We start from the raw sequence: 115,343 nt of genomic DNA, 5'->3' as shown, positions 1-115,343 counted from the left end.
GCCGACCGTGCCTGCATGACCGCACATTGTGACAGCCCACTTCAAGATAAGCTAGACGCTGTCACAGCATTGTGGCCTCGGTTTGGGTCCGGCGGTGTTCATCAGGGAAAATCGTTGGTCGGCACCGTGGCAGTGGGATGCGGTGAGACTTACGAGGTGGCTGGGGTGCTCCCCAGCGGCCCTGGGGCAAGTCTGAGGGGAGACAACATGGCGGCGATGAAGCCGCGGACGGGCGACGGTCCGCTGGAGGTCACCAAGGAGGGCCGGGGCATCGTCATGCGGGTTCCGCTGGAGGGTGGGGGTCGACTCGTCGTCGAGATGACACCGGACGAGGCCAACGCGCTCGGTGATGCGCTGAAGGCCGCCGCAGGCTGATCGAGCCGGACCCGGGGGCGACGCTGGCCCACGGGTCGACATAGCGACGGTTGACGAGTCCGCCGACCCGGCCCCCGCCGGGTCGGCGGACTCGGTACGCCGTGGGCAGCACCCAATCCCGTACCTGGAGGTAACCCCGGCGTGTTCGCCATCCGTCTGCTGGCGGAGACCACCGCCGCCGGCACCATCGTCCTGCCCGTCGAGCCGGACCCCGGGTCGGCCGGCGCACGGCTCGGACCACTGCCCGACCAGTTGGCGCTCGACGGCGACCGCGCGGAACTCGCCGAGTCGGCCGCCGAGTTGCTGACCCGCACCGGGCACGACGGCAGCGCCGGCGAGATGCAGGTCCTGCACCGGCCCCGGCACTCGCCGTACCAGGTGATTCTGGTCGGGATCGGCGCGGCAGACGAGGCCGGCTGGCGGGCGGCGGGCGCGGCTGTCGGCGGGCTGCTGCGCCGGGCTGCCCAACCGGTCGCCGGGCCGGCCGCCGCCCAACCGGTCGCCGGGCCGTGCCTGGTCGCCGTACCACCGCCGGCGGGCCCGGCGGCGATCCGCGGGTTCGCCGAAGGTTGCTGGCTGGCCGGCTACCGGTTCACCGCGCCGGGCGAGTCCCGACCGGCCGCGCCGGGCGAGTCCCGACCGGCCGCAGACACCGACGAGGCGCACGACAGGCTGCCGGTGGTGCTGCTCGCCCATCCGCCCACCCGGGCGGCCGAACAGGCGTTGCGGTACGCCCGGGCGACCGCCGCCGCCACCTGCCTGGCCCGGGACCTGACCAACATGCCGTCCTCGGTCAAGAACCCGGCCTGGTTCGCCGAGCAGGTCGCCGCCGCGGCGGCCGACCGGTCCGGGCTGACCGTCTCGGTACGCGGCCCGGCGGAACTGGCCGCCGAGGGGTTCGGCGCGCTGCTGGCGGTCGGCGGCGGTTCGGCGGCGGGCCCCCGCCTGGTGGAGATCGACTGGTCCCCGCCGCACGCCGGGCGGCACGTGGTGCTCGCCGGCAAGGGCATCACGTTCGACACCGGCGGGATCTCGATCAAGCCGGTGGACGGGATGAAGCTGATGCGCAAGGACATGGGCGGGGCCGCCGCGGTGGTCGCCACCGCCGTCGCCGCCGCCGACCTGGATCTGCCGGTCCGGCTGACCGTGCTGGTTCCGCTCGCCGAGAACATGGTCAGCGGGGCGGCGTTCCGCCCGGGTGACGTGGTGCGGCACTACGGCGGGTGGACCAGCGAGACCACCAACTCCGACGCCGAGGGCCGGCTGGTGCTGGCCGACGCGATCAGCTATGCGGTCAGCAGGTTCACCCCGGACTATCTGGTCGACCTGGCCACCCTCACCGGCGCGAACGCCATCGCCCTGGGCCGGCGTACCGCCGCGCTGTACAGCGAAGACGACGACCTGGCCGGAGCGCTGCTCGACGCCTCGGCAGCGGCCGGCGAGGGGGCGTGGCGGATGCCGCTGCACGCCGACTACGTCGAGTACCTGGGTAGCGAGATCGCCGACCTGTTCAGCGCCCCGGACCGGGGGGCCGGCTCGGTGGTGGCCGCGCTCTATCTGCGCGAGTTCACCGGGCCGTTGCGCGACCGCTGGGCACACTACGACATGTCCGCCCCGGCCTGGTCCGACGACGACCACGCCGAGCTGACCCGGGGCGCCACCGGCTGGGGGGTACGGACGCTGGTGCGCTGGCTGACCGCGCTCGACGCGGCCGCATGACGGCCGGCCGAGGGCCGGTGCCGTACCCCAGCGCGGCGCCGTACCTCAGGTCAGAGCTGTATTCCAGGTCAGCGCCGTACCGCCGCCAGCAGCCCGTCGCCGGCCGGCAGCAGCGCCGGCACCCACTCCTCGGCTTCCCGGATCGACTTGACCAGTTCGCGGATGGCGACCGTGTCGGGGTCGCGCGCCGCCGGGTCGCCGATCCGGCCACCGGCAAGCGCCCCGTGTACCGCCAGGATGCCGCCGGGGCGCAGCAGCCGCAGCGCCGCGTCGACGATCGCGCCGAACTCGGCGCTGTCACCGTCGACGAAGACCATGTCGTACACCGAGTCGGCCAGCCGGGGGAGCACGTCGAGCGCCCGGCCGGTGATGATCCGGGTCCGCGACGTCGGGTAGCCGGCCTCGACGAAGATCCGCCGGGCCATCCGCTGGTGCTCGTTCTCCACGTCAATCGTGGTCAGTACCCCGTCGGGGCGCATCCCGCGCAGCAGCCACACGCCGCTCACCCCGGTCCCGGTGCCGATCTCGACGACAGCGCGTGCGTTGCCGGCAGCGGCGAGCAGCCGCAGCGTCGCGCCGGCGTCCGGCGAGACCGGGCGCAGCCCGACCTCCTCGGCCAGGCTACGGGCGGTACGCAGCACCAGGTCCTCGGCGGCGTACCCGGTGACGAACTGGAGGGCCTGGGGCGCCGTCCAGGCAGGGGGTCGGGTGACCGGGTGGATGGCGCACCTCCAGCGGGGGGTCGGGCGGCGGTTGCCGGTACGAGCCTAGAGCGCCGCTGGTCGACCGGCTGGGCGGGCACCGGGGCACCCCGCTCTTCGGCGACCACTGAATGTTCTTCGATTATCCGTGCAATCCTGGACGCGGAGCGATGTCGCCGATCGGACCGGTGCCGTCGCGCTGGGGGATGGACTGGGAGGCAACCGTGACCGACGGCGGAAACTGGCGCCAGGCCGACGGGATCGCACCGCCGGGGCACCAGCCGCCGGTCGGCGGGTGGGCCGGGCCGTACGGCCCCGCACCGGCCCCGCCATACCCACCGGTGGCCGGTCCGCCGCCCTACCCGCCGTCGTACGGTCCTTCGGTACCGGTGCACCGACCATCGGCCGGTTCGCCGTCGTACGGCGCGTCGGCGCAGCCGTCGCCGTGGTGGTCGGACGCGCTGCGGGATCCCTGGCGTGATCCGTACGCGCCGGCCGCAGTGGTGGTCGACGTACCGCCGGGTGCTGCCGGCACCGGCGATGGTCCGGAACCGGTCGTCGAACCGGAGCCGGCGGTACGCCGTGGGTTCATGCCGTACGTGGTCGTCTCGGTGATCGCCGCGCTGCTCGCCGGAAGCCTCGGCGGTGCCCTGGGGTTCGCCTTTGCGGTCCGAGGCGGCGTGGCCGGGGCCGGGACCGTGCTCGGCGGCGCGCCGGCCGATCCGCCCGGGGCGGCGCAGCGGCCGGCCGACTCGCTGGCCGGGGTGGCCCAACGGGTCCTGCCGAGCGTGGTGACCGTGCAGGTGAGCGGGCCGGGCGGGCAGAGCGTCGGCTCCGGCTTCGTCGCCACCGCCGACGGCTATGTGATCACCAATGACCATGTGGTCGGGGTGGGGGCCGAGGAGGCGATGGTGCTGTTCAACGACGGCTCGACCGCGCGAGCCTCGATCGTCGGCCAGGAGCCGGAATCGGACGTGGCGGTGATCAAGGTCGACCGGACCGGGCTGACGCCGGTCGAGTTCGGCGACTCCGAGGCGATCGCGGTCGGCGATCCGGTGCTTGCCTTCGGCTCGCCGCTCGCGTTGACCAACACGGTCACCTCGGGGATCGTCAGCGCTCTCGACCGCACCATCCAGGCCGGTGAGCCCGGCGGCCAGGTGCGCTACTACGCGGCGATCCAGACCGATGCGGCGGTGAACCAGGGCAACTCGGGCGGCCCGCTGGTGGACGCCGCCGGCCGGGTGATCGGTGTCAACTCGGTGATCAAGTCGCTGGCCGCCGACGAGGAGACGGCCGGCAACATCGGTCTCGCCTTCGCCATCCCGATCAACCACGCGAAGCGGATCACCCAGGAGATCATCGACACCGGCACGGCCCGGCGGACGATCTTCGGTGCTCAGGTGACCGACGCCGCCCGTACCCCCGGTGCCGGTGTCCGGCTCAGTGAGGTGGTCGACGGCGGGCCGGCGGACGCCGCCGGCCTGCGGGCCGGGGACGTGGTGCTGCGGATCGACGGTCGGCCCCTGGACCAGGCGACCGACCTGATCGCGTTGGTGCGCAAGTACGCCCCCGGGTCGGTCGTGACGGTCGACTACCGCCGGGGCAGCGAGGCCAGGTCGGCCTCGGTGACCTTGGCCGCCGACGCCAAGTAACATCCGGTCGGCCCTCCCGGACCGGCTGGTGACGTGCGTACCCTTGCCTTCGACGGCGGCACAGGGAGGCCCGGAGCATGTTCGACAACCTGAACTGGTGGGAGATCGGTCTGCTCCTGCTGCTCGCTTTGTTGATCTTCGGTGACCGGTTGCCGCAGGTCATCTCCGACGGCCTGCGGATGCTGCGCAACCTGCGCAACATGGCCCGCAACGCGACCTCCGACCTCAGCCGTGAACTGGGCACCGACATCCAGCTCGAGGACCTGCACCCCAAGGCGTTCATCCGCAAACACCTGCTCAGCGAGGAGGACGAGGCCGCGCTGCGCAAGCCGTTGCAGGGCGTCTACGACGACCTGCGTTCCGACGTCAGCGGGGTCCGCGACGAGCTGCGTGAGGTCGCCGACGCGGCCGATCTGAAGTCCGCCGCGAAGCCGACGACGGTGACCGGTGGCGCCAGCAGGTCGGCTGTCCCGACCAGCCCGGCCGCCGATACCGGCCTGGCCGCCGGGACCAGCCCGGCCGCCGTCCCGCCCAAGCCGTTGGACGCCGACGCCACCTGACGGTTATCGGTTATTAGCCGGACGCCACCTGACGGGTCAGCCGGCGGACGGCCGCAGACCCAAGGGCTTGCCCAGCAGCGACTCGCGGCGGACCGCGAGCAGGTCGGCGACCGCGTCGAGGGCCCGGGCCGCCGGGGCCTGTGGATCGGCCAGCACGATCGGGGTGCCGCGGTCACCGGTCTCCCGCACCCGGGTGTCCAGCGGAATCTGGCCGAGCAGCGGCACCTGGGCACCGACGGTGCGGGTCAGCGACTCGGCGACAGTGCCGCCGCCGCCGCTGCCGAAAATCTCCATCCGCTCCCCGGTGGGCAGCTCCAGCCAGGACATGTTCTCCACCACCCCGACCAGCCGCTGGTGGGTCTGCAGAGCGATGGCACCGGCCCGTTCGGCCACCTCGGCGGCGGCAGCCTGCGGCGTGGTCACCACCAGGATCTCGGCGTTGGGCAGCAGCTGGGCCAGGGAGATCGCCACGTCCCCGGTGCCCGGCGGCAGGTCCAGCAGCAGTACGTCCAGGTCGCCCCAGTAAACGTCGGCGAGGAACTGCTGCAGCGCCCGGTGCAGCATCGGCCCACGCCAGACCACCGCCGCGTTGCCGGCGGTGAACATGCCGATCGAGATGACCTTCACGCCGTGCGACTGCGGCGGCATGATCATTTCCTCGACCCGGGTCGGCCGTCCTTCCGCACCGAGCATCCGGGGCACCGAATGTCCGTAGATGTCGGCGTCGATCACCCCGACCGACAGCCCGCGCGCGGCGAGCGCGGCCGCCAGGTTCACCGTCACGCTGGACTTGCCGACCCCACCCTTGCCGCTGGCCACCGCGTACACCCGGGTGCGGGACCCGGGCTGGGCGAACGGGATGACCGGTTCGGCGCCGGCGGAACCGCCGCGCAGCTGCTCCTGCAGCGACTTGCGCTGCTCCGGGCTCATCACACCGAAGTCGACGTCCACCCCGGTGACGCCGGGCACCCGGGTCACCGCCTCGGTGATGTCGGTGCGAAGTTTGTCCTTCAACGGGCAGCCGGCGACCGTCAGCAGCAGCTCGACCCGTACCCGGCCGGCGTCGTCGACCGTCGCGGAGCGCACCATGCCGAGCTCGGTGATGGGGCGGCGGATCTCCGGGTCGTTGACCGTGGCCAGGGCGGCGTTGATGGCATCGTTGACGGTGCTGGTCGGTGCGGACATGCTCGCCATGCTACGTCGCGTGTGCAGGTCACCGCCGCTCACTGTCCGGGCGGCCGCGGTCCCTTCGACGGCAGATTCGGTCGGCTGTCCGGCGGCTGAGGCCCCTCCACCGGGCGGCGGTCCAGCCGGTGCCGGCGGTACGCCTGCTCGTCGAGCTCCTCGGCCAGCCGGCTCAGCTCCGACCGCAGGAAGTCCCGGGTGGCCACCTCACCGACCGCCACCCGCAGCGACGCGATCTCCCGGGCAAGGTACTCGGTGTCCGCCTTCTGCATCGCCGCCCGCCGCCGGTCCTCATCCAGGGAGAGCCGGTCCCGGTCCGCCTGCCGGTTCTGCGCCAGCAGGATCAGCGGCGCCGCGTACGACGCCTGCACCGACAGCAACAGGGTCAGGAACGTGAAGGTGTACGGGTCGAAGCGCAGACTCACCGGGGCGAGGGTGTTCCAGGCGATCCAGCCGACCACCGCCACGGTCATGTAGACGAGGAACCGGGCGGTACCCATGAACCGGGCGATCGCCTCGGCCCACTGTCCGAACGCCTCCGGGTCGTAGCGGGGCAGCGAGATCCGTCCCGGTTCGCGGGGCTGGTCCAGCCGGCCGGTGCTCCGGCGCAGGTCAGCCATGCCCGTCCCCACCCTCCAGCGGTGTGTCCCGGTCCCGCCAGTCCGGCGGCAGCGAGTGGTCCAGCACGTCGTCCACGGTCACCGCGCCGACCAGCCGGTTCGCCGGGTCGACCACCGGCATCGCGACCAGGTCGTAGGTGGCCATCCGGCGGGTGATCTCCAACAGCGGAGTCTCCGGCTGCAACGGGTCGATACCGCTGTCCACCACTCCGCCGAGCAGCTCCGCCGGCGGCTCCCGCAGCAGCCGCTGGAAGTGCACCACACCCAGGTACTTACCGGTCGGGGTGGCCATCGGTGCCCGCGCCACGAAGACCTGTGCGGCGATCGCCGGCGGCAGCTGCGGCTCCCGGATCCGGGCCAGCGCCTCGGCGACCGTGGCGTCCGGGGTCAGGATGACCGGCTCGGAGGTCATCACGCTACCGGCGGTCCCCGCCTGGTACTGCAGCAGCTGGCGTACCGAGTCCGCTTCGTCCGGCTCCATCAGGTCCAGCAGCACGTCCTGCTCCGGCGGCGGCAACTCGGCCAACAGGTCGGCCGCGTCGTCCGGGTCCATCTCCTCCAGTACGTCGGCGGCGCGTTCCCGGTCCAGCGCGGTCAGGATCGACACCTGGTCGTGTTCGGGCAACTCCTCCAGTACGTCGGCGAGCCGTTCGTCGTCCAGCGCTGCGGCGATCTCCTGCCGCCGGCTGTCCGGCAGATCCTGCAGGGCGTTCGCCAGGTCCGCCGCGCGCATCTGGTCGAGTACGGAGAGCAGCCCGGCCGTGCCCTGGGTGTCCGGCAGCCCGATCAGCCCGCGCACCCGGTGCCAGTCGAGCTGGTGCAGGTGACCGCGTCGGGTCAGCCGCCCGGTGATCTCCCGGACCGCGACCCGGGTCAACGACCACTCGCCGACCCGGTTCGCCTCCATAGCGACGTCCACCACCGAACCGGGCTGGTCCTCCGGGTCGAAACGGACCCGCCGGTCCAGCAGGTCCTCCAGCACCAGCAACTCGTTCGGCCGCTTCTCGAACCGCCGCAGGTTCAGGGTGCCGGTGCTGAGCAGCACCGACTCCGGGTCGATCGCGGTGACCCGGCCCATCGGCAGGAAGATCCGCCGACGCATCGGCATCTCCGCCACCAGTCCGACCACCTGAGGTGGCCGGTTGGTGGTCCGCAGCCGTACCACCGCGTCCCGGACCCGCCCGACCTGGTCGCCGTTGGGGTCGAAGACGGCGAGCCCGGCAAGCCGGGCGACGTACACCCTGGTCGCCGTAGTCACGGCCACAGCGTACGGGCCGTAGGGTTTGTTTCATGTCCAGCCTCGGGTACGAGATCGTCGACGTCTTCACCGACCGGCCGTTCACCGGGAATCCGCTCGCCGTGGTGTTCGGTGCCGATGCGCTGGCCGTCGACCAGATGCAGTCGATCGCGCGGGAGTTCAACCTGTCCGAGACGGTGTTCGTCCTACCGCCCGGCACCCCGGACGCCAGCTACCGGGTGAGGATCTTCACACCGGAGAAGGAACTACCGTTCGCCGGGCATCCGAGCATCGGCGCGGCGGTCACCGCCGGCCGGCGAGGCCTGGTGAAAGCCGGGATGGTGACCCAGCAGTGCGGTGCCGGGTTGCTACCGGTCGAGCTGACCGAGCACGGGTACGCCACACTGCGCGGCGGCGAGCCGACTCTCGGGGCGCCGGTGGACCCGGCCCCGCTGCTGGCCGCGGTCGGCCTGACCGCGCAGGATCACACCGGTCCGGCACCCCGCCGGGCCGGCTGTGGTCTGGAGTTCGACTACCTGTGCGTACGTCCCGATGCTCTGGCCCGGGCCAGGCTGGACGCGGCGGCCGCGGCCCGGGGCGGCGTCGGGATGGTCAGCGTGCTGACCTGGACGATGGCCGGCTCCCCGGCGGGGGAACCGGAGCGGCCGACGGCGCACTGCCGGGTCTTCTGCCCGGGAGCCGGGGTGACCGAGGACCCGGCTACCGGGTCCGCCGCCCTCGGCCTCGGCGTCTGGGCAGTGGGCAGCGGTCTGCTGCCGCCCAACGGCCAGTCACGGTATCTCGTCCGGCAGGGTGCCGAGCTGGGCCGTCCATCGATGTTGGACTGTACGGTGACCGCGCTGGGCGGCCGGGCGCGGAGCGCCACCGTCGCCGGTCAGGTGGTGCCGATAGCCAGCGGGCAGATCGCCGTACCGCCGTTCGTCGGCTGACCGTCGACCCGGCGTGGGCCGCCCGGTTGTCCGGATCGCGGCCCGGCGTGGGCCTGGCGTGGGCCTGGCGTGGGCCTGGCGTGGGCCTGGCGGGCTTCAGCGTCGGCGGACCCGGTGCAGGCGGAACGGACGACGGGTCGGCCGGGTGACCGTGCTGGGGCGGGGCGGCGCGGCGAGCGATCCGTCCGGCAGTGACGCACCGGCCGCCACCGGCGGACCGGCCGGGGTCAGGCGGTACAGCTGGCACTCGTCGGCCCACCGCCGCACCAGGTCAGCCGGGCTGCCCGGGGCGTTCAGCCGTTTGGCGGCCACCTGGGCCGCGATCGACTCCCAGCCGGGGTCGGCCGGCTCGATCAGGGTCACCTCGGCGGGCCAGGACACGATCCGGCCGCCGTGATCGCCCCGCAGCGTCACCGTCGCCGGTACGCCGGCCGCCAGCCCGGCGGCGGACTGTTCGCCGGTACCGGTCACCACGTGCAGCGAGCCGTCCGCCGGCACGCACCACAGGGCGCGGGCGGGCGCGCCGTCGACCGAGACCCACGCGACCGCGGCCTTCTTGCCGGCTTCGTCGACCAGGGGGGTGGGCCCGCCGGTCTCTGCTGGGTCGGTCATGTCGACCATCCTGCCGTAGTCCCGGCGCGGTGTCGCGCCGCAGCCGGTCCGCAGATGACGCCTTGGCCTGTCGACGGTCTGTTGCCGGCCGGTCGACGCGGTCCCGGTGCACGGACCCGGTCGGTGGTCTGTGAGGATCAGATCCCGTGTCCTCCGGTGCCCACCCCTCCGGTCCGGGCGGCCGGGGTGAACTGCTCGCCACCGGTGCCACCGCGATCGCCGTACTCGCCGTGTCCACCTCGGCGCCGCTGATCGCCTTCGCCGCCGCGCCCGCCCTCGCCGTCGCCTTCTGGCGCAACGTGCTGGCCACCGGTGCGGTCGCGCCCTTCGTACTGGCCCGGCGTCGGCCCGAGCTGCGGCTGCTGGCCCAACCGGGCGGCCGTAGCCAGGCCGGCTGGAGCGCGTTGGCCGGTGTCGCGCTCGCCGCGCATTTCGGTACCTGGATGCCGAGCGCACAGCTCACCTCGGTGGCGACCGCCACCGCGCTGGTCGCTACCCAGCCGGTCTGGCAGGGCCTGATCGCCCTGGCTCAGGGCCGGCGACTGCCGCTGGTCACCTGGGGCGGGATCGGTCTCGCGGTGCTCGGCGCGGTGCTCGCCACCGGGGCCGACGTCGGGTTCGACGCGCAGGCGGTCCTCGGCGACCTGCTGGCCCTGGCCGGGGCGGTCTTCGCCGCCTGCTACACCGCGCTCGGCGAGCAGGCCAGGCAGACGATCAGCACCACCACGTACACCACGATCTGTTACGGGGTCTGCGCCGCCGTGCTGCTCGTGGTCTGCCTGGCCGGCGGGATCCAACTGACCGGGTTCCCCGGCTCGGCCTGGTTGGCGGTGCTCGGCCTGGTGGTCGGCGCCCAACTGCTCGGCCATTCGATGTTCAGCTACGCCCTGCACAAGATCCCCGCGACCACGGTTAGCGTGCTCATCCTGCTGGAGGTGCCCGGTGCCGCGCTGATCGCCTGGCTGTGGCTGGGCCAGGTGCCCCGTACCGCCGCGTTGCCCGGGCTCGGGCTGTTGCTGGTCGGTGTCGCGGTGGTCGTACTCGGCGGGACCCGCAGCCGCACGCCGCCGCCGCTGCCACCCGAGGCCGGTCCACCGGCCTGACCCGGACCTCGTCCGCGCACCACCCTGCCCGACGGACCGCTGCCCGACGGCGCGGCCGCCAAGCTCAGAAGCCGGCCGTGCTGCTGTTGAGCATGGTGATAATGAATCCGAAGTAGACCACCATGAACAGCGCCATCAGCACCCCGAAGCCGACCCCGCACCAGCCGATGATCACGCCGGCCTGGGCGAGCCCGTCGCCCTGCTGGCCGGTCCGGCGAATCTCCTCGCGGGACCGGCGCCCGAGGTAGACCGCGACCCCACCGAGCAGCGGACAGCTGAACAGGCTGACCAGCGACACGATGAACGACGCGAGTGCCATGCCGTTCGTTGGTTGCGGCGGGGCGTAGCCGTACGGGTACCCGCCGTACTGGGATCCGTCGGCCGGATAGCCCGGCGGCGGGTACTGGCCCGGCGGCGGGTACTGGCCCGGCGGCGGTAGCTCGCCGCGCGGCGGTTGCCCGTCGGCCCGTGCCGGCCCGGCACCGGTCTGCGGGGACTGCGGCGATGGCGGGCGGATCTGGCCGCCGGCGTCTGGCTCCTTCACCCGGATCTCCTTCTTTGGGCCCGGCTGCTGCTAGCCCTGGCTGATGCTGGCCGCGATCGCGACCGTGACGAGAACCGCCCCGGCCAGCCCGAGGCCAAACGCGATCCAGCCGGTGATCATCCCGGCCAGTGCCATCCCGTCGCCCTGCTCCGGACGACCCTGCTCGGCCGCGGTGCGGATCTGACGCCGGGCGGAGTGCCCGAGCAGCGCGCCGACGATGCCGATCAACCCGGGTACCAGGTAGCCGCACAGCCCGAGGACGCCGAGGACGCCGAGGACCAGCGCGGCGATCGCCCGGCCGTTCATCGGCATCGGGGCGGGCGGCGGATACAGGTAGCCCGGCGCGGCGTACCCGGCTGGCGGGTAGCCGGTCGCCGGATAGCCGGCCGGCGGCTGGCCGGGCACGCCGTACCCGGTTGGCTGCTGGTCGGTCGCCGGGTAGCCGGCCGGCGACTGGTGGCTCGGCCAGGACGGATCGCTCCAATTGCCCGGCTGCTGGGGTTGGCTCATCGGCGGTGGTCTCTCTGCGGGGCGGGTTCGCCCGATCAGAGTAGTCGGTACTGGCGAACCGCTCACGGGCAGCGTCGTTGCCCGCGACGGCACCAGCGGGCAGGATCAGCCCATGGTTTCTGACGTACGAGCCGTGGTCGGCAGCGCTGGACAGGACACCGGCCCACACCCGTCCCCGGTCGCCACCCTGCGCCCCGGACCGGACCAGCGGTCAACCGCCGTCCCGTCCAGTCCGGACCGGGACGGAACCGATTCGGACCGGACGGCTCCGGACCGTGCGGCCGGGCCGGCACCTGAGCTCGGCACGTTGCGTCTGGACGGCCGGGTCGCACTGGTGACCGGTGCCGGCAGCTCGGACGGGATCGGCTACGCCACGGCCAGAAGGCTCGGCGAGCTCGGTGCCCGGGTGGCGATCGTCTCCACCACCCGGCGGATCCACGAGCGGGCGGCGGAGCTCGGCGCGACCGGGTTCGTCGCGGACCTCACCGACGAGGCCGAGGTCGGCGCGTTGGCGGACGCAGTGTCCGAACAGTTGGGCGACGTGGAGGTGCTGGTCAACAACGCAGGACTGGCCAGTCGGGCCAGCCCGGAGGTGTTGCGGCCGGTGGCCCAGCTCACCTTCGAGGAGTGGCGGGCGGAGATCGACCGCAACCTCACCACCGCGTTCCTGTGCAGCCGGGCCTTCATCGGTGGGATGTCGGAGCGTGGCTGGGGTCGGATCGTCAACCTGGCAGCCACCGCCGGGCCGGTCAACGCGCTGCCCACCGAGGCGGGGTACGCGGCCGCGAAGGCCGGCGTGGTCGGGCTCACCCGGGCGCTGGCGATGGAGATGGTGGCCGACGGCGTGACCGTCAACGCGGTCGCACCGGGCACGATCTACACGGCCGCGTCGACGGTCACCGAGCTCAAGCAGGGCATGGGTACGCCGATCGGCCGTCCCGGCACCCCAGACGAGGTGGCCGCCGCCATCGCCTTCTTCTGCTCGCCGGCCGCCTCCTACATCACCGGCCAGATGCTCGTCGTCGACGGTGGCAACAGCGTCCGGGAGGCCGAGTACCGCTGATCGGGTCAGCCGGCCCGGGTGAGGCCACCGAGGGCCCGTTCGACGGCCGTACACCGGTCCTCGACGTAGTCGATGCCGGCCGCGGCGGCGATGTCGCGGGCGACCGGCGAGGCGATCCCGCTCTGCAGCCACACGGCGGGGGCGCCGATCCGCACCGCGGCACGCACCACCTCGACGGCCTCCGGTACCGGCCGGAAGACGTTGACCAGATCGACCGGTACGTCGAGGTCGGCGAGGCTCGGGTAGGTCGGCTGGCCGAAGATCTCGGCGACGTGCGGGTTGACCGGGATGACCCGCCAGCCGTACCGGATGAGCTGCGCCGGCACGCTGTGCGCCGACTTCGCCGGGTCGCGTGACGCGCCGACGACGGCGATGGTTTGCGCGTCGGCCAGGATCTGTTGCGGAGTCCTCACCCGTCGAGCCTAGTTCCCGGTGGCACCCCCCGCCTCGTCGAGCCGCCGGGCGGCGCCCGGCCCGGTGGGGGACAGGCCGTGCCGGCGGGCGGCCATCCGCACCCGGCCCACGACCTCCCGCTGGTACGCCTGCGGCAGGTAGGACCCGGAGCGGAACAGCGCCCGGTAACGCGGGACGAGATCGGGGCGGGTCCGGCCGAGCCAGGCGGCGTACCACTCGCGGGCGCCGGGGCGCAGATGCAGCGGCAGCGGGGTGACGCTGACCGCGCCGGCCCGGGCGATCGCGCCGACGGTGGCCTCGATCGACTCCGCGTCGTCGGTCAGCCCGGGCAGGATCGGTGCCATCAGCACCCCGACGTCGAAGCCGGCGTCGGCCAACGCGCGGACGGCGTCCAGCCGCCGGGCCGGGCTCGGCGCGCCGGGCTCGACCGCCCGCCACAGGGGCTCGTCGACGAACCCGACCGACATGGCCAGGCTCACCCGGGTGACCTGGGCGGCCCGGCGCAGCAGCGGCAGATCCCGCAGGATCAACGTGCCCTTGGTGAGGATGGAGAACGGATTGGCGGCGGCACTCAGCGCGTCGATGATCCCGGGCATCAGCCGGTAGCGTCCCTCGGCGCGTTGGTAGCAGTCGACGTTGGTGCCCATCGCGATCGGCCCGCCCGACCAGCTGGGCGCGGCCAGCTCCCGGCGGAGCAGTGCCGCGGCGTTGACCTTCACGACGATCTTCGTGTCGAAGTCGAGGCCGGCGTCGAGGTCCAGGTAGGTGTGGGTGTTGCGGGCGAAGCAGTACGTGCAGGCGTGGCCGCAGCCGCGGTACGGGTTGACGGTCCACTCGAACGGGACGCGGCCGGAGCCGCGTACCCGGTTGATGATCGACCGGGCGTGAATCTCATAGAAGGTCATCCCGGCGAAGCCGGGCGTGTCGAAGGTGCGCTGCACGGCCTCGGGCAGCGCCAGCGGCAGGGGCGGAGCCGCCGGCGCTGCCCCGGAAGGGACCTGCTGGTCGGGGGGAGCCGACAAGGTGTCCCAACGCATGGCCATCATTCGAACATATGTACGACGCCGGAGCAAGTCGGCGCGCCGGCCGGATCACACCCGTTCGCGCCGGCCGGATCACACCCGTCCGGGCGGTCAGATCACACCCGTCCGGGGCGGCCCGGCGCTGTCCCGGCGGACGAGCTCGGCGCCGATCTCCTCGATGAGCGGTGGGCGTGCTCCGCCCGGCGGCTGCAGCGCCAGCGTCATCGCCCGGGCGCCCATCTCGGCCAGCGGCAGCCGTACGGTGGTCAGCGCCGGCGTCACGTCCCGGGCGACCGGCATGTCGTCGAAGCCGACCACGCTGAACTGGTCGGGCACGACGATGCCGCGGGAGCGCAGCAACGCCAGCACGCCGATCGCCATCGAGTCGTTCAGCGCCGCGATCGCGGTCAACCCGGGCTCGGCGTCCAGCAGGCTGGCCGCGGTCGCGGCGCCACTGGCCCGGTCGAAGTCGGCGTACGCCACCCGCCGCGCCGGCAGCTTCTGGCCGTGTTCGCGGGCGGCCCGACGCAGCCCGGCGAGCCGGTCGGTGGTAGTGGTCAGTACCTTCGGCCCGGCGACGACCCCGAAGTCGGTGTGCCCGAGGGAGTAGAGCTCGGCGCCGAGCAGGTAGCCGCCCATCTCGTTGTCCGGCACCACGGCGTCGCCGGCGTGCTCGTGCCGACCGATCACCGCCACCCGTCCGCCGGTGCGCTCGTACACCCGCAGCTTGCCGGCGAGCGTCGCGGTGAACGCCTCGTCGTGGTAGCCGGATCCGGCGAGGACGATCGCCGCCACCTGATGGGCGCGGAGCAGCTCGAGGTACTGCAGCTCCCTGTCCGGATCCCGGTAGCTGTTGCAGATGATCACCAGCCGGCCGTGTTCGGTCGCCACCCGCTGCAGGCCGCGGGTGATCTCCGCGAAGTACGGGTCGGACACGTCGTGCACGATGACGCCGATCGCGCTGCGGTGCGACCGGGCCAGCGACTGCGCGTGGGCGTTCGGGACGTACTGCAGCTCCTCGACCGCGGCCAGCACCCGTTCGCGCAGCGCTTCGGTGACCGGTTTGCTGCTGCCGTTGATGATCCGCGAGGCGGTGGCCGGGGACACGCCGGCGCGTTTCGCGACATCGGCCAGTGTGGCCACGACCCGCTCCTTTCCCGGGCTCCCGCAGCGGAGTGGGAGCCGGCCAGGCCGGATGCTCGCGGCATTGCGCGCGGTCCGGAATGCTTGCGGTGAGGATAGCGTGACTGGCCGGTGGCGAGCCGGGAAAGCCCTTGCCGAACGCTGCGGAGAGGCAGTAGCGTACGCTGGAAAGCGCTTACCTCGCTCGGTCCGCACTACCTCGCTGACCTGCGCCAGACACCCACCGCGCTCCCGCCAGCACAACTTCTCGCCAGCACAGATCGCTAGCACAGATTGCTAGGACAGATTCCCGCCACCACCACTTCGAAGGAGGCGAGGCATGGCCCGCACCACCATCGGGATCATCCTCAACGGCGTCACCGGTCGGATGGGATACCGGCAGCACCTGGTCCGGTCCCTGCTCGCCATCCGGGACCAGGGTGGACTGTCGCTGGCCGACGGCACCCGGCTGTGGCCGGAACCAGTACTGGTCGGGCGGAACGAGAACAAGCTGCGCGAACTCGCCGACCGGCACGGCCTCACCGAGTGGACCACCGATCTCGCCGCCGCGCTGGCCCGCCCCGACCTGCAGATCTACTTCGACGCGCAGGTCACCGCGCAGCGGGAGAAGGCGCTGCGGCTGGCGATCGAGGCCGGCAAGCACATCTACACCGAGAAGCCCACCGCCGATGATCTGGCTGGTGCGGTCGACCTGGCCCGGCTGGCCGACGCGGCCGGGATCAAGCACGGCGTCGTGCAGGACAAGCTGTTCCTGCCCGGCCTGCGCAAGCTCGATCGGCTGGTCAAGGGCGGCTTTTTCGGCCGAATCCTGTCGGTACGCGGTGAATTCGGGTACTGGGTGTTCGAGGGGGACTGGCAGTCCGCGCAGCGGCCGTCGTGGAACTACCGGGCGGCGGACGGCGGCGGGATCACCGTGGACATGTTCCCGCACTGGCACTACGTGCTGGAGCAGATCTTCGGCCGGGTGACCTCGGTGACCGCGCAGGTGGCCACCCACGTCGACCGCCGCTGGGACGAGTCAGGCGAGCCGTACGACGCCACGGCGGACGACGCCGCGTACGGCATCTTCGAGATCGACCGGCCGGGGCCCGACGGCGGCCGGATCATCGCCCAGATCAACTCGTCCTGGGCGGTCCGGGTGTACCGCGACGAACTGGTGGAGTTCCAGGTGGACGGCACCGAGGGCAGCGCGGTCGCCGGGCTGCGCAACTGCCGGGTCCAGCACCGCTCGACCACGCCGAAACCAGTGTGGAACCCGGACCTGCCGGTCACCGAGGAGTTCCGTGCGCAGTGGCAGACGGTGCCCGACAACGAGGAGTTCGACAACGGGTTCAAGGCGCAGTGGGAGCTTTTCCTGCGGCATGTCGTCGAGGACGCCCCGTACGGCTGGGACCTGTGGGCCGGCGCGCGCGGGGTGCAGCTCGCCGAGCTGGGCCTGCGGTCGGCGCGTGAGGGCCGGCGGATCGAGGTGCCGGAGCTGACCGGTGAGTGACCCGTTCGCCGGGATCGAGGTACCGGCGGCCGGTGTCGGGCCGGCGCCGCCCCGGTTCGCGCTCAACGCGGCGACCACCCGACGCTGGCCGATGCCGGAGCTGGTCGCCGGCTGCGTCGCCGCCGGGGTCCGCGGGGTCGGCCTGTGGCGCGAGGAGACCGCCGCGTACGGACTGCGCCGGACCGCCGAACTGTGCCGAGGTGCCGGTCTGCCGGTCACCTCGCTGTGCCGGGGCGGCTTCTTCAGCGCGGACGACTGGTACGACGACAACCGGCGCGCCATCGACGAGGCCGCCGAACTCGGTGCCCCGGTCCTGGTGCTGGTCTCGGGCGGCCAGGACGACCGAGATCTGGACGGTGCCCGGGCCCGGGTCGGTGACGCGGTGGGCCGGCTGGTTCCGTACGCGTTGCAGGCCGGGGTGACCCTGGCGATCGAGCCGTTGCATCCGATGTTCTGCGCCGACCGGTGCGTGGTGTCGACGCTCGGCCAGGCGCTGGATCTCGCTGAGCCGTACCCGGCGGAGGCGGTCGGCGTGGTGGTCGACACCTACCACGTGTGGTGGGACGACCAGGTGTGGGCGCAGATCGAGCGGGCCGGCCGGGCCGGTCGGATCGCCTGCTTCCAACTCGCCGACTGGATCACTCCGCTGCCGGCGGGGGTCCTGCTGGGACGCGGTCTGCCGGGCTCCGGCTGCATCGACCTCGGCAGGTTCGCCACGGCGGTGGACGCGGCCGGCTACACCGGGCCGGTCGAGGTCGAGGTGTTCCACGAGCTGGTGTGGCAGCGACCGGGAGCCCAGGTGCTGGCGGCCACGGTCGCGGGCTACCGGTCAGCGGTCGGCGACCGGTAGCCCGCCCTGGCCGTGCCCGGTCAGTGGTTGTGCGATGCCAGCTGCTTGCGAACGTCGTCCATGTCGAGCGCCCTGACCTGCTCGATCAGCGACTCCAATGCGGACTCCGGGAGCGCGCCGGGCTGCGCGAAGACGACGACGCCGTCGCGGATGGCCATGATCGTCGGGATCGACCGGATGTCGAACTTGGCGGCGAGCGCCTGCTGTGCCTCGGTGTCCACCTTGCCGAAGGTGATGTCGGTGTGCTTGTCGGATGAGCGCTCGTAGACGGGAGCGAACCGTACGCAGGGTCCGCACCAACTCGCCCAGAAATCCACCAGGACGATGCCGTCGCCGGAGGTTACCTCGTCGAAGTTCTCGGCGGTTAGCTCAGCGGTTGCCATCGATGTCTCCGATCGCCAGATGTGGGGCCGTGATTCCCCGGTCTACCGTGGGAAACCGCTCTGCGTGCTACAGCATTCCCGATCGATACCTCGCGAAACGCGCCAGCTAGCGGTCACTCATCGTGATGGGAGCGTTTCCAGTCGTTTTCGCAGGTGGTGCGCGGTTTCGTCGAAAAGTAGCGGGGTGACTAGGATAAACGCCGCCGCTGGTGGATCGGTTGGATCTCCAATTCAACTACGTAGCGTAATGTAACAAAACGATAACTGTGACTTCCGTCTCCGCTCCTACCCTTCCCGAGCCGGGGTGGGTCCGGCAGAATCTCTAGGCATCAGAGCGTGGACGGCGGGTGCCGGGGAGGGCCCCGCCGTTCATTGCGTCCAGGCCCGGAAACGAGCCCGTCCAGTAGGCGCGCGGATGCGCGGCCGGCAGCCCGACGGCGCCCCTGGGCCGTGATGTCCCGCATCCTGGCACCGGCGACCGGTCCGTAGGCTCTGCAGAGCGTGGAACAGTGGCAGAGCGCAGCGCGGTCGGGTCCGCCGGTCGGCGACGGAGTGAGTGCCGACGTCCGGACCGACGTGGCGCAGATCGGCGTCGGCCCGTGGCCCGGTGACTGGCCCTCGGACCCGCGATACGACCCCGAACTGCTCGCCGCCGGGGACCGCCGCAACGTCGTCGACCGTTACCGGTACTGGCGCCGCGAGTCGATCGTCGCCGACCTCGACCAGCGCCGGCACTCGTTTCACGTGGCGATCGAGAACTGGCAGCACGACCTGAACATCGGCACGGTGGTCCGCAACGCGAACGCCTTTCTCGCCGCCGAGGTGCACATCGTCGGGCGGCGTCGGTGGAACCGCCGGGGTGCCATGGTCACCGACCGGTACCAGCACGTCCGCCACCACGCCGATATCGCCGGCCTGCTGGCCTGGGCAGGTCGGCTCCAACTGCCGGTCGTCGGGATCGACAACCTGGCCGGTTCCCGGCCGATCGAGACGGTACGGTTGCCGCGCCGCTGTGTCCTGCTGTTCGGACAGGAGGGCCCCGGTCTGTCCGACGACGCCCGGGCCGGCTGTGAGCTGCTGTTCTCGATCGCCCAGTACGGTTCCACCCGGTCGATCAACGCCGGAGTGGCGAGCGGCATCGCGATGCACGCGTGGATCCAGGCGCACGCCGGGCCGCCGCCGGACCCCGCCGAGACACCGGCGGCGACCGGGCGGTGGCCGCGTCGACCGGGCTGAGGCGGCGTGGACCGGCCGGTAGTGGCGAACGTCCTGGCCAGGTGGGGCGTGCCGACCCGCGACAGAGGGAAAGAACGACCGAAAAAGCCGGTTCGCTTGACGGGGGAGCGGCACGGCGAGCAACGTGGGTGGCGTGGGTGTGATGGTGAGCTGTCCTCGTTGCGGAGGCCCGGTGCGGCCGCCCGACCTGATGCACACCGAGTCCCGCTGTGACGATTGCGGGCCGGTGCCCCCGCTGCACGTCGCCGAGCACATCGGGGCTGAGATCGTCGCGAGTGTGGCGCACCGGCTGCTGGCCACCGCCGGGCCGGGCCGGGCCGCGCCGGTGCCACTGTGGGCGATCTGGCCGCTGCTGCCGGGCTGGACGTTGACCGGTGTCGGCTGGGTCGGCGACGACCGGGAGGCGGTCCGGGCGACGGTCACCGCGTTCAGTGGCCCCGCTCCGGTTTCCGGCGGGCCGGCCGATCTGGTGCTGGTGGCCGAGGAGCCCGGGGTGGGTCTGGGCACCAGGTTCGCCGGACTGCCCGGCCCGGATCCCGGGCAGCTACTGACCGGGGTGCTCGGTGACCAGCAGACCCCCGCTGGCGGTCCGGGCGGCGGCGGTCCGGACGGCGGCGGTCCGCACGCCAAGTTGCGGGCTGGCGGACATCCGACTCCCTTGTGGTCGATCCCGGCCGAGCCGGACCGCTGTGCCTACGTCGGCGAGGCGCGCGGCCTGTGGCTGTACGCAGTGGCCTGGCCGGCGAACGCCGGCTACCTGCTGGCCGAGGAGATCGTCCTGCACGACCTGTCCGAGGAGGTGCCGACCGGGATCGTGTACGGTGCGCCGTCGCCGTACCTGCACGGGAAAGCGTGAACACCTTTTCCCACGATCAACTACACCACCGCGGGACGATGGGCTGATATTCTAGTAACGCCGGGACGAGCGTCGCGGCGCGCCACACGGAGGGGGATGGCCCGCAATGGTCAAGAAGGTCCTCACCTGGGGCGGAATCGCGTTCCTGATTTTCTTCGTCGCGTTCCGGCCCGACTCGGCGGCCGACGTGTTCAAGTCGGTGGGCGGCGGCATCGTCGACATTGCGCAGGGGTTCGGCGACTTCTTCACCAGCCTCGTGGCCTAGTCGTCCATGGGCAACCCCTCCGAGCCCCCCGACGCTGACGACGAGGCCGCACGCCGGCGCCGTCAACGCGACACCGAGCCGATTCCGCAGATCCGTCCGGAGGACGGCCCCCACTTCGGTGCGGGGCCGTCCTACGGGGACGGTCCGGCGTACTCGGATGGCCCCGCGTACGCCAGCAGCGCCGGCTACGGCGGCCGGTCCGGCGGCGGCACCCGCCAGGTGCCCGACGAGCCGATCATCAGCTACTCGCCGCCGGACATCTCCGCCGACGAGCTCGCCGGCCTCCAGGTCGACGCTTCCGGTATGCCGGTGCAGCCACGCCGGGTGCTGCCCCTCGAGGACGAGCCCACCTCGCTGGTCGCGCGGTATCTCTTCCCCACCGAACGCTACCGGGGCGAGTGGAAACGGCACTGGATCCACCTGTCCACCCCACTGCTGATCGGGGTGGTCGCGACCTTCGTCCTCGGCTACCTCTCCGGCTTCCTCGCCGGTCAGGACGTCGGCGGCCTGACCACGGTGGCGGTGCTGCTCTGGCTCGGTGTGCTCGGCTGGGTCGGCTGGAAGATCGCGGACTGGTGGTTCGACCGCTTCATCCTGACCAACAAGCGGGTGATGGTGGTCAACGGCATCGTCACCCGTAACGTGGCGATGATGCCGCTGCTGCGGGTGACCGACATGAAGTACGAGCAGTCACCGCTCGGCCGCTTCCTCAACTACGGCACGTTCATTCTCGAATCGGCCGGCCAGGAGCAGGCGCTGCGCGAGGTCAAGCACCTGCCGAACCCGAACGAGCTCTACCTCCGGGTGGTCGAGGAGATGTACGAACCGCAGGCTGTCGAGGCACGGTTGAGCAAGGACGAAGCCGCCGCCAAAGCGGAAGACGGAGCGTGACGGCGTCGCGGTTGTGTCCTTCCGCCCGGCCCCACCACCGGTCGGTCCGACCCCGACGGTGTCCCGTCCGGCGTACCGTGTCCGGTGACGGGGGAGGTAGCCGATGACGCCCAGCAACTCCGTGGAGGAGGACTTCCGCGAGTTCGTCGCATCCCGGTCCGGGGCGCTGCTGCGTACCGCCTATCTGCTCGCCGGTGACTGGGCCACCGCAGAGGACCTGCTGCAGACCGCGCTGACCAAGACGTACCTGGCCTGGAAACGGCTCGGCCAGATCGAGGCAGTGGAGCCGTACGCCCGACGGGTGCTGGTCAACACCGCGACCAGCTGGTGGCGTCGGCGCTGGCACGGTGAACGTCCTACGGAGACGTTGCCGGAACGGGCCGGCCCGGATCTCATCCAACAGCAGCTGGACCGGGACGTGCTCTGGCGCCATGTCAAGGCGTTGCCCGCCCGACAACGTGCGGTGCTGGTGCTGCGCTACTACGAAGACCTCTCCGAGGCCCAGACCGCGGCTCTGTTGAACATCTCGCCGGGCACGGTGAAGAGTCAGACCTCCCGGGCGCTCGGCACGCTGCGCAAACGGCTCGCCGCCGAGGAGCCACAGCTTGTTCCGGCCACAGTCGCCCCGGCCGTCGCCGCATCCCGCTCGGCCCGGCCCGCCGTGGCGGTGCCGACCACCGCACGTCCGCTGCCGGCACCGACCCAGGCGGCACCGGTGCGATCCACCAGAGTAGTGGTGTAGCGAACCGGTGACTTCCTTCTCCAGGCCGCCCAGCGACGGTTGCTTCAGGCCGCGCGGCGACGGTTTCTCCGGGCCGCCAGGCGACAACCTTCCACCGACACGGCGGCGTCCATCTGTCGTGGCGACCGACGACCTTGAGCGAGCGCTGCGGCAGTGTCTGAGCGACCAGGCCGTCGACCCGCCTACGGTCGCCGATCTCGCCGACCGTGCGATGCGCCGGGCCCGCCGGACTCGTCGGGCCCGCAACGGAGCTGCTGCGGCGTTCTGTCTCTGCCTGTTCGCCACTGCCAGCGTCGCCGGTGGCCATCTGCTGCTCGTTGACAGCTCGGAACCGCCGGCCCTTGCTGAACCGCTGATGGTGACCGGCGGGGACGTCGCAGCGAGCACCCCGGCCGCTCCGGCTGCCCCGCTGCCGTTCAGTGAGGACCTGCGCAGTCAACCGCTGGCCGCCACCCAGGCACCCCCGGTCGACCTCGTGGTGGCCGGTGAACTGCACACCGTTGACGGCCAACGGATGGACCTCGCTCAGGTCGGTGGCGTCGCCCAGGCCAGCCGGTTGACCGACGGTTGGCTCGTCGTTACCGAGACATCGGCCGCCGGTGCGGCCGGAGTGTGGTTCGTGGCGCCCGACACCACCCCGCAAGTGGTGCTGACCGGTGTCGACGCGGTCGCGGTCGATCCGGTCGGGACCCGGATCGCCTGGCTGCACGGCGCCGAGCTGGCGGTGGCTTCAGTAGTGCACGGCGAGCTGGCCGGCACCAGACGCGGTCGAGCACCGGAGCAGAGCCGGCCGGTCGGCTTCGCCGGCGACGCCGTACTGCTGGAACGCGACGCAGGCGGCGAGCGGCGCCGCGGCTACGGCGTCTGGCGGCCCGGCCAGGGTGAGTCCCGGACCAGCTGGAGTGAGACCGCCAGCGTCGTGTACGGCGTGTTGCCGGACGGGCAGACCGTCGTCGCCCAGGTGCACGACGCGTCCGGCGGTCCCTGCCTGGCCCTGCTGGACGTCGAACAGGACCTCACCGTGGTGAAGACCGCCTGCACGGTGCCGTTGACCGGCGACGGCCGGGGAGCGGTCTCCGCGGACGGCAGGTGGCTGGTGGCCAACGGGGTCGCGGACGCGCGGGTGGCCAGCGAGCCCGAGCTGGCCCTGCTCGTGGACCTGAACCAGGTCTTCGACGACCAGATCGGCGCGGTGCGGGAAGCCGGGCAGCGGCTTGCCGGCAGCACCGTCTGGGTGGATCATGACAGCGTGGTGCACGCTGCCGGCGCCGACCAACTGGTCCAGATCAACGTGGACCGGATCAGCGCCGGCCAGGGTGGTGCGGTGGAGCACATCGCCGTACCGACCTCGGCCGCCATCGACGCAGAACCGGTGCTGGTCGCCGGTGCCCCGGACCGCAGATGACCGTCGACAGCCGGATCGACCTGCACACCCATTCCACCGCCAGCGACGGCACGGTCGACCCGGCGGACCTGGTCCGGCAGGCCGCCGCCGCAGGTCTCGCGGTGCTGGCGCTCACCGACCACGACACCACCGCCGGCTGGGCACCGGCGGCTGCGGCCCGCCCGGCCGGGCTCACCCTGATCCGCGGCGCCGAGATCTCCTGCCGGTGGTACGGGACCGAGCCGTCCATCCCGCTGCACCTGCTCGGCTACCTGTTCGATCCGACCTACGCCCCGTTGACCGCCGAGCTGGACCGGATCCGGGCAGCCCGGACGGTACGCGGCGAGCGCATCGTCGATCAGCTGCGCGCCGACGGCTTCGACATCAGCTGGGACGCGGTGCTCGGCTACGCCGCTGGCGGCTCCGTCGGCCGGCCGCACATCGCCCAGGCCCTGATCCGGGCCGGCCTGGTCGCCGACACCGACGAGGCGTTCCGGCCGGAATGGCTCGGCCAGCGTTACCGGCTGCCCAAGGACGACCTCGACGTCTTCACCGCCGTCCGGCTGGTCCACGAGGCAGGCGGGGTCACGGTCTTCGCCCACCCGGCCGCGACCAAGCGAGGACGGACCGTGCCGGACAGCATGATCGCCGACCTGGCTGCGGCCGGGCTGACCGGCCTGGAGGCCGACCACGCCGATCACCGGCCGGACCAGCGGGCACACGTACGCCGGCTCGCCGATGAGCTCGGGCTGGTCGCGACTGGTTCCTCCGACTACCACGGCAGCCACAAGACGGTCCGGCTGGGCGAGTACACCACCGCCCCGGCAGCGTACGAACGGCTGGTCGCGGCGGCACACGGCGTACCACCGATCTGATCTGACCCTGACCAGGACACCCGGTCCGGACCGGTCCGGACCGGCGATCCGTCGGTCACTAGGTTGACCTGGTGGACTTCAAGCTGTTCGGCGAGGTCTTCGTGACCCTGCTGGTGATCACCGATCCGCCCGGCATGGTGCCGATCTTCCTCGCACTCACCGGAGCGTTGCCGGTCCGGGAACGCCGTCGGGCCGCCTGGCAAGCGGTGGCGCTGGCCCTCGGCGTGATCGTGGTCTTCGCGGTCGCCGGGCAGACGCTGCTCGCCTACCTGCACATCGAGTTGCCGGCGCTGCAGGCCGCCGGCGGGCTGCTGCTCATCCTGGTGGCGCTGGAACTGCTCACCGGCAAGGCCGACGACCCGGGCCAGCAGTCGACGTCCAACATCGCGTTGGTCCCGCTGGGCACCCCACTGCTGGCTGGTCCGGGCGCGATCGTGGCGACCATGCTGTTCGTGCAGCGTGCCGAGACCGCCGCCGACTATCTGGCGATCGCGCTCGGCATCGTCGCGGTGATGGTGGTGGTCTGGCTGACGTTGCGGTTCTCCGGCGGCATCGTCAAGGTGCTCCGGCCGGGCGGCATCGAGGTGCTGACCCGGATCGCCGGCCTGCTGCTCGCCGCGATCGCCGTCCAGCTGATCGCCGACGCCGTCGCCGCGTTCGTCCGTTCCTATGTGGCCGCCGGCTGACCGTCGGCGGGCCCGTGGCAGGATCGGGGACGTGTCCCGACCTTCCTCCCCGTCGGGCCGGCGGCCCTCCGGCGCCGCCCGTCCGGCCAAGGGCGCCCGTCCCGCCCAGGCCGAGCAGCTCGGTTTCGACGGCATGCCCGAGCGGCTCTTCGTCTGTACGCCGAGCAAGCTGGCCGCGTACGCGGACTGCCCCCGTCGTTACCGCTACAGCTACGTCGACCGGCCGGCACCGCCCAAGGGCCCGCCGTGGGCGCACAACTCGCTCGGCGCCAGCGTGCACACGGCGTTGCGGGCCTGGTTCGCCCGCCCGGTGGAGCAGCGTCGGCCGGAGGCGGCAGCGGCCCTGCTCAAGACCACCTGGGTGCGCGACGGCTACCGCGACGAGGAGCAGGAACGCGCCGCGTACCGGCAGGCTCTGCAGTGGCTGGAGGCGTACCTGGACCAGCTCGACCCGACCGTCGAGCCACTCGGCGTCGAACGGGTGGTGGCGGCGAAGACGTCGGTGCTGGCCTTCAACGGTCGGGCCGACCGGATCGACGCCCGGACCGGCCCGGACGGTCCGGAGGCGGTGATCGTCGACTACAAGACCGGACGGGCGGGGCTGACGTCCGACGACGCGCGTGGCTCGCAGGCGCTCGCGCTCTACGCGTACGCCGCGCAGCGGGTCTTCCGCCGGCCCTGCCGGCGGGTGGAGCTGCACCATCTGCCGACCGGTACGGTGAGCTCCTTCGAACACAGCAGCGAGTCGCTGGACCGGCAGGTCACCCGGGCGGAGGCGACGGCCCGGGACATCACCGGTGCGGAGCGGGCCGTCGCCGACGGCGCAGACCCGGACGAGGCGTTTCCGGCGTCGCCGGGCACGCTCTGCGGCTGGTGCGACTACCGGCGGGTGTGCCCGGCCAGCGACGGCTACCCGGAACAGCAGCAGTGGGCCGCCGTCGAGCGGCTGCTCACGGCGCCACCGCAGCCGCGTACGCCGCAGGAGTGACCGGGGCGGCGGCCCGTTCTGCCCGGTCGCGTGCGGCGGCCCGTTCTGCCCGGTCGCGTGCGGCGGCGCGGATCGGTCCCTCCACCAGGTTGCGCGGCACCGTCCGCAACGCCAACCGCAGGCCCCGGGCGGCGACCGCCGCGCAGAGGTCGGTGGTCGGCAGGCCAAGGCCGCCGTACATGCGCCGGGCCCAGGCCGGCAGCAGGCCGATCGCGGTGGCCGCTACACCCAGGTACGCCAGCCGGGGCGGGCCGAAACCCAACCCGAGCCGCCACGGCAGACTGAGCTGACCGGGTACCGGCGGGGCGGTGAGGAACAGCGCGGTGTCGGCCGCCTCGCGGGTCATCCGCAGGTCCGGTCGGACCGCTCGGTAGTACGCGTCGACATCGGCCGCGCTGCCGGGGACGCTGTCCGGGTCGAGACCGACCAGTGCCGCGCTGCGCCGTTGCTCGGCGTAGTAGCGGTCCACCTCGGCCGGGGTCAGCCGCAGGCCGGCGCGGGTGGCGGTGTCCAGGAACGACTCGACCTCGGCGACGTGGACCCAGCGCAGCAGGTCGGGTTCGTCGACGCGGAACTCGGTGCCGGTGGACGGGTCGGTGGCCCGCAGCCGGGCGTGCAGCCGGCGGATCCGGGCGGCGGCGGCGTCCGCCTCGGCGGTGGTGCCCCAGACCGTGGTCGCGACATAGGTGGACGTGCGCACCAGCCGGCCGAACGGGTCACTTCGGTAGCTCGAGTTCTGCACCACCCCGGCGATCGCCCTCGGGTGCAGCGCCTGCAGGTACAGGCTGCGTAGCCCGGCGACGACGAGAATCGGCTCGTCGTGCACCCGCCAGGTGACCGATCCGGGCCCGAACAGCCCGAGGTCGTCGTCGGCAGTCACCGGGCCGCCCCCGCCTGACAGTCGGGACACAACCCCCAGAAGGTGACTTCCGCCTCGTCGATCACGAATCCGTGGTCGGCGGTCGGCTCCAGGCATGGCGCGGCGCCGACCGCGCAGTCGACGTCCCCGACCACGCCGCACTCGCGGCAGACCACGTGATGGTGGTTGTCCCCAGTGCGTCGCTCGTAGCGGGCCGCGCCACCGGCCGGCTCGATTCGCCGGGCCAGACCGGCTTCGGCGAAGACGTTCAGCACGTCGTAGACCGCCTGGGTGGAGACCGAGTCGATGCGGCTGCGCACCTGGCGGGCGATGTCCTCCACGCCGAGATGCCCGCCTTGGGCGAGCACGTCGAGGACGGCGAGCCGTGGCCGGGTGACCCGCAGACCCCGGCTGCGCAACTCCTCCTCGGCCGGCATCTGTCCATCGAAACACGCAGGTGGGCGCGGTACAAGATAGAACCATGGGCATCGTGGCGGTGGCCACAGCGGGTTCGGGTGGTTGCCGCGCGGTGCGCCTGTGCCAGGTCCGCCGGTCGGAACACCAGCCGGGAGCAGACGGTCAGAACACCAGCCGGGAGCAGAGCAGACAAGTCAGGATGATCATGACAGCGGCAGCGATCATGCCGACGCCGTAGGTGACCGTACGGGCGTTGCGCTCCGCACCGTCGAGCGCCGCCAGGTCCTGCGGCGGCAGCGTGCCGGGCGGAGCCGGATTGACCACCACCGGCGGACGCCAGCCGGGCGGCGGTGGACTGCCGACCGGTGGCCCGCTGTAGCCGACTGGCCCGGCACCGGCCGACCTGCCCGGTCCACCGCCGGGGGCGTCCGGGTCCGGGCGCCGCCAGTACGCGTCGTCGCCCGCGCCGTCATCTGTGGTCACGACAGACGACGCTATCAATTCACCGGCCCGCTCCGACGGCTCGGCCAGCGCGGTGCCGGGCTCCGACGGCTCACCGGCCGGGGCGGTAACCTGGTGGGGTGCGAACAACGGATGAGCGGTGACCGGCCTCACCGTGCCGGACGGCCGTGGTGACGACGATCGTCTCGTCGACCTGAGCGACGACGACGCGCCGCTGCTGCCCGAGCAGACCAGCGACGACACCGACCTGGGCTGGGGCGAGCGGACCACCAGCTCGGACGACGCCTGGCTGTTGGCCGAGCGTCCACCGCACTGGAGCTGACGAGTCGGTCTGCCCGCCGTCGGTCCGGGTCAGCTGTTCGTCGACCCCGCTGCGGCAGGTGCCTTGGCCGAGCCGCCGGACGTCGAGGTACCGCCGGAACTGTTCGACGAGCTGCCACCGCTGTCGGACTTGCTGCCGCTGTCGGTCTTGCCGCCGGAGGACGCCGCGGCGTCCTTCTTCTCCGCGGGCTTGTCCGACGACGGCGCCGAGGAACCGTTGGTCGAGCCGCCGCCCTGGCCGCTGCGCGAGTCGGTCCGGTAGAAGCCGGAGCCCTTGAAGACGATGCCCACCGAGTTGAACACCTTGCGAAGTCGCCCGGTGCACGACGGGCAGTCGCGCAGTGGTTCGTCGGTGAACGACTGCACCGCCTCGAGCTGGTGTCCGCACGCGGTGCAGGCGTACTGGTACGTAGGCACGGTCTCCTCCGACACTGGCTAGGCCATCTGGCACTCAACCCATTCGAGTGCCAATGATCCGCCATCGGACCCCACTACGTCCAGCGGGAAGCGGCAGAGCTCACCGTGCGGGAGTGAACCAGCGCACCTCCGACGGTGTGATCACCGCTGACACCGGTCGGTCGTGCGGCTCGGCCGGGACCTGCGGCAGCAACTCGCCGTCGTGCAGCAGGGCGACCACCGGTACGCCACCGGGCACCCGGGCGAGCGCCCGGTCGTAGGAGCCGCCACCACGACCCAGCCGTACGCCACGGTGGTCGACGGCGAGGGCCGGCACCACGACGAGCTCGACGTCGGCCACCGCCGCGCGGCCCAGCCGGGGACCGGCCGGTTGCCGCAGTCCAACGGTGCCTGTCCGGTCGGAGGTGCCTGTCCGGCCGGACGCGCCGGCCTGGCCGGATGTGCCGTCCTGGCCCGACGTACCGGTCGGATCCGGCCCGTCGAACCGGGCCCAGTCGAGGTCCCGGTCGGGCAGCAGGACCGGCAGCAGCACCCGGTCTGGTCCGCCGACCGCCTCGGCGAGCAGGCCGGCGAGCCCTGGACCACCAGGTTCGCTGCCGATCGGCAGGTACCCGGCGACCTGCGCCGGCCGGACCAGATCGATCAGCTGACGTACGGTGGCCCTGACCCGGCGACCGGCCAGGGTGAGCTGATCGGACGTCAGCTTGCGCCGCTGGGCGAGAATGTCAGCACGGAGTCTGTCCTTGATCGATGGACAGGCGTTCGCTCCATCGGGAAAATCCGACACTCAACACTCCTGGTGGCAACCGCTGCGGAATATCTGGCTTGTGTCAGCATCGCACCATCAGGTGCAGAATCCTCTGGGGGAAGCGTGACCCTGCGCGGCCGGTTGACCACCGCTTTCCTCACGGTCGTGCTCGGACCGGTCCTGCTCGGGGCGTTCTTCGTCGGCGCGACCGTCGCGGCGGTCGGGCAGAGCCGTTCCACCGAACGCCTCGACCTGGCCACCGCCAGCGTCGGCACTTCGGTCAACGCGCTGTGCAGCCAGCTGGAGGCTGCCGCGGGCGCGGTGGCTCTGCTGCTGCCCGATCCGGCCCGACTGGCCGTTGCCGCAGACCAGGCGGTGGCCCGCGGCCTCGCCTCCGCAGTCCAGGTGATCGGCCCGGACGGTGCGTCGATCGTGGCCACCGCCGACCCGCCGTCGGCGCCCTGGGTCGACTGTGCGAGCGGGCGGGACGACAACGGTGGAAGTGGCAGCACCGGTAGTGGACAGTCGGGGCAGGTGCCATCGGCGGACACCGGCACCGGGTCACCGGACGGCACCGGGTCGGCGACGGTACCCGCGCCGGACGGCACCGGCGGCAGCGGGGCGATGCCGACCCTCGCGGCCTTCGCCGAGGTCCGGGACGAGAACGGTGCCCTGGTCGGTCAGGTGTCAGCGGTCAAGCTGCTGGACGCCGACCTCGTCGCCCGGCTCGCCGCGTCGACCGGGGTGGGCATCACCCTGCTCGCCGGCACCGACCGGGCCACGGTGGTGCACAGCACCGAGCCGTCCGAGGTGCGGGGCAACGTGGTGGCCACCGCCGGCCGGCTCGCCGACGGCGGGACCAGCTGGACCGACGGCGGCCGGCAGGTGCGCCGGCTCGGCCCGGACGACGGCCAGCTGTTGCCGATGGTGCTGTCCACCCCCCGGGACCAGCTGTCCGGTCTGTACGCGGTGCTGGTGGCGACGGTCGTCCTGGCAGGACTGCTCGCGGTGGTCGCAGCCTGGTGGCTGGCCCGGTCCACCACGCAGCCACTGGCCGAGCTCGCCGACGCCGCGAGCCGGGTGGTCGACGGTGACCTGGCCGCCCGGGTCCCGGTACGCGGCTCGGACGAGGTGAGCGAGCTCGCCACCATTTTCAACCGGATGACCCGCGAGGCGCAGGCGTACGTGCAGGCCCTGACCGCGAGCCGGGACCAGCTGCGCGGCCAGCTGACGATCCTGGGCGACACCCTGTCGAGCACCCACGATCTGCAGCGCATCCTGCGGGTGATTCTGCAGACCGCGCTGGCCGCGACCGGGGCGCGGGACGGCGCCGTACTGGTGCTCGACCCGGCGGCCGGGGTACTGGTCGGCCAGTCGTCCAACCGGACGACCCCGGCCGGCACCGGCCCGGCGGCCGATCAGCTGGCGGGACCGGCCGCGGCCGCCAGCCAGGTGAGCCCGGACGGGACGCTGCACGTGCCGCTCGGCAGTGGACTGCTCGGCACAGTGGCCGTCAGTGGTCAGCCGAAACGGGGACGGATCGAACGCGACGGTCCTGCCCTGTCGGCGTACGAGCCGGCCTGCCGGACCTATGTCGCGGTGCCCTTCTCGGTGCCGAACTGGACCGATGAGCTCGGCGTGGGGGTGCCCGGGGCGGGTGGGCAGCGCGCCCCCGGCCGGCATGGTCCGGGCGCGCCCGCCGCGTTCGGGGTGCTGGCCGTCTACGACCGGCTCGGCGGCGACGAGTTCGACGACGCCGATCTGATGACGCTGCGGACCTTCGCCGGGCATGCGGCGGTGGCGGTCAACAACGTACGGATGCACAAGGAGGCCGAGCGGCTGTCGGTGACCGACCCGCTGACCGGGCTGTGGAACTACCGGCACCTGCGGGAGTCGATCCACCGGGAGATCGAACGGGCCAACCGGTTCGGTCGGATGCTCGCCGTACTGGTGCTCGACCTGGACCGGTTCAAGGACATCAACGACACGTACGGGCACGCGGCCGGGGACAGCGTCCTGGTCGAGTTCGCCCGCCGGATCCGCGCCGAGATCCGTGAGGTGGACCTGGCCTTCCGGCAGGGCGGCGAGGAGTTCGTGGTGCTGTTGCCGGAGACCGACGTCCGTGGCGCGGCCACCGTCGCGGAGCGGCTCTGTGCCGCGATCCGCGACCGCCCGATCCGGGTCGAGCCGTACGCTGGGGGCGGTCGGCGCGCACACGCCACCGTGTCGGTAACGGTATCGATCGGCATTGCCGTCTACCCGGACCACGCCGGCGACGGCGAGGAGGTTCTCGACGCCGCCGACGACGCGCTGTACGCCGCGAAAGCGGCTGGCCGGGACACTTTCCACGTCGCTGACCGGGCGCCGGCCCGGTCGACCCGGGTACCGGCGGGCGGCGGCGCGGCCACCCCGGAGGGCGGACCGTCGCGCGGTGGCGGCGCGTCTTTCGGGCCACACCCGCCGCGACAGACCCGTGGCCGATAGTCTCGCGGCATGTCGGAGCATGCAGCCACCCCAGCAACGACCCCCACCGCCAACGCGGATCAGCGGGCGGTGAAGGCGGTCATCCCCGCCGCCGGGCTCGCCACCCGGTTCCTGCCGGCCACCAAGGCCGTGCCGAAGGAACTTCTCCCACTGGTCGACCGGCCGGTCCTGCAGTACATCGTCGAGGAGGCCACCGCCGCCGGGATCAACGACGTACTGCTGATCACCGGCCGGGGCAAGACCTCCATGGTCGACCACTTCGACCGGCAGCCCTACCTGGAAGGCCGGCTCGCCGACAAGGGCGACCAGGAGCGGCTGGCCGCGATTCGGCGGCCGAGCGAGCTGGCCGAGATCTACACCTGCCGCCAGCACGAGCCGCTCGGACTGGGCCACGCGGTGGGCTGCGCGCAGAGCCACGTCGGCAACGAACCGTTCGCGGTGCTGCTCGGCGACGAGTTCGTTGACGAGAACGACCCGCTGCTGCCGGCCATGATCGACCTGCAGGCCCGAGCCGGCGGGATCGTGCTGGCCTTCATGGAGGTGCCGCCGGCCGAAACCAAGCGGTACGGCATCGCGTCGGTCGAACCGGCCGCCGAGTCGGTGCAGAACGGTGCCGACATCGTCCGGGTGACCGGGCTGGTGGAGAAGCCGTCGGCCGAGGACGCGCCGAGCAACCTTGCGGTGCTGGGCCGCTACGTGCTGCCACCGAGCATCTTCGAGGCGATCAAGCGGACCAAGCCGGGCAGCGGCGGCGAGATTCAGCTGACCGACGCGATGGCGATGCTGCTGGCCGAGGGGACACCGGTGCACGGCATCGTCTACCGGGGCACCCGCTACGACACCGGGGCGCCGCTGGGCTACCTGCAGGCCGTGGTGCAGATCGCCTGTCAGCGGGAAGGGCTTGGTGACGAGTTCCGGGCGTGGCTGAAGGAGTTCGTGGCCGACGCGCCAGGGGTGCCCTCTACATGACCGCGACGGCCGGTGCCGAGGCGGCCTTCAACGAGCTGACGCCGCTCGCCGAATACCTGGGCAGCGTGCTGCGCAGGATTCGGCCGCTGCCGCCGCTCGACCTCGACCTGACCCAGGCGCACGGCAACCTCCTCGCTGAGGATGTCGTGGCACCGCACGCCTTTCCCGCGTTCGACCAGGCCGTCATCGACGGCTACGCGGCACGCTGGGAGGACATCGCCTCGGCCGGCCGGGGGAGCAAGGTGATCCCGGCCAGCCGGTCGGCGACCCCGGGCGTACCCCGCTCGGTGCGCCTCAACGTGGTGGGCGACCTGGGCGCGGCGAGCTGGCGGCCGGTCCGGCTGACCCCGGGCACCTGCTTCTCGGTGGCGGCCGGGGCGCCGTTGCCGATCGCCGCCGACGTGGTGGTGCCGATCGACTGGACCGATCAGGGCATGGCCGCGGTGGAGATCTTCCAGGTGCCCCGGCGCGGGTCAGGGCTGCGGCGGGCCGGCGACGAACTGCCGGCCGGGGCGGTCCTGGCCCGCGCCGGCTCCTACGTGACGCCGGCGATGGTGGCGGTCTTCGCCGCCACCGGGATCGGGCACGTGGTGGTCCGGCCCAGCCCCCGGGTGGTGATCGTGGCGACCGGTGACGAACTGGTCGACGTGGGCCGCAGCAGCCAGCCGGGCCAGGTGGTGGACGCGAACTCGCACGCGCTCACCGCGGCGGTCGCCGAGGTGGGCGCGTTGGCGTACCGGGTGGGTATCTGCGACGACGATCCGGAGGGGCTGCGGGGGCTGCTCGAGGATCAGGCGATGCGGGCCGATCTGATCATCACCACCGGCGGCACCGGCACCGGGCCCGGCGACATGGTCCGGCGGATCTTTTCCCGACGGGAAGGGGGCCGCGCGGGGCCGGTCACCTTCACCGAGGTCGCGCTCTATCCCGGAACAGCCCTCGGATTCGGTACGGTCGGAGCCGAGGAGGTGCCCGTGGTCTGCCTGCCCGGGGAGCCCGGCTCCGCGCTGGTCGGGTTCGAGGTGCTGGCCCGGCCGGTGATCCAGTTGCTGGCCGGTGCCGAGCCGGTGTTCCGGCCGAGTGTGCGTGCCCATCTGCTGGAGACCGTGTCGTCGCCGGTCGGCCTGCGGGAGTTCCGTCCGGCCAACGTCGCGGAGCGGCGCGGCGGCGGCTACACCGTGCAGCCGCTGCCCGGCGGGCCGTTCACCCTGTCCGGGCTGGCCGAGGCGAACGGCCTGCTGGTGCTCGGTGAGCGGGTGACCACCGCCGCCGCCGGGTCCACCGTCGACGTGTTGCTGCTGGACCGGCAGCGGTGATCGGGGACGAGGCTCCGGGCTGGCCGGTGGTGCTCACCGACGGTCCGGTGCTGCTGCGCCCGTACCGTCGTAGTGACGCCGCTGACTGGTCGGCGGTCCGGCGGCGTAACCAGCCCTGGCTGGCCCCGTGGGAGCCGGCGCCGCCGGGGCCGTGGCACGAGCTGAACTCGCCGGACGCGTTCCGCTACCTCTACCGTGACCAGCGTCGACAGTCGCGACGCGGTGAGAGTATGCCGTTCGCTGTCTGTCTGGTCGAGGCGGGTGCCGAACGGCTGGTGGGTCACCTGAACATCGGCAACATCGTGCGGCGGGCGTTCTGCTCCGGCTACGCCGGCTACTGGGTGGACGCGGCGGTCGCCGGGCGGGGGGTGACACCGACCGCGTTGGCCCTGGCGGTGGACCATGCCTTCGCCGCCGGCGGACTGCACCGGATCGAGGTCAACGTCCGGCCGGAGAACATTCCGTCACGGCGTGTAGTTGAAAAGCTGGGTTTCCGTGAGGAGTCCTACCATCATCGTTACATGCACATCGACGGTGCCTGGCGTGACCACATCGGATATGCCCTGACCAGCGAGGATGTGCTGGTCGAAGGGGGACTGCTGGCCCGCTGGCGGCGGCTGCAGGCCAGTGCCCACTGAACACAACCGCCGGCCAGGGTCGGCGCGGCGTACAAAATTCCTGGTCGGACGCCCGTAACCTCAAGTAACGAGAAGGTACGGCAACCTATCAAGCCTTTCATGTCCGTGCATGGGTGGCGGGTTGCCTCGGGGTGACGGGAGGGGTGAGGGTGCCGACCTCGGTGCTCCTCGCCGTCCTCGCCGCCGCCGGGCTGCTCGCCCTCGCACCGGCGCTGGTCCGCCGGTACGACGCTACCGAGCGCCTGGTGGCGGAGCGGGCGCAGTCGACGGCGCGGGTGCTGCAACGCCGCCGCCGTCGTCGCACCGTGCCCGGGAAACGGCCGGTCAACCCGCCCCGCCGGCTTACCGTGCGCCGCGCTGCCGGTCCGGAAGGTGGTACGGCGTCCGACGCCGGGTCGTTCAACGATCCGTCCGCTCCGCTGCCGGCCGGCGGTCGACCAGGCGCCGGTCGACGGGGTGGCCGGCTGCGGCTCGTCCCGACTGCCGGCGTCCGACCGCGCCGTGCCCCAGCCCGTCGGCACACCCCGGCGGTGGTTCGCCGCCGGCGGGTCTTCGCCGCCTTGCTGCTGCTCAACCTGGTCGAGCTGATCGGGGTGCTGGTGGTCGGCCCCGGCTTCTGGATCAGCTTCGCGGTCACTGCGGTGCTGCTCGCCGTGTACCTGGTGCATCTGCGCAACCGGGCGATCGCCGACCGCCGTCGCCGCCGGCACCGCGCCCGGGAAGCCGTCTGGCTGGCCGCCCGGCAGGCCGAGGTGCGCCGTGAGCAGGCCCGCCGGGCCGCTGCCCGCCGGGAGCAGCAGCGCCGGCTCGCCGCCCAGCGGGAGGTGATGCGTCGCGCCGCGATGGGCCTGGACCGGCCGCGTGACCTGCCGGCGGCGGCCAGCGGTGGGGTCGGCGGGTCGGTCTCCTACCGCCGCACGGGCGGCCTGCGGGGCCGCGCCTACGAGGCCGGCCGCAGCTACGACGGCCGGTCCTGACCGGCGTCGAGGCGTGGTGGGAGCCGGGATGCGTGCCGGGCCGACCAGCGCGCCCGGGCGGGATCGATTCGCGCGTCGGGTGCCCGACCTGTTAGCCTTGTCGCCGGTCCACTGCTGGTCTGGCAGCGGGTCACCCGATTCTGGGGCTGTGGCGCAGTCCGGTAGCGCACCTCGTTCGCATCGAGGGGGTCAGGGGTTCGAATCCCCTCAGCTCCACCACCGTACGTGTAAGGTCAGCAGAATTCGACCGGGTCGCCGGAGCGGATGACGCCGAATTCCAGCGGGCGCGCGTACACCCCGGCGCACGGCAGGGATCCGACGGCCTGCAGCCGGTTGTGCCGGCTCAGCACCTGCAGCAGCGCGATGTCCGGCTCGTCGTCACCGTGCCGCAGCGCCGGAACCACGCACCGTGGGGTCGGGATGACGACCTCCGCGACCACGTCGGGGCCGATCCGCAGCCGACGGCCCGGCCAGAGGTTCTCGACGAAGCCGGCGTTCGGGTCGGGCACCTCGACGACGATGTTGGGTCGGAAGCGCTGGCCGTGAACGGGCCGACCCGAGTGGGCCGCGAGGCCGGCCAGCGTCGCGGTCGTTATCAGGTGCAGGGGTGCGAAGTCGAAGAACGTGCCCGGTGGAGAGCCGGCAGCCAGACCAGAGCTGCCGGTCTCCGCGCTGCGCAGATCGTCCTCGGTGCGCACCTGGGTCGGGTCCATCCGCTCGATGCACGCGCCCGGCGCGGCCCGGTCGAGCAGGCGCACATCCCGGCCCAGCAGCTTGGACAGCGCCGGATCGCGGTGGCCGGTCACCGTCACGGTCTCGGTCGTACCGTCCGCCATGGTCAACCGGACCGCCGGGGCGCCGGTGGAGTCGGGGGGCGTCAGCGTGGACCGTACCGTCAGCATGTCCCGCCACAGGCGCGGGTTCTTCGCGCTGGCCACCTTGCCGGTGAGACAGTCGAGCACGGCGAAGGCCCGGTCGCCGGCGATGCCAGCCTCGTCCACGTACGCCTGGTCCAGATCCTCTCCCAGCATCGACTTGACCGGGTAGCGCGACAGCTGCCGAACCCTGCCCACCTGACCATCGTGGCTCATGCCTGTGGAACCTAGCGGACCTGCTCGGGTGATGGGTGGCCGTTCGCCCGGCCGCGCTCTCACCTCGCCTTTTCCAGGTGACGGGCCAAGACCCGCAACAACTGTTCCTGCGCCGGCTCATCCCGCAGGTAGAAGTGTCCGCCGGGAAGGGTGTACAGGTCGAAGCCGCCGGTGGTGTACTGCTGCCAATCGGCCAGCAGGGCAGACGGGATGTAGTCGTCGGCGCCGCCGACCACCGTTATCGGGCACGGCAACGGCTCGCCCGGCACATACTCGTAACGCTCGAACATCTCCAGATCGGCGCGGTACGCGGGCAGCACCAGCCCGAGCAGCTCCGGTTCGGACCGGATAGCCGGGGGCAACCCACCGAACTGCTCGCTCAACGCGTCGATGAACTCCTCGTCCGGCAGCACGTGCAGGGGGGCACGTTGCAGGCCGTGGTGCGGCGGGGTGCACGCCGACAGCACCAGCCGGCGCGGGCCGGGAAGGCCACGGGCGCGCAGCTCCCGGGCGGTGTCGAACGCTACCAGCGCGCCGAGGCTGTGCCCGAAGAACACGAAGGGCTCAGTGAAGGTGAATTCGCTGACCAGCGCACTGACCAGGTCGGGCACGGCGGTGAAGAGCTTCTCGGTCAGCCGGGAACCGCGGCCGGGTAGCTGGATGCCCACAACCTCCGTGCTCGGCAACCGCTGTGCCCAGCGGATGTACTCGCCAGGCGATCCTCCGCTGTGTGGGAAGCAGTACAGGCGTGTCGGGGCATCCGGGCGTCGGGCCCGGAGCAGCGCCCACGGTGATGTCGTGCCGGTCATCGAGAGCTCACCTCTCCGATCGCGCTCATCCGTTCCTCCACCAAATCTGCGATCCGGGCGGCCGTGGGGTTCGTCAGGACCTCCTTGGCGGAGAACTCCACGCCGAACGCTGTCCTGGTCCAGGCCGCCAGACGTGTCGCGATCAGGGAGTCTCCGCCCAGATCGAAGAAACTCTCGTGCTCGCCCACGTCGTTGATGCCCAGGACGTCGCCGATTGCCTGGCTCACTCGCCCGGCCACGCTCTCCTCGGACAGGGGGTCGCCGGCAGACGTTTCGGTAGCCGGCTCGTCGGGGGTGACGATGACCTGCCCCGCGTCGGCCTGCTGGGCCGCGGCAGGCGGCTCCACCAGGTACGGCCGGCGGTCGAACGGATAGAGCGGCAGTCGGACCAGTCGAGGCGTCCGATCCTGATGCAGGCTCGCCCAGTCCAGGGTGACCCCGGCTGCCCAGAGCCGGCCTGCGGCGTGCAGCAGGCTATGGGTGTCGGCAGTCCGGTCGGCGGGGTGTGGCAGCGAGCTGAGAATCGTGTGGGCCCCGTTGGCGGCCGGATGCTGACGCGCGAGGCTGCTCAGCACCCGGCCGGGTCCGACCTCGACGAGTATCTGGCTGGAATCGTCGAGCAGGTGCTGCAGCGCGGCACCGAAGCGCACCGGGCGGCGCAGGTGTGACGACCAGTACGCCGCAGCGGCGGCCTCGTCACCGGTCGCCCATCGGCCGAGAGTGTCGGAAAGGAAACGCACCTGCGGCGGTTGTGGTTTCACGGCGCTGACCGCAGCTTCGAACTCGGCCATTATCGGTTCCACCAGCGCGGAATGGCCTGCGGTCGAGATCCGCAGGAGGCGCGCGTCGATGCCGCGGTCACGCAGCTCGGCGGTGAATGCTTCTACCGAGGCGGCGGGGCCGGTGACCGTGCACTGACCGGGTCCGTTGACCGATCCCACGGAGAGGTCGTCCGGAAGCAGCGCCATCAGTTCCTCTTCGTGGAGCGGCACTGCGGCCATCCGGCCGGCCGGCAGTCCCTGCAACAGCCGGCCCCGGGTGACGACCAGACTGATCGCCTCGGCCAACGGCAGGATCGCGGCCGCGCACGCCGCCGCGTACGCCCCGAGGCTGTGGCCGACGACCGCCGAGGGGGTGACACCCCAGGACTGCCAGAGCCGGGTCAAGGCGTACTCGACGACGAAGACCGCCGGCTGCCCGACACCGATCGTCGCCATCTGCTCGGTGGCCTTCTCGACGTCACCGGCCTCGGGGAACAGGATCGTGCGCAGGTCAGTGCCGAGGAGCGGCGCAGCGTAGTCGCAGGCGGCATCGATCGCCTCCCGGTACACGGGTTCGCGTTCGTAGAGCTCCCGGGTCATGCCGATGTGCTGGCCGCCCTGCCCGGGGTACATGAACACGACGGGCCGGGCGGCTGGCCTTCCGTCGTTGGTGATCAGGCGTTCGGGATCCTCGCCGGCGAACACTCCTGCGGCGTCGGCAGCGCCGTCGCACACCGCGAACCGGCGGAACGGCTGCGCGGGCCGGCCCACCTGCAACGTCCTCGCCACATCGGCCAGGTCGAGCGCCGGGTCCTCGCGCAACCGTGCGGCGAGGGTCCGGCTCAAGGTGTCCAGCGCCGCAGGAGTGCGGGCGGAGAGGACGACGAGCTGCGGTGTGCCGGTCCGGCCGGCCGTAGGTGCGGGAACCGGCGGCTGCTCCAGGATGACGTGGGCGTTGGTGCCACCGATGCCGAGGGCGTTGACTCCGGCCAGTCGGGGACGCCCGTCAGGCTGCCATGGAACGAGGGCCGTGGCGACGGAGAACGGGCTGGTCGCGAAGTCGATCTCCGGATTGGCTTCCTCGAAGTGCAGGCTGGGCGGGATGAGCCCGTGCTCGACGGCGAAAACCGCCTTGATGAAGCTGGTGACGCCGGCCGCCGCGTCGGTGTGCCCGACGTTGGTCTTGACGGAGCCGATACGGCAGAAGCCACTGTCGTCGGTGTCGGCCCGGAACGCCCGGGTCAGCGCGGCGACCTCGATCGGATCACCCAGCGGCGTCCCGGTGCCGTGCGTCTCGACGTAGGTGACGTCGCGCGCGTTCACCCCGGCGACCAGCTGGGCGGTGCGGATCACCTGGGCCTGCCCGTCGATGCTCGGCGCGGTGAAGCCGACCTTTCCACCTCCGTCGTTGTTGACGGCGGTGCCGCGCAGAACCGCGTGGATGTGATTGCCGGCGCGAAGCGCGTCGCCGAGCGGGCGCAGCACCACCAGGCCCACAGCGCTGCCGCCGACGGCACCCGTGGCCTTGGCGTCGAAGGCTCGGCAGTGCCCGTCGGCTGCCAGGATGCCGCCCTCGGTGTAACCGCTCGACGGCCGGGGCACGTGCACGGTGGCGCCGCCAGCGAGCGCGATGTCGCACTCCCCCGCCAGGAGCGCCTGAGCCGCGAGGTGGATGGCCACCAGCGAGGTCGAGCAGGCCGTCTGCACCGTCATCGCGGGACCGCGCAGGCCGAGTTTGTGGGCGGTCCGGGTGGCCAGGAAGTCCGGGCCGGTGGCGATGCGGATCTGCCAGTCGTCGAGGAACGGCAGTTGGCTCCGGGCCGCATGCAGGGCTGCGGCGTATCCGGTGGTGCTACCGCCGGCGTACACGCCGATGAGCCCGTCATAGGTGGCCGGGTCGCAGGCCGCGTCTTCCAGGGCGTGATAGGCGCATTCCAGGAAGGCCCGCTGCTGGGGATCGATGACCAGGGCTTCCCCTGGCGGATACCCGAAGAACGCGGCGTCGAACATCTCGGCGTCGTCGAGCACGCCGTACCCGGAGTAGTGCTCGCCGGTCCCGTCGGCCGTTGTCGCGGTGTGGATCTGTACCGACTCGACGCCGTCGCAGATGTTGCGCCAGAACCAGTCGACGTCGGGCGCCCCGGGAAAGCGTCCCGCCAAGCCGACGACAGCTACCAGGGCATCGATGTCAGCGTCCATCACGGCCTCCGTCTCCGTCCCCGGTCCCGTCGACCGGCGCGGCCGGCCGCGCCGGCGTCTCCATTGCTTGCGCCGCCGTACGCCGCAGCGCTCTCTGGCGCGGGGAATTGCGGACGCGCCGGGTTTCCTCGCGCAGTTTCGCCGCCGCCGGCTGCTCGCTGGAACGGGTGAGATGATCCGCGAGGGCCTGTATCGTGTGATGCTCGAACAGGGCCATCAGGGGCAGCTCACGCGCCAGCTCGCGGGTGATCCGGCGGTGCACGTCGGCCAGTTGCAGCGAGTGCCCGCCCAGATCGAAGAAACTGTCCGTGGTGCCGACCTCCGCGACCCCGAGGACTTCCCGCCAGATCTCCGCCAGCCGACGCTGCAGTGCGGTGCTGGGTGCCGCCTGCGGATTCGGCAGGTCCGCCCGCGTGGCGGTGACCGGCGGCAGGGCCGCCCGGTCCACCTTGCCGTTCGCGGTGATCGGCAGCGAGTCGAGCGCCACGAAATGCCGGGGTACGAGGGCCGCCGGCAGCCGCTCGGCGAGGTACCGGTGCAGTTCTCTTGTTCGCGGGGGATCGGCCGGGTCGGCGGCCGTCACGTAGGCGATCAGGAACGCGTCGCCGGCCGCGTCCCCCGACTGCGCGATCACGTGCGCGGATCCCAGCGCTGGATGTTCCTGCAGGACCGCTGCCACCTCGCCGGGCTCCACCCGGTTTCCGCGGATCTTGACCTGGTCGTCGGCTCGGCCGAGGAAGTCGAGACTGCCGTCGGCGCGGCGGCGGGCGAGGTCGCCGGTCCGGTACATCCGAGCGCCGGACCGGTCCGCGAAGGGGTCGGGCAGGAACCGCTCCTCGGTCAGGTCGGGGCGGTTCAGGTACCCACGGGCGACGCCGGGGCCACCGATGAAGATCTCACCCGCCTCGTCTTCGGCGACCGGCCGCAGACCGTCGGCGAGCAGGTATACGTCAGCGTCCGGCAACGGGCGGCCGATGGACGGTAACCGGGGAACGCCTTCTCCGGCCGAGCGGACCGGACCGGAGGTGACGATCACCGTGGTCTCGGTCGGACCGTAGTTGTTGACCAGACGGAACGGCAGGCCGGGCGCGGGCCGGACGTGCAACTGTTCGCCGCCGGTGAGTAGCAGCCGAAGCCGGCACGACGCCGGCCAGGAGAGCCGGAGCAGCCGCTCTGCGATCGCCGTGGTGAAGAACCCGACGGTGATGCCGGTGTCCACGATGAAGTCACGCAACGTCTCCGGCGACAGCACGGTCGCCGGTTCCACGGTCTGCAGGCAGGCGCCGACCGCCAGGGTGGGCCAGATGTCCCACACCGAGGCGTCGAAGCCGGGTGACGCCACCAGCGCGACCGTGTCGGACGCGGCAAGTTCGAACTCTTCGATGTCGCATCGGATGAAACTCGCGAGCGAGCCGTGTTCGATCTGCACGCCTTTAGGGGTGCCGGTGGAGCCGGAGGTGAAGACGACGTACGCGAGGTTCTCCGGCCCGGCGTCGGCGGCCGGCACCGGCGTCGGCGTCAGCTCGTCGGTGCTGACCCCGCCGTCGAGTTCGACGATCGGGACGCCCGCCAGCTCGGGGCAGTCCAGGTCACCGGCGTGGTGCTTGCTGGTGACGACCGCTACCGGACCGGCCATCGAGAGGGTCTGACGGATCCGCAGCGCCGGCTGCTGTGGATCGACTGGAAGATAGCCGGCGCCGGACTTCAGCGCCGCGACGGCCGCGACCACCTGGTCGATACCGCGTGGCAGGCAGATGCCGACCAGGGCCTCCGGCTTCGCGCCGTACGCCCGCAACAGCGCCGCGAGCCGGTCACCGTACTCGTTGAGCGTGCCGTATGACAGGGTACGGTCGCCGTCGCGGATCGCCGGACGCTCAGCGTCGGCGGCTGCCTGCTTCTCGAAGAGGTGATGGGCCAAGGGTGACGGCTGGTCGTGATCGCTCACAGCGGCCTCCGGTCGAGGGTCAGGGCGTCAGTCCTGTGTTCACGGTGTGGTGGAAACTGTTGAAAGCTCCGAAGGCGAGGATTCGCCGCCGTCGGGAGCGGGCCGGGTGCGCCGGGGCAGACCCACCAGGGCGACCAGGGCGGACAGGCCGACGACGACCGCGCCGATCACGAAGGCCAGGTGCAGCCCGTGGGCGAACGCCTCGGCGGTGACGCGTTCCAGGTCGCCGGTGAAATTGGACAGGTCCGGTGACTGGCCGGCGGCGATCTGGTCGGCGGCGTCGCCGCTCAGCGGCTCGGGGAGCCCAGCATCGGCGAGCCTGCCCCGCAGATCGGAGGTCAGCCCGATCGCCTGCACGGTGCCGAGCACAGCGATGCCGACGACCGTGCCGAACTGCAGCGCGGTCTCCACCGTGCCGGACGCGGCACCGGCCTGCTGTGGCGGCACGGCTCCCAGGGCCACCGCGTTGGTGGGCGGCAGCGCCAGCCCCCAGCCGACCCCGATCAGCGCCACTGCCCAGGAAAGATGCAGGTAGGGGGTGTCCACGCCGCCGAGGGTGAGGCCGAACAGACCGACAGCGCCCAGCAGCAGCCCGCCGGTGACGAGCAGGGCGGCACCGAGCCGGGCGAACAGCCACCCGGCGAGGGGCGCCATCACGGTGAGCGCGATGGCCGCGGGAAGGAAACCGAGGCCGGCGCCGAGCGGGCCGTACCCGAGCACCTCCTGCAGGAGAAGTGAGAGGAAGTAGAACGACGAGGAGAGTGCGAAACCCATGACGAACGAGATGACGCTGGCTGCGGCGAACGCGCGTTGCCCGAGCAGCCGTACCGGCATCATCGGGTGCGTCTGCCGCAACTCCACGACCAGGAACGCGACCAGTGCCACCGCCGCGACCACGAAGGCACCCACGATCACCGGCGAGGTCCAGCCCTGGACGTTCCCCTCGATCACGGCGTAGGCGAGGGCGGCCGACCACAGCGCGCCCAGCACCAGGCCCGGCACGTCGATCCGGCCCTGCCGGTTGCGGGCCGCTGCCGGCACCACCGTGACGAGCAGCACTATGACGGCGGCCCCGACCGGCAGGTTGATTCCGAAGATGCTGCGCCAGCCAAGGGCCTCCACGAGCCAGCCACCGACGACCGGTCCGAGCGCGATCGCCGCGCCCGTCAGGCCGCTCCAGATGCCTACCAGACGGGCCCGGTGGGCCGCGTCCCTGGAGATCTGCGCGATCATCGCCAAGCTGCCCGGTACCAGCATCGCCGCGGCCGCGCCCTGCAGCGCGCGGCCGGCGATCAGTGTGCCGACGCTGGGGGCGAAGGCACACAACGCCGATCCGGCGACGAACAGGCCGAGGCTGATGATCAGCCCGGTACGGTGCCCGAGCCGGTCGCTGATGAGCCCGCCGACCAGCAGCAGGCTCGCGAAGGAGATCGCGTAGGCGTCGAAGATCCATTGCAGCCCGGCGAGCGACGCGTTCAGGTCCTCGCGGATGGCCGGCATCGCGACGGCGCTGATCGACAGGTCCAGCATCGCCAGGAAGGCGGCGGCGAAGACGGCGATGGTGGATAGCAGGCCGTGTTTAGGCCGCCCAGTCGCGGAGGCAGTCATTGGTGTCCTCTAGAGGTTCGTTCTCGGGCACGGAACATGGCGGTACGTCGACGCGGAGGGCGGCGAGGTACCGAAGGTGGATCGGGCGTGGACCGGATCAGTGATCCGGGTCGAGCAGTGGGAACAGGCGGGCGATCGCCGCGACCGGCGCGGATCCCTGTGGACGGGTCTCGGGCCGGGTCTCGCGGTGGCGATACTCGGCCAGGAGATCGCGAATCTTCGCGCCGAGAGCGGTGAGTTCCTTCGGCGTGAGGTAGATGACCTCGCTGAATGCCTGGTCGTTGCGCCAGCGCGGCGGTGCCTGCTCGCGTAGCGCCAGCCAACGTCGGTAGCTTTCGTCCTCGAGCCCACGGGCGAGGCAGCTCATCGGCTCGTCGGCCACCTGCGCCACGCCCGGACGGATCAGCCGCCAGGGCCGGATCCGTCCCCGCGTCGTGGGCACCGGTTCGATCAGCCGGTACCGCGCCAGCTGACGCAGGTGGAACGAATAGGTCCCCGTGTTGCCACCCAGTTCCCGGGCGGCCTCCGTGGCAGTGAGCGTCTCCCGGGTGCGCAGCAGCTCCATGAGAGCGGCCCGGACCGGGTGCTGCAGCACGGTGACCACCACGCCGTCGCGGATCGGGTGAGCCGGGTTGGATCCGCCGGACGCGACGTCGCCTTCTGTTGGCGAGCTCTCGTGAAGCTGATTCGCCATCGCCCCAGGGCCGTCGTCGTCGGCCACCCGATCGGATGGGTCGGGTTTGTCGTGGGCTTGTCCATCCGTCACTTTGCAAAGTATTCTTCTCTGCAAAGTGGATGTCAAGCCGGGCTCGCCCGACCATTCGCTCGTCGCCACCGTCCGAAAACGATGGCGGTATCGCAGGTACGCCACACCACACACCCGGGCACCGGTGAACGCGACGGACCCTGCCGGGAGGCAGCCACCGGCGTCGGCGTGCGCCGTCCGACTTGGAGAGGAACCAGTTATGTCCGTACTGCCCGTCCGGCTCTTCGGAGACCCAGTGCTCACCACGCCGGCGCATGAGGTGACCGCGTTCGACGCGGAGCTGCGCCGGCTCGTCAGGGATCTGGACGACACGCTGACTGATGAACGCGGCGCCGGGCTCGCCGCCCCGCAACTCGGCATCAGCCTGCGCGTCTTCGCGTTTCACGTCGAAGATTTGCACGGACACCTGGTCAATCCGGTGCTGAGCTTCCCCGACGAGGAGGAGCAGGACGGCCCAGAGGGCTGCTTGTCGATGCCAGGGTTGTACTTCGACACCAAACGCCGGCAGAACGTCGTGGCCAAGGGCTTCAACCAGCACGGCGACCCGCTGCAGATCGTCGGCTCCGGCTATCTGGCCCGCTGCCTGCAGCACGAGACCGACCACCTCGACGGCGTACTGTTCATCGACCGGATGGACAGCGAGCGCCGCAAGGCGGCGATGAGGGAAATCCGGCGCGCCGAGTGGAACACCGGTACGGACCTCCGCGTCAAGATCAGCCCGCACGCTGTCTTCGGCCGGCTGGGCTGACCCCCCGGCCCGGCAGCCGGCCCGGCAGCAGGCCCGCGGCCGCACCGGGGCACGCCATTCGGTCGTCATCGGATTCCTTCCGTGGATACTCCGGCCTTCAGGCCGGGGAGGAAACGGAACTCCTGCGGAGCAGGGCAGGGAAAGCCGATCCGCCGCCCGGGCGGATCGGCGTCCACCCCACACGCGACCCCACGGCTCACGGCCGAATCGTTAGACTGTGGACTGTGTCCAGGACCGTGAAGCGGGCGTTCAAGTACCGCTTCCACCCCACCCCGGAGCAGGCGGCCGAGCTCGCCCGGACGTTCGGTTGTGTCCGGCTGGTCTACAACATGGCCCTGGCCGCCCGCAGCGAGGCGTGGACCCTGCGTCGGGAACGGGTCACCTACAACGCGACGTCGGCGATGCTGACCGGGTGGAAGAAGACCGACGACCTGGCGTTCCTCAACGACGTCTCCTGCGTCCCTCTGCAGCAGGCGCTGCGGCACCTGCAGACCGCGTTCACCAACTTCTGGGCGAAACGGGCCCGGTATCCGACGTTCACGTCGAGGAAGCGGTCGCGGCGGTCGGCGGAGTACACGGCCAGCGCGTTCCGGTGGCGCGACGGCCGGCTCACCCTGGCGAAGATGACCGAACCGTTGGACATCGTGTGGTCCCGGCCACTCCCGCCGGGCGCGGCGCCGTCGACGGTGACCGTGTCGCAGGATCCGGCGGGCCGCTGGTTCGTGTCCCTGCTCTGCGACGACCGGATCGAGCCGGCCCCGGCCACCACTGCCGTGGTGGGGGTCGACGCCGGCCTCGACAGCCTGTTCACCCTGTCCACCGGGGAGAAGATCCCCAACCCGAGACATGAACGCCGCGACCGCGATCGGCTGGCCCGCGCCCAGCGGAACCTCGCACGCAAGGCCAGAGGCTCCGCGAACCGGGCCAAGGCCCGGCTGTCGGTGGCCCGGATTCATGCCCGGATCGCCGACCGCCGCCGCGACCACCTGCACAAGTTGACCACTCGGCTCGTTCGTGAAACCCAAACGATCGTGATCGAGGACCTGACCGTCCGCACCATGATGGCCAACCACAGTCTGGCCCGCGCCATCTCGGACGCGGGCTGGCGGCGGTTCCGCACCATGCTGGGGTACAAAACGGACTGGTACGGCCGCGATCTGGTGGTCGTGGACCGCTGGTTCCCGTCGACCCGACTGTGCTCGGGCTGTGGCGTACTGGCTGAACACCTGCCGTTGCAGGTGCGGTCGTGGACCTGCCGGTGCGGGCAGGCCCATGACCGGGATGTCAACGCGGCCCGCAACATTCTCGCGGAGGGGCTCTCCGTGATTGCCTGTGGAGGCGGTGTAAGACCTCACCGGGAGTCCTCCTCTCGGACGGGGCGGTCGTCGGTGAAGCAGGAACCCCCTGGGGCGACCCAGGGAATCCCAGTCCTTTAGGGCGGGGAGGATTGTCAACGGGAGTCCATCGCCGGTCTGTCGATCGAGCCGTACCGGTCGCGGGGCATGGTGGCCCGGACCTCGATCTGTCCGGGCAGGTCGAGTCCCGCGAGCCGGTCGTGCAGGAAGGCCCGCACCTCGGCCACGCTGGGCGCGCGCTCGCCAGGGTGCCCGGTGACGACCGCCACGACTGTGAGTCCACGGCGGGTCCGGCGTCGCACCACCGCCGCGTCGAGCACTTGCGGGCATGTGTGCAGAACCCGGTCGACGAGGGCCACGTCGATGAATCCGCGGTGGCGCAGCAACCGTTCCCGGCGCGGGCCAAGGTAACGCAGCACGCCCGTGGCGCTCACCATCGCGCAGTCGGACGTGGACTCCGACCGGCCGTCGGGTGTGGTGACCACCAGCGTGCCGGGCACGTTCGCGGGCAGGGCGGCCCCTGCGTCGTCGCGCACCGACGCGGGGTACGACCCGAACAACTCCAGTTCCGGCGGTTCCAGCGGATCCGGAGCCGGCGTCAGGATCCCGGCCACCCGACCGCCCCACTGGTGGTAGGCGCTGATCGTGAACGCCGAGCCGGCGTCCTGCGCCAGGTGCGCCAGAGCAGGCAACTGGTCACCCGGCACGACGAGGTCCAGTGCCCGACCACGTCGGAGCCGAGCCGCCGCCCGTACGATGTCCGCCGGCCCCACCAGGCGGCGGGCCGTATCGGGTATCTCGCCGGGGTCGGCGGCGAACAGGAGCTTCGCGGCACGCATCCGCGCGGCGCTGGTCTCGACTGCGAGGATCTCTTCCGCTACAGGACCGAGCACCACCACGTCGTTGTCCGGGCCGGCGTGCGACCGGCCGGCGACAACGGCGGCGGCCACCGCCAACTCGCTGTCCGGGTCCTGCCCCAGCCGCGCATCGGTACGGTCCGGCGGCACGGCCACGGCGGCGGCCGGACGGAACCGGGTCGCGTCAGCGGTGGCTAGCGACGCCACGGCCGCAGTGAAGTGCTGGAGCATCGCGTCGGCGCCCGCACCGTCCAGGTTCTCCGCCCGGTAATCCAGCCGGATCCGGCAGACCGGCCAGTCGGCGCGGATGTGCAGGGTCCGCTCGAAGGTCGAGGACGTGTTGGGCGTGAAGAAGTCCCACCGGGCGGTCATTCCCGGCACGTCCAGCGCCAGCCCGGCCGGGGGCCGTGGGAAGGACATCCCGCACTGGGTCATCAGCCGGGCGGCGCTGTCGTCCGGCAGGCCACGCAGCAGGCTCCGGAACGGCACCCGGCGGTACCGGCGCATCCGGCCCAGCGCGGCCCGTGCCTCGCGTACCGCGTCGGCCGGCGTAGCGGAATCCCCGGCGCGCACCAGCATCGGTACGACGTTGACCTGAACACCCGCGACCGCCCGGGTCCGCTCATCGCTGATGTCAGCGGCGACGGCGAGAATCGGCGCTGGCTCGCCGTACCAGGCGAGCTGCTGGGCAAACGTGGCGACCAGGCAGGTGAACGTGCTGACCTCGTGGCGGTTGGCGAGATCGCGCAGCGCCGTCACGTGGGCGATGTCCAGCTCCACGGTGCGGGTGGTCCGGATCCCGCGCACACCCGGGGTACGCCCGGACGGCAGCGGCATCGGCTCCCGATCGTCGCTCAGTTCCCCGGCCCAGTAGCGGACCGCCTCGTCGGTCAGCGCCGGCTCCGCCTCGGGGATCATGACGTGGGGCAAGGGTTCGACGTCGACCGGAACGCCGGTGACGAGTCCGGTCAGGTACTCGGTGAAATCCCGGGCGACGAGGAACTTGCTGCGCCCGTCGAAGCCGGCGTGATGCACGGCGAAGACGATCGTCCTGCGGCCGGGCCCGTGCCGTAGCTCGTGGAACCGGATCGGAGGTTCCACCGACAGGTCCCACCGGCGCCGGCTTTCGTGGCGGGCGGCCCACTCCCGCGCGGCGGCGCGTTCCGCTCCGGGCTCGCACGCGACATCGGTGGTGGTGAAGCGCAGGGCGTCGGCGGCGACATGGACGACCTGCCGCAGCGCGCCGTCGTCGTGCCGCAGCACCGAGCGCAGCGGCGGGTGCCGGTGCAGGACCGCCTGGGCGGCCGCGCGCAGCCGCCGGCCGGTGAGCCCGGCACCCGCGCCGTGCGTGGTGAGCGTCACCGCGAAGTAGCCGGTGCTGCTCAGGTTCGCATCGACCTGCTCCTCGGCCCAGAGCGCGAGCTGGGCCTGCGAGACCGGCAGGCTCGCCACCGGCGGTGCCGACGTCGTCACGCTCATGGCGCCGTGGCCCGCGACGGGCTCGTTTCGCGGGCCCGGCGGCCGCCGGCCAGCTCCTCGGAGATGAGGGTGGCGACCGCATCCCGGTCGATCTTGCCGCTCGGCGTCCGGGGCAGGGCCGGCACAACCATGACGGAGACCGGCACAAAGACTGCGGGCAGCACCCGGCGTAGCGCGCTGATCAAGTCGTCGGCCGTCGTGGGACCGGCGGTACCGGCCAGCACGACGGCGGATCGCAGACTGCGGTTCCCCGAGCGGGTACGCACGACGACGGTGGCGGCGGCCTGGACCATCGGATGGGCGAGCAGTTGCGCGTCGACTTCGAGCAGATTAACCCGTACGCCGCGAAGTTTGACCTCGTCGTCCACCCGGGTGAGGAAGCGAAGCTCGCCGTCGACCAGCTCCACCAGATCACCGGTCCGGAAGGCACGGGTGTGCCCGTGTGGCGACAGCGGGATGTCGATGTAGCGTTCGGCCGTCAGTTCGGGCTGGTTGCGGTATCCACGAGACATCGGCAGGCCGGCCACCAGGAGCTCGCCCACCTCGGGCTGGTCCGCGGCGACCGGATCGATCAGCACCTCGCAGTTCGGCAACGGGACCCCGATCGGCGGCAGGGCGGGCCAGTCGGCGCTCGGGCCGGTCAGTATGTGCGAGGTGACCATCGCCGACTCGCTCTGGCCGTAATGGTTGACCAGGCGGGCACCGGGCAGGCGGGCGAACATGCGCCGGATCTCGTCGGTGCACACCACCTGCTCTCCCGCTGTGTTGACCTCCACCAGCTCCAGCCGAGCCGCCGCGTCGGCGTCCGTGTCGGCGGCCACGGCGAGCATCTGCAGGGCCACGTAGGGCAGGAAGAGCCGTTGCACCCGGTGTTCGGCCAGCCAGGCCAGCAGCTGCCCCGGCTCCCGGCGCAGGCTTTCCGGCACGATGTGCAGGGTGCCGCCACCACAGAGGGTGCCGAGGATCTCCTGGAACGACACGTCGAAGTTGAGCGGCGCGAACTGCGCCGTGCGCAGGTCGGGGGCCGGCGAGTGGGCGGACTGCCAGGCGACCATGTTGTCCAGACAGCTGTGCGGAATCGCGACACCCTTCGGCCAGCCGGTGGAGCCCGAGGTGTAGATGAGGTAGACGTCCCGGTCGGGGTCGTGCGCCACGCTGCGGGCCGGCGGGGTGGCACCGGCGGGGGCGGCACCGGGCTGCGGGATGCGCTGGGCGATCTCCGCGGGCCCCAGATCCGGCCGGTCGCCGAGATGCAGCAGCACTGCGGGCTCGCTGTCCCGGAGCATGTGCTCCAACCGGGCGTGGGGATACTCGATGTCAAGGGGTACGTAGGCAGCTCCGCACCCGGCGACGGCGAGCAGCGCAACGACCGCCTCGGCGCTGCGGGGGCAGGCCACCGCCACCCGGTCCCCGGGCACCACGCCCCTGGCCCTCAGCAGTTCCTGTACCTCCCAGGTCCACGCCGCCAGCTCGGCGTACGAGAAGCGCCGGTCGCCGTCGACCACCGCGGCGCGGTCCGGGTATCGCTCGACCGAGCGATGGAGAGAGTCGAGCAGACACGGCGGATCGGCCTCGCCGCCCCACATCGAGAGACAGGGGTAGCCGACGACTGCACTGCCGTTCTTCATCGGACCTCCTTCAGCGCAGACCCGGCGGCCACGGCGGAGGGGCGGGCGGCCGCCACCACCTCGGCCAGTTCAGCGACGGTCGGATGGTCGAACAGGGCACGCAGTGGCAGCGCGACGCCGAACTCACCGCGGATCCCCGCGATCACCGTCGTGGCGGTCATCGAGTCGCCGCCCAAGTCGAGGAAGTTCTCCGTGGGCTCGATGTCGTCGAGCCCCAGGGCCGACTCCCAGATCCGGGTTAGCCGGGCGGTGAGGGTGCCGTCGCTTGTCATTACGTTCCTTCCGAAACAGAGCGGATCGGGATCAGGTCAGCCAGCGCCCGCTCGGGCTCGGCGGTCCACCGGTTGAGCAGGTCGACGAAGGCGTCCCGGTGGCGCTGGACGGTGTCCGGCTCGAACAGGTCCGCTGCGGCCAGCAGGATCCCGTCGGCGGCGCTCCGGTCGTACGTGACATGCAGCTCCAACTCGAACCGCAGGGTGCGGGCCGTAATGGGCCAGTCGCTGCAACGCAACCCCGGCAGCGTCGGCACCGCAGCTCTGGGGTGCAGGTCGAACAGGACCTGCGCGAGCGCGGGCCGGTTCGGCAGGCGGGGTGCCCGACTGGCGGCAACGATCCGCTCGTACGGCAGTTCGTTGTGCTCCGACGCGGTCAGACAGGCGTCACGCACCCTGGCCAGCAGCTGTGTCAGCGACAGTTCCGAGGTGCAGGCGATGCGGATCGGGACCACGTTGACCAGGAATCCGACCAGCCCGTGGTCCTCTGGCCGCCACCGTCCGGACGAGGCGGTCGCGACGGTGATCTCGGCGGCTCCGCTGTCCGTGGTCAGCATTCCGCTCCAGACCGCCAGCACGGTCATGAACGGCGTACAGCGCTGCCGCCGGCTCAGCTCGGCGATCCGTGCGGTCAGCTCGGCGGGTAGGTTGAACGCTGCGGACAGAGCCTCATCGGTGCGCCGCCATTCGGCCGGGTATTCGAGCAGACCGGGGCCGGGCACGCCGGCTCCGGCAAGTTGGGTGCGCCAGAACCGCTCGTGCTCGGCCATCTCGTCGGCACGGGCCCGCTCAGCGTGCACGTAGTCCCGGTACGCCCGCGCGGGCGGCAGGGCCGGTTCCTCGCCGCGGATCAGCGCGGCATAGGCGGTGGCCAGCTCACCGAGCAGCACGGACATCGACCAGCCGTCCATCGCGATGTGGTGCACGGTGATCAGCAGGACGTGGTCGTCGGCGCCGAGGCGCGCGAGACCGGTCCGCAGCGGCGGCTCGGCCCGCAGGTCGAAGGAGCGTCCCCGGGCGGCGGCGATCCAGCTGTTCACCGCCTCGGCGCTGTCGTCTGCCCGGTCGCCCAGGTCCGTGAGTTCCAGAGCGAACTCATTGCCGAGTGACGCGGGCTCGACGATCTGTTCGGGGTAAGGCCCGTCGTCGCTGTAAATGGTGCGCAGGATCTCGTGCCGGCCGACGAGCAGCTGCATCGAAGTCTGCAGGGCGGGTACGTCGAGGTCGCCGATGAGCCGAACGGCCCGCTGGATGACGTATCCGCCGCTGTCCGGTCGCAGCAGCTCACTGAAGAACAACCGGCTCTGCCCGGCGGAGAGCGGGGCACGGTGCGACGGCCCGGTCATGACGCCCCGGCGAGCACGTCAGCGCCGGTGTGGCTGGGCTCGGTGTCGTCCAGCAGTCGCCCGGCGGCCCGCCCGTACGCCGGCATGTCGTCGGCAAGAGCGTCCGCCAGTTCCTGCCGCCAGACCGCGATGCGGCCGAGCGCGCCGGTGCAATAGATGTCGGCCAGGTCCTGATCGCCGGGATCCATGCCGTCGGTAGCAGCCCGGGCGAGCACCAGCGACACCGTGACCAGTTCCTCGGCGAGCTGGCCGAACAGCACCAGCGCACGGCTGCGGGCCAGCAGCTCGGCCCGGTCGGGAAACCGGCGGGCCGTGGCCAGGCAGGTCCGTGCGTACTCGTGGATACCTGCCGCGAGGGCGCGGCGGTGGTCGCGGTTGCGGTCGGACAGGGCGCCCGCCGGCAGGTCCGCCGGCACGGTCGCGGGGCCGGTCAGCTCGTCGGCGTTGTCCGGGGGTGGGTAGAAGTAGGAGAAGACGAGGTTGCTGGCAAGACGCATCTGCAACAGCACCTCGGTTCCACCGGCGATGCGGGTGCCCCGGGCGTCGCGGAAGAGCCGCTCCAGTGGGATCGCGGGGGCACCACGGTCGCCCTTGCCCCGGGCCGTCTCGAAGCCCTCACCGGCGAGCAGCGTCATCGTGCGTTCCGCGACCCGCCAGCAGAGCAACGACGTGATGTCCTTCGCGGCGACCTGATCCGGCATGAGGTTGACGGTCGGGCCGTCGCCGCGCCCGTCGAGCATCGTCCACCGCGCCACGGTCTCCAGCGCATACGTATCCGCCTGTGACTCTGCGGTCATCCGGCGGATCTCGGGATAGTCGGCGAGCACCCGCCCGTCGACGGTGCGGCGGCGGGCGTACGCGCGCGAGTGGTCCAGGCAGGCGCGGGCGATCGCCAACGCTGGCGCGGCCACGATGTAGAGCCGGCCGCGGGACAGCACCGTGGCGCGTTCCGCGGTGAGCCACTCGCCTTCGCGTTCGTCGAGCAGATGGTGCGCCGGGACGTGGACGTCGCGCAGTGACAGTGCGCCGTTGGGGAAGCCGCGGAACCCCATGAAGCGCAGGCGTGCGCTGACCGAGAAGCCGGGCGTGTCGGTGTCCACGAAAAACACCCGGGTGCGGTCACCGTCGTGGCTGCGGAGGGTTGCGGTGACCGCGACGAGGTCGGCGATGGGGCCGTTGCCGATGTAGAGCTTGTCGCCGTTGAGCAGATATCCCGTGCCGTCGTGGACCGGCACGGCGGTAGTGCCCCGCGCGCGGTTCGCGGCGCCGGTGGGCTCGGTGTCGGCCATGGCGGTGACCGCGCCGGCCGCCATCCGGCGGGAAATGTGTTCGCGTAGCGGGCCGTCGGGCAGCACCGGCAGGTACGCCGCGGCGCCGATGCCGTTGTGGATGCCGAGCAGCATGCCCGCAGGAACGGACCAGCGGGCAGCGGCCTCAACCACCCGGAATGCGTTGAACGGCGACAGAGCACGGCCGCCTTGTTCGGCGCCGGCCAACAGGTGCAGACAGTTCTCGGCGTGCATCGCTGCGGGCAGGTCCGGCGGCAGCTGCCGGCTGGTGTCCACGGCCTCCGGGTCGACGGTGCGTTCGAGGATCTGCTGGATGTCCTCAACGGCTCGGTCGCCGACGGCCCGGTCGTCGCCGCGCTGCCGGGGGAATGGATGGATCGCCTGCCAGGGCAGCCGCCCGGCGCATATCTCCTCGAGCAGACTGACCGCGCCGGGGACGCTGAGCATGTTGCGCTTCATCGGGTCAGGCCCGCCGGATCGGCACTGTGGCGCACCACCCTCATCAGCTCGGCGAGCTCACGCATGCAGCCCCCCTCGGAGGCGGCAAAGCTCGCGGCGACCCGGTCCTGCCGCTCGGTACTCTGTTCCTGGCTGAGCTTGTACATGGCATCGACGTCGGTGATCTCGAACCGGAAGGCGCCGACGCCGCCGACGATGGATCTGAAGTAGCCCAGCGACGGTTGCGGGTCCCAGCCGGAGCCGAACGAGCGTTCGAATGCCTCCACGGTCCAGCGCACCACGTCGAGCGTTTCGTCCCCGGCGGGGATGGGGTGCACCGTGCCGTGTACGTGGATGGTGACGAAGTTCCAGGTCGGCGCGGCCGGGGTGGCGTTATAGAGGACCGGTGTGACATAGCCGTGCGGGCCGAGGAAGACCAGCGTCGCGGGCGACCCGGCGGTCAGCCTGGCCCAGTGCGGGTTGGCTCGGTTCATGTGTCCGAGCAGTACCGAGCCGGGCAGCGGCGCGTCGGCGGCGCCACCCTCGTCGGGGTGCGGGATGACCGGCAGATGAGTCAGCATCGGCGCGGGCTCGCCATTGCTGGCGAGAACCGCCAGCGGATTGCGGCGCATCTCGTCGCGCAGCTGCGCAGGGTCGTGGTTCTGGTAGACGCCAGGTACGAACATTCGGGTCTCCAAGTGATTCGACGGGTGCGGCGCGGGATCGCGGTCACGATCTCGACGAACTCCCGGTGGCAGTCCGGAGCGGACAGGTGGCGGAATGTGTCGGACGTCGATCATCTCGCTGCGGCAGTCAGGGGCTCACCCTGCTCGCGCAGCGCCTCTGCGAGAGACTCGGCAATCTCTCCCGCCCGAACTGCCACATTGGACAGCAACCCAGAGGACAACCCATGGCTGTCCTCGGTGGCACCCTGCACGAAGATCCTGGAACGTATCCGCGGCGAAGTGAGCACCCGGTAGTCCCTCGCCAGTGCGACGCCACCGCCGGCATCAAGCTGGCAGTGCTCGAGCAGGGGGCCGAGGAAGCATCGCGGGTCCACCGGCCGGTACCCGGTGGCGAAGACCACGAGATCGCAGGTCATCGACTCGATATGGCCTTCGACCAGGTCGTACACGGTGACGTCGGCACCCGCCGGTGTCGGCACGCAGCGCGTGACGCGCGATAGGTTGTGAAAGTACAACCGCTGGTCGTGGACCACCTTCTCCTGGTAACTGCGCTCGAACAGATCAGAAATGAGGTCGAGATCAACTACGGAGTAGTTGGTGCCGTCGTGGTACCGCCGCAGCATCTGGCGGATATCGGGCGCCGCACGAAAATGCACGTCCACCGCCCCGGGATCAAAGATTCGGTTGGCGAAAGGACTGTCGTCGGCGACCGAGTAACCGAATCGGGCGAAGACCGAGTGGACCTGCGCGTTGGGGCACACCTGGTGCAGATGGCTGGTCACCTCCGCAGCACTCTGCCCGGCCCCGATGACGAGGGCCTTACGAATCCCTGCCACATTGGTCTCGCGGAGCCGGTGCAGAAGTTCTGAGCTGTGCCAGATTCGGTCCGACAGAGTGATGTCCTCCGGTATCCACGGCTGCAGGCCGGCGGCGAAAACGATGTTGCGGGCACGGTGCCGGCGGATGCCGTCCGCCCGCTGCACCACGACGTCAACCTCCTGGACGACGTCCCCCGTGTACACTGGCTCGATGCCAATGACCTCGGAGCCGTATTCAACAACCCCCGAGAATTGCGCCGCCGCCCATTCGAGATAATCGTGGAACTCGATCCGGCTGGGAAAAAATGTCTTTCCGTTGATGAAGTCGACGAGTCGCCCTCGATCCTGCAAATAATGGAGGAAAGTGTAAGGGCTGCTCGGGCTTCGCATGGTGGCGAGATCCTTGAGGAACGAGATCTGCATCCGCGCCCCTTCGAGCAGCATTCCCTGGTGCCAGCCGAACTGGTTCTGCCGCTCCATAAACCGCAGCCGGCCGCTTCCGCCGGGTGCGGAGCCAAACAAACCCTGCTCCTGAAGCGCGATGGCTAGTGCGAGGTTCGACGGCCCGAACCCGATGCCGAGCACGTCGACTGGTGCATCGTCATAGTCCGCGTTGCTGCTCAATGCTTAACTCCCGTCAATGCTGCTCTTTGCGAAGGCGCCGCTCAGAAAGCGAGTCGAACGTGGTACCGCCCCAACCAGTCATTGAGGTATAGGGCCATCTCCATGCTGAAACGGTTGACGACCGCTGCGGCCGGACCGTCCGGATCCTGGAGGTAGGCCCGGACGACATCGAGATCGAGCAGTTCGCGCACGGGTGCCGAGCTATCGCTGAGCATTTCGGAGACGCGCTGACGCAGGACGTCGTTGTACCGCGGATCGGTGGTGGGGGGGTATCCGGCCTTCTGGCGGAAGAGCACCGACGGCGGCAGAAGGTCACGTACCGCCGCACGAAGCAGACTCTTCTCCCGGCCGTCGAAGGACTTCATCGCCCAAGGGACATTGAAAACGTAGTCCACCAGACGATGGTCGAGGAACGGCACGCGCCCCTCCAGCGCGGCCGCCATTCCGACGCGATCCTTGCGGTCAAGGATGATCCGTAGATAGCCTGTCAAGTTGAGGTGGGTCATCACCCTGGCGGCACGGTCCTGCTCGCTCTCTCCCGCGAGGACAGGTACCTGGGCGACCATGTCGGAATACAGATCCCGCTCGAATGTCTCACTGTCCAGGTCCTTGACCAGGTCCTCGCGCAACAGTGCGGTGTTGCGCAGCTGGTTGCGCCCGACCATACGGCGGGCGAACTCCAGCCACGGCAACGTTCCCGCGTCGTAGTAGTGCCGGTCCAGGAACCAGGCGTACCCGCCGAACAGCTCATCTGCCGCGTCACCGGTCAACGACACCTTGCAGGAACGCCGGAATTCCCGGCACAGCAAGAGCAGTGAGGTGTCGAGGTCACCGAGGGACGTCGGGTAGTCCCGTGCGATGAGCACCTCGGAGCGGGTGGCCGGGTCCATCAACTCATCCGTCCCCACCACCACGCGCGTGTGGTCGGCACCCAGGTGCTCTACCATACGTGCCACGAACGGGTGGTCCGGAGTGGCGCGGACTTCGTCGGGCGTGAAGTTCTCCGAGTGACCGGCGTAGTCCACCGAGAACGTCCGCAACGAACCGGTGTCCTTTTCACGCATGACCTTCGCCGACAAGGCGGCGATCGCGCTGGAGTCCAGACCGCCCGAAAGGAACACGCCCAGCGGCACATCCGATACGAGCTGGCTTCGCACACTCTGCTCGAGTAGCTCCCGTACCGTCGCCACCGTGGTGTCGAGGTCGTCGGTGTGCTCCCGCGCCGTCAAAGTCCAGTACGTGCTCTGCCGGGAGCCTCTCCGGCCGATTCGGCGCACCGTGCCCGGCACCATCTCGTGGACGCCCCTGAAGATGCCGTTTTCGGGACGCTTGACGAACGTGATGACCGCACGGAAGCCCTCCATGTCGACTTCCGGCACGATTCCGGGGTGCTCCAGGATCGCCTTGAGCTCCGAGCCGAAGACAACGCCGCCGTCGACCTCCGCGTAGTAGAGCGGGTAGATCCCGAATCGGTCCCTAATGAGGACGAGTTCCTCGGTGCGTCCGTCCCATACTGCAAAGGCGAACATCCCCACCAGCCGCTCAGCGCAGGCAGCTCCCCATTGCAGGTACGAACGCAGTACAACCTCGGTGTCGCTGGAGGTTTCGAACGTGTGCCCGTGCCCGGTCAGTTCGTTCCTGAGTGCGGCGTAGTTGAAGACCTCGCCGGTATAGGCCAGGGCGACGGCGCTCCCGTCGGCAGCCATGTGCACCATCGGCTGTCGACCACCGGCGAGGTCGATGACGGACAGCCGGCGAACACCCATGCCGACGCCGGAACCGACCCAGCTGCCCTGTTCGTCGGGTCCGCGGCGATGCAGGGCGGAGCACATCCGGTCAAGAACATCCTCGATATCGGGCCGCTGCTGTCGGAAGTCGACCAATCCGGCGATGCCGCACATCGATGGCTCTCCATTCTGTAATCCTGTATGAACCACCCCTGGTGGGTGGCAAGGGCCGGCTGCAAGAAATATGTGTTTTCAGCGGTCGTCGGGCAGTAGCAGCCCGGCGGATTCGAACGCCTCTGCGGCACCTGGAAAATCGAAAACCTCGTGTGCCTGGAACATCCGAATGGTCTTGCGGGCCGACCGGCGGATGTCCTCCCGAACTCGCTCCTGCGGGTAGGTCTGCTGAATGACCTGGTTCGCGTCGGAGTCGGTCAGTCCTGCGGCTGACAAGCTGCGCCGTACGGCGCTGATGTCCGGGCTCAGGCAGGCCGTGACTATATTCGGGAGGCTGCGCGCGACAAGTTCGCGCTGCACGCGGTCCAACTTGCCCCATAGTTCGGTATAGAAGACCGTGTAGAACGCGTGGTGCACGCGCTCGTCCGCAGCGTGGTCGGCGACGACCTGTCGGATAACCGGAACCACTGTTTCGTCGTTCGGAATGTCCTTCAGCAGCTCGGTGACCACGGTCTCGAAGACGATGACCTCGAGCAGATGGTCGAGCCCTGGCATGACCGCACCGACCTCACGGCCGGCGTCACGTAACGTTTCCATGACCGGCGTGAAGTCATACGGCAAGGCAGTGATACCACTCGCGCGCTCCACCTGCTGGAGCAGGTCCATGCCAGACAGGGCGTGGTATGCCTCGTCGCAGTAGATTTTCCAGCCGTCGGTGCGCAGATGCGATGGCAGGCCGAGTCCGAGTTCGTCGAGGGCGACGATCCGGGTGCCCCGGTTGACGACCTTTGCCTCGAGGTGCACCACGAAGGACAGGTAGTCGTAGAGGCGGCGCGCGATCAGCACCTTCTGCTGCTCGGGGCCGAGCCCAGTGACCAGCGGGTGATCAAGGTAGGGCATGAGCTTGCGCGGAAACAGCGTCAACCCTCGGTCGAGCTCACCAAGCAGTCGCCGCTCGGTCGACCGGACCCCGGCCCGCTCGTGCCACGAGGCCAGGCCCTTCGACGGTGTTGCCAGCCACCCGCCAGCGAGCGCCGTCCCAGGACCCGCCCTGCCGGCCGGCGCTGGTGGCTCGCCTTCGGCGGCCGCCGACGGCGCACTCGTCGAGGCAGCCAGGATGCCCAGGGTTTCGTAGATCTCATCGTGGCCGTCCACGATGAAACGGCGTGCGTCCCTGGACAACGTGCCCTTGTGGCGGACTCCGGCCGCCGACACGGTCTCCTCGGCGAAGTCGATGGTGAGTACTTCGTCGGGCCTGCTCCGTACCACGTCGAGGAGCTGGTCGAGTGACTCTCTCGACACGACGATCGGGGCGAGGCCGTTACGCGCCGCATTCCGCTCGAAGATCTCGCCGAACCCCACCGCCAGCACGGCCTCGTACCCGAGTCCCTGCAACGCCCAGACCGCATGTTCTCGGCTTGAGCCGCACCCGAAGGAGTCGCCGGTGAGAAGAATCCGGGCGCCCTGGTACCGCGTGTCGTTCAGCACAGAATCCGTGAGCGTGCCGTCCGGATGCCGGCGCCATGTCAGGAATGCGGCATCGGCGAGGCCGGCGTTGTCCACGACGAGCAGTTCGGACTGTGGCGCGATCACGTCGGTGTCGACGGAGTCGCGACCCAGCGGAAGAGCGCGCCCTTGGAGGTTGTTCATCCGGTCACCTCGACAGGATGCGTCAGCCGTCCCGTGACGGCCGAGGCCGCCACGGTGGCGGGGCTGGCTACGTGGGTGATCGCGCCCGCACCCTGCCGGCCTTCGAAGTTGCGGTTGGAGCTGGAGACGCACCGCTCGCCGCGGGGAACTGTGTCACCGTTGATGGCAACGCAGGAGGAGCAGCCGGGTTCACGCCACAGGAAGCCCGCGTCGGTCAGTGCCGCTCGGACGCCCTCGCGCTCCGCCAACTCGGCGACCCGCCGCGAACCGGGCACCACCACCGCCCGTACCCCTGGGGCCACCCGGTGTCCGGCCACGACCAGCGCGGCGGCCCGCAGATCCTCGATCCTGCCGTTGGTGCAGGATCCGAGAAACGCATGCTGCACCTGCACCGTCCGTAGTTCCTGCCCCGGCACGAGATTCGCGTACGCCAGTGCCGCCTCGAAGGCAGACCGCTGGCTGTCCTGAACGCTGGTCGGAACTCGTCCGTCCACGGCCGCCACGTGTGACAAGTTCGTGCCCCAGGTCACCTGCGGGGCGATGCTGTTGATGTCCACAGTAGCTTCTCGGGGCGCTTCCACGGCACGGCGCAGGAGGTCAGCGCTGCGACGGCGCGCCGCGGCCAGGCGTTGCGGCGACAGCCGTTCGGCCAGGTAGCTCCAGGTGACCTCGTCGGGCGGGATCAGTGCCGAACGGGCGCCCAACTCGGCCGACATGTTGCACAAGGTGAACCGCTCGGCCATCGTGGTCGCGTCGATGTACGGTCCGCTCCACTCGATCCGCCGGCCAACCCCCCAACGGGGCGACAGTTCGCCACACACCCGCAGTACGACGTCCTTCGCGCCTGCGCCCGGGCCTGGCACGCCCGTCACGCGCAAACCGACGACCGGTTGTACCGACGTCCAGGCGGCCTGGGTGGCCAGCACGTGTGCCACCTCTGACGTACCGATTCCCCAGGCGAGCGCGCCCAGTGCGCCGAGGGTGGTGGTATGGCTGTCGCCACAGACGACGACCTGCCCTGGCAACACGCGGCCCGACTCGCTGACCGACACGTGCACGATGCCGTGATCACTGCTGTCCAGCGCCACCTGCTCGATGCCTGCGGTGCCCAGGTTCGCGGAGAAGACGTCGAGCATGTGCTGGGCCCGCGGATCATCGCTGCCGATGCGCCCGGGCGCGGTGGAGACGACGTGGTCGGGGATGCCGACCGTACGGGACGGGTCCCGCACCTGCAGTCCCCGGTTGGCAAGCATGGTGAATGCCTGGGGCGAGGAGACTTCGTGCAGTACGTGGAGGTCGACCGCCAAGAGGATCCGCGATCCGTCCCGGTGAAGTTCCGCCGATTCCAGGAGGGCGTCCGTATACGTCGTCGATGTCATCCCGGCACCTCCGAACTGTGATCTGGGGCGAACTCGGCCATGACATGCTCCCGATCGTCGTCTTGCGGTTTGCCGATATGACGAATTGTGTGTTCGCTGCGGGAGAAGTCCATGGCGATGCCGGGCATGCGTACGGCATCAGTTCCCTGTGTGACGGCTGGCAAAGATTCGCGTGCGATGACGTGCGGGTCGTGGCTGAGCTGCCCGGGAGTCAGCACGGGAACCGCTGGAATGCCGGCCGCCAGCAGATGGGTGAGCGCGTCGTCTCGCGATTTTCCACCGATCCACGCCACCAGCCGGCGATGCACGTCATCCGGATCGTGAACTGCGCCGCGATCGAGTCCTTCGGAGCCTGCCAACCCCAGCAGTCCGGCAATCGCGCTGCCGGTCGCGGCGCTGTGGGCGGACAAGGCGATCCAGTCTCCGTCCGCGGTGGCAAAGAGCCCACGGACATGGCTGCTGGCGGACACGCCCGGGTCCTCCTCGCGGGCGGCGTCGCGTACGACATGTCCACCAAGGACGCTGAGGAGCGGCTCGTACAGGTTGACCTCGACCAGCTGTCCTCGCCCGCTGCGCTGTCGCTCGTGCAGGGCCGCCAGTACCGCCACGGTGCCCTGCAGGCCGGCGATCGAGTCGGCCAGCCCTGTGGGCGGCAGGCGCGGCCCGTCGGAGTCGCCGTTCATTGCGGCGAAACCGCTGAACGCCTCTGCCAGCGTGCCGAATCCCAACCAATTCTCGCGGGGACCGCCCGCACCGAACCCGGAGATGCGCAGGACTACCAGGCGGGGATTGACCGCGGCGAGGGCTTCGTAATCCAGGCCCCACCGCGCCATCGTCCCCGGCCGGAAGCTCTCGACCAGTACGTCGGCGCGGCAGACCATCCGCATGAGGTGCGCGCGTTCGGCCGAATCTTCGAGATCCAGGCTGACCGTCTCCTTGTTCCGCCCGACAAAAGCCCACCAGGCCCCTTCGCCGCCACCGACGGACCGACCCATGGATCGCACCGGATCGCCAGGCCCGGGCCGCTCGACCTTCACCACCCGGGCGCCCAGATCGGCGAAGATGCGGCCCACGGTGGGGCCGGCGAGGATTGCGGACAGGTCAAGAACAAAAAGTCCCGCCAGGGCTCCGCACGACGTGCCGCTCACCATCGCACCTTCGAGCCGTACGCGGCAGCCAGCGGGAAGACCGATTCCTGAAGGCGGGTGAGCTGCTCATCCGGATCACCGACCGGGAGCACGTACAGTCGCTGCACGCCGGCCCGAGCGAACGCTGCGAGCCGCTCAGCGCAGTGCGCGGGCGAGCCCACCAGCGTGCGTCGGCGCAGGTCGTCGGGCGGCACCTTGAGGAAGTCCGCGAGGATGGTACCGGTCAAGAGCTCAGCGACGGGTGCGTCCTCGGTGATGTGCACGAAGCACGTCGATGCGGCAAATTCGAAGTCGGTGTTCGGTGCGGGGTCGGTAAGTTCCGCTCGAAGCTGTCGGGCCAGCCGCACCGCACGACCCATCGCGTCCGAGTCGGCCATGTACGCCGAGAAGAGAAGTCCGTCGCCACGCTCCGCCGCGCGCCGGACACCGGCCGGGGAACCCCACGATGCAATCCACAGTTTCGTTCCGGGCACCGGGCCGGGTGTCAGCGGGTCATCCAGCCGATAGTGTTTCCCGTGATAGGCCGTAGGTTCATCACCGGACAGGCTCGCTCTCAGGAGTCCTAACGCGTCATCGAAACGTGCCCAGCGCTCACTTGCGGGCACGCCCGCGAGATCGAGGTCTCGCAACGAGGAGCCCGCTGCCACCCCGGCCCGCACCGGGGCCCCCGCCAAACGGCTGATCCCAGCCAATGCCTTGGCGGTTACCGCCGGACCGCGGACTGTCGGGAGACACGCTGCCGTCACCAGCCGCCGACCCGGAAGGCGGGCGGCCACGAATGCGAGTGCCGCTAGACCGTCCAGCCAGGGAACGGGGAAGGCGACGTGGTCGCTTGCCGCCACCTCCTGAATATTCAGCCGCTCGGCGACCTCCAACAGGTTGTGCAGATTCCGTCCCGTGAGCGTCGGATGGCCAAATCCGAAGTCGAATAACGGCAGGTGCAGGCCGATCGTTAAGTCGGCCGGGTCATCGATCACTGCGCGGTCCCGTTCAGCGCGTCCCGGTAGAGTCCCTCAAAAGCCTCGAGCGAGTTGTACCGGGCCGGGCTGGGATCCAACACAAATCGCTGGTACATCTGATCGAGCACGTCTTCTGGGATCGACATACCGAGGGTCGCCGCGAAATGCCGGATGTTGGCACGACCGGAGGCCCCGCCCAGGAGAATGCGACGTTCCCTCCCGACCAGTTCGGGCTCGACAAACTCATAGCAGATCGGATTGTTCATCATCCCTGCGGCGTGTATGCCGGCAGCCGTCGAGAAGGCCAGGTCGCCGAGCAGCGGCTTGTGCTTCCAGGGTCGTTCACCGATTGCTTCGAGGACGGCATTGGCCGCCTCGACGCACTTGCGGGGGTTCAGTGCCGTTCGGAATCCTAGCGACTCACCGCGGTAATGGGTGAGGACGGCAAGTTCCTCCAGTGGAGTGTTGCCGGTTCGTTCGCCGATACCGGCCAGCGTGCCCTGCACGCCGGCGGCACCGGCCTGCATGCCGGCCACGGCGTTGGCGAGACTCAGTCCAAGGTCGTTGTGGCAGTGCAACGTCACATCGGCCGCCCCGTTGACCCAGTGCAGGGCCGCGCGTACCTTGGCCTCGACTTCCTGCGGCACGCAGGATCCCACGGTGTCGGCCAGGACAAACAGGTTCGCGCCGGAATCCAGTCCGGCCTGCATCATGGGACGCAGGTACTCGGGCGACGCCCGAAGTGAATCCTCCAACCCGATGGAAAGGTCGCGCACTCCTGCCTTCAGGCTGTAATTACATGCCTCTACCAATTCTGTCCGGGCTTGCTCCCAGGTCTGTCCGCGCTTATGCTCGGCGTGGATTTCTGACCCGGTGATGAGCAGCTGGAGCTGGAAACGATCGGCATCCCGGACGGCGTCGAGTGCGGTGTCGATGTCCTTAGGTGTCGCACGAGCGAAAACAGTGAGTGCCGCATTGCGCGATTTGCGCGAAATCTCGCGCACGAATTCGAAGGTCGCAGGCGACGAGGCTGGAAATCCCACCTCGATGTAGTCTGGGCCGGCGGCGTCGATCAGCTCGAGGAGGCGTATCTTGTCTTCGATGGTCATCTCATTGCCAGGTGCCTGTTCGCCATCCCGAAGCGTGGTGTCGAGCACTGATTTGAGAGTCACAAATATCCCCTCATAGCGATTCGCGACATCGACCATGCAGGACGGCAGGCGAGTCGGCTCGATCAATGGTTAAGCGACCATCTTGGCCGGCGACGCGGCGTGCGACCACGGCGTCGGTGCGCTGATCAAGACGGTTCCCTCGAACAGGAAGCAACGTACCTGAGAATCCTTACGCATGGCAACCCTTTATCTACGGCCGGCAATGTGCTACGAGCCACAAGCTCACTCAGGCTGGAGCGATGCTGTTGTGGCTGCGCAGGCTCGTTCGGTCGACATTGCGCGAGCTCTAGCCCACTTTCGCAAGATCATAATCTCAAGATCAAACTTTCGAAACCATGGGTCGAAGGCAAGCGAGGGTGCCATTACCTGTGTGTTTACGAACCAATCTGATCTCAGCAATACATAAGTCATGATCGACGCGACACGGACAAAGGGCGATGGTTTGGACGGCGGAGGAAAAGTGCGCGGAGCTATCGATGGGTGCTTTTGGTATAGAAGGGCTTCTTTGAAGGGGTGTCACGTCATCGCTGTTCGTGCAGGTTGGGGCGATCTGTTCTCGCTCGTTATAGTGTGTCGACTATGCCCTGGTGGGGTGTCAATCTGCGATAGTTGGCCGCCGCCGCCGCCGCTCGGATGGCACTGGGTGCCGCGAGGCCCCATTACCCCCGAATACCCCTGGGCGGCGGCGACCGTCGGTGCGAGGGGGGCACTCCTCAGCTCTACCGCAGGCAGATGTCAGCCCTGCTGGGCGGCCCATTCGGCGACCCGGCGGGCGCTTTCGGACTCGGAGAGGTCCTCGACCCGGGTCATGATCGACCAGCGCACCCCGTACGGGTCGCGGATGCTGGCGAACCGGTCACCGGAGACGAAGGTTGTCGCCGGCTCCCGCACCGTTGCGCCGGCCGCGACCGCGCGGGTGAGCGTGGCGTCGACGTCCGGGCAGTACAGGCCCATCGAGTAGCAGTCCTCGTCGCCAGCCGGCGGGGCAACCAGGCCGTACGCCGGGGACGGCTCGCCGAGCTGCAGTTGGCCGTTGCCGAAGTCGAGCACCGCGTGCACCACGGCGCCGCCCATCTCGGTCACGTCAACCACTCGGGCACCGAACACGTCCCGGTAGAAGGCGATCGCGCCGCGTGCGTCCGGAAGGGCCAGGAACGGGGTGAGGCTGGTGACGCCGTGCGGCGTACCGTTGGTGGTGTATCGGCCGTCGGCGGCCGGGAAAGTGTCGGACATGTCCCGACCCTAGGCAGCGTGCCGGTGTGCTGACTTGAAGATTCGCGACAGCCGCCGGCCGTCGGTGCCGCAGGCCGTAGCCTGGCTGCCGTGGACCCGGCGCAGCGCGGCATCCTGTACCCGTCCCGGCTGCCGACCTTCGCCCGGCTGCCGCCGCCGGAGCAGGTCGCGTCGCTGGTCCGCTGGTTCTGGATCCCCGAGTGGCGGATCGCGCCGGGCCGTACCTCCCGGCAGCAGATCCTGTCGTTCCCGGCCTGCAACCTGGTGGTCGGCCCAGACGGCGTGGAGCTGGCCGGTCCGACGACCCGGGTCTCCTACCGGGACCTGACCGGCACCGGCTGGGCGGTCGGGGCGCTACTGCGCCCGGCGGCGGTGCCGCACTTCACCCCGGAGCCGGCGGTGCTGCGGGACGCCTCCCGCCGGCTGGACCTGCCCGATCTGCGGTCGCCGGTGGTCGACGCGATGACTGGTGCCGTTGACGCGCCGCAGCGGCACGCCGGTGCGGTGGCGGCGTTCGCCGACTGGCTGAGCGCCACGGTCGGGCCGCCCGGTCCGGAGGCGCTGCTGGCCAACACTCTTGCGGAGCTCGTCGACACCGACCACACGGTGCTGCGGGTCGAGGACGTCGCCGCCCGGCTGCACGTGTCGGCCCGTACGGTGCAGCGGCTGGCCCGCCGCCACGTCGGCCTGCCGCCGTCGATGATGATCCGCCGACGGCGGTTGCAGGAGGCGGCGCAGCTGCTGCGGGCCGATCCGGCCACCGACCTGGCGGGTCTGGCGGTCCAACTCGGGTACGCCGACCAGGCCCACCTGGCCAACGAGTTCCGGACGGTGCTCGGCTACACCCCGAGTGCGTACCGTCGGGAGTCCACGCCGTCCTGACGACGCAGCCTCCGCGTGACGACGAGTATCGCGTCCTCGTAGCCAGGCGGCGCTGGACCGTAGTCTCCGGACCAACCAGCCAGGATGAAACGCATGTCGCTGAGCCACTCGCCCGGCTGACCCGAAATCGGGATGAACGGCGGCACCGCCGCCCGGCAGGATGAGCGGCGTGCATTCCACGACCGCCGTGACTCCAGCCGAACTGCCGGACCTGCTGCTGCACGTGGCGGTGGTCCGGCCGGTGTTCGTCTGGGGTGCCCCGGGCATCGGCAAGAGCTCGCTGGTGCGCCAGTTCGCCGCTTCGCTCGGTCTGGACTGCGTGACCCTGGTCGGCACCCAGCTCGCCGCGGAGGACCTGATCGGGGTGCCGGAGCTGCGCGACGGCCGCAGCCGGTTCGCCCCACCCGAGTCGATCGCCCGCGACGAGCCGTATTGCCTGTTCCTCGACGAGCTGAACGCCTCCACCCCGGAGGTGCAGAAGGCGTTCTACTCGCTGATCCTGGACCGCCGCATCGGTGCGTACGAGCTGCCGGCCGGGTCGATCGTGATCGGCGCGGGCAACCGGGCCACCGACAACGCGCTCGCTCGGCCGATGGCCTCCGCACTGGTCAACCGGCTGGTCCACGTCCACCTGCGGGCCAGCGTCGACGACTGGCTGGCCTGGGCGCAGGGTGCCGGCATCCACCAGTGGGTAGTCGACTACCTGTCGGAGCGCCCCGACCAGCTGTGGGTGAATCCGCCCAAAGTGGAGGAGACGTTTTCGACTCCGCGCAGTTGGCACATGCTTTCCGACGCGCTGCGCTCCTACGGCGACGAGATCGCCGACCAGACGCTGCGGCTGCTGGCCACCGGCACGCTGAGCCCGGCCCACGCCGCCGGGTTCTGCGGGTACGTGAAGATCGTGCGGCACCGGTACGGGCTCGACGCCGTCGTTCGTGGCGACGTTGGCTGGCCGGCTGCCCCCGCCGACCGCGACCTGCTGTACTTCCTGGCGGAGGCGTTCCGGGCCAGGCTGGTCAAGGAGCTGCCGGCCAGCAAGGAACACGCTTCGCCAGCGATGCGCCAGTTCGCCCACCGGGCCAAGGCGCTGCTGGTCGAGCTGGCGGAGATCTCCCTCGAATGCGCCCAGCTGGTCATCGCCACCGACGACGGCGCACCGGTGCTGCCCGCCTGGTTCCTGGTCGAGGTGAGCCGGGACCTGCCCCGGCTGGTCGCCGCCCGCACCTGACACCGACGATGGCTAGGAAGAAGAAGGAGCAGGTCGACCCGAACGCCGCCGCGTTCGCGGCAGCTTGGCGGCGGCTGGCCAGCCACCCGATGTTCGCCCCCATGCGCAGCTTCCCGGTCGGGCCGTGGCAGACCGCTGGCGCGCAGGCGGCGCTGGTCGACGACGGCCAGCTGACGGCGGCCAAGGCGATCGCCGTGGTCGACGCGCGCGGCCAGATCCGGGCCAGCATGGCGCACCGGCTCGACGAGGAACAGTGGTTGTGGGTGTTGGCGCACTGCCTGCTGCACCTGGGCCTTGGCCACCTCAGCGCCGACCGCTACGCCACCGATCCGGCGTACGCCAATGTGGCCTGTCTGGCGGTCACCCGGTTCCAGCGGGCGGTCAAGCTCGGCACCGAGCCGCTGCTGCTGCCGGCTGAGTTGCCCAGCGCCGACGAGCAGGTGCTGCTGCGGCAGTGGCGGCAGGCCGGCGTACCGGCCGAGTATGTCGGCTGTGGCACCGGCGGCAACGCTTCGGACCTGGCCGCGTCGCCGGTCGGGATGAGGGCGGTCGGCTGGGACTGGCCGGCTCAGTTCGCGGTCGGCCTGTCCGCAGCCGCGATGGCCGCGGTCGACGTGGCCGGCGGGGCACGCCGTTCACTGACCGACCCGGCCGTCCGCCGGCAGCCGTGGCAGCTGGCGATGAGCTGGTTTCTTTCGTCGTACCCGCTGCTCGGTGCGCTGGCGTCGCGGTTCACCCTGGTCGCCGACGCCGACCTGGCCCGCAGCTGGCACATCACGATCGCAGCGGTGTCGCCGTCCGCCGGGGAGATCTACCTCAACCCGCTGCGGAAGTTGTCGAGCACGCAGTGGCGGTTCGTGTTGGCCCACGAGATGCTGCACGCGGCGCTGCGGCACGGTGACCGGGTCGGCGGGCGTGACCCGTACCTGTGGAACGTGGCCGCCGACTACGTCATCAACGGCTGGTTGATCGAGATGGGCGTGGGCGAGCCGCCGGACGGACTGCTGCACGACCCGCAGTTGGCCGGCCTGTCCGCCGAGGCGGTCTACGACCAGATCGCCAAGGATCTGCGCCGGCTGCGCAAGCTGGCCACCCTGCGCGGCACCGGGCTCGGTGACGTACTCGGCGAACCGTTGCCGTATGCGGGCCGCCCTGGCCAGGGCGTCGACCTGGACGACTTCTACCGGCGGGCGCTGCTCGACGGCTACGCCTACCACCAGCGGGAGGGCCGGGGTCATCTGCCGGCCGGGCTGGTCGCCGAGATCCGGGTCCTGCAGCAGCCGCCGCTGCCGTGGGACGCCCGGCTGGCCCACTGGTTCGATGAGTACGTCCCGTCGCCGCGACGGGTCCGCTCCTACGCCCGCCCGTCGCGGCGACAGGCCAGCACCCCGGGCATTCCGCGACCGGGCTGGCGGTGGCCGGACGAGTCGGTGTCCCGGTGCACCTTCGGTGTGGTGCTGGACACCTCCGGCTCGATGAATCACGAACTGCTCGGCAAGGCGCTCGGCGCCATCGTCTCGTACGCCACCGCCCGGGACGTGCCGGCCGCCCGGGTGGTGTTCTGCGACGCCCACCCGTACGACGCCGGGTATCTGCCGGTGGAGCAGATCGCCGGCCGGGTACGGGTGCGGGGCCGGGGCGGCACGGTACTGCAGCCCGGTATCCGGCTGCTGGAGTCCGCCACCGACTTTCCCACCGACGCGCCGATCCTGGTCATCACCGACGGGTACTGCGACGTGGTGCGTATCCGCCGGGAGCATGCCTTTCTCGTCCCGGACGCTGCCCGGCTACCCTTCACCCCGCGCGGACCGGTCTTCCGCCTGCGTTGACGGCTGGACCTGACGCCTGCGCTGACGGCGTCAGGTGTCGCTGCGGCGCAGGCCGGCGATGAGCAGGCCGACCAGGCGGCGGGCGTCGTAGCGGGGGTCGGTGTCGGCGCCGACGCAGAGGTTTCCGACGCCGCGCATGAGTTGGTAGGCGTCGATTTCCGGGCGGATTTCGCCAGCGGCGACGGCGGCGTCGAGCAGTTCGGTGCAGACCGGCACCAGCCGGCCGAGGAAGTAGTCGTGCAGCGTCTGGAAGGCGGTGGCGTCGGACTGTAGCGCCCCGGCGAGACCGTGCTTGGTGACCAGGAAGTCGACGAACAGGTCGACCCACCGGGTCAGGGCGGCGTGCGCGGTGGCGCTCTCCGCCAGCAGGATCGGGCCGGCATCGGCGCAGGCTTCGACCTGGTGCCGGAAGACCGCGACGATCAGATCGGACCGGGTGGGGAAGTGGCGGTAGATCGTGCCGACACCGACGCCGGCCCGGGTGGCGATGTCGCGTACCGGGACGTCGACGCCGGACGCGACGAACGCCGCCGCCGCCGCGTCCAGCAGGGCCTGCTCGTTGCGCCGGGCGTCGGCCCGCTGCCGGCGCGGCCGGGCCGGTCCCGCCTTCCTTCCCTCCGGTCCCGCCTTCCTTCCCTCCGGTCCCTCCGACCTGCTGCTGTCGCCGCCGGTGTCGAGCATCTGCGGTTCCCCTCCGTTGCCCACTTGCTAACCGGAACAGTGTTCCGTATCGTCTTAGCGGAACGCTGCTCCGCTTCGGTGTCAGCGTGCCAGACCAGGCGACCCCGCTCAAGGAGAAACACAGCCATGCAGTACCGCACCCTTGGCCGCACCGGCGTGCAGGCCAGCATCCTCGCCCTCGGCGCGATGAACTTCGGCGCGATCGGCGACACCAGCCAGGACGAGGCCAGCGCCATCGTCGACGCCGCCCTCGACGCCGGGATCAACCTCATCGACACCGCCGACTGGTACAGCCAGGGCCAGTCGGAGGAGATGGTCGGCAAGGCCATCGCCGGCCGCCGCGACGACATCGTGCTCGCCACCAAGGCCAACATGCCGATGAGCGACGAGCGCAACCACCAGGGCAGTTCCCGCCGCTGGCTGGTCACCGCCCTGGACGACAGCCTGCGCCGGCTCGGCGTCGACCACGTCGACCTCTACCAGATCCACCGCTGGGACCCGGCGACCAGCGACGAGGAGACCCTGTCCGCGCTGACCGATCTGCAACGGGCCGGCAAGATCCGCTACTTCGGCTCGTCGACCTTCCCCGCCTACCGGATCGTCCAGGCGCAGTGGGCCGCCCGGGAGAACAGGACCAGCCGGTACGTGACCGAGCAGCCCGCGTACTCGATCCTGCAACGCGGCATCGAGGCCCACGTTCTGCCGGTGACCCAGGAGTACGGCATGGGAGTGCTCGCCTGGAGCCCGCTCGCCTCCGGCTGGCTGTCCGGCGCGATCCGCGCCGACCGGGAGATCAGCACCAGCCGGTCCGGCAAAATGCCCCAGTGGTACGACCTGGACATCCCCACCAACCGGGCCAAGCTCGACGCGGTCGAGAAGCTGGCCACCGTCGCTGACGCCGCCGGCCTGACGATGATCCAACTCGCGCTCGGCTTCGTCACCGCGCACCCCGGGGTGACCAGCGCGATCATCGGCCCGCGCACGATCGACCACCTGCGTTCGCAGCTGGCTGCCGCAGACACCGTGCTGACCGCCGACGTGCTCGACGCCGTCGACGCGATCGTCGCCCCCGGCGTCGACCTGGCTCCGCACGAGAAGCACGACACCCCGCCCGCCCTGCTCGACCCGGCGCTCCGCCGCCGCTGACCGCGTACTGGATGGACTGATGCCACCGACACCCCGGCCCAGCTTCGGGATCATGACCGCCCCGTCCCAGGTCGACTACCACGACGTACTGCGGGTCTGGCGCGACGCGGACACGATCCCGGCAATCGAACACGCCTGGCTGTACGACCACCTCATGCCGATCTTCGGCGACCCGAGCGGGCCGACGTACGAAGGCTGGACCCTGCTCGCCGCGCTTGCCGCGCAGACCCGCCGGCTGCGCCTCGGCCTGTTGGTGACCAGCAACCGCTTCCGGCCACCGGCGATGCTGGCCAAGATGGCCGCGACCGTCGACGTCGTCTCCGGCGGCCGGCTCAACTTTGGTATCGGCGCCGGCTCGCGGCCCAGCTACCCGCTGGCCCGCCGCGAGTACGACGCCCACGGTCTGCCCTATCACGACTTCACCGACTCAGTAGGCAGCCTCGCCGAGGCGTGCACCATCATCCGACGGCTATGGACCGAGGCCGAGCCGTTCGACTTCCACGGCACCCACCACCGCTTGGCCGGGGCGTACGGCAACCCGAAGCCGGTGCAACGCCCGTACCCGCCGATCCTGATCGGCGGACGGTCGGCGGCCGTGCTGCGGGTGGTCGCCGAACACGCCGACCTGTGGAACATCCCCGGCGGTGACATCGCCGACGCGGCCAGCCGCAGCGCCCTGCTGGACCGCTACTGCGCCGAGGCCGGCCGCGATCCGGCAGCCATCACCCGCTCCATCCACCTGCCGGTCTCCTACGACCAGCCCGGCGCCACTCGGGCCGCCATCAGCGCGGCGGTCGACGCCGGCTTCGGGCACATCGTCCTCGGACTGTCGACTCCCTACCCGGCCGACGTCGCCCACTGGGTCGCCGCCGAGATCATCTCCACCACGGCGTCCTGAGGCTCCAGCCGGCGCGGACACGAGGATGTCAACGTGCTTCGCACGGCTCGGCGAGCAGCGCGGCGATGCGGTTGTCGTCCGCGCCGAGCATGCGTAACAGGTCGCGGGCAAGGCCGTCGGCCAGGCGGGCTGATCCCGGGGGACGGCTGTCGTTCGGGGTTGATCCACTACGCCTCATCGACTCGACACGCCGACACTGAGTCAGCTGGGCCGCATCCGATCACGCCTCACCGTGCGGCATGACGGGCGGGCCCGGCGTGGATGCCGGGCCCGCCTTGTCATGGTGTGGTGTGGGTGTGGTTCAGCGTTGGAGGGTGAGGAGGCCGGGGCGGTAGGGCAGGAGGCCGTAGTCGCCGCCGGAGTTGGGGGAGCGGCCTTGGTAGAGCATTTGGAGGTTGCAGGGGTCGATGGTCATGGTCTGGTCGGCGTTGGTGCGGATGAGTTCGCCGTGGCTGATGTCGTTGGTCCAGGTGGCGCCGCTGTTGGCACGGCCTGCGAAGGGGTTGTTTTCGCTGGTGGCGTTGGGGGTCCAGGTGCCGCCGAGGTTGGTGGCGGTGAAGGAGCGGAAGTAGCGGCCCTGGGAGCCGATGGCTTCGACGATCATGAGGTAGCGCTGTTGGCCTTGGAGTTTGTAGACCTGGACGCCTTCGAAGAGGTTGTTGGTGGTGTCGGTCATGATGGTGGTGTAGTTGGAGCCGAAGTTGCCGGGGAAGTTGCCGATGGGCATGCTGGCGCGGTAGATGCGGCCGTTGTCGCCGGCGAAGAAGAGGTACATGTTCTGGTCGTCGCCGATCAACGCTTGGTCGATGGGTCCGGTGCCGGAGTTGCTGATGCTGCCGGTGAAGAGGGTCTGGTGGGCGGACCAGCTGTTGACGTTGGTGGGGTTGGTGGAGGTGCGGTAGGAGAAGGCGGGGCCGCCCCACTGGTAGGCGAGGACCCAGATGTTGCGGGGGGCGAAGTAGAACAGGCTGGGTGCGACGGCGGAGAAGGGCATGGCGTTCTGGCTGGCGGAGCCCATCTGGTTCCAGTTGGAGAAGAGGCCGAAGTTCATCGAGCCCCAGCTGGTGCCGTAGTCGTGGTTGGTGGCGTAGACGAGGTGTTGGCCGTTGTAGGGGGCGTGGGTGAAGTCCTTCAACGACACCCAGCCGGAGCGGGGTTGGGCGAGTGCGCCGGTGGAGGTCCAGCGGTACGTCGACGGCAGATTGCAGGTGCCACCCGGCGGCGGGGTCGTCGGATCGGGGTCGGGGTTGCCGCCGCCGTCGACCCGGACAAGCTGCCACTGCTGGTTGGCGCCGCCCCAGTCGTCGTACTGGACGATGTTGCCGCCGTCGGCGGTCGAGGCGCCCTGGACCTCGAGGGCCTTGTTGCTGTGTCGGCTGATCAGCCGGACGTGACCGCCGTCGGAGTCGGCGAGGCGCCACTGCTGGTTGGTGCCGTTGTGGTCGGTCCACTGGACGATGGCCGCGCCGTTGGCGGTGGACCACTCGTAGACGTCGAGGACCTTGCCGGACAGGCGGGACTTCAGCCGGTAGTAGCCGCCGCCGGAGTCGACGAACTGCCACTGCTGCTGGTTGCCGTTGTTGCGGGACCACTGGGTGATCCGGGCGCCGTCGTTGGTGGCGAGGTTGTACACGTCGAGGGCTTTGCCGCTGTTGCGGTTGAGCAGCACGTACCACGCGCTGGTATCGACCGTCGCCGCGGCTGCGGGTGGCTGCGCCACCGCGACGGCCGCGCCGCCGACCACCAGCGCGGTCGCGCTGGCCATGGCGACGCGCGGCAGCCAACCGCGCCGACGGGACCGTGGCGCGGTCAATGCTGATCTGCCAAAGGCAAACATGATCCTCCTTCAGGGGCCAAAGCTGACTGGGTTCAGCTGAAAGCGGCGCACCGGGTCGCATCCACCGGCGTCTGCCGGAAGATGTCAGCGTTAACAGGGCCACCGCTTGCCCTGGCGGTACGCCTGATTCACGGTCCGACGAGGCGGGCTCGCCCGGTGAGCCGCAGGCGTCGTCGTCCTTGGATATAGACTGTGAGCGATAACATGTCGTTCGTCAAGCCGTAACATGCCGCAGCCCGGCGTCCCGCGAATGCCGACGACTCAGCCGATCGGCCCGCCGTCGAGGAGGGACCGAATCCGGGCGACGGCCGCCGCCCGGTGCGTGACGCACAGCCGGGCGAACACCGCTTCCAGATGCTTGCGCACCGTCGCCGGGGCGATGCCGAGCTGGCGGGCGATCTGCTCGCCGGTGGCTCCAGCGGCCAGCTCGGCGGCCACCTGGCACTGCCGGGGAGTCAGACCGAGCGCGGCCAATCGCTGCGGGCCACCCGGGCAGGGCCGCAGCAGGACCACATGCGGGCCGACCGCGCTCGGCACCACCACCGCCTCCAGGGTGCCGGCCGGCCCGGCGACCGGATGCGGCGCGGACCTGGTCGCCGGTGTCGCCGGATCGTATCCGGCGAGCACCGCCCGGACCCCGGCCAGCGGTCCCGCCGGCAGCAGCGTCCCGTCGGCGACGTCCAGTCCGTACCGGGCGGCCGCCTGCACCGCGCCCGGCGAACTGGCGATGACCCGCCCGTCGTCGTCGACCAGCACCACCGCCCAGCCGTGCGCGCCCAACGTCGAGCCGAGCATCGCCTGATCGGCCCGCAACTGCACCGCCCGGTACGCGTGGACCAGGTGCGGCCGCAGCAACGCGAACACCCGACGGTCGGTCGGGCCGAAGCCCTCGCCGCCGCGGTTGACGCCGATGGCGACCAGCACCCCCGGCGGGGCCGGCAGCACGACGGCCAACTGGCTGCGGATCCCGTTCGGCAGGTAGAACTCCCGGTCCAGGGCGGTGCCGTGGACGGTGCCGAGACCGTCGTCGCCCCACCCGAGCACCCGGGTGTCACCGGTGGCAAGCGCGTGCCGGATCAACGGGTTGTCCATCATGTGCTGCTCGAACGGCGGCTGGTAGCGGCGGAACCAGCCCGGACCTGGATCCGGATCGATCAACGCGAACGCCCGGCCGGCGAGCGGATTGAGTTCGTTGTACGACACGCTCAGCGCCGGGACCAGCTCGCGGATGCCGGCGCAGGCGATCCGCGCGTAGCTGTCCAGGTCGGCGGCGTCGATCATCCGGTCGACCAGGTCCAGCAGGATCTCCGCGTCCGGCACCGGCGGAGTCGCGGCGGTGGTCACCAGCAGACCGTACGACGGTACGTCAAACGCCGTATTGCCCGGCCATGATCGGCCAGACGACGCTGAGCGGGTGTCAGAACCGGTCACCTCACCCTGTCGGCGCAGGCCGGGAGCCGGCCGATGGGCCGCTCCGGTCAGTGGCGTACCGGCGCTGGTCGGCGTTCTGCTCGTCGCCGGCTGCGGTTGGTTCGACCGCAACGACGGGCTCGACCGGGCCGGCGATCCGGTCGCCGGGCCGGTGGCCGCCTACAGCAGCCGACCGGTGAGCGACTTCCTGCCCGCCGGGGTGACGGTCGAGCCCGCCGCTCCGACGGTCGAGCCCGCCCCGACCGCTGCGCCGACCGGACCGGCCGGCGGTTACCGGGTGCGCGCCTGGGACAGTTTCTCCGGCCCGTGGGGTGACGGGGTGGCCTGGCCGGGCACCGTGCGGCTGGCCCTTCCCGGGCCGGCGACCCGGCCCACCGCGTACCAGGTGAGCTCCGCCGGCAGTATGCCGCTGCCGCAGCCGGCGGTGCACGTGCTCAAGCTCGGCGGCGACGATGGCACCGGCACCGGCACCGCGAAGGTGCTCACCGACCGGGCCGGGCGGCGGATCGGCGCGCTGGTCGCGTCGCCGGGGCGCTACGGCAGCGTGCTCGACGTCGACGGCGACGACACCGTCGACGTGCTGGACGTGATCACCGTGGACCCGCCCGGTCGGCTGGTGGCGCTCAACGCGGCCGGCGAGGCGTACCAGGCCGCGTTGACCGACGGCACGGCCGACTGCGCCGGTGCCGGACCGGACGGCTGGGACCCACTCGTACGGCTGGTCCTCGACTGCGCTGGCGGGCCGGCCGCTGCGGCCCGGCCGGCCGTCGTGCCGGTCGGCTACGCCCAGCCCGGCAGCGACGCCGTCGACGTAATGGTCACCGCCGAGGAGGCGGCGGCGGCCGTGGCCGGGGCCGGACAGCCGCCCACGGCCGACGACATCGCCGACGCCGCCCAGCTCGCCGAGGACCTGGAGCGGTACGGCGGCGCCGTGGTCGCCGGCGCGGTCCTGAACGACCTGCTCTCCGACTCGATGCCGTCCTGGCTGCCGGAGGCGCTCGCCTGGATCGGCGACCAGACCGGTGCCGGGGTCGACGCCGGTGCCGCCGGACGCCTGCTGTCCCGATCCACCGACGACCTGCTCGACCTGGCCCGGATCGAGATCCTGCTGCTCGGCGGCGACGACCCGGCGATACCTGGCGAGGAAACCGACGACGGGGTCGACGGCGGTGCCGCCGATGGCTGCGAGTTGCGCGACGCGCAGACCGGCACCTGCTACGACGGGCAGGACGGCACCGGCCAGTCGTGGGGCGACCCGCACCTGCGTACCTTCGACGGCCTTGACTACGACTTTCAGGCCGTCGGCGAGTTCGTCCTGGCCCGGTTCCCCGACGACGACGCCGAGGTGCAGGTGCGGTACCGGCCGTACCGGGACTCCGACCGGCTGTCGACGACCGGTGCGGTCGGGATCCGGCTACCGGGCGGAGTCGTCCGGGTCGAGCACCCCGGGAGCGGCGCGGGCTCGGTCACCGTCACGGTCGCCGCCGGGCCGTCGGCCGGAACGTCGTCGGCCGGCGACCAGCTCGACCCGGACGGCCGTCGGACCGTCGGCGACCAGCAGGTGATCCGCTCCGGCCGCACCGTACAGGTCGGGCTGCCCGGCGGCGGCCGGGTGTTCGTGGTGGTACGCCCGGCGTTGCTCGACGTCACCGTGGTATCGGGCGGCCGGTGACCGGCCTGCTCGGCGACGCCGACGGCGACCGCGGCAACGACCTGCGGACCGCCGTCGGGCAGGTCGTCGACCCGGCGGCACCGTCCGCAGGCGACATCTACGGCGGGTACGCCGACAGTTGGCGGCTCACCGACGCGACGTCGGTGCTGCCGTACCCGGACGGGACCGGGACCGACGATTTCACCGACCGGGACTTTCCCGCTGGGCCGACGACGCTCGCCGGGCTACCGGCCCGCCAGCGGGCGGCGGCGATGGCGCTCTGCCGCCACGTCGGCGTCACCGATCCGGCGCTGCTCGCCGGCTGCGTGTTGGACGTCGCCGCCACCGGCGAGCCGGCGTTCACCGCCGGCGCGGCCGGGGCGCAACGGGCCGTCGGGCGTACCGACGACGACCACCTGCTGGAGGTCGGGGACCGCCGTTACCCGGTGCGTGGCTGGGCGGACGGGACCGACCGGGCAGCCGCTGTCGAAGCAGGTGTGGTCGGCAAGGACCCGGCGGACGCGCTCGGTCCGCGCGACGTGCGCAACGTGCAGCTCGGCGAAGGCGACACAGAGTGCGAGTTCCCGATGCAGCTGCGGCTGTCGGCGACGCCGCTGGTCGACGGCCCGGGTCCGGATCTCGGTGTGGTGCAGATCGGCGCGGGCGACGCCCGCTACCAGGTGTGGGTGGCCGCCGCCGGCACTGACCGGTGGCGGTGGGTCGGCTCCGGCGACGGCCCGACCGTGTTCGACCTCGCTGGCGTGCTCGGCCCCGGTGAGCAGGCGGACCGGGTCCGGCTGTGCGACCCGCCGGCCGATGTCGACGGGCCCAGGCGAGGTCGCTCTCCGCTCGGTCCGGCGATCGACGCGGTGGCCGCGTTGGGCGTCACCGACGCGGTGACCGTGCCCCGGTGAGGGTTCTCGACAGTTCAGGAGGCAGTCAGATGTCAGGGACATTGCGGTCCGGCGTGCGCATGGGGAGGCTCCGGGCCGGCGTGGTGGTGGGGACGCTGCTGCTGGTGCTGGCCGGTTGCGGCTCCGACGACAGCGGTGACGCGGCCACACCACCGGCCGCCGGTGACGCGGCCACACCATCCGGCCCCGGCTCGCGCCCGCCGGACGGTGCCGTCTCCTCGGGTGACCTGCCGGACGAGCAGACCCTGTGCGGCGCGGTCGACGAGGCTCCGGTGGTCGACGTGCTGGGTGGCCCGGTGGCGGTCCGCGCGTTCAACCCGCCGTTCGGTAGCGCGGTGAACGTCTCCTGCACCTGGGAGAACGACAGCGGTACCCGCAGCGTCACGATCCGCTTCGGCACCACGCCGGACTTTCGCGACGCCGTCGACAACGACCTGCTCGACGAGTACGGCGCAGGCGAGTTTCCCGGGCTCGGTGTCGAGGCCCACCGCAACGTCTACCAGGGCGTCATTCTGGCCGGCCCGCACGGCTGGGCGGTCGACGTGGCGATCGCCGGCACCGTCACACCGACCGACGCGCAGCTCACCGCGCTCGGCCGGGCAGCCCTCACCGCCGCCGAAGCGACGTCGTGACCAGCTGTCCGGCCGAGGCGCCAGGTGCCGGGACGCTCAGTGGCCCGCCGGCGTCGCGGTGGTGATCGGGCCGCGGTGCAGCCAGTCGACCAGCTCCGGTACGGCGAGCTTGGCCACCTGCTCCTCGTAGCGCCGCAGGTCGTCGTCGTCGAGCAGGTCACGCCACTGGCCGGTGACACCCCGGTTGAAGAACTGCTTCGGGTCCCGCCACATCGCCAGGACGGGGGCGAACTCCTTGGCGCGGTTACGCATGGAGTCGAAGGTGGCCGCCCGCACCAGCTCCGGCCACCGCTGTTCGGGCACCTCGATGTCGAGCTGCTTGGCGATCGCCCGCATCTGGCCCGCCAGGTCGGCCTTCAACTCGTCGTAGTGCAGCAGCAGGACGTTTGACCGCTCACGCTCCGCCCAGAAACCCGACATGTGGTGCAGCATCGACGGCAGGCCGATCTGCACGTCGGGGTGTTCCATCCAGGCCCAGAACCGGTCGTACTCGGATTCCAGCTGCGGTGGCGCGTCGTCGGTGAGCTCGCCGGTCAGGTCGTCGTTGCCGACCGCCTCGTCGCGCAGCTTCAGGACCACGTCGTAGTCGGTGTTCTGAAAGTGGGCGTCCCAGGACAGGGCGACGTCACGCGGGTCCCGGCCGACCGCGAGGTAGGTGACCCCGTCGTGGATCGGCAGACCGTCGAACGGGGTGTGGGTCTTGATGACGCGCCGGTGCTGCTGCGCCTCGTAGAACGCGAACACGTCGGCCTGGCTGCGCGTCTTCATGTCGGGCCAGACGGTGATGTCGTCCAGTGGGCGGGGCAGCTCCGGCGTCTGAAAGATCAACAGAGCGCAGATCGTCTGGGTCCACGTCGTGCCGCACTTGGCGGGTGTCGAGATCACGATGTCGCCGTCGCGGAAGGGGAACCCTTCCCATCGGGCGCTGTCCATGATCGCGTTGTGGTACCGAACCGTGGGTTGGCGCACCGGCCCTCCAGCCTGATTGGTCGTGTCGTCCAATCCAGACCGTAGTCTCCACAGTGTAGCCATGTCCAGGGTCGTGCGCGGAACCCGGCACCTGACCAGACAGCGACGGGGCCAGCCGACCTCGGCTGGCCCCGTCGCCGTCAGTGCTCTGGCTGCGTCGGCTGTCAGGGTTGTCTGGATCGTGGCCGGCGGACGGCCACCGCCAGAGCGGCCAACGCCAGTGCGGCGAGACCGACCGGCCATGCCCAACGCCACCAACTGGCCCCGGCCGAAGCGGCGTCGTCCTCGGCCGCCGCGGCCGCCAGATCGGCGACCGGCGGTGCCTGGCCCTCCACCGCCTGTACCTCGACCGTCGCCGCACTGTCGTACGGCGCTGGAGCGCTCACCGTCACCTGCCAGTCGCCTGGGCTGAGCACCGGGCCGCTGGCGTAGAAACCCTGCCCTTCACCGGCTGGTTCGAGCTGCAGCGGGCCGACCGTCCGCCCGCCGTCGGCGGTGGCGGTCAGCACGAGCTGGACCGGTAGGTCCAGCCGGTGACCATCGTCATGGAAGGCCTGCACGGTCACCCCGGTGGCGCCGTCGCCGGCCACCTCCAGGTCGAGTTTGCCGTTGTGCGCCTGCGCGGGACCGGCCGCCGGCAGCACCGCCAGCAACAGGCCGAACAGAACGGCGGCCGATCCACGCGTACGACGCATGGTGTCTTCCTTTCCTGTCTCGTCGACGGGTCGGTGACCCGCCGATGGGGCGGTGGCCCCGCCCGGCACCGAGGACCGGGCGAGGCCACCGCGGGTCAGAGTTGCTGGTCGGGATCGATCCGGGTGGGGTCCTCCGCCAGCCGACCGGCACCGGTGACCGGCTTGCCGCCGTTCGCCTTCACCCCGGCCGCGCTCGCCGTACCACCGAGCCGTTCGATCATGGCGTCGGCGTCGCGGATCAGGGTGTCCCGTACGTCGGTGTCGGTGACCAGCTCCGGGTCGGCGGCCAGGGCCTTGAACGCGGTCAGCTGCTGCGTAGCCCGCTTGTCCTTGCCCTGTGCTTCCGACAGCCGCGCCGCGTCCAGCTTGTTGGACAGCTTACGGTCCGCCTTGTTGGACAACCGTCCGGTCGCCTTGAACCTGTCGATCAGGCTCTGCATGTCCCGGAACGACGTGGTGACGAAGAACCGGACCGTCGAGGTGGTGTCGTTACCCGCCTTGTCGGTCGCGGTCACGGTCAGCTCGTGCAGGCCGAGCGGCAGGTCGTACATCACCTGGAGGGTGTCGTTCGCGTACGGTTGCCCGTCCAGCGTGCCGACGACGGTGTCGATGCCGGAGGTCGGGTCGACCGCCTGCCACGACACCCGTACGTCCTGGCTGTCGCCGTACAGCTGGCCGTCGGCCAGCCCGGAGATCAGCAGGGTCGGCTTGCTGCCGTCGATCTTCACCACGGCCGACTTGAGCGCCTCGACGTTGCCGGCGAGGTCGGTGGCCCGGTAGAGCAGCTCGTGGTCACCGTCGCCGGTCACCTCGACCGGCTCGTCGTACGGCGTCCAGTCACCGCCGTCGAGCGACCATTCCAGCAGCTCGACCCCGGAACCGTCGTCGGTCGAGGAGAGCACAACCGGGATGGTGCCGTCGTGCCAGCCATTGTCGTTCGCCGGGGCGAACTCCGCCGAGCTGACCGGCGCCGTGGCGTCGATCTGGAAGGTGACCGACTGGGTCTGCTCCACGTTGCCGGCGGCGTCGGTGGACCGGAACCGCAGCTCGTGGCTGCCGTCCCCGCTCACCGCTACCGGCTCGGTGTACGCCGTCCACCCGGTCTCGTCGTCGAGCGAGTACTCGGTACCCGCCACCCCGCTGCCACCATCTTCGTCGGTGGCGGTCAGGGTGACCGCGACCGGCCCGGGGTACCAGCCCTCGACCGGACCAGCCGGCTCGCCGGTCCCGACGACCTCGGCCTCGGTCACCGGCGCCGTGGTGTCCTCCTCCGACACCTCCGTGGTCAACCGGAAGTAGTCGAACGACGCGGTCTTCGACTCCGTCTGGTTGCCGCTGAGGGTGAACACGCCGATCTTCGGGGTGGCCCCGACGACCGCGCTGGTCAGCGACTCGAACTCCGTCCAGTCGGTGCCGTCCGCCGAGTAAGCAGCGGTGAAGACGTCACCGGCACGGGACACCCGCAGGTACCACACACCCGAGGTCAAACCGGTGGCCCCCGGCTGCGGGTCCTGCACCACCGCGTCGATCTCGCTGCGGAACTCGATCCGCCGGCTGACCGCCGAACCGGGCGAGTTGTCGGTGACGAAGTCCAACTTCAGGTAGTTGTCGTCGTCGGCGTAGACGAGCAACCCGGCCTGCTGGTACTGCTCGTTCAGCAGGCTGCCGTCGATCTTCGTCTCGATCGTCCAGTCGCCCTCGGGCGCGGTCTGCAGGATGAAGTTCGTCGGCCCGGTGTTGTCACCGGTGTAGATGTCGCCGTTGGGCACGTCGATGAACAACGACCCGTCGACGACCCGGTAGGCAGCCGCGTCCTCCCGCACGATGGCGTCCCACCGGCACTTGTCCAGCGCGTCGCCGTCGAACTCGTCGGACGGCTCGACCGGCCCGGCCGGCTCGTCCGGCGCCACCTGGAACCAGTCGAAGGCCGCGTCGACCACCGGAGCCTCGGTCCCACCGTTGAGCGCGAACACGCCGAACTGCGGGTTCTCGATGCCGTCCAGCGCGGCCTCGCGGCCGACCGGGGTGAAGGTCTGCCCGTCGGCCGAGTACGCCGCGGTCAGGTTCGTCCCGTCGCTGGTCAACCGCAGGTAGATGGTGTCACCTGTGGGTGCGTCGGTGGCGTCGGCACCCTCGTTGCGCGGGGTGCCGGCGGTCTCCCGGATGAACTCCACCCGGCGACTGCCGGAGTAGAGCAGATCCAGCTTGGCGTAGTTGTCGTCGTCGCCGTAGACCAGCAGACCAGCCTGCTGGTAGTTGGCGGTCACCGGCAACGTGACCTTGGTGGTGGCCTGCCAGGCGCCGTCCGGCGCGGGCTGCAGGACCAGGTTGGTGGCGTCGTTGCGGTCGCCGTACAGGTCACCGACGCCGGTCGGCAGCAGCAGCGTGCCGTCGGCCACCGAGTACACCTGGCTCTCCCGGACCACCGTCCACCGGTCGCGGTCCAGTTCGTCGCCGAGGAAGTCGTCCGACCGCGCCCCGAAGCAGGACGTGTTCGGCGCCTCGACCCGCACCGACACGTACGCCGATGCCGTCGCGCCCCGGGCGTCGGTCACCACCAGGGTGGCGACGAAGGTGCCCGGTGCGGTGTACGTGTGGCTGGCGTCCAGGGTGTCGGCGGTAGCGCCGTCACCGAAGTCCCAGGCGTACGTCAACGGGGTGTCGCCCTCGGCGTCGGTGGCCGTGCCGTCGAACGCCACGGTGAGCGGCGCGGTGCCGGACGTCGGCGTCGCGGTGACGCTGACCTGCGGCGGCGCGTTCTCGGTGACGCCTCGGCCGAGGAAGTCCATCCAGTTGACGTTGAACAGCGAATCGGCGCCGCCACCCGGATCCCGGGCGACGAAGTACAGCACCGCCGCGTCGGCACCGCCGGTGACCGGCGCGGTCACGTCGGTCCAGGTCTGCCAGTCGCCGGTACCCGCGATGTCAGCGGAGGCGACCACCGGACCGTCGACGGCGTCGGCGCGGACCTCGATCCGGCCGCCGGCCGTCGCCGACGCGACCCGGAACCGGATCGAGTCGACGTTGGTCAGGTTGGCCGGGTCGACCGACCACCAGTCGCCGTCCTCGATGAAGCCGATGTTCTCGCCACCACCGGCCGGGTCGCTGGTGGCCTCGGTCTGCACACCCGGGTCGTCGTCGCCGGTGGCGCCGTCCACCCGTCCGGTCGAGCTGAAGTACTCGGCCTGCTTGCGCTTGGGCTGCAGCAGCTCGATCGCCCGGCCGGTCAGCGGCGCGGCACCGCCGACACCGCCGTCGTCGGTGTAGGTGGCCTCGAACACGCCGAAGACGTTCGCCTCGGCGCCGTGGCCGGCGGCGAGCTGGGTCTGCACCGTGCCGGAGCAGCCGGTGTGCTGCTCCAACGGGTGGGCGTGCTCGTCGTGGCCGAGCAGCACCTGCAGCTCCACCCGGTCACAGTCGATCTCGCCGTCCTCCGGGTCGGTCACGGTGATCGTGTACTCGACCTGGTCGCCCCAGTTGAAGAAGCCGCCGGCCGGCGGGAAGTCGATGGTCACCGTCGGTGCGGTGTTACCGACTGTCACCGGTACGTTGGCAACCGCCGTGCGCTCGTTGGGGTTGGTCACGGTCAACTGCGCGGTGTAGTTGCCGGCCTCGGTGTAGGTGTGGGTCGGGTTGGCCTCGGTGGAGGTCCCGCCGTCACCGAACGCCCAGGCGTAGGTCAGCGTGCCGCCGTCCGGGTCGCGCGAGCCCGCGCTGGAGAACTGCACGGTCAGCGGTGCCTGGCCGGAGGTCGGGGTGGCGCTGGCCTCCGCGATCGGTGCCCGGCTACCGGCGATGTAGTCGATCCGGTAGACCCCCGAGTCGTCGTTGTTGCCGCCGAAGCCGCTGCCCCATTCGATCAGGTACAGGGCGCCGTCGGGGCCGAACTCGAAGTCCATCGGGCGGACGAAGCTCATCCCGGTCAGCAACTGGTTGATGTCCACCAGCTCGGTGCCGTCAGCGGACACCTGCATGGAGTACATCTTCGACTGGTTCCACTCGCCCAGCAGCGCCTTGCCGTCGTAGTACGCCGGCCACTTGCGGTCCGAGGCAAGCTCGGTGTCGTAGCGGTAGACCGGTCCGCCCATCGGCGCACCACCGCCACCGATCTCGGGGTAGCGCGGGTCACCGCTGTAGCCGTAGTCGACGGTGGCGGGGATCGCCGGCGGCAACTCGGTCAGGCCGGTGTTGTTGGGGGAGTCGTTCACCGGCGCCGAGCAGTCGAACTTCGCACCGCTGGGGCCGGACGGGAACTGGTAGTCGTTGTACGCCTCGTTCGTCCCGGTGCAGTACGGCCAGCCGTAGTTGCCGGGAGTGTCGACGATGTTCCACTCGACCAGGCCCCGGGGACCCCGGTCTGGGTTGTCCGAGTTGGCGTCCGGGCCGTAGTCCGCCACGAAGAGCGTGTCGGTGGCCAGGTCCATGCCGATCCGGAACGGGTTGCGGAAGCCCATCGCGTAGATCTCCGGGCGGGTCTGCGCGGTGCCCGGTGCGAACAGGTTGCCGTCCGGGATGGTGTACGTCCCGTCGTCCTCCGGGTGGATCCGGATCACCTTGCCGCGCAGGTCGTTGGTGTTGCCGGAGGTACGCTGCGCGTCGTAGTCCTGCCGCCCGGCCCGCTCGTCGATCGGGGTGTAGGCGCTCGACTCGAACGGGTTGGTGTTGTCCCCGGTCGCCAGGTAGAGGTTGCCCTGGCTGTCGAAGGTCATGGTGCCGCCGGCGTGGCAGCAGGTGTTGCGCTGCGTGTCGACCTGCAGCACGGCCTTCTCGCTGGCCGGGTCGATGCTGTCGCCGACCACGGTGAACCGGGACAGCAGGTTGCGGGCCACGCCGTCGTTGGGGGCGTAGTAGAGGTACACCCAGCCGTTGTCGGCGAAGTCCGGGTCGAGCCGGATACCGATCAGGCCGTCCTCGTTGCCGGTGAACACGTCGAGGTCGATCGCGGTGACCGTGTTGCCGGTGTCCGGCTTGACGATCTGCACCCGGCCGTCACGCTCGATGTAGAAGACCCGCCCGTCCGGGGCGATGTCCAGCTCCATCGGGTTGCTGGTGTTGTTGTCCAGGGTGATCTTCTCGAAGCTCTCGGTCAGCGAGGCACCGCAGTCGGAGTCGACGGCCCCGGCGGCGGACTGGATGCCGCCGAGCAGGTGGTCGAGGAACTCCGGCTCGGCGAACGACTCGTCGGTGTGGCCGCCGCCGGTGTACCAGGCCCGGCCGCCGTCGTAGTCGCTGCACCAGGCGATCGGGTGGTCGGCACCCATCGCGCCGGCACCGGGGGTGTAGCTGGTCTCGTCCAGGCTGGCCAGCACGTGCACGTCGCCGCGCGGGTTGGTCTGGAAGTTGTACCACTCGTCGTAGCGGGTCCATTCGGCGGGCAGTCCGTCGGTGGACGGGTGGGCCGGGTCCTCGACCTTGACCACGGCGTTCTGGTTGGCCGGGTGGCCGGAGAAGTAGGCACCGACCAGTTCGCCGTACCAGGGCCAGCTGTACTCGGTGTCGGAGGCGGCGTGGATGCCGACGTACCCGCCACCGGCCTGGACGTAGCGTTCGAAGGCGGCCTGCTGGTTGGTGTCGAGGACGTCACCGGTGGTGGACAGCCAGATGACCGCCCGGTAGTTGGCCAGGTTGGCGTCGGTGAAGTCGGCGCCGTCCTCGGTGGTGTCGACGGTGAAGCCGTTGTCGGCACCGAGCTGCTCGATCGCGGCGATGCCAGCCGGGATGGAGCCGTGCCGGAAGCCAGCGGTCTTGGAGAAGACGAGCACTGAGTACGGCTCGTCGGCGGCCGCCTCGAAATCGCCCGGGCCGGCCTGCACGGCGGGGGCAGGATCGACCGGGTTGCCCGGAGTGCCCGGTGCGGCCTGCGCGGCGGGGGCACCGAGCAGGGCAGTAGACAACATGGAGAGCGAAAGTATTGCAGCGGTTAGCGGGCCACGTTGAACATGGCGTCGGCGGGTTCGGGACACGTGGTCTCCTAGTCCTGGTGAACACACTGTCGGGTGGGCCGACCCGCCGATGGCCGTCCCGTCTGGCCCGGTGAACGCGCTGCCACGACGCGGTCACCGAGGTTTTGTTAAGCCGTTGGACAAATTAGGGACTGCCGGCTCTGTTTCCGGCAAGGGCTATGCGTGTAACGGTTTGATAAACGCTCAGCCGGTGAACCAGCTCGGAACCATCGCAAGTGCGACGAATCGGATCGATCTGCCGACGAAGCAGACCACTGTGAACACGCTGACCGGCATCCGGGTGCCACCGGCCACCACCGTCGTGACCAGCAGCGGAGGCACGCCGATCACGCTGCTCGCGAACAGGGTCGGTACGACGAACGCCGGCTCGTACAGTCGGCGGTGCTCCCGGGCCACCCAGCCCGCCCAGCCGGACAACCTGCTGCGCAGCCCCTGCGGCAGCCGGTCGCCGATCGCCGGACCGATCCGGCGGAACCATCCGGCCCGCGACCTGCCGTCCGCCGCCGTCGGGTCCGCCGGCGTCGTGCCGTCGGCCGCTACCGCGCTGGTCGTGGCCGCCGCCTTCGGCGCGGTCCGCTTGGCCAGCCACCGGCGCAGCCACGGCGACTGGATCACCCCCCGCGACGCCAGGAACATGGCGAGCTTGGCGGCGGTCTGACCGAGCGCCGCAGCGACGCCCAACGCGACCGGCTGATGGGACGTGGTGGCGGTCAACGCGATCAGGTACGGCTCGATCGGAGTCACCGGCGACACCGCCGACAACGCACCCACCGCGACGGTGGCCAGCAGGACCGCGATCACGAGGAGGCGGCGCGCAGACCCGGAAGGTCGACAGCGAGCGGGATCCGGGCCACCACGACGAGCGAAGCGAGCTTCACCGCGGCGATCGCCAAGGTGAAAGCCACCGGAAGCACCGGCGACGGTGCCAGCACCACCAGCAGCACCAGGCCGCCGGTGTTCAACGCCTTCGCCACCGGCGACCAGTTGAACCGGTACACCTGGGTGTGCACAAGATGGAAGTAGTTCGGGCTCAGCAGCGGCCACCGCAGGAAACTCAGGCTCAACACCAGGTCCACCACGACGAACTGCACGACGAAGATGCCCAGCGGCACGCCCATCGACGGCAGCAGCGGGATCAGCGCGGCGGCGACCGCCAGGCAACAGATCCGGTCGCAGACGATGTCATAGACGGCGCCGAACCGGGTCTCCTGCCGCAGCAGCCGGGCGGCCAGACCGTCCGCCATGTCACCGATCCAGTAGCAGGCGATCGCGACGCCGGTGAGCACCGCGCTGTCGCCGACGACGGCCAGCACGGCCAGGCCGACGGCGACCACGGTCCGGACCGTGGTGATCAGATTCGGTACGTTGCGGACCGGCCCGGCAGGCCCGTCCACCCAACCGTGCGGCGCGGCCGTGGCGGCACCGGCGGACGGGTGCGTGTCGCAGGCTCCCGGAGACGTAATGGCCAGCCCCCGCCTTCCTCGTCGACACCGAGTGTGGACTGACAGACGGTAGCACGGCCGGCAGACCCCGCCGCGTGGCCGAACCGCCCCGCCACCGCGCGTGGCGGACCGCTCCTTGAGGGTCACATCCTCAGCTGTGGCCAGTCCAGCACGTCGGCGGCGAGCGCCGCGACCGTGGCGAGCAGACCCAGCCGGGCCTGACGCAGCTGCGGATCCTCGGCCATCACGAAGACGTCGTCGAAGAAGGCGTTCACCGGCGCGGTCAGCTGCCCGGCGATCCCGGTGAACCGGTCGAGGTCCGCGCTGTGGTCCAGATCGGCCCGCACCTGCTTGACCACCTCGTGCAGCCGCACCTCGGCCGGTTCGGTGAGCAGCGCCGGGTCGTACTCGGCGGGCACGTCGGCCGGGACGATCCGCCGGGCCCGCTGCAGCGCCTCGGCGAGTGCCCGGAACTGCTCGTCGGCCAGCAGCCGGTCCAGCTGGGTCAGCAGCCGGTCGACCAGCTGCGGCCGGTCGGCGTGCGCCAGCACCGCGCGGACCCGGTCCACCGGCTGGCCCTCCTCGGTCAGCAGTTGCTCCACCCGGCGGGTCAGGAACTCGACGATCTCGGCCAGCACCGCCTCGTCGACCGGCACCGGCTGCCGCCGGGCGGCAGCCGCCAGCCCGGCGGCCAGCGAGATCCCGGCCAGCCCTGGCTGACTCCGGTGCACCGCCAACAGCCCCAGCACCGCCCGCCGGATCGCGAACGGGTCGCTGCTGCCGGTCGGCATGCCGACCGTGGCAGCCAGCCCGGTCACCAGATCCAGCCGGTCGGCCAGCGACAGCAGCGCCCCCGGCAGCGACTGCGGCAGCTGGTCACCGGTGCTGCGCGGCAGCTCGGCCTCGAACACCGCCTGCGCGACCGCCGCCGGCTCCCCGGCGTGCTCGGCGTAGTCACGGGCCATCACCCCGGCGAGACTGGTCATCTCGGTGACCATCTGCGAGCCGAGGTCGAACTTGACCAACTCGGCCGCGCGGCCCAAGGTCGTTCGGTCCGCATCGGACAGTGCGATCATCTCGGCCAGGTCACCGGCCAGCCCGGCGATCCGGTCGGCCCGGTCCGCCATCGACCCCAGCTTGTCGGTGAAGGTCAACCGGTTCAGTCGGGACCGCAGCTCGGCCAGCGGGGTCGCCCGGTCCGCGCGGTAGAAGAACGCCGCGTCCTCGTACCGGGCCCGCAGCACCGCCTCGTTGCCGGCCCGTACCAGATCGGTGTCGATCGCGCCGTTGGCGACCGCCACGAAGTGCGGCAACAGGGCACTGTCCGCGCCACGCACCGGCAGGTACCGCTGATGCTTGCGCATCACCGTGGCCAGCACCGCCTCGGGTAGCTCCAGGTAGCGTTCCTCGAACCCGCCGAGCAGCGGCGTGGGCTGCTCGATCAGGTCCACCACCTGGGTGAGTAGACCGGCCTCGGCGGTCAGGTCGACCTGACCGCCGACGCCGGCGGCCAGCTCACCGGCGGCGGCGGTGACGATCGCCCGGCGTTCCTCCGGGTCCACCACGATGCCGGCGCCACGGACCGTCGCCAGGTAGCTCTCCGCGTCGGCCACCTCGACGGTCGACGTCGCGGCGGTCCGGTGCACCCGGGTGGTCCGGCCGGCGGCCAGCGTGGACACCTCGACCGGCACCACCACGTCACCCCAGAGCGCCAGCAGCCAGCGGACCGGACGGGTGAACGCCAGCTGCGGATCCCGCCACCGCATGTTCTTCGCCGAGCGCAGGCCGGTGACCACCCCGGCGAGCACCTCGGTGAGGACCTCCGTCGCGGTGCGGCCGGGCTCGTCGCGCAGCACCGCCAGATGCGGTACGCCGCCGATCTCCACCCGGGCCAGGTCGGCCACCTCGACCCCCTGGGAACGGGCGAAGCCCGCCGCAGCCGGGGTGGGCGTGCCGTCCGGGCGGAACCCGGCGGCGACCTTCGGGCCGCGTACCGTGCGGGTGTGGTCGGGCTCGCGGGCGGCGACCGCGTCGACGACAGCGACCAGCCGGCGCGGGGTGGCCAGCACCCGGACGTCACCGTGCGCCAGCCGGGTGGCGGCCAACCGGTCGGCGACCAGCTTGGCGACCTGCTGGCGGGCCGAGCGGACCTCCGACGGCGGCATCTCCTCGGTGCCGATCTCGAAGACCAGCTGCCGGGCCGGACCGGACTCACCGGGCTGTGCGGCTGCCCCGTCGGCCTGCCCGGCCGGTGCCGGTGGCACCACACCGAGTGGGTGGCCCAGCTCGTCACGGCGGCGTACCCACAGCTGCGCCACCTCGCCGGCGAGCCGGCGCATCCGGGCGAACTCGGTGGCCCGCTCGGCGGTGGAGACCGCGCCCCGCGCGTCCAGCACGTTGAACGCCTGCGAGCACTTGAGGACGAAGCTGTGCGCCGGGACCGGCAGCCCGGCGTCGATCATCCGCTGCGCCTCGGCGGCGTACAGGTCGAGCAGCTGCCGGTTGGTGGCGACGTCGGCGTCGTCCAGGTAGTAACGGGACATCTCGTACTCACCCGGGCCGAAGATCTCGCCGTAGGAGATGCCCGGCGCGTACGCGATCTCCTTGAAGTGGCGGACGCCCTGCAACGCCATCATGATCCGCTCGATGCCGTAGGTGATCTCCACCGACGGCACCTCGAGGTTGATTCCACCGGCCTGCTGGAAGTAGGTGAACTGAGTGATCTCCAAACCGTCCAGCCAGACCTCCCAGCCGAGCCCCCACGCGCCCAGCGCCGGCGAGGCCCAGTTGTCCTCGACGAACCGGACGTCGTGCGCGGCCACGTCGATGCCCAGCGCGGCCAAGCTGCCGAGGTAGAGCTCCTGCGCGTCGCCCGGCTCGGGCTTGAGGATCACCTGGAACTGGGTGTGGGTCTGGATCCGGTTCGGGTTCTCGCCGTACCGGGCGTCGTCCGGGCGCACCGACGGCTCGACGTAGGCGACCCGCCACGGCTCCGGGCCGAGCACCCGCAGGAACGTGGCCGGGTTCAGCGTGCCGGCGCCGACCTCGGTGTTCATCGGCTGGACCGTCAGGCAACCCTGCTCGGCCCAGTACGCCGCGAGGCGGGCCAGCGCGTCCTGCATCGTCAGCACGAATTGCTCCCAAGGTCGGTGACGGCCGGTACGTCGGGTACCGGCCGGCGGCGGATGATTCCGGGCCATTCTATTTGCCCGGCCGCGACCGACCTGAACGGGCCGTGACCCGCGCGGCGGTGGGTGGTCCGCTGGGAGCTGGAGGTCAGCGGTCGAAGCCCCAGGCGTGGTAGGACTCCACGGTCAGCCAGGCGGACACCCGGGGGCGCTCCCGGTCCGGGTAGCGGTCACCGGTGTAGTGCCGGGCCAGCCGGTCGATCCCGGCCAGCTCGGGGTCCGGCTCGATGGTCACGCTGCCGTGCAGGCTGACGTGCCGGTACCAGGAGTCGCCGTCCAGCACGGTCAGCGACACCCGTGGGTCGGCCCGCAGATGCTCCAGCCGCTTACGCCCGGCGTCCAGGTTGAGCAGCACCCGGCCGTCGTCCCACAGGTACCAGGTGGCGACGGTCACCGGCGCGCCGCTCGGGTTCACCGTGCCCATCACCGACAGGTTCGGCCGGCCCAGCATCTCGACCAGGTGTTGCGGCAACGGCGGCTTGGCCATCGACGGAGCTCCTTCCAGCGGGCGACGGGTCGATTGGTCGCGTACGGTCACCGACTCTACGGCCGCCAGGCGTCGCTCACACCTGACCGCGCAGGCTTTCCGTCCGCTGCTCGACCGTGGTCCGTAGCTGTTCCAGCTCGGTCGCGACCGCCGAGCCGTCCTGACCGTCGACGGTTGCCAGGACGGCGGCCAGGTTGTCCAGCGCGGCCGTCGCCGCGCCGCTGGCGAACATCCGCTGATAGAGATCGCGGTACGCGGCCTCGTACATCTCGGTGAACGCGTCGCTGGCCAGGAACCGTTCCTTGAGCGGGTGCCCCATCGACCGGCCGGGCCCACCTTCCTGCGGCGCCGCCCCGGAGCCGGCCCCGTCGGGCGGCTGGAATCCGTCGGGCGGCTCGAACCCGTCGGGCGGCTCGAACCCGTCGGGTGGTGCCGTGCCGTCCTGGGGTGCCGTGCCGTCTTGCGGCGTGGCACCGCCGCCACCGAACCGGCCACCGCCCATGGTCACCGTGTCCTGCGGCCCGAGGGTGGCGTCGCCACTGAACGTCAGGTTGTGGTCCCAGCTGACCACCGTGAACTTCCGGGTGGCCAGGTCGTACCAGAGGTAGTAGTTGCGGCCGGGACCGGCCATGTCGTCGAAGTTGAGCAGCAGGTTCTGGGCGGCGACGTAGCGGGCGAACGACTCGACGTCGACGTGGTCGGCCAGTTCGGCGTCGAACTCCTCGTCGGACGCCTCGGACACCCAGCGGATCAGGTTGATCACCGGCTGCAGATCCTGACTTCCGGTGAGGTTGATCTGCTTGAAGTCGTCCTGGTACTCGACCAGGTCCTCGCCCTGGTAGGTGAACGAACCGCCGGCCAACGACTTGTAGAGCACGCCACTGTCACCCAGCCCGGCGGCGTAGTGCTCGTCGGGGTGCTCCACCACGAGCCGGGCGGTGGTCGGCCGGTCGTTGACCGTGAACGCGCTGTACGCGTACCGCTGGGTGGTCATCCCGGCGGTGCCGAACAGCGACAGGGCCAGCGCCTCGTTGGCTACGGCGGTGCCGCCACCCATTCCGCCGACCCGCACCGCGATCTCCTGCAGACCCTGGTAGCGCCGCCCCTCGACGAACGTGTCGAAGCTGATCAGCCAGGGTAGGGTTTCCGGCTCCTCGGCGGCCAGCCCGGCACGGCCCATTCCGCCGCCCGGCCCGCCTGCGCCCTGCCGCTGTCCCTGGCCGCCGCCGAACTGGCCGCCGTCGGGTCGCTGGCCGCCGCCGAACTGCCCGCCGTCGGGTGCCTGCCCGCCGCCGAACTGCCCACCGCCGGGGGCGGCCCCGCCGCGCTGCGCGGTCTCGCCGTCGCGGGTCAGACCGGACAGGGTGGAGTTGCCCTTGAGCCGGATGCCCACGCTGGGGATCGTGGTCCCGTCGACGACCAGGTCGGCCTCGACGTACTCCTTCTCCCCGTCGGTGAAGTAGGCGTCGAGCATCCGCTGATAGTCGGCGTCGGCGAAGACCAGCGAGATCTCGTGGGCCACCGTCGGGTCGAACAGGTCGACGGTGCCGGCGATGTCGACCGTCACCAGGTCGGTCGCGGCGTCGGCCGCGCTGGTGACGTACGGCCGGATCCGGGTGCTGCCCAGCACGACCGTCACTACCAGCAGGAAGGCGGTGCAGCTGGCCAGCAGCCGGTAGTTGTGCCGGACCCGCAGCGGGATCCGGTGCCGCAACCGACGCTTCGGCGCAGCGACCGGCGGCACGGCCGGTGGATTCGGGGCGGACGGCGTACCGCTCATCACAGGTCCGTCTGGTCGTAGCCGGTGAGCACCGTGACCCGCTGGCCGCCGGTCAGCTCGCTCAACGCCGCGATCAGCTCGCCCGGCTCGGTGCCCTTCTTCAACCTGACCGTGTACATCAGCTCGGTCAACGCGCCGCCCCGGATGGACTCGATGCTGACCAGCTCGAACTCGGTGGTCAGCCGCAGCAGCACGTCCTGTACGGCGTGCGTGTGGTCGCGGTCCGGTGGCACCTGCACCTTCACCACCTGGCGTTGCACGTTGAGCGCGAACCAGTTGAAGCGGTACATCACCCCGATGATCAGGCAGATCGCGACCGTGGCGATCACCGCGAGCAGGTAGAACCGGGTGCCGCAGGCCATGCCGACGCCCATCACCAGGAAGATGAAGCCGACGTCGCGGGTCTCCTTGATCGCGTTGCGGAACCGGACCACGGACAACGCGCCGACCAGGGCGAAGGCGCGGGCGATGTTGGAGCCGACGACCAGCATGATCAACGAGATCAGCATGCCGAGGATGATCAGTGTCTGAACGTACGACTGGCTGTACGAGACGTTGCGGTGGGTGGCCCGGTAGACCCAGCCGATGATCGCGCTGAGCACGAAGGAAAGCGCCAGCGACGCGGCGATGTCGCCGAGGCTGAACGTGCTGGACAGGTCCTGGAAGGTGATGTCCATGTCAGGCCCGCCCGAACGCCTCGACGCACTGGCAGTACTTGCTGACCCGCACGACCGACAGGTTGGCTTGCGCGGCGAGGTCGGTCAGCCAGTACGGGACCCGTTCGTTCGCCTTCACCTCCATGATCGATCGCCATGGCGGGACGATGAACCGGTTCTCGGCGGCGACGCCCAGGTGCAGGTCACGGTCCCGACCCCGGACCCGGGTGTCCAGGGTGACCCGCAGGCCGAGATCGGCGCCGGTGCCGACGAACGCCAGCCGGTGGTAGCCGGTGATCGCCACCGGGCGCAGGTCCAGGCCGCTGACCAGGCCGAGGACCTCCTGCACGAAGCCCCGCTGCGGCTCGGCGTGGTCGATCATGGCGCGGCCGTCGCACAGTTGACGGGCCAGTCGGTACGGCAGGGCGATCCGCCGTTTCTGGGTGACCCGGTTGACCCGCTGCTTGATCTCGACGTGGACGGTGGTGTCGTCGTCGATGCCGGTCCGGTCGCCGTAGTGCCGGATCCGCAGTTTGCGGCGGAACCGCAGCCCTTCGATCTTCTCCCAGTAGAAGCGCAGGTCGTCGGTGTCGTAGTAGAGGCTCCACACCCCGTACCCGGTGGTCCCGGCATGGCTGTCCCGGTCGAGCCGGCGGGCGAGCTGGTCACGCAGGGCGGGTACCGCCGCGTTGTCGACCAGATACTTGATCTCGTACCGGTTGAACGCGTGCAGCCGGGTGACGCCCCGCAGCGCGTGACCGGCCCGGTCGTCCGCGCCGTGACCGGCCCGGTCGTCCGGTCCTGGGCCGATCGCCGTCGGCGATGCCGATTCGGGTCGCATGGGCAGGTCCTCACCTTCAGGTAGGGCGGATTCGGTGTGAAGGTGAGGAAACATCGCAGAGCTCAAAACCACCTCGGAACGGGCTGCGAAGCTGAGGCAAACGGAAGATGGCCGCCAGGTGGCCGGGGTGGCTGTGGTTGCCCGGCCACCCCACAGCTGGCTCCCAGTCGGTTCCGAGACTCCGCCGGTATGCATGGCTGATGACCTCATCCGCCGAGATCGGCCAGGCAGCCGGCACCGGACCGGACCGGGCCACCCGGATCCTGGTCGTCGATGACGAGCCGAACATCTGCGCCCTGCTCGCCGCCACGTTGCGGCTGATCCGGTTCGACGTCCGGGTGGTCGACGGCGGCCGCGCCGCCCTGGTGGCGATCGAGGAGTTCGAGCCGGATCTGGTGGTCCTCGACGTGATGATGCCGGATCTGGACGGCTTCGAGGTGGCCCGGACGATGCGCCGGGGCGGCCGCCGGCACGTGCCCGTGCTGTTCCTGACCGCGCGGGACGCCGTGCAGGATCGGATCGCCGGGCTGACCGTCGGAGCCGACGACTACGTCACCAAGCCGTTCAGCCTGGAGGAGGTGGTGCTGCGGATCCGGGCGATCCTGCGGCGCAGCGGCGTCGTCGACGAGCCCGAGCCGACCGACCGGGTGCTGCGCTACGCCGACCTGGAGCTCGACGAGGACGCCCACGAGGTACGCCGGGCCGGCCAGCGCCTCGACCTGTCGCCGACCGAGTTCAACCTGCTGCGGTATCTGCTGGTCAACGCCGGCCGGGTGGTCAGCAAGAGCCAGATCCTGGACCGGGTGTGGAGCTACGACTTCGACGGCGACGGCCGGATCGTCGAGTCGTACGTCTACTACCTGCGTAAGAAGATCGACCAGCATGAGCCGGCGCTGATTCACACCGTCCGGGGGGTCGGCTACACGCTGCGACTGCCCCGGTCGGGCGGTGTCTGATGCGGCACCTGAACCGGTTCGGTTCCCGGATCACCGTACGGCGGTGGTCGCACTGGACGCTGCGGTCCCGGCTGGTGCTGGCCACCGCGGTCCTCACCGCCGTCGCCCTGCTGCTGGCCAACACGGCCGGTCTGGTTCTGCTGCGGCAGAGCCTGACCGACCGGCTCGACGAGCAGTTGCGGCTGATGAGCCGACCGTACGCCGGATCCGCGCCGCCCACCCTCGACCCGGACGGCCCCCGACCCCGACCGTTCCCCGGCGCCTCCCTGCAACCGGCCCAGTCGGTCCTGCTGTACGCCGCCGACGGGACCCTCACCCAGCAGTTCTCCTCCGACCCGGACGCCGCCCTGCCGGAGTTGGACGACTATCCGGCGCTGGTCGAGCGGGCCGCTGTCCGGCGTCCCTACACGGTGCCCGCCGTCGACGGTGACGGGTCCTGGCGGGTGCTCACGGTGCCGCGCGCCGACGGCGGGCTCGCGGTGGTCGGTGTCTCGCTGCGCCAGGTCGACGCGACCGCCGACACGCTGCTCATGATCGACGCCGTGGTGGTGCTGCTGATCCTGGTCCTGCTCGGTCTGGTCGCCGCCGCGACGGTCCGGCTCGGGCTGCGCCCGCTGACCCGGATGGAACGCATCGCCGCCGAGATCACCGGCGGCAACCTGGCCCGGCGGGTCCTCGACGCCGACCCGCACACCGAGGTCGGCCGGCTCGGCGGCGCGCTGAACTCGATGCTGGACCGGATCGGGGCCGAGGTCGCCGCCCGGGCCGCCTCGGAGCAGCGACTCCGGCAGTTCGTCGCGGACGCGTCGCACGAGCTGCGCACCCCGCTCACCTCGATCCGGGGATTCGCCGAACTGTACCGGCGGGGCGGGGCGACGCCCGGCCCGGAACTCGACGAGGCGATGCGCCGGATCGAGGCGGAGGCGGCCCGGATGGGGCTGCTGGTGGAGGACCTGCTGCTGCTGGCCCGGCTCGACCAGCGTCGGCAGCCGGTACGTCGACCGGTGGATCTGCTCGCGGTCGCCGCCGACACGATCCGCGACGCGTCCGCCCGGGCCCCCGACCGTCGGGTCCGGATGGCACCGGCCGGGCCGGCCGGCTCCGCCGCGCCCGACCTGCGGCCGGTCGCACCCGACCTGCAGCCGGTCTCGGTGCCGGGGGACGAGCCGGCGCTGCGCCAGGTGGCCGCCAACCTGGTGGCGAACGCGCTGCAGCACACCCCGCCGACGGCCGAGATCACCGTACGGGTGGGGTATCTGCCGGCCGGCGCTGGCGGTGCCCTGTCGGACCGGCCGCTCGCGGCGGTCGGGCGGGACCTGCCGGCGGACGCGCCGCTGGCGGTGATCGAGGTGACCGACACCGGTCCCGGCGTGCCGGCGGCGCACGCCGGGCGGGTCTTCGAGCGGCTGTACCGGGTGGATCCCAGCCGCACCCGGGCGCGGGGCGGCGGCTCCGGCCTCGGGCTGGCGATCGTCGCGGCGATCGTGGACGGTCACGCCGGCCGGATCGAGCTGTACGACCGGCCGGGCGGTGGTGCCGTGTTCCGCGTACTGCTGCCCGAGCCGATGTTGTGCCGGCCCGCACCAGCCCTCATGCTTTAGCCGGGGGTCGGCGCGGTCCGCGGTCCGGGCGCCCGGCCAATGTATGAAGGAGTCCCGGTGCCACGGCGCGTCCTGACCGGTTACCTCGCGGTGCAGGCTGTCCTCGGCGTGGCGGTCTTCTGGGCCCCGGCTGCCGCCGCCGTCTGGTGGGGGGCGATCGGCGTGGTCAGCGTGGCTGCGGTCGGTTTAGGAATCCACCGGCATCGGCCGCCCCGCCGGCTTCCCTGGCTGCTGCTGGCCGGCGGCGCCGGGGCGTTGGCGGTCGGCGACGTCCACTACGAACTGTCGCGGCGTACGGCGGGTGCTGCCGGCGAGGTTCTGTCGCTGATCGCCGACGCCGCCTACCTGGCGACCTTCGGCCTGCTCGCGGCCGGGGTGCTCAGTCTGGCCCGGACCACGGTGTCGTTGCGGGACCGGTCCGCTCTGCTGGACACCCTGGTGCTGGTCGTGGTGACCGGCCTGGTCACCTGGACCCTGGTGGTCGGCCCGGCGGTGACCGATGTGGATCTGCCGGCGGTGGAGAAGGCGCTGCTGGCCGTACACGGCCTCGGTGGGGTGCTGGTCGTCGTGGTGATGCTGCGCCTGGCGGCCGCCGCCTGGCGGGATCCGACGGTGATCGGGCTGGCGGTCGGCGCGGCCGGCATGCTGGCCGCCGACGTCTGGTACGCGGCCGCCGAACTCAACGCCGGCTGGCAGCCGGGGCACCCGGCCGAACTCGGCTGGTACGTCTTCTACGTCAGCTGGGGGGTCGCCGCCCTGCACCCGAACATGGCTCGGCTGGCCACCCGGTCCGACCGGGGCCCGGACGACGTCGCCGCGATGCGGGTCGGTCTGTTGACGATCACCTGCCTGACGGTGCCGTTCCTGTTGGTGATCCAGGCGTTCGCCGGAGAGCCGGCCGAGCTGCCCGACGGGTTGGTGACCGCTGCGGCGGCCGGTCTCACCACGATGCTCGCGGTGACCCGGGTGGTCGATTCGGTGACCGGGCACCGCGCCGCGGTGCACCGGGAACGGTCGCTGCGCCGGGCCGGGACGCGGCTGCTGTCGGCCACCACGATCGCGCAGGTGGCCGAGATGGTCCGCCGGTCGGTCGGCGAGCTGCTGCCGGCCGGGACTGATCACCAGGTCCTGTTCGCCGTGCGCCGCCCGGTGGCGGGGGCCGGCGGCGAGCCGCCCGACCCGGAGTCGGTGGCCGACTGGCAGCCACAGGTCGTCGTCGACGACCCGTTGCCGGTAGACGCGGCGCGGCGGCGTACCCGGATCATGCCGACCCGGCTGTTGCATCCGGACCTGGCCGACCGGCTCGCCCCGGCACCGGCCGCCCTGGTGGCCGCCCTGGCCGGCCCGGACGGCCACCAGGGCGGCCTGGCCGCGCCGGCCCCATCGGCCGGGACCGGTACCGCGCTGCTGGTCGGGGCGGCGGACGGGGTGCTGGCCGCCGGTCGGGACGCGATCGAGGTGGTCGCCGCTCAGGCGGCGCTGGCCCTGCACCGGATCGCCGCGACCGAGGAGGCCGCCCGGCGGGACCGGGACCGCTACCTCAATCTGGTCGCGGGCACCGCCGGCGACGCGGTGGTGATCGTCGGAGCGGACGACCGGATCCGGTACGCGAGTCCGCCGTGCAGCCGGTTGTTCGGCATCGAGCCGGCGGTCCTCGCCGACTGGCGGGACCTGGTGCACCCCGCCGATCAGGCGCAGGTGTCCCGGACCCTCGGCGCGGCCGGTGACCGGGACGACGGTTCGGCGGTGGGTGACCAGTGGGTGCTGCGCCGGCCGGACGGCAGCCACGTGCTGCTCGAGGTGCGGTGCCGGGACCTGCGGCGGGTGCCGGGGGTACGCGGCCTAGTGCTGACCTTCAGTGATCTGGCTGATCAGCGTCGCCGTGACTCGGAGGTGGCGCTTCGCCGGATCGACCGCAGCGCGCCGGGGCAGAACCGACGCAGCCTTCGCCGCCGCTTTCGCTGACTATGACAGTGGATGTCGCTTTTGGTGGTTGTTCCGTTCCGTGCTGAACCGCAAACTAGCCTTGCCTGGCCCGTTGTGCGGCAGGGGTCGACCTGGTTAAGCTTTTCATGCGCGCCCCTATCGCCCGCTTCCCCCGTGGCAGGCGATCGGGGCGCGCTTCTTTTGTCTTCCAACGCTCTCCGGCACCCTCGCCCACCTGCTGTGTCAGCCGACGCTGCTGATTACAGTGGAGACTTGGGTCGGGTGAGTCCACGATCGGCTGACGGCACCCGTCCGGCGGCCGTGGACCACCGGACGGGTCCGTGGACCACCGGACGGGCAGCGGGCCGGGAGCGGGCCGGCCGCGATGGTCAGATCCAGCGCCCGCCGAGCCACATCCGCGCCGACCAGTCCTCGTACGGCAGCGGCTCACCGACGAAGATCGGGTAGAAGTACGCAAAGCAGACGGCGACCAGCAGGACGTAGGTGCCGGCGACCACCGCGCCGACCAACCGTCGGTCGTTGCCGGCCGGGTCGGCGACCGCCGGCCCACCGGACGGTGTGACGATCGCGCCGAGCACATAGGTCACCGCGAGGATCAGGAACGGCAGCGCGGGCGCGGTGTAGAAGGAGAACATCGTCCGGCCCTCGGTGGCGTAGTAGAACCACGGCAGCAGCCCGGCGGCCACCCCGGCGAGGATCGCCCCGGCCCGCCAGTCCCGGCGGGCGATACCGAGCCAGACCAGCGCCGCCAGGGCCGGCAGGAACGACCACCACAGCAGCGGAGTGCCCAGCAGCAGCACCTCCTCGGCGCAGCTGGGTGCTCCGCAGGCGGTCTGGTCGGTCCAGTGGAAGGCGACCGGGCGGCCCAGCAGCAGCCACTGCCACGGCCACGACTGGTAGCGGTGCTCCGTCTCCAATGTGCTGTGGAAGCCGTACGCCTGGGTGTGGTAGTGCCAGAGGTTCTGCAGGGCGCCGATGACCGGCGCCTCGGACATGCCGTTGTCCGCCCGCCAGTGCCGCAGGTAGCCGCCGTCGGTTGCCAGCCAGCCCGACCAGCTGGCGAGGTAGGTGCCGAGGATCAGCACCCCGCCGAGGACCAGCCAACCGATCTCGCCGAGCGTCGCGTCCAGCCACGGCCGGCGGACCCCGGCGGACCGGCGGGCACCGGCCTCCCACCAGATCACCAGCAGGCCGAACACCGGGATGAACCACAGCGCGCTCCACTTGACGGCGAGACCGCAGCCGAGCAGCAGCGCCGCGATCAGCCGCCACCACGGTACGGCGAACGGCGGTCGGCCGGCCCGGCCCGGCAGAGTCGGATCGAGCCCGTCGTCGACCGCCCGCAGCCACCGCCGCCGACTCCAGTCCCGGTCGACGACCAGCGCGGCGAAGGCGGCGAGCACGAAGAACGCGAGGAAGATGTCGAGCAGGGCGGTCCGGGACAGCACCAGATGGAAGCCGTCCAGGGCGAGCAGCAGCCCGGCCGTGCAGCCGAGGACCGTGGAGCGGAACAACCGCCGGGCCGTCCGGGTGATGATCAGCACCATCAGGATGCCGACCACCGCCGCCGAGATCCGCCAGCCGAACTCGGTGAAGTCGAACAAGCGGACGCCCAGCGAGATGATCCACTTGCCGAGCGGCGGATGCACCACGTACGCCGGGGTGTTGTTGGTCTCGTCCCACTCGAAGCCGTACTGGCGCAGCTCGTTGGCCTCGTTGGCGTAGTAGAGCTCGTCGAAGATCAGGCCCGGCGGGTGGCTCAGGTTGACCAGCCGCAGTACGCCGGCGATGGTCACCACCACGGCGGTGGCCAGCCAGGACCACGGCTCCAGCCAGTTGTCCAGTGGTGCCAGCCGGCGGCGGACCACGGCCGGCAGCCCGACCCCGCCGGTCGGCCCCGACGGTCCTGACGCCCCGGTGCCGCCCGGGTGGGGACCCGTCGGGCCGGCGTCCGGAGGACGGACCGGCCGGTCCGCTGTCACCGTCACCGCTGGTTCACCGCTTGCCGCGTCCGAGTCTGCCGCCGAGATCACCCCGTGATCGTAGGCTGCCGCCCGACGTCGCGGGACCTCCCCGCCGAAGAATATATTTCGGGTCGTCGATGCGCTGCGCTGCGGGTGGTCGATGCCTGCTCCGGTCGGTCGATGTCAGACGCTCCAGGCGGCGGCCAGGAACCCGGCGGCCAGCAGGACCGGTGCCAGCAACGCGGCGACCGTGGCGCCCCGGCGGGCCGCCGCGCTGGCCAGCCGGCGGGCACCACTGCCCCAGATCAGCAGTACGCCGAGCAGCACGGTCAGCCCCCAGCCGACCGACCACCGCAGGTGCAGCACGACCAGATCGGCCACGACGTACGCGGTGTCCCGTTCGCGGTGCAACATCCGGGCGGTCAGCTCGGCGCCGACGGCCTGGTCCACCGGCGGTACGCCGAACAGCCGTACCCGGTCGACGGTGAAACCGGTCTGTGCGGCGAACTCGCCGAGACACCGTCGGCCCAACCCGTCGCCGGTGCAGTCGGTGACCGTGGCGGTGCCGGGGACGCCCCGGCCGACGGCCAGCCACAGCGGTTCGGCGCTGACCCAGCCGAGGAACGCCGCCGCCGCCGCGACGACCACGATCCAGGCGATGCCGGTCGCCGGCCGGCGGGTCCGCCGGGTCCGCGTCCGCCGCTGACGGGCGACCGGGCGGCCCGGCGGCCGCTCCACTACCGGTGCCACGGTCCGCACCGGTCTGCCGTCACGGGTCGCTGCGCCGGCATCCGGTTCGCCGGTGTCGGCCGGTGCGCCGGTGGCCGCTGGTGCACGGGTGTCCGGTGCATTGGTGTCGGCTGGTGCACTGGTGTGGGCCGGCCCGTCGGCGTCCGGGGTCACCGGCGTGGCCGGTTGGGCGGCGGCTGATTCGCCGCCGTGCCACCAGGTGCCCTCCGGCCCGGCAGTCGCCCAGGGGCTCGGCCGCCGCCGACGCTGCCCGGGAGCGCCCGCCGGCTCCCGGGTGGGCCGGGCGGTCGGCTCCCGGGCGGGTCGGGCGGTCGTCGGCCCGTCGGACTCCGGCATGCTGGGTTCCCCGGTCACCCCGCCATTCCACACCCCGGTACGTGGAGCAGGGGCGAACCCCCCAGGCGTGTCGCGCTCCGTCGGGCGGCTCGGCAACCCGTTCGCGTACGCCTGGTGACACTAACTAGGCTGGTCGCATGAGTCACGTTCTCGCGGCGGTCGCCTGGCCCTACGCCAACGGGCCCCGCCACATCGGCCACGTCTCCGGTTTCGGGGTGCCCTCCGACGTGTTCAGCCGGTACATGCGGATGGCCGGTCACGACGTGCTCATGATCTCCGGCACCGACGAGCACGGCACGCCGATCCAGGTGCAGGCCGACAGCGAAGGGCTCAAGCCGCGCGAGCTGGCCGACCGGTACAACCGGGTGATCGTCGAGGACCTGCACGGGCTCGGTCTGTCCTACGACCTGTTCACCCGGACCACCACCGGCAACCACTACCAGGTGGTCCAGGAGCTGTTCGAGACGTTGCACCGCAACGGCTACATCGTGCCGAAGACCACCCTCGGCGCGATCTCCCCGTCGACCGGTCGCACCCTGCCGGACCGCTACATCGAGGGCACCTGCCCGATCTGCGGCTACGACGCCGCCCGGGGCGACCAGTGCGACAACTGCGGCAACCAGCTCGACCCGGTTCAGCTGATCGACCCACGCTCCAAGATCAACGGGGAGACGCCGAGCTTCGTCGAGACCGAGCATTTCTTCCTCGACCTGCCGGCGTTCGCCCAGGCACTCGGCAAGTGGCTGGACACCCGCGACGGCTGGCGGCCCAACGTGCTGCGGTTCTCCCGCAACCTGCTCGACGACCTGCAGCCCCGGGCGATCACCCGGGACCTGGAGTGGGGCGTGCCGATCCCGTTGGACGGCTGGCGCGAGCGCGGCGACAAGCGGATCTACGTCTGGTTCGACGCGGTCATCGGCTACCTGTCCGCCTCGATCGAGTGGGCCCGGCGGTCCGGTGACCCGGACGCCTGGCGCCGCTGGTGGATCGCGGACACCGACGGCGAGGACGCCCGTGGCTACTACTTCATGGGCAAGGACAACATCGTCTTCCACTCGGTGATCTGGCCGTCGCTGCTGCTCGGCTACTCCGGCGAGGGCGACCACGGCGGCGAGCCCGGTCGGCTCGGTCGGCTCAACCTGCCCACCGAGGTGGTCTCCAGCGAGTTCCTGACCATGGAGGGGCGCAAGTTCTCCTCCTCCCGCCAGGTGGTCATCTACGTGCGGGACTTCCTGGCCCGCTACGACGCCGACGCGCTGCGCTACTTCATCGCCGTGGCCGGCCCGGAGAGCCAGGACACCGACTTCACCTGGGCCGAGTTCCGGCGCCGCAACAACGACGAGCTGGTCAACGACTGGGGCAACCTGGTCAACCGGTCGATCTCGATGGCCGCCAAGAACTTCGGCGCCATCCCGCCGGTCGACCCGGCCGGGCTGACCGCCGCCGACGAAGCGCTGCTGGCGACCAGCCGGGCCGCGTTCGGCACGGTCGGCGCGCTGATCGAACGGCACCGGCAGAAGCAGGCCATCGGTGAGGCGATGCGGGTGGTCGCCGAGGCCAACCGGTACCTGTCCGACCAGGCCCCGTGGAAGCTCAAGGGCGAGGCGGACAAGCCCCGGATGGGCACCGTCCTGCACGTCGCCCTGCAGGTGGTCGCCGACGCGAACACCATGCTCACCCCGTTCCTGCCGCACTCGGCGCAGAAGATCCACGAGCTGCTCGGCGGCACCGGCGTACACGCGCCGATGCCCCGGATCGTCGAGGTCGACGACCTCGATGGCGGGCCGGCGTACCCGATCCTCACCGGCGACTACCGCGACGGTGCCCGGTGGGAGTCCACCCCGGTCGAGCCCGGTCGGCCGCTGGCCGCGCCGAAGCCGGTGTTCCGCAAGCTCGACGAGTCGATCGTCGACGAGGAGCTGGCCCGGCTCACTGCCTGACCGGGTGACCGACTACCTCGCCGGGTTGCTGCTCGGCCTCGGCCTGATCATGCCGATCGGGCCGCAGAACGTCTTCGTGGTCAGCCAGGGGTTGGCGGTCGGCCTGCCGCGTGCGCTGTGGGCGGTGCTGGCCGCCGGCTGCTGCGACACGCTGCTGATCGTCGCCGGGGTTGCCGGCGTGTCCGGCCTGATCGCCACCGTGCCGGGCGTGCGGCCGGCGCTGCTCGTCTTCGGCACGGTCTTCCTCACCTACCTGGGCGTGCGGTCCATCCGTTCCGCCGGCGGGCACCTCACCGTCGGCCCGCCGGGCGGGCCGGGGCCGGGGGCGGCGGCCGGGTCGGTCCGCCAGGTCGTCGGGCGTACGGTCAGCGTCTCGTTGCTCAATCCGCACGCCATCCTCGACATGGTCGGGGTGATCGGGGCAGCGGTGATCGCCCAGCCGGCGGACTCCCGGACGACGTTCGCCGCCGGGACACTCTCCGCGTCGTGGACCTGGTTCCTGATCCTGGCGTTCGGTGCCGCCCAGGCGCGTCGCTTCCTGACGCCGCGGGCGATCGCCTGGTTCGACCGGCTCTCCGGCGCGATCATGCTGGTCTTCGCCGGCTACTTCGTGGTCGAGCTGACCCACCTGGCCGCCGGGTGAGCGCGGCGCCACCTCTGGCCCCGCTGGTTCACAGCTGGTACGGCAGGTCGGTCGGTCCCTCGTCGGAGATCTCCACGCTCGGTGCCCACACCTCGTACACGCCGCGTTCGTAGCACTGCGCGCCGAGCGACGCGACCGCCTCCGGGGTGGGCCGGCACAGCCGCAGCCGGCTCCACCCGGAGTCCTGCCGCAGCACCTGGCAGCGGGCGTCGCGCCAGGTGGCGAGCCGCACCCGGCGGGCCAGCGAGTCGACCGGGTAGCGGGCGGCCCGGGTCATCGCCAGCACCCGGAACTCGTGCGGCGGGTCGGCGACCGCCTCGTACGTCTGGCCGTCGTGGGTGCCGACCAGCTGGGTCGACTGCGGCAGGTCGCCGGTGCGCAGGTACTCCTGGTCGGACGGGACGTCGGGGATGCCGTCGAGCAGGTGCCGTCGCTGCGGTCCGGCCATCCGGATCCAGCCGCGCTGCTCCGGCTGGTACGTGTACAGCACCACCTCCGCGCCGTCCGGGGTGTACGCCAGCAGGGCGGCGTTGGCCGGCATCGGCAGGTCGGTGCAGCCGGCGGTGACGAACTCGGGGATCAGGTGACGCTCGCTCGGGGTGAACCCGGTGCCGAGCACCGGCGGGCCGATCCGGTCCCGTGGCGGCATGGCCACCAGCCCCTGGTACGCCGGCCCGGCCGGGATCTCGTAGTCGTCGGCGCCGATGGCCCGCCAGCGCAGCGCGTACGCCACCTCCAGGCTGTCCCGCCCGCCTCCGTCGTCGGTGCGCAGCAGGGCCAGGTCGGCCGGAGTACGCAGGTGCGCGATGTCGTACTCCCGGTAGCAGAAACCGGCCGGTGACCAGCCACGCAGGAATCCGGCCACCTGTCGGCCGGAGAGGACCTTCATCATCCGGGTGCCGCGCCGGACCGTCGCGGTACGCCGGACCACGGTGATCGCCGGATGGTCGGCGGCCGTCGGCGTCTGACTCAGCTGGTGCATGTCCGCCCAGTTGGCGGCCCGGGTCAACGGGGCCATCAGCGGGCTGTCGCCCGGGTCGTCGGCGCGGTCCTCGCCCACTGCGCCGGCACCGGAGATACCCGCGCCGGGCACCGGGCCGACCTCGCTGGCGTGCACGTGGCGGAACCAGCGGCCCCGGCCGTCGCGCTGGAAGCCGGCCACCGGGTCCAGGCTGACCAGCCGGTACGCGGCGCCCCGGGCGATCTCCTCAGCCGGGTAGACCGCACCCTCGAAGCGGACGTGCAGACCGGCCGGGGCATCGGCGACGCCGCCACGCGCAGAGCTCAGAGTCACGTCGCCGACGGTAGTTGCCGGGTCACCGCTTCGGGTGAACGCGCGGTTGCCGGCGGATGTCCATTGACGGTGCCGCCCGGGTGGGCCGGTGAACCGGCCGGAGCGGGGCGTGTGATGCTGTCCGATGATGACGCAGCCAGCCGAGACCCGCCGGCAACGGGCCGCCCGCCGGGCCGGGGAGTTCCCACCGCCACCCGACCCGCTGCCCGTACCGGTGATCGACAGCCACACCCACCTGGACCTGACCGTCGCCGAACCGGCGGTGCCCGGCCGGGACACCGGCGACCCGGTGGCCACCCTGATCGCCCAGGCCGGAGCGGTCGGTGTCGACCGGCTGGTCCAGGTCGGTGTCGACCTGGAGTCGTCGCGCTGGGGCGCCGAGCTGGCGGCCGGCACCCCGGCGGTGGTCGCCACGGTCGCCCTGCACCCCAACGAGGCACCCCGACTGACCGACCTGGACGAGGCGCTGCGCGAGGTCGAGGCGTTGGCCGCCGCCGACCGGGTGCGCGGCATCGGCGAGACCGGGCTGGACCACTTCCGGACCGGGCCGGACGGCCTCGCCGCGCAGCAGGCCAGCTTCCGGGCGCACATCGCGATCGCCAAGCGGTACGGCAAGCCGCTGGTGATCCACGACCGCGACGCGCACGCCGACGTGCTGCGGGTGCTCGACTCCGAAGGCGCCCCGCAGACCGTGGTGATGCACTGCTTCTCCGGCGACGCGGATTTCGCCGCCGACTGCGTGCGGCGCGGCTTCGTGCTCAGCTTCGCCGGTACGGTGACCTTCGGCAACGCCGCCGGGCTGCGCGCCGCGGCCGCCGTGACGCCGGTCGAGCAGATGCTGGTGGAGACCGACGCGCCGTACCTGACGCCGATGCCGCACCGGGGCCGGCCGAACGCCTCCTACCTGATCCCGCACACCGTCCGGCTGCTGGCCGACGTCACCGGCACCGACCTGGCCGAGCTGTGCGCCGCGATCTCGGCCACCGGTGACCGGGTGTTCGGGCCGTGGTGAGTCGGTGACCGAGCTGCTCGGCCCGGCGCAGATCCGGGAGCTGGCCGGCCGGCTGGCGGTGGCGCCCACCAAACGGCTCGGGCAGAACTTCGTGCACGACCCGAACACGGTCCGGCGGATCGTGTCCGCCGCCGACCTGCCGGCCGATTCGGTGGTGCTGGAGGTCGGCCCCGGGCTCGGCTCGTTGACCCTGGGCCTGCTCGACCAGGTACGCCACCTGCACGCGGTGGAGATCGATCCGGTGCTGGCCGGGGCGCTGCCGCCGACCGTCGCTGGCTGCGGCGGTGACCTCGCCCGGTTGACCGTGCACACCGCCGACGCGCTGCGGATCACCGCCGCCGGGCTCGGCGGGCCGGAGCCGACCGCGCTGGTGGCCAACCTGCCGTACAACGTGGCGGTGCCGGTGGTGCTGCACCTGCTCGCCGAGCTGCCCAGCCTGCGGCAGGGGCTGGTGATGGTGCAGAAGGAGGTGGCCGACCGGCTGGTCGCCGGCCCGGGCTCGCGCACGTACGGCGTACCGTCGGTGAAGCTGGCCTGGTATGCCGCCGCCCGCACCGCGGGTCGGGTCCCGCCGAGCGTGTTCTGGCCGGTGCCCAACGTCGACTCCGGGCTGGTCGCGTTCACCCGGCGGGAGCCACCGGCGGTGCCGGCGGGTCAGCCGGTGGACCGGTTCCGGCGGCAGGTCTTCGCCGTGGTGGACGCCGCGTTCGCGCAGCGCCGCAAAACGCTGCGGGCGGCGCTGGCCGGCTGGGCCGGCGGCGCGGACCGGGCGGCGGCGGTGCTGGCCACGGCCGGGGTCGACCCGGGTGCGCGGGGCGAGGCGTTGACCGTGGCCCAGTTCGCGGCGATCGCTGCGGCGGCGCCGCTGGCCGAAACGGTGGCCGAGTAGGCTGGCGGCCGTGATCGTGACGAGAGGTACCCGCGCGGCCCACCTCAGCCGGGGTATTTCCCGGTGACCGAGGCGTGGCGGCCGGGCGACGAGGACGAGGTTTTCCGTCGCGGCGCCCGCAACTCGGTCAAGGTGCGGGTGCCAGCCAAGATCAACCTGCGGTTGGCCGTCGGCCCGCTCCGGCCGGACGGCTACCACGAGGTGAGCACCGTCTACCACGCGATCGCGCTCTACGACGAGCTGACCGCCCGGCGGGCCGACACCCTGATCCTGACCATGGACGGTGAGGGCACCGGCGAGCTGGCACTGGACGACTCCAACCTGGTGCTGCGCGCCGCCCGGGCGCTGGCCGCGCACGCCCGGGTCCCCGCGCACGCCCGACTGCACCTGCGCAAGCAGATCCCGCTCGCCGCCGGCCTGGCCGGCGGCAGCGCGGACGCCGCCGCCGCGCTGGTCGCCTGCGACGAACTGTGGGGGACCGGGCTGTCCCGTGACGACCTGGCCGGGCTGGCCGCCGGCCTCGGCTCGGACGTGCCGTTCCTGCTGCACGGCGGCACCGCGCTGGGCACCGGCCGGGGTGAGGCGATCAGCCCGGTGCTGGCCCGACCCACCACCTGGCACTGGGTCGTCGCGGTGGCCGACGGCGGCCTGTCCACCCCCCAGGTGTACGCCGAGCTGGACCGGCTGCGGGCGGCCGGTGCGGCGCCGCCGCCGGTCGGCGCCGCCGACGAGCTGCTGGCCGCGCTGCGCCAGCGGGATCCGCAGGTGCTGGCCGGCGCGCTCGGCAACGATCTCGAGCCGGCCGCGCTGTCCATGCGTCCGGCGATCAAGCAGGTGCTGGACACCGGGGTGGCCGCCGGGGCGTTGGCCGGTCTGGTCTCCGGATCCGGCCCGACCTGTGTCTTCCTGGCGGCGGACGCGGCTGTCGCGGGCACCGTCGCGGCCGCGCTCGACGACGCCGGGGTCTGCCGCGACGTGCACCTGGCGCACGGCGCCGTCGCCGGTGCCAGGCTGGTCTGATGGTGAACATCGTCAATCTGGACCGGGTGTCCAAGGGCTACGGCGCCGCCGGGGCGCTGCTCACCGAAGTCTCCCTCGGCCTGGACGACAGCGACCGGATCGGCGTCGTCGGTCTCAACGGTGCCGGCAAGTCGACCCTGTTGCGGCTGCTGACCAAGGCCGAGGAACCCGACGCCGGGCGGGTCACCCACCGCCGGGACCTGCGGGTCGCCGCGCTGCCCCAGACGCTCGACCTGGCCGGTGACGCCACCGTACGGGACGTGGTGCTCGGCACCGCGTGGCTGGCCGAGGGGTTCGGCGCCGAGCACGAGTGGGCCGGCGACGCCGGGGTGCGTACCGTCCTGGACGGTCTCGGCATGCCACACCTCGGTCTGGACCAGCCGGTCGGGCCGATGTCCGGCGGCGAGCGGCGCCGGATCGCCCTGGCCGCGTTGCTGATCCGCCCGGCTGAGCTGCTGATCCTGGACGAGCCGACCAACCATCTGGACGTGGCCGGGGTGGCCTGGCTCGCCGCGTACCTGGTGCAGCGTCGCCGGGGTGCGCTGGTGGTGGTCACCCACGACCGGTGGTTTCTCGACGAGGTCTGCACCGACACCTGGGAGGTCGCCGACCAGACGGTTCGCGCCTACGAGGGCGGGTTCGCCGCCTGGACGCTGGCCCGCGCCGAACGGGAGCGGGTCGCGGCGGCCACCGAGGCCCGCCGGCAGAACCTGCTCCGCAAGGAGATCGCCTGGCTGCGCCGTGGCCCGCCGGCCCGTACCTCCAAGCCGCGGTTCCGGATCGAGGCGGCGAACGCGCTGATCGCCGACGTGCCGCCGCCGCGCGACACCGTGTCACTGCACCGGCTGGCCACCGCCCGGCTCGGCAAGCAGGTCTACGAGCTGGACGAGGTCACCGCGTACGCCGGGGACAAGCTGATCCTCGACGGCCTGACCTGGCAGATCGGTCCGGGGGACCGGATCGCGATCGTCGGTGCCAACGGTGCCGGCAAGACCACGTTGCTGCGGCTGCTGGCCGGAGTCCGCGCCCCGCAGCAGGGCCGGGTGGTCACCGGGGCGACGGTCCGGCCGGCGTTCCTGTCCCAGGAGCTGGCCGAACTCCCCGATGAGCTGCGGGTGCTGGAGGCGGTGGAGGAGGTCGCCCGCCGGGTGGTGTTCGGCGACCGGGAGTTGGCCGCCACCCAGTTCGCGGAGATGTTCGGCTTCACCGACCGGCGGCTGTGGACCCCGGTCGGTGACCTGTCCGGCGGCGAGCGTCGTCGGCTGCAGCTGCTGCGACTGCTGGCCAACGAGCCGAACGTGCTGCTGCTCGACGAGCCCACCAACGACCTGGACACCGACACCCTGGCGGCGCTTGAGGACCTGCTCGACTCGTGGCCGGGCACGCTGATCGTGGCCAGCCACGACCGGTACCTGATCGAGCGGGTCACCGACGAGGCGTACGGCATGTTCGGCGACGGCCGGCTGGTGCACCTGCCCGGCGGGGTCGACGAGTACCTGGCACGAGCCGGCGGTGCCGCCGGTGCCGGGGCGACGCGGGCCGCCGGACCCGGCTCCGGGGTCGACCGGCCGGCGGGTTCCGGTGCTGCGGCCGGCGACCGGTCGGCGGATGACGCCGCCGGTGGCGGGCTGTCCGCCGGTGACCTGCGGGCGGCCCGCAAGGAGCTGGCCCGGCTGGAGCGCCAGGTCGGCAAGCTGGAGCAGCAGGAGGCAGCGCTGCACGAGGAACTGGCCCGGCATGCCACCGACTTCAACCGGCTCGCCGAGCTGGACGCCCGACTGCGTGAGGTACAGGCGCAGCGCAGCCGTACCGAGGAGGAGTGGCTCGCCCTGGCCGAGCAGGTGAGCTAGGCGTCGGGTGAGCCGGGGGGTCAGGTGAGCCGGGCCGGTTGGTGAGCTGGGCCGCGCCGGCCGGGGCCACCCCCCGCTGGTCGCGGGCGATGAGCGACAATCGTCGGCGACCACCCCCCGTCGGCGTTGGAGCAGACCCCATGCACACCCCCGTCAACCACCCCGCCCGGCCGATCTATCGGGCGGTCGCCGCGCTGACCGGCCTCTACCTGGTGATCTTCGGTGTCGTCGGGATCATCGTCACCAGCGGCGACGCCCTCTTCGCGCAGAACGACAGCCGGGTGCTCGGTCAGGGCGCCAACCTCGGCTTCTCCGGGCTGTGTCTGGTGCTGGGCGTGGCCGTACTGGCCGGCGTGGGGCTCGGCCGCAACATCGACACGGCGATCAACAAGGTGCTGGCGTACGGCCTGATGGCGTTGAGCCTGGCCGAGTTGGCGGTGCTGCGCACCGACGCCAACTTCCTCAACTTCACGGTGAGCACCTGCCTGGTCGTGATGGTCATCGGCCTGGTGCTGCTGATGGCCGCCATGTACGGCCGGACCGGCACCGAGCAGGAGGCCCAGGCGTGGCGGGACGGCCGGCTGGTGCTCTGACCTGGTCCCGCAGCCGCCTACCGGGCGGTTCTGCTGCGCGCCGCCCACTCCTGGCGGGAGAATCCGGGGAAAGACGGCCCGCGTCGCCGCGACGCTGGCCCCGGTCGGCGACAGGAGCGGCAGCCATGGCGCACATCCCGGTCAATCACCCGCTGCGGCCGGTCTACCGGACGATCGCCGGGCTGACCGGCCTGTATGTGCTGATCTTCGGCATCGCCGGAACGGCCGCCACCTGGGGCGAGCCGCTGTTCGCCCGGGACGACGTCTGGGTGCTCGGGCTGCGCACCAACCTCGCCTTCTCGATCTCCTCGATCGTCTACGGCGGGCTGATCCTGATCGGGGCGATCATCGGCGGCCGGGCCGGGCACCTTGCCAACCTCACCATCGCGGTGGTCTTCATGGTCACCGGCCTGCTGATGATGGCCCTGCTGCAGACCGACGCCAACTTCCTCAACTTCTCGATGTCGACGGTGATCGTGTCGCTGATCTTCGGGTTGGTCTTCCTGGCCACCGGCCTGTACGACAAGGTGGGGCCGGCCGAGGCGGCCGGCGACGAGGAACGCTACCGGCGCGGCGCGCACCGACCGGCCGAGCGGGCCCGGCGGTGAGCGTACGCCACCCGACCCGACCCGGCCCGGCGGTCAGTGGTTGCGGCGCCGGGTCAGCAGGGTGGGTTTCGCTTCCAGGTGGGACAGTCCGTTCCAGGCCAGGTTGACCAGGTGCGCGGCGACCGTCTCCTTGCGCGGCTTGCGTACCTCCAGCCACCAGCGCCCGGTCAGCGCCACCATCCCGACCAGCGCCTGGGAGTACAGCTCGGCGAGCTTCGGGTCGTACCCCCGGCTCTTGAACTCGGCACCGAGGATGTGTTCCACCTGATGCGCCACGTCGTTCATTACGCTGGAGAAGTTGCCGGCGGCCGACAGCAGCGGCGATTCACGGACCAGCACCCGGAAGCCGTTGGTCTCCGCCTCGATGTAGTCGAGTAGCGCCAGCGCGGCCTGCTCCAGCAGCTCCCGTGGGTGCCCGGCGGTCAGCGCGTTGGTGATCCGGTCGAGCAGGGCGCGGACCTCCCGGTCCACCACGACCGCGTACAGCCCTTCCTTGCCGCCGAAGTGCTCGTACACCACCGGCTTGGAGACCTTCGCCCGGGAGGCGACCTCCTCGATGGAGGTGGCGTCGAACCCCCGTTCGGCGAAGAGCTGCCGCCCGATGGTGATCAGCTGCTCCCGCCGTTGCGCGGCCGACATGCGGACCCGGGAGTTCGATTTGGCCGGCACCGCCGGTGGTGGTGGCGGTGCCGGTGTGCCGCCCGGTGAAGCGTCACCGTTGGTGGTTGGGTTGTCCGTCACTCGGCCCATCCTGCCAGTGCCGGGCTACCCGGCGGGTGCCCGGCACTGTCCCGGTCAGACCTCTGTGACGGACTTGATGCGCTTCGCGGCGATGCGTTCCGGCTTGGGCCAGCGGACGTTCGACGCGGCACCGGACTTCTCCAGCAGCCAGATGACCCGGGCGGAGATGTCGATCTGACCGCGCAGCACGCCGTGGCGGGCGCAGGTCGGGTCGGCGTGGTGCAGGTTGTGCCAGCTCTCGCCGAACGAGAGGATCGCCAGCGGCCAGAAGTTCGACGCCTTGTCGCCCTGGCGTACCTCGAACGGGCGCTCGCCGTAGACGTGGCAGACGGAGTTGATCGACCAGGTGATGTGGTGCAGCAGTGCGACCCGGACCAGGCCGGCCCAGAAGAACGCGGTCAGCGCACCCTGCCAGGACCAGGTCGCCAGGCCGCCGATCGCCGCCGGGGCGAGCATGGTGAACACGACCAGCGCCGGGAAGAACTGGTCGATGCGGCGGATGTCCTTGTCGGCGAGCAGGTCGGGGGTGAAGCGCTCCTGGTTGGTCAGGTCGCGGTGGAACAGCCAGCCGACGTGGGCGTAGAGCAGACCCTTGGTCAGGCCCCAGACGCTGGTGCCGAAGCGCCACGGCGAGTGCGGGTCGCCCTCGATGTCGCTGTAGGCGTGGTGCCGGCGGTGGTCGGCGACCCATTGGATGATGTTGCCCTCGATGGCCAGCGACCCGGCGAGTGCCAGCGCGATCCGCAGCCACCGCTTCGCCTTGAACGACCCGTGGGTGAAGTACCGGTGGAAGCCGACCGTGATGCCGAGCCCGGCGACCACGTAAAAGACCGCTCCGATGATCACGTCGGACCAGCCGAGCCAGCCGCCCCAGGCGACCGGGACGGCGGCGACGACCGCCAGGAACGGGATGACCACGAAGGCCCCGAGAGCGATCAGTACGCCGAGCGACTGCTTGCCGACGGTCAGCGGCTTGGGGGCGGGGCCGGGGGTGGTCTGTGGCGGCTCGAGTAGGGCAGTGGACATGGCACCTCGCAGCGGTGACGGGTTCCACCGCGGTGCGCCGGGGCCCTGCGGAGCCGGTGTGGCGGCCAGCGGTGAAGATCGGAAACTTACGCCTACGTCACCGTAACCTACGCAGCCGTAGTTTTCTACGGTCCGGGCACCACGAGAGACCAGACCACGACGATCATCAGCAGTGCGGCCACCCAATGGATGGATTTGCGAACATGGCGGTACTTCGTCCGGGCAATCTCCGCCAGTACCCCCGCCAACTGCCAGGCCTGCGTTGCCAACTGCTCGACCGTGTAACCGCTCAGGGTGGCTCCGCCCGGGCGGACAAGGGGGAAAGCGAATACGTTGGCATCGCCGGCGACGGCGGTGCGGGGGCGCAGCGCCGCGATGATGTGGTGGCCCGAGGCAACGAAACACACCATGAAGGCCACGGTCAGGAGGATGGCCAACGCCGCCTGGAGTCCGCCGTGTGCAACGACGCCGGCGATCTGACCGGCCTGGCTGACCGCGATGAGGGTGGCGCCGGGATGGACCACCACCAACATGTTGACCTTGCTGTCAGCCTGTGCCGTCGCCGCCTGGAACGACGCGTTGATCGCGGTGGCGACCTGCAACTCCTCGGCCGGACTGAGCCGCCCCCCGGCGTCGACCTCCGGCCCGGCCGGCCCGGCCGGCCGCATCGTGGGTGTGCCCGAGGCGGTCGGGGTCAGGACGACCGGGGGTACCACGGCAGGCGGCACCGCTGCCGGTTCAGAGGATTCCATCGAGCCCGTCCACTGCGTCGTCGGTACTGTCGTGCAGAATGTCGGTGTCTGCGCCGGTATCGTCGTCCGGATCGTCCTCCGGGCGCCTGGGGACGCCTTCCGCAGCTGCCGGGTGCCAGCCGGCGGCGGTCGGCCGCACCGTCCGGCCGGGCTGACCGTGCCCCGGTGTCCCGTGCCCCGGTGTCCTGGACGGCGGAAGTCCCGGCGTGCCGCCAGATCCGAGCGTGGTACGGCCGGCCCCGACCAACGCGCCGCCGACCGCACCGACCCCGAACGCAGCACCGATCGGCAACCATGGAACCCGTCTGGCGGACGGGTCGGCGGTCGGTCCCGGCTCCGGGCTGTGCAGCCACGCGAGCGACGAGTAGTTTTTCTCCTTCACGACGATCTGCCGGAACTGTCCGGGTTGCAGACCGGGATGGTGCTGCCGCACGACATCCTCGT

Annotated in this window: 102 protein-coding genes and 1 tRNA gene (2 of these 103 only partly in view); 46 read left to right on the top strand and 57 right to left on the bottom strand. The window is 71.2% G+C overall.

Annotation, left to right across the window (positions count from 1 at the left end; genetic code table 11):
- A protein-coding gene (locus ACN27J_RS15515; protein ID WP_278171601.1) for a PaaX family transcriptional regulator C-terminal domain-containing protein crosses the window boundary here: on the bottom strand, window positions 1-17 show its beginning. Its footprint begins 796 nt before the window's first position; the window shows 17 of its 813 coding nt (coding positions 1-17); it begins with the start codon at window positions 15-17; its stop codon lies beyond the left edge, outside the window.
- A 190-nt stretch (window positions 18-207) separates the two neighbouring features.
- Between ACN27J_RS15515 and ACN27J_RS15510 the strand changes: the two genes are divergently transcribed.
- Both ACN27J_RS15510 and ACN27J_RS15505 read left to right on the top strand, forming a co-directional pair.
- Complete coding sequence (locus tag ACN27J_RS15510) at window positions 208-375, top strand: DUF3117 domain-containing protein (protein WP_007455245.1); 168 nt, start codon at window positions 208-210, stop codon at window positions 373-375.
- Window positions 376-615: 240 nt separating this feature from the next.
- A complete protein-coding gene (locus tag ACN27J_RS15505; protein ID WP_421372261.1) occupies window positions 616-2,094 on the top strand; it encodes a leucyl aminopeptidase family protein in 1,479 nt (492 codons plus the stop codon).
- Window positions 2,095-2,162: 68 nt separating this feature from the next.
- On the opposite strand, the gene ACN27J_RS15500 is transcribed toward ACN27J_RS15505, so the two are convergent.
- Window positions 2,163-2,735 carry an O-methyltransferase gene (locus ACN27J_RS15500; RefSeq protein WP_416597203.1) on the bottom strand — a complete coding sequence of 191 codons (573 nt, stop codon included), beginning with the start codon at window positions 2,733-2,735 and terminating at the stop codon, window positions 2,163-2,165.
- A 230-nt stretch (window positions 2,736-2,965) separates the two neighbouring features.
- Here ACN27J_RS15500 and ACN27J_RS15495 point away from each other — a divergent pair, with 230 nt between their 5' ends.
- Together ACN27J_RS15495 and ACN27J_RS15490 are read left to right on the top strand one after the other, a co-directional pair.
- Window positions 2,966-4,447 carry a S1C family serine protease gene (locus ACN27J_RS15495; protein ID WP_421367001.1) on the top strand — a complete coding sequence of 494 codons (1,482 nt, stop codon included), beginning with the start codon at window positions 2,966-2,968 and terminating at the stop codon, window positions 4,445-4,447.
- Window positions 4,448-4,524: 77 nt separating this feature from the next.
- Entirely contained in the window at window positions 4,525-5,007 is a 483-nt protein-coding gene (locus ACN27J_RS15490; protein WP_421366999.1) for a preprotein translocase subunit TatB, read from the top strand.
- Window positions 5,008-5,043: 36 nt separating this feature from the next.
- Here ACN27J_RS15490 and ACN27J_RS15485 read toward each other — a convergent pair whose 3' ends face one another.
- Genes ACN27J_RS15485 through ACN27J_RS15475 form a run of 3 tightly spaced genes read right to left on the bottom strand, consistent with a single transcriptional unit; the run spans window position 5,044 to window position 8,070 of the window.
- Complete coding sequence (locus tag ACN27J_RS15485; RefSeq protein ID WP_421366996.1) at window positions 5,044-6,192, bottom strand: Mrp/NBP35 family ATP-binding protein; 1,149 nt, start codon at window positions 6,190-6,192, stop codon at window positions 5,044-5,046.
- A 38-nt stretch (window positions 6,193-6,230) separates the two neighbouring features.
- A complete protein-coding gene (locus tag ACN27J_RS15480; protein ID WP_421366993.1) occupies window positions 6,231-6,812 on the bottom strand; it encodes a DUF1003 domain-containing protein in 582 nt (193 codons plus the stop codon).
- Window positions 6,805-8,070 (bottom strand): magnesium transporter MgtE N-terminal domain-containing protein, encoded by a 1,266-nt coding sequence (locus ACN27J_RS15475; protein ID WP_278171595.1) that lies wholly within the window; start codon window positions 8,068-8,070, stop codon window positions 6,805-6,807. Before ACN27J_RS15475 ends, ACN27J_RS15480 begins: the two co-directional genes overlap by 8 nt.
- A gap of 32 nt (window positions 8,071-8,102) precedes the next feature.
- Between ACN27J_RS15475 and ACN27J_RS15470 the strand changes: the two genes are divergently transcribed.
- On the top strand, window positions 8,103-8,999 hold the full coding sequence (locus tag ACN27J_RS15470; protein WP_421366990.1) for a PhzF family phenazine biosynthesis protein: 897 nt from the start codon (window positions 8,103-8,105) through the stop codon (window positions 8,997-8,999).
- A gap of 96 nt (window positions 9,000-9,095) precedes the next feature.
- Here the strand turns inward: ACN27J_RS15470 and ACN27J_RS15465 are convergent, their stop codons facing one another.
- The gene (locus ACN27J_RS15465) at window positions 9,096-9,611 is read right to left on the bottom strand and encodes a hypothetical protein (RefSeq protein ID WP_421366987.1); all 516 of its coding nucleotides are present in this window, start codon (window positions 9,609-9,611) and stop codon (window positions 9,096-9,098) included.
- Between the two features lie 146 nt (window positions 9,612-9,757).
- Between ACN27J_RS15465 and ACN27J_RS15460 the strand changes: the two genes are divergently transcribed.
- Window positions 9,758-10,714: a DMT family transporter gene (locus ACN27J_RS15460; protein ID WP_421366984.1), complete on the top strand. Its 957-nt coding sequence runs from the start codon at window positions 9,758-9,760 to the stop codon at window positions 10,712-10,714.
- 64 nt (window positions 10,715-10,778) lie between these two features.
- Here the strand turns inward: ACN27J_RS15460 and ACN27J_RS15455 are convergent, their stop codons facing one another.
- Together ACN27J_RS15455 and ACN27J_RS15450 are read right to left on the bottom strand one after the other, a co-directional pair.
- A complete protein-coding gene (locus ACN27J_RS15455; RefSeq protein WP_421366981.1) occupies window positions 10,779-11,258 on the bottom strand; it encodes a DUF4190 domain-containing protein in 480 nt (159 codons plus the stop codon).
- 30 nt (window positions 11,259-11,288) lie between these two features.
- Window positions 11,289-11,768 (bottom strand): DUF4190 domain-containing protein, encoded by a 480-nt coding sequence (locus ACN27J_RS15450; protein WP_421366978.1) that lies wholly within the window; start codon window positions 11,766-11,768, stop codon window positions 11,289-11,291.
- 112 nt (window positions 11,769-11,880) lie between these two features.
- On the opposite strand from ACN27J_RS15450, the gene ACN27J_RS15445 reads away from it, so the two are divergent.
- Window positions 11,881-12,831, top strand: coding sequence for an SDR family NAD(P)-dependent oxidoreductase (locus ACN27J_RS15445; protein WP_278171585.1), 951 nt, complete (start codon window positions 11,881-11,883; stop codon window positions 12,829-12,831).
- A gap of 5 nt (window positions 12,832-12,836) precedes the next feature.
- On the opposite strand, the gene ACN27J_RS15440 is transcribed toward ACN27J_RS15445, so the two are convergent.
- From ACN27J_RS15440 to ACN27J_RS15430, 3 genes are all read right to left on the bottom strand, one after another.
- The gene (locus ACN27J_RS15440; RefSeq protein ID WP_278171584.1) at window positions 12,837-13,244 is read right to left on the bottom strand and encodes a CoA-binding protein; all 408 of its coding nucleotides are present in this window, start codon (window positions 13,242-13,244) and stop codon (window positions 12,837-12,839) included.
- A 9-nt stretch (window positions 13,245-13,253) separates the two neighbouring features.
- Window positions 13,254-14,282, bottom strand: coding sequence for an Rv2578c family radical SAM protein (locus tag ACN27J_RS15435; protein ID WP_421366974.1), 1,029 nt, complete (start codon window positions 14,280-14,282; stop codon window positions 13,254-13,256).
- 96 nt (window positions 14,283-14,378) lie between these two features.
- Window positions 14,379-15,410 (bottom strand): LacI family DNA-binding transcriptional regulator, encoded by a 1,032-nt coding sequence (locus ACN27J_RS15430; protein ID WP_421366971.1) that lies wholly within the window; start codon window positions 15,408-15,410, stop codon window positions 14,379-14,381.
- A 319-nt stretch (window positions 15,411-15,729) separates the two neighbouring features.
- Here ACN27J_RS15430 and ACN27J_RS15425 point away from each other — a divergent pair, with 319 nt between their 5' ends.
- Window positions 15,730-16,902 (top strand): Gfo/Idh/MocA family protein, encoded by a 1,173-nt coding sequence (locus ACN27J_RS15425; protein WP_421366968.1) that lies wholly within the window; start codon window positions 15,730-15,732, stop codon window positions 16,900-16,902.
- Window positions 16,903-16,993: 91 nt separating this feature from the next.
- Window positions 16,994-17,752 (top strand): sugar phosphate isomerase/epimerase family protein, encoded by a 759-nt coding sequence (locus tag ACN27J_RS15420; RefSeq protein ID WP_421372259.1) that lies wholly within the window; start codon window positions 16,994-16,996, stop codon window positions 17,750-17,752.
- A gap of 20 nt (window positions 17,753-17,772) precedes the next feature.
- Here the strand turns inward: ACN27J_RS15420 and trxA are convergent, their stop codons facing one another.
- Window positions 17,773-18,135: a thioredoxin gene (gene trxA, locus ACN27J_RS15415; protein ID WP_278171577.1), complete on the bottom strand. Its 363-nt coding sequence runs from the start codon at window positions 18,133-18,135 to the stop codon at window positions 17,773-17,775.
- Between the two features lie 576 nt (window positions 18,136-18,711).
- Between trxA and ACN27J_RS15410 the strand changes: the two genes are divergently transcribed.
- The 9 genes from ACN27J_RS15410 to ACN27J_RS15370 all read left to right on the top strand — a co-directional run bounded on the left by ACN27J_RS15410 (window position 18,712) and on the right by ACN27J_RS15370 (window position 26,058).
- A complete protein-coding gene (locus tag ACN27J_RS15410) occupies window positions 18,712-19,371 on the top strand; it encodes a TrmH family RNA methyltransferase (RefSeq protein WP_278174638.1) in 660 nt (219 codons plus the stop codon).
- A 142-nt stretch (window positions 19,372-19,513) separates the two neighbouring features.
- Window positions 19,514-20,227, top strand: coding sequence for a DUF6758 family protein (locus tag ACN27J_RS15405; protein WP_421372256.1), 714 nt, complete (start codon window positions 19,514-19,516; stop codon window positions 20,225-20,227).
- A gap of 106 nt (window positions 20,228-20,333) precedes the next feature.
- Window positions 20,334-20,492 (top strand): hypothetical protein, encoded by a 159-nt coding sequence (locus tag ACN27J_RS15400; protein WP_199757972.1) that lies wholly within the window; start codon window positions 20,334-20,336, stop codon window positions 20,490-20,492.
- Between the two features lie 6 nt (window positions 20,493-20,498).
- Complete coding sequence (locus ACN27J_RS15395; RefSeq protein ID WP_282232331.1) at window positions 20,499-21,383, top strand: PH domain-containing protein; 885 nt, start codon at window positions 20,499-20,501, stop codon at window positions 21,381-21,383.
- A gap of 103 nt (window positions 21,384-21,486) precedes the next feature.
- Entirely contained in the window at window positions 21,487-22,125 is a 639-nt protein-coding gene (locus ACN27J_RS15390) for a SigE family RNA polymerase sigma factor (RefSeq protein ID WP_421366963.1), read from the top strand.
- 118 nt (window positions 22,126-22,243) lie between these two features.
- Window positions 22,244-23,530, top strand: a complete 1,287-nt coding sequence (locus tag ACN27J_RS15385; RefSeq protein ID WP_421366962.1) for a hypothetical protein — start codon at window positions 22,244-22,246, stop codon at window positions 23,528-23,530.
- Window positions 23,527-24,384 carry a PHP domain-containing protein gene (locus ACN27J_RS15380; protein WP_421366959.1) on the top strand — a complete coding sequence of 286 codons (858 nt, stop codon included), beginning with the start codon at window positions 23,527-23,529 and terminating at the stop codon, window positions 24,382-24,384. The genes ACN27J_RS15385 and ACN27J_RS15380 overlap by 4 nt, the downstream gene beginning before the upstream one ends.
- A 71-nt stretch (window positions 24,385-24,455) precedes the next feature.
- Window positions 24,456-25,070 carry a MarC family protein gene (locus tag ACN27J_RS15375; protein WP_278171569.1) on the top strand — a complete coding sequence of 205 codons (615 nt, stop codon included), beginning with the start codon at window positions 24,456-24,458 and terminating at the stop codon, window positions 25,068-25,070.
- A gap of 133 nt (window positions 25,071-25,203) precedes the next feature.
- Complete coding sequence (locus tag ACN27J_RS15370) at window positions 25,204-26,058, top strand: RecB family exonuclease (protein WP_421372254.1); 855 nt, start codon at window positions 25,204-25,206, stop codon at window positions 26,056-26,058.
- Here the strand turns inward: ACN27J_RS15370 and ACN27J_RS15365 are convergent.
- The 3 genes from ACN27J_RS15365 to ACN27J_RS15355 form a co-directional block, all read right to left on the bottom strand.
- Window positions 26,021-26,938: an oxygenase MpaB family protein gene (locus ACN27J_RS15365; protein WP_421366957.1), complete on the bottom strand. Its 918-nt coding sequence runs from the start codon at window positions 26,936-26,938 to the stop codon at window positions 26,021-26,023. The genes ACN27J_RS15370 and ACN27J_RS15365 overlap by 38 nt on opposite strands.
- A complete protein-coding gene (locus tag ACN27J_RS15360; protein WP_421366956.1) occupies window positions 26,935-27,354 on the bottom strand; it encodes a Fur family transcriptional regulator in 420 nt (139 codons plus the stop codon). The genes ACN27J_RS15365 and ACN27J_RS15360 overlap by 4 nt, the downstream gene beginning before the upstream one ends.
- A gap of 142 nt (window positions 27,355-27,496) precedes the next feature.
- A complete protein-coding gene (locus ACN27J_RS15355) occupies window positions 27,497-27,817 on the bottom strand; it encodes a translation initiation factor 2 (RefSeq protein ID WP_421366953.1) in 321 nt (106 codons plus the stop codon).
- A gap of 118 nt (window positions 27,818-27,935) precedes the next feature.
- Between ACN27J_RS15355 and ACN27J_RS15350 the strand changes: the two genes are divergently transcribed.
- Complete coding sequence (locus ACN27J_RS15350; RefSeq protein WP_278171565.1) at window positions 27,936-28,118, top strand: hypothetical protein; 183 nt, start codon at window positions 27,936-27,938, stop codon at window positions 28,116-28,118.
- Window positions 28,119-28,147: 29 nt separating this feature from the next.
- On the opposite strand, the gene ACN27J_RS15345 is transcribed toward ACN27J_RS15350, so the two are convergent.
- On the bottom strand, window positions 28,148-28,534 hold the full coding sequence (locus tag ACN27J_RS15345) for an FmdB family zinc ribbon protein (protein WP_421366951.1): 387 nt from the start codon (window positions 28,532-28,534) through the stop codon (window positions 28,148-28,150).
- A gap of 100 nt (window positions 28,535-28,634) precedes the next feature.
- Window positions 28,635-29,321 (bottom strand): 5-formyltetrahydrofolate cyclo-ligase, encoded by a 687-nt coding sequence (locus ACN27J_RS15340; protein WP_421366949.1) that lies wholly within the window; start codon window positions 29,319-29,321, stop codon window positions 28,635-28,637.
- Between the two features lie 84 nt (window positions 29,322-29,405).
- Between ACN27J_RS15340 and ACN27J_RS15335 the strand changes: the two genes are divergently transcribed.
- From ACN27J_RS15335 to ACN27J_RS15310, 6 genes are all read left to right on the top strand, one after another.
- Window positions 29,406-31,766, top strand: a complete 2,361-nt coding sequence (locus ACN27J_RS15335; RefSeq protein ID WP_421366947.1) for a diguanylate cyclase — start codon at window positions 29,406-29,408, stop codon at window positions 31,764-31,766.
- Between the two features lie 9 nt (window positions 31,767-31,775).
- Window positions 31,776-32,735: a UTP--glucose-1-phosphate uridylyltransferase gene (locus ACN27J_RS15330; RefSeq protein ID WP_281553111.1), complete on the top strand. Its 960-nt coding sequence runs from the start codon at window positions 31,776-31,778 to the stop codon at window positions 32,733-32,735.
- Entirely contained in the window at window positions 32,732-34,051 is a 1,320-nt protein-coding gene (glp, locus tag ACN27J_RS15325; RefSeq protein WP_278171558.1) for a gephyrin-like molybdotransferase Glp, read from the top strand. The genes ACN27J_RS15330 and glp overlap by 4 nt, the downstream gene beginning before the upstream one ends.
- Entirely contained in the window at window positions 34,048-34,689 is a 642-nt protein-coding gene (locus tag ACN27J_RS15320) for a GNAT family N-acetyltransferase (protein WP_421366945.1), read from the top strand. Before glp ends, ACN27J_RS15320 begins: the two co-directional genes overlap by 4 nt.
- A gap of 149 nt (window positions 34,690-34,838) precedes the next feature.
- Window positions 34,839-35,666, top strand: a complete 828-nt coding sequence (locus ACN27J_RS15315; protein ID WP_421366943.1) for a hypothetical protein — start codon at window positions 34,839-34,841, stop codon at window positions 35,664-35,666.
- 142 nt (window positions 35,667-35,808) lie between these two features.
- Window positions 35,809-35,885: transfer RNA gene (locus ACN27J_RS15310), tRNA-Ala, on the top strand.
- A gap of 14 nt (window positions 35,886-35,899) precedes the next feature.
- Here ACN27J_RS15310 and ACN27J_RS15305 read toward each other — a convergent pair.
- The 6 genes from ACN27J_RS15305 to ACN27J_RS15280 form a co-directional block, all read right to left on the bottom strand.
- Window positions 35,900-36,739 (bottom strand): MOSC domain-containing protein, encoded by an 840-nt coding sequence (locus ACN27J_RS15305; RefSeq protein ID WP_421366941.1) that lies wholly within the window; start codon window positions 36,737-36,739, stop codon window positions 35,900-35,902.
- A 77-nt stretch (window positions 36,740-36,816) separates the two neighbouring features.
- Window positions 36,817-37,566 carry a thioesterase II family protein gene (locus ACN27J_RS15300; RefSeq protein ID WP_421366939.1) on the bottom strand — a complete coding sequence of 250 codons (750 nt, stop codon included), beginning with the start codon at window positions 37,564-37,566 and terminating at the stop codon, window positions 36,817-36,819.
- Window positions 37,563-40,526, bottom strand: coding sequence for a type I polyketide synthase (locus ACN27J_RS15295; RefSeq protein WP_421366938.1), 2,964 nt, complete (start codon window positions 40,524-40,526; stop codon window positions 37,563-37,565). The genes ACN27J_RS15300 and ACN27J_RS15295 overlap by 4 nt, the downstream gene beginning before the upstream one ends.
- Window positions 40,516-42,471 carry a non-ribosomal peptide synthetase gene (locus ACN27J_RS15290; protein ID WP_421366935.1) on the bottom strand — a complete coding sequence of 652 codons (1,956 nt, stop codon included), beginning with the start codon at window positions 42,469-42,471 and terminating at the stop codon, window positions 40,516-40,518. The genes ACN27J_RS15295 and ACN27J_RS15290 overlap by 11 nt, the downstream gene beginning before the upstream one ends.
- 39 nt (window positions 42,472-42,510) lie before the next feature.
- On the bottom strand, window positions 42,511-44,079 hold the full coding sequence (locus ACN27J_RS15285; RefSeq protein ID WP_421366934.1) for an MFS transporter: 1,569 nt from the start codon (window positions 44,077-44,079) through the stop codon (window positions 42,511-42,513).
- 97 nt (window positions 44,080-44,176) lie between these two features.
- Window positions 44,177-44,914, bottom strand: a complete 738-nt coding sequence (locus ACN27J_RS15280; RefSeq protein ID WP_421366932.1) for a winged helix-turn-helix domain-containing protein — start codon at window positions 44,912-44,914, stop codon at window positions 44,177-44,179.
- A gap of 130 nt (window positions 44,915-45,044) precedes the next feature.
- On the opposite strand from ACN27J_RS15280, the gene def reads away from it, so the two are divergent.
- Both def and ACN27J_RS15270 read left to right on the top strand, forming a co-directional pair.
- On the top strand, window positions 45,045-45,593 hold the full coding sequence (def, locus tag ACN27J_RS15275; RefSeq protein ID WP_278171546.1) for a peptide deformylase: 549 nt from the start codon (window positions 45,045-45,047) through the stop codon (window positions 45,591-45,593).
- Window positions 45,594-45,817: 224 nt separating this feature from the next.
- The gene (locus tag ACN27J_RS15270; RefSeq protein ID WP_421366931.1) at window positions 45,818-47,029 is read left to right on the top strand and encodes an RNA-guided endonuclease InsQ/TnpB family protein; all 1,212 of its coding nucleotides are present in this window, start codon (window positions 45,818-45,820) and stop codon (window positions 47,027-47,029) included.
- A 14-nt stretch (window positions 47,030-47,043) separates the two neighbouring features.
- On the opposite strand, the gene ACN27J_RS15265 is transcribed toward ACN27J_RS15270, so the two are convergent.
- The 14 genes from ACN27J_RS15265 to ACN27J_RS15200 form a co-directional block, all read right to left on the bottom strand.
- On the bottom strand, window positions 47,044-49,284 hold the full coding sequence (locus ACN27J_RS15265; RefSeq protein ID WP_421366930.1) for a condensation domain-containing protein: 2,241 nt from the start codon (window positions 49,282-49,284) through the stop codon (window positions 47,044-47,046).
- Window positions 49,281-50,912: an amino acid adenylation domain-containing protein gene (locus ACN27J_RS15260; protein ID WP_421366929.1), complete on the bottom strand. Its 1,632-nt coding sequence runs from the start codon at window positions 50,910-50,912 to the stop codon at window positions 49,281-49,283. Before ACN27J_RS15260 ends, ACN27J_RS15265 begins: the two co-directional genes overlap by 4 nt.
- The gene (locus ACN27J_RS15255; RefSeq protein WP_421366927.1) at window positions 50,909-51,184 is read right to left on the bottom strand and encodes an acyl carrier protein; all 276 of its coding nucleotides are present in this window, start codon (window positions 51,182-51,184) and stop codon (window positions 50,909-50,911) included. Before ACN27J_RS15255 ends, ACN27J_RS15260 begins: the two co-directional genes overlap by 4 nt.
- Window positions 51,184-52,530 (bottom strand): condensation domain-containing protein, encoded by a 1,347-nt coding sequence (locus tag ACN27J_RS15250; RefSeq protein WP_421366926.1) that lies wholly within the window; start codon window positions 52,528-52,530, stop codon window positions 51,184-51,186. Before ACN27J_RS15250 ends, ACN27J_RS15255 begins: the two co-directional genes overlap by 1 nt.
- Window positions 52,527-54,278 (bottom strand): acyl-CoA dehydrogenase family protein, encoded by a 1,752-nt coding sequence (locus ACN27J_RS15245; protein WP_421366925.1) that lies wholly within the window; start codon window positions 54,276-54,278, stop codon window positions 52,527-52,529. The genes ACN27J_RS15250 and ACN27J_RS15245 overlap by 4 nt, the downstream gene beginning before the upstream one ends.
- Complete coding sequence (locus ACN27J_RS15240) at window positions 54,275-54,943, bottom strand: FMN-binding negative transcriptional regulator (RefSeq protein ID WP_421366924.1); 669 nt, start codon at window positions 54,941-54,943, stop codon at window positions 54,275-54,277. Before ACN27J_RS15240 ends, ACN27J_RS15245 begins: the two co-directional genes overlap by 4 nt.
- A gap of 110 nt (window positions 54,944-55,053) precedes the next feature.
- Complete coding sequence (locus ACN27J_RS15235; RefSeq protein ID WP_421366923.1) at window positions 55,054-56,385, bottom strand: lysine N(6)-hydroxylase/L-ornithine N(5)-oxygenase family protein; 1,332 nt, start codon at window positions 56,383-56,385, stop codon at window positions 55,054-55,056.
- Between the two features lie 41 nt (window positions 56,386-56,426).
- Window positions 56,427-58,286: an asparagine synthase (glutamine-hydrolyzing) gene (gene asnB / locus ACN27J_RS15230; protein ID WP_421366922.1), complete on the bottom strand. Its 1,860-nt coding sequence runs from the start codon at window positions 58,284-58,286 to the stop codon at window positions 56,427-56,429.
- A gap of 78 nt (window positions 58,287-58,364) precedes the next feature.
- On the bottom strand, window positions 58,365-59,936 hold the full coding sequence (leuD, locus tag ACN27J_RS15225) for a 3-isopropylmalate dehydratase small subunit (protein WP_421366921.1): 1,572 nt from the start codon (window positions 59,934-59,936) through the stop codon (window positions 58,365-58,367).
- Window positions 59,933-61,315, bottom strand: a complete 1,383-nt coding sequence (locus tag ACN27J_RS15220) for an aconitase family protein (RefSeq protein WP_421366920.1) — start codon at window positions 61,313-61,315, stop codon at window positions 59,933-59,935. The genes leuD and ACN27J_RS15220 overlap by 4 nt, the downstream gene beginning before the upstream one ends.
- Window positions 61,312-62,463, bottom strand: a complete 1,152-nt coding sequence (locus ACN27J_RS15215; protein WP_421366919.1) for a CaiB/BaiF CoA transferase family protein — start codon at window positions 62,461-62,463, stop codon at window positions 61,312-61,314. The genes ACN27J_RS15220 and ACN27J_RS15215 overlap by 4 nt, the downstream gene beginning before the upstream one ends.
- Window positions 62,460-63,440, bottom strand: a complete 981-nt coding sequence (locus tag ACN27J_RS15210; protein WP_421366918.1) for an LLM class flavin-dependent oxidoreductase — start codon at window positions 63,438-63,440, stop codon at window positions 62,460-62,462. Before ACN27J_RS15210 ends, ACN27J_RS15215 begins: the two co-directional genes overlap by 4 nt.
- Window positions 63,437-64,660, bottom strand: a complete 1,224-nt coding sequence (locus ACN27J_RS15205; protein WP_421366917.1) for a LeuA family protein — start codon at window positions 64,658-64,660, stop codon at window positions 63,437-63,439. The genes ACN27J_RS15210 and ACN27J_RS15205 overlap by 4 nt, the downstream gene beginning before the upstream one ends.
- Window positions 64,661-65,329: 669 nt before the next feature.
- Window positions 65,330-65,827, bottom strand: coding sequence for a VOC family protein (locus ACN27J_RS15200; protein ID WP_421366916.1), 498 nt, complete (start codon window positions 65,825-65,827; stop codon window positions 65,330-65,332).
- A 147-nt stretch (window positions 65,828-65,974) separates the two neighbouring features.
- Between ACN27J_RS15200 and ACN27J_RS15195 the strand changes: the two genes are divergently transcribed.
- The 3 genes from ACN27J_RS15195 to ACN27J_RS15185 all read left to right on the top strand — a co-directional run bounded on the left by ACN27J_RS15195 (window position 65,975) and on the right by ACN27J_RS15185 (window position 69,766).
- On the top strand, window positions 65,975-66,709 hold the full coding sequence (locus tag ACN27J_RS15195) for an AraC family transcriptional regulator (protein ID WP_278174635.1): 735 nt from the start codon (window positions 65,975-65,977) through the stop codon (window positions 66,707-66,709).
- 187 nt (window positions 66,710-66,896) lie between these two features.
- Complete coding sequence (locus ACN27J_RS15190) at window positions 66,897-67,937, top strand: ATP-binding protein (RefSeq protein ID WP_421372251.1); 1,041 nt, start codon at window positions 66,897-66,899, stop codon at window positions 67,935-67,937.
- Between the two features lie 8 nt (window positions 67,938-67,945).
- Window positions 67,946-69,766 carry a DUF2201 family putative metallopeptidase gene (locus tag ACN27J_RS15185; protein WP_421366915.1) on the top strand — a complete coding sequence of 607 codons (1,821 nt, stop codon included), beginning with the start codon at window positions 67,946-67,948 and terminating at the stop codon, window positions 69,764-69,766.
- Window positions 69,767-69,796: 30 nt separating this feature from the next.
- On the opposite strand, the gene ACN27J_RS15180 is transcribed toward ACN27J_RS15185, so the two are convergent.
- Window positions 69,797-70,447 (bottom strand): TetR/AcrR family transcriptional regulator, encoded by a 651-nt coding sequence (locus tag ACN27J_RS15180; RefSeq protein WP_421366914.1) that lies wholly within the window; start codon window positions 70,445-70,447, stop codon window positions 69,797-69,799.
- Window positions 70,448-70,573: 126 nt separating this feature from the next.
- Between ACN27J_RS15180 and ACN27J_RS15175 the strand changes: the two genes are divergently transcribed.
- Both ACN27J_RS15175 and ACN27J_RS15170 read left to right on the top strand, forming a co-directional pair.
- A complete protein-coding gene (locus ACN27J_RS15175; RefSeq protein WP_421366913.1) occupies window positions 70,574-71,593 on the top strand; it encodes an aldo/keto reductase in 1,020 nt (339 codons plus the stop codon).
- Between the two features lie 52 nt (window positions 71,594-71,645).
- Window positions 71,646-72,491, top strand: a complete 846-nt coding sequence (locus tag ACN27J_RS15170; RefSeq protein ID WP_421366912.1) for an LLM class flavin-dependent oxidoreductase — start codon at window positions 71,646-71,648, stop codon at window positions 72,489-72,491.
- A gap of 301 nt (window positions 72,492-72,792) precedes the next feature.
- Here the strand turns inward: ACN27J_RS15170 and ACN27J_RS15165 are convergent, their stop codons facing one another.
- Complete coding sequence (locus ACN27J_RS15165) at window positions 72,793-74,328, bottom strand: non-reducing end alpha-L-arabinofuranosidase family hydrolase (protein WP_421366911.1); 1,536 nt, start codon at window positions 74,326-74,328, stop codon at window positions 72,793-72,795.
- Between the two features lie 261 nt (window positions 74,329-74,589).
- The gene (locus tag ACN27J_RS15160; RefSeq protein ID WP_421366910.1) at window positions 74,590-75,672 is read right to left on the bottom strand and encodes a response regulator transcription factor; all 1,083 of its coding nucleotides are present in this window, start codon (window positions 75,670-75,672) and stop codon (window positions 74,590-74,592) included.
- A 70-nt stretch (window positions 75,673-75,742) separates the two neighbouring features.
- Here ACN27J_RS15160 and ACN27J_RS15155 point away from each other — a divergent pair, with 70 nt between their 5' ends.
- The 3 genes from ACN27J_RS15155 to ACN27J_RS15145 are packed head-to-tail and all read left to right on the top strand — an operon-like array spanning window position 75,743 to window position 78,956.
- The gene (locus ACN27J_RS15155; protein ID WP_421366909.1) at window positions 75,743-77,431 is read left to right on the top strand and encodes a VWD domain-containing protein; all 1,689 of its coding nucleotides are present in this window, start codon (window positions 75,743-75,745) and stop codon (window positions 77,429-77,431) included.
- Window positions 77,428-78,324: a hypothetical protein gene (locus ACN27J_RS15150; protein WP_421366908.1), complete on the top strand. Its 897-nt coding sequence runs from the start codon at window positions 77,428-77,430 to the stop codon at window positions 78,322-78,324. The genes ACN27J_RS15155 and ACN27J_RS15150 overlap by 4 nt, the downstream gene beginning before the upstream one ends.
- A 29-nt stretch (window positions 78,325-78,353) precedes the next feature.
- A complete protein-coding gene (locus tag ACN27J_RS15145) occupies window positions 78,354-78,956 on the top strand; it encodes a hypothetical protein (protein ID WP_421366907.1) in 603 nt (200 codons plus the stop codon).
- A 36-nt stretch (window positions 78,957-78,992) separates the two neighbouring features.
- On the opposite strand, the gene ACN27J_RS15140 is transcribed toward ACN27J_RS15145, so the two are convergent.
- From ACN27J_RS15140 to ACN27J_RS15095, 10 genes are all read right to left on the bottom strand, one after another.
- On the bottom strand, window positions 78,993-79,925 hold the full coding sequence (locus tag ACN27J_RS15140; RefSeq protein ID WP_421366906.1) for a sulfotransferase domain-containing protein: 933 nt from the start codon (window positions 79,923-79,925) through the stop codon (window positions 78,993-78,995).
- Window positions 79,926-80,089: 164 nt separating this feature from the next.
- Window positions 80,090-80,620, bottom strand: a complete 531-nt coding sequence (locus tag ACN27J_RS15135; RefSeq protein ID WP_421366905.1) for a hypothetical protein — start codon at window positions 80,618-80,620, stop codon at window positions 80,090-80,092.
- Between the two features lie 95 nt (window positions 80,621-80,715).
- Window positions 80,716-86,517, bottom strand: coding sequence for a ThuA domain-containing protein (locus tag ACN27J_RS15130; RefSeq protein WP_421366904.1), 5,802 nt, complete (start codon window positions 86,515-86,517; stop codon window positions 80,716-80,718).
- 249 nt (window positions 86,518-86,766) lie between these two features.
- The gene (locus tag ACN27J_RS15125; RefSeq protein ID WP_421366903.1) at window positions 86,767-87,384 is read right to left on the bottom strand and encodes a hypothetical protein; all 618 of its coding nucleotides are present in this window, start codon (window positions 87,382-87,384) and stop codon (window positions 86,767-86,769) included.
- Entirely contained in the window at window positions 87,381-87,977 is a 597-nt protein-coding gene (locus ACN27J_RS15120; RefSeq protein WP_278171493.1) for a CDP-alcohol phosphatidyltransferase family protein, read from the bottom strand. Before ACN27J_RS15120 ends, ACN27J_RS15125 begins: the two co-directional genes overlap by 4 nt.
- Window positions 87,978-88,168: 191 nt before the next feature.
- Window positions 88,169-91,147, bottom strand: a complete 2,979-nt coding sequence (locus ACN27J_RS15115) for a glycine--tRNA ligase (protein WP_421372249.1) — start codon at window positions 91,145-91,147, stop codon at window positions 88,169-88,171.
- 154 nt (window positions 91,148-91,301) lie between these two features.
- Window positions 91,302-91,700 carry a PPOX class F420-dependent oxidoreductase gene (locus tag ACN27J_RS15110; protein ID WP_421366902.1) on the bottom strand — a complete coding sequence of 133 codons (399 nt, stop codon included), beginning with the start codon at window positions 91,698-91,700 and terminating at the stop codon, window positions 91,302-91,304.
- Window positions 91,701-91,776: 76 nt separating this feature from the next.
- On the bottom strand, window positions 91,777-93,480 hold the full coding sequence (locus ACN27J_RS15105) for a CotH kinase family protein (RefSeq protein WP_421366901.1): 1,704 nt from the start codon (window positions 93,478-93,480) through the stop codon (window positions 91,777-91,779).
- Window positions 93,480-94,157 carry a DUF4956 domain-containing protein gene (locus ACN27J_RS15100; RefSeq protein ID WP_421366900.1) on the bottom strand — a complete coding sequence of 226 codons (678 nt, stop codon included), beginning with the start codon at window positions 94,155-94,157 and terminating at the stop codon, window positions 93,480-93,482. The genes ACN27J_RS15105 and ACN27J_RS15100 overlap by 1 nt, the downstream gene beginning before the upstream one ends.
- 1 nt (window position 94,158) lies before the next feature.
- Complete coding sequence (locus tag ACN27J_RS15095) at window positions 94,159-94,977, bottom strand: polyphosphate polymerase domain-containing protein (RefSeq protein WP_421366899.1); 819 nt, start codon at window positions 94,975-94,977, stop codon at window positions 94,159-94,161.
- A 200-nt stretch (window positions 94,978-95,177) separates the two neighbouring features.
- Between ACN27J_RS15095 and ACN27J_RS15090 the strand changes: the two genes are divergently transcribed.
- Genes ACN27J_RS15090 through ACN27J_RS15080 form a run of 3 tightly spaced genes read left to right on the top strand, consistent with a single transcriptional unit; the run spans window position 95,178 to window position 99,499 of the window.
- Window positions 95,178-95,933 carry a response regulator transcription factor gene (locus ACN27J_RS15090; RefSeq protein WP_421366898.1) on the top strand — a complete coding sequence of 252 codons (756 nt, stop codon included), beginning with the start codon at window positions 95,178-95,180 and terminating at the stop codon, window positions 95,931-95,933.
- Between the two features lie 8 nt (window positions 95,934-95,941).
- Window positions 95,942-97,534 carry a sensor histidine kinase gene (locus ACN27J_RS15085; protein ID WP_421372246.1) on the top strand — a complete coding sequence of 531 codons (1,593 nt, stop codon included), beginning with the start codon at window positions 95,942-95,944 and terminating at the stop codon, window positions 97,532-97,534.
- A 57-nt stretch (window positions 97,535-97,591) separates the two neighbouring features.
- A complete protein-coding gene (locus tag ACN27J_RS15080) occupies window positions 97,592-99,499 on the top strand; it encodes a PAS domain-containing protein (RefSeq protein ID WP_421366897.1) in 1,908 nt (635 codons plus the stop codon).
- 350 nt (window positions 99,500-99,849) lie between these two features.
- On the opposite strand, the gene ACN27J_RS15075 is transcribed toward ACN27J_RS15080, so the two are convergent.
- Window positions 99,850-101,463, bottom strand: a complete 1,614-nt coding sequence (locus ACN27J_RS15075; protein ID WP_421372244.1) for a dolichyl-phosphate-mannose--protein mannosyltransferase — start codon at window positions 101,461-101,463, stop codon at window positions 99,850-99,852.
- A 165-nt stretch (window positions 101,464-101,628) separates the two neighbouring features.
- Window positions 101,629-102,549, bottom strand: coding sequence for a hypothetical protein (locus ACN27J_RS15070; protein ID WP_421366896.1), 921 nt, complete (start codon window positions 102,547-102,549; stop codon window positions 101,629-101,631).
- A gap of 119 nt (window positions 102,550-102,668) precedes the next feature.
- On the opposite strand from ACN27J_RS15070, the gene metG reads away from it, so the two are divergent.
- Together metG and ACN27J_RS15060 are read left to right on the top strand one after the other, a co-directional pair.
- On the top strand, window positions 102,669-104,471 hold the full coding sequence (metG, locus tag ACN27J_RS15065) for a methionine--tRNA ligase (RefSeq protein ID WP_421366895.1): 1,803 nt from the start codon (window positions 102,669-102,671) through the stop codon (window positions 104,469-104,471).
- A gap of 4 nt (window positions 104,472-104,475) precedes the next feature.
- A complete protein-coding gene (locus ACN27J_RS15060; protein WP_421366894.1) occupies window positions 104,476-105,114 on the top strand; it encodes a LysE/ArgO family amino acid transporter in 639 nt (212 codons plus the stop codon).
- A 28-nt stretch (window positions 105,115-105,142) separates the two neighbouring features.
- Here the strand turns inward: ACN27J_RS15060 and ACN27J_RS15055 are convergent, their stop codons facing one another.
- Window positions 105,143-106,408: a hypothetical protein gene (locus ACN27J_RS15055; RefSeq protein WP_421366893.1), complete on the bottom strand. Its 1,266-nt coding sequence runs from the start codon at window positions 106,406-106,408 to the stop codon at window positions 105,143-105,145.
- A gap of 127 nt (window positions 106,409-106,535) precedes the next feature.
- Here ACN27J_RS15055 and ACN27J_RS15050 point away from each other — a divergent pair, with 127 nt between their 5' ends.
- From ACN27J_RS15050 to ACN27J_RS15025, 6 genes are all read left to right on the top strand, one after another.
- Window positions 106,536-107,420, top strand: a complete 885-nt coding sequence (locus ACN27J_RS15050) for a TatD family hydrolase (protein WP_421366892.1) — start codon at window positions 106,536-106,538, stop codon at window positions 107,418-107,420.
- A gap of 4 nt (window positions 107,421-107,424) precedes the next feature.
- Entirely contained in the window at window positions 107,425-108,309 is an 885-nt protein-coding gene (gene rsmA / locus ACN27J_RS15045; protein ID WP_421366891.1) for a 16S rRNA (adenine(1518)-N(6)/adenine(1519)-N(6))-dimethyltransferase RsmA, read from the top strand.
- 63 nt (window positions 108,310-108,372) lie between these two features.
- Window positions 108,373-109,329 (top strand): 4-(cytidine 5'-diphospho)-2-C-methyl-D-erythritol kinase, encoded by a 957-nt coding sequence (locus ACN27J_RS15040; protein WP_421366890.1) that lies wholly within the window; start codon window positions 108,373-108,375, stop codon window positions 109,327-109,329.
- Complete coding sequence (locus ACN27J_RS15035) at window positions 109,329-111,179, top strand: ABC-F family ATP-binding cassette domain-containing protein (protein WP_421366889.1); 1,851 nt, start codon at window positions 109,329-109,331, stop codon at window positions 111,177-111,179. Before ACN27J_RS15040 ends, ACN27J_RS15035 begins: the two co-directional genes overlap by 1 nt.
- 140 nt (window positions 111,180-111,319) lie before the next feature.
- Window positions 111,320-111,772, top strand: coding sequence for a DUF4383 domain-containing protein (locus ACN27J_RS15030; RefSeq protein WP_416556897.1), 453 nt, complete (start codon window positions 111,320-111,322; stop codon window positions 111,770-111,772).
- A 125-nt stretch (window positions 111,773-111,897) separates the two neighbouring features.
- Window positions 111,898-112,380: a DUF4383 domain-containing protein gene (locus ACN27J_RS15025; RefSeq protein ID WP_421366887.1), complete on the top strand. Its 483-nt coding sequence runs from the start codon at window positions 111,898-111,900 to the stop codon at window positions 112,378-112,380.
- Window positions 112,381-112,413: 33 nt separating this feature from the next.
- Here the strand turns inward: ACN27J_RS15025 and ACN27J_RS15020 are convergent, their stop codons facing one another.
- From ACN27J_RS15020 to ACN27J_RS15005, 4 genes are all read right to left on the bottom strand, one after another.
- Window positions 112,414-113,019 carry a TetR/AcrR family transcriptional regulator gene (locus ACN27J_RS15020; protein ID WP_281555416.1) on the bottom strand — a complete coding sequence of 202 codons (606 nt, stop codon included), beginning with the start codon at window positions 113,017-113,019 and terminating at the stop codon, window positions 112,414-112,416.
- Window positions 113,020-113,175: 156 nt separating this feature from the next.
- On the bottom strand, window positions 113,176-114,147 hold the full coding sequence (locus tag ACN27J_RS15015; protein ID WP_421366886.1) for an acyl-CoA desaturase: 972 nt from the start codon (window positions 114,145-114,147) through the stop codon (window positions 113,176-113,178).
- A gap of 125 nt (window positions 114,148-114,272) precedes the next feature.
- Window positions 114,273-114,863 (bottom strand): hypothetical protein, encoded by a 591-nt coding sequence (locus ACN27J_RS15010; RefSeq protein WP_421366885.1) that lies wholly within the window; start codon window positions 114,861-114,863, stop codon window positions 114,273-114,275.
- 22 nt (window positions 114,864-114,885) lie between these two features.
- Window positions 114,886-115,343, bottom strand: the 3' portion of a protein-coding gene (locus ACN27J_RS15005) for a hypothetical protein (protein ID WP_421366884.1). It continues 451 nt past the right edge of the window; 458 of the gene's 909 nt are visible here — the last part of the coding sequence; the start codon falls outside the window, past its right edge; it ends in the stop codon at window positions 114,886-114,888.

It is taken from the genome of Solwaraspora sp. WMMB762, assembly GCF_049179115.1.
Lineage (GTDB): Bacteria > Actinomycetota > Actinomycetes > Mycobacteriales > Micromonosporaceae > Micromonospora_E.
Note: the sequence above shows the minus strand (reverse complement) of the source record. Positions and strands in the feature narration are given on the sequence as shown.

Coding starts and splice junctions, on each gene's coding strand:
- ACN27J_RS15170 (WP_421366912.1), top strand. CDS start 71,646: ATGACCGCCCCGTCCCAGGTCGACTACCACGACGTACTGCGGGTCTGG.
- ACN27J_RS15175 (WP_421366913.1), top strand. CDS start 70,574: ATGCAGTACCGCACCCTTGGCCGCACCGGCGTGCAGGCCAGCATCCTC.
- ACN27J_RS15200 (WP_421366916.1), bottom strand. CDS start 65,827: ATGTCCGACACTTTCCCGGCCGCCGACGGCCGATACACCACCAACGGT.
- ACN27J_RS15090 (WP_421366898.1), top strand. CDS start 95,178: ATGACCTCATCCGCCGAGATCGGCCAGGCAGCCGGCACCGGACCGGAC.
- ACN27J_RS15265 (WP_421366930.1), bottom strand. CDS start 49,284: ATGAGCGTGACGACGTCGGCACCGCCGGTGGCGAGCCTGCCGGTCTCG.
- ACN27J_RS15370 (WP_421372254.1), top strand. CDS start 25,204: ATGCCCGAGCGGCTCTTCGTCTGTACGCCGAGCAAGCTGGCCGCGTAC.
- glp (WP_278171558.1), top strand. CDS start 32,732: ATGACCGCGACGGCCGGTGCCGAGGCGGCCTTCAACGAGCTGACGCCG.
- ACN27J_RS15035 (WP_421366889.1), top strand. CDS start 109,329: ATGGTGAACATCGTCAATCTGGACCGGGTGTCCAAGGGCTACGGCGCC.
- ACN27J_RS15100 (WP_421366900.1), bottom strand. CDS start 94,157: ATGGACATCACCTTCCAGGACCTGTCCAGCACGTTCAGCCTCGGCGAC.
- ACN27J_RS15330 (WP_281553111.1), top strand. CDS start 31,776: ATGTCGGAGCATGCAGCCACCCCAGCAACGACCCCCACCGCCAACGCG.
- metG (WP_421366895.1), top strand. CDS start 102,669: ATGAGTCACGTTCTCGCGGCGGTCGCCTGGCCCTACGCCAACGGGCCC.
- ACN27J_RS15245 (WP_421366925.1), bottom strand. CDS start 54,278: ATGAAGCGCAACATGCTCAGCGTCCCCGGCGCGGTCAGTCTGCTCGAG.
- ACN27J_RS15185 (WP_421366915.1), top strand. CDS start 67,946: ATGGCTAGGAAGAAGAAGGAGCAGGTCGACCCGAACGCCGCCGCGTTC.
- ACN27J_RS15180 (WP_421366914.1), bottom strand. CDS start 70,447: ATGCTCGACACCGGCGGCGACAGCAGCAGGTCGGAGGGACCGGAGGGA.
- ACN27J_RS15110 (WP_421366902.1), bottom strand. CDS start 91,700: ATGGCCAAGCCGCCGTTGCCGCAACACCTGGTCGAGATGCTGGGCCGG.
- ACN27J_RS15135 (WP_421366905.1), bottom strand. CDS start 80,620: ATGCGTCGTACGCGTGGATCGGCCGCCGTTCTGTTCGGCCTGTTGCTG.
- leuD (WP_421366921.1), bottom strand. CDS start 59,936: ATGAACAACCTCCAAGGGCGCGCTCTTCCGCTGGGTCGCGACTCCGTC.
- ACN27J_RS15050 (WP_421366892.1), top strand. CDS start 106,536: ATGACGCAGCCAGCCGAGACCCGCCGGCAACGGGCCGCCCGCCGGGCC.
- ACN27J_RS15420 (WP_421372259.1), top strand. CDS start 16,994: ATGCCGGAGCTGGTCGCCGGCTGCGTCGCCGCCGGGGTCCGCGGGGTC.
- ACN27J_RS15285 (WP_421366934.1), bottom strand. CDS start 44,079: ATGACTGCCTCCGCGACTGGGCGGCCTAAACACGGCCTGCTATCCACC.
- ACN27J_RS15450 (WP_421366978.1), bottom strand. CDS start 11,768: ATGAGCCAACCCCAGCAGCCGGGCAATTGGAGCGATCCGTCCTGGCCG.
- ACN27J_RS15465 (WP_421366987.1), bottom strand. CDS start 9,611: ATGACCGACCCAGCAGAGACCGGCGGGCCCACCCCCCTGGTCGACGAA.
- ACN27J_RS15250 (WP_421366926.1), bottom strand. CDS start 52,530: ATGACCGGGCCGTCGCACCGTGCCCCGCTCTCCGCCGGGCAGAGCCGG.
- def (WP_278171546.1), top strand. CDS start 45,045: ATGTCCGTACTGCCCGTCCGGCTCTTCGGAGACCCAGTGCTCACCACG.
- ACN27J_RS15030 (WP_416556897.1), top strand. CDS start 111,320: ATGCACACCCCCGTCAACCACCCCGCCCGGCCGATCTATCGGGCGGTC.
- ACN27J_RS15260 (WP_421366929.1), bottom strand. CDS start 50,912: ATGAAGAACGGCAGTGCAGTCGTCGGCTACCCCTGTCTCTCGATGTGG.
- ACN27J_RS15425 (WP_421366968.1), top strand. CDS start 15,730: ATGGCCCGCACCACCATCGGGATCATCCTCAACGGCGTCACCGGTCGG.
- ACN27J_RS15295 (WP_421366938.1), bottom strand. CDS start 40,526: ATGGACGCTGACATCGATGCCCTGGTAGCTGTCGTCGGCTTGGCGGGA.
- ACN27J_RS15255 (WP_421366927.1), bottom strand. CDS start 51,184: ATGACAAGCGACGGCACCCTCACCGCCCGGCTAACCCGGATCTGGGAG.
- ACN27J_RS15470 (WP_421366990.1), top strand. CDS start 8,103: ATGTCCAGCCTCGGGTACGAGATCGTCGACGTCTTCACCGACCGGCCG.
- ACN27J_RS15390 (WP_421366963.1), top strand. CDS start 21,487: ATGACGCCCAGCAACTCCGTGGAGGAGGACTTCCGCGAGTTCGTCGCA.
- ACN27J_RS15025 (WP_421366887.1), top strand. CDS start 111,898: ATGGCGCACATCCCGGTCAATCACCCGCTGCGGCCGGTCTACCGGACG.
- ACN27J_RS15510 (WP_007455245.1), top strand. CDS start 208: ATGGCGGCGATGAAGCCGCGGACGGGCGACGGTCCGCTGGAGGTCACC.
- ACN27J_RS15105 (WP_421366901.1), bottom strand. CDS start 93,480: ATGAGCGGTACGCCGTCCGCCCCGAATCCACCGGCCGTGCCGCCGGTC.
- ACN27J_RS15300 (WP_421366939.1), bottom strand. CDS start 37,566: ATGACCGGCACGACATCACCGTGGGCGCTGCTCCGGGCCCGACGCCCG.
- ACN27J_RS15095 (WP_421366899.1), bottom strand. CDS start 94,977: ATGCGACCCGAATCGGCATCGCCGACGGCGATCGGCCCAGGACCGGAC.
- ACN27J_RS15445 (WP_278171585.1), top strand. CDS start 11,881: ATGGTTTCTGACGTACGAGCCGTGGTCGGCAGCGCTGGACAGGACACC.
- ACN27J_RS15480 (WP_421366993.1), bottom strand. CDS start 6,812: ATGGCTGACCTGCGCCGGAGCACCGGCCGGCTGGACCAGCCCCGCGAA.
- ACN27J_RS15240 (WP_421366924.1), bottom strand. CDS start 54,943: ATGTTCGTACCTGGCGTCTACCAGAACCACGACCCTGCGCAGCTGCGC.
- ACN27J_RS15360 (WP_421366956.1), bottom strand. CDS start 27,354: ATGCCGGCCGAGGAGGAGTTGCGCAGCCGGGGTCTGCGGGTCACCCGG.
- ACN27J_RS15400 (WP_199757972.1), top strand. CDS start 20,334: ATGGTCAAGAAGGTCCTCACCTGGGGCGGAATCGCGTTCCTGATTTTC.
- ACN27J_RS15115 (WP_421372249.1), bottom strand. CDS start 91,147: ATGCAGGACGCGCTGGCCCGCCTCGCGGCGTACTGGGCCGAGCAGGGT.
- ACN27J_RS15490 (WP_421366999.1), top strand. CDS start 4,525: ATGTTCGACAACCTGAACTGGTGGGAGATCGGTCTGCTCCTGCTGCTC.
- trxA (WP_278171577.1), bottom strand. CDS start 18,135: ATGGCAACCGCTGAGCTAACCGCCGAGAACTTCGACGAGGTAACCTCC.
- ACN27J_RS15380 (WP_421366959.1), top strand. CDS start 23,527: ATGACCGTCGACAGCCGGATCGACCTGCACACCCATTCCACCGCCAGC.
- ACN27J_RS15495 (WP_421367001.1), top strand. CDS start 2,966: ATGTCGCCGATCGGACCGGTGCCGTCGCGCTGGGGGATGGACTGGGAG.
- asnB (WP_421366922.1), bottom strand. CDS start 58,286: ATGTGCGGCATCGCCGGATTGGTCGACTTCCGACAGCAGCGGCCCGAT.
- ACN27J_RS15405 (WP_421372256.1), top strand. CDS start 19,514: ATGGTGAGCTGTCCTCGTTGCGGAGGCCCGGTGCGGCCGCCCGACCTG.
- ACN27J_RS15145 (WP_421366907.1), top strand. CDS start 78,354: ATGTCAGGGACATTGCGGTCCGGCGTGCGCATGGGGAGGCTCCGGGCC.
- ACN27J_RS15395 (WP_282232331.1), top strand. CDS start 20,499: ATGGGCAACCCCTCCGAGCCCCCCGACGCTGACGACGAGGCCGCACGC.
- ACN27J_RS15130 (WP_421366904.1), bottom strand. CDS start 86,517: ATGTTGTCTACTGCCCTGCTCGGTGCCCCCGCCGCGCAGGCCGCACCG.
- ACN27J_RS15165 (WP_421366911.1), bottom strand. CDS start 74,328: ATGTTTGCCTTTGGCAGATCAGCATTGACCGCGCCACGGTCCCGTCGG.
- ACN27J_RS15020 (WP_281555416.1), bottom strand. CDS start 113,019: ATGTCGGCCGCGCAACGGCGGGAGCAGCTGATCACCATCGGGCGGCAG.
- ACN27J_RS15435 (WP_421366974.1), bottom strand. CDS start 14,282: ATGCGTTGGGACACCTTGTCGGCTCCCCCCGACCAGCAGGTCCCTTCC.
- ACN27J_RS15220 (WP_421366920.1), bottom strand. CDS start 61,315: ATGACATCGACGACGTATACGGACGCCCTCCTGGAATCGGCGGAACTT.
- ACN27J_RS15015 (WP_421366886.1), bottom strand. CDS start 114,147: ATGTCCACTGCCCTACTCGAGCCGCCACAGACCACCCCCGGCCCCGCC.
- ACN27J_RS15485 (WP_421366996.1), bottom strand. CDS start 6,192: ATGTCCGCACCGACCAGCACCGTCAACGATGCCATCAACGCCGCCCTG.